The 111,736-nt window shown below is 69.2% G+C and carries 101 protein-coding genes, 2 pseudogenes and 1 riboswitch (2 of these 104 only partly in view); of the genes and pseudogenes, 45 read left to right on the top strand and 58 right to left on the bottom strand.

The window, feature by feature from the left end; all coding sequences use genetic code 11:
- Positions 1–223, bottom strand: the 5' end (the start) of a protein-coding gene (locus tag H4F99_RS06945; RefSeq protein ID WP_182669000.1) for a TMEM165/GDT1 family protein. The gene continues 353 nt to the left of window position 1, outside the view; 223 of the gene's 576 nt are visible here — the first part of the coding sequence; the start codon lies at positions 221–223; the stop codon falls past the left edge of the window.
- A 269-nt stretch (positions 224–492) separates the two neighbouring features.
- Between H4F99_RS06945 and H4F99_RS06940 the strand changes: the two genes are divergently transcribed.
- The 4 genes from H4F99_RS06940 to H4F99_RS06925 all read left to right on the top strand — a co-directional run bounded on the left by H4F99_RS06940 (position 493) and on the right by H4F99_RS06925 (position 5,232).
- Positions 493–1,464 (top strand): aldo/keto reductase, encoded by a 972-nt coding sequence (locus H4F99_RS06940; RefSeq protein ID WP_182668999.1) that lies wholly within the window; start codon positions 493–495, stop codon positions 1,462–1,464.
- 119 nt (positions 1,465–1,583) lie between these two features.
- Positions 1,584–1,811 (top strand): hemin uptake protein HemP, encoded by a 228-nt coding sequence (locus H4F99_RS06935; protein ID WP_425488001.1) that lies wholly within the window; start codon positions 1,584–1,586, stop codon positions 1,809–1,811.
- Positions 1,812–1,976: 165 nt separating this feature from the next.
- Complete coding sequence (locus H4F99_RS06930) at positions 1,977–4,220, top strand: TonB-dependent hemoglobin/transferrin/lactoferrin family receptor (RefSeq protein ID WP_182668997.1); 2,244 nt, start codon at positions 1,977–1,979, stop codon at positions 4,218–4,220.
- A gap of 67 nt (positions 4,221–4,287) precedes the next feature.
- Positions 4,288–5,232, top strand: coding sequence for a DUF6607 family protein (locus H4F99_RS06925; protein WP_182668996.1), 945 nt, complete (start codon positions 4,288–4,290; stop codon positions 5,230–5,232).
- Positions 5,233–5,283: 51 nt separating this feature from the next.
- On the opposite strand, the gene H4F99_RS06920 is transcribed toward H4F99_RS06925, so the two are convergent.
- Genes H4F99_RS06920 through H4F99_RS06910 form a run of 3 tightly spaced genes read right to left on the bottom strand, consistent with a single transcriptional unit; the run spans position 5,284 to position 7,996 of the window.
- On the bottom strand, positions 5,284–6,507 hold the full coding sequence (locus H4F99_RS06920) for a PDZ domain-containing protein (protein WP_182668995.1): 1,224 nt from the start codon (positions 6,505–6,507) through the stop codon (positions 5,284–5,286).
- 42 nt (positions 6,508–6,549) lie between these two features.
- A complete protein-coding gene (locus H4F99_RS06915) occupies positions 6,550–7,389 on the bottom strand; it encodes a hypothetical protein (protein WP_182668994.1) in 840 nt (279 codons plus the stop codon).
- The gene (locus H4F99_RS06910) at positions 7,382–7,996 is read right to left on the bottom strand and encodes an RNA polymerase sigma factor (protein ID WP_182668993.1); all 615 of its coding nucleotides are present in this window, start codon (positions 7,994–7,996) and stop codon (positions 7,382–7,384) included. Before H4F99_RS06910 ends, H4F99_RS06915 begins: the two co-directional genes overlap by 8 nt.
- A gap of 153 nt (positions 7,997–8,149) precedes the next feature.
- On the opposite strand from H4F99_RS06910, the gene gcvT reads away from it, so the two are divergent.
- The 4 genes from gcvT to H4F99_RS06890 all read left to right on the top strand — a co-directional run bounded on the left by gcvT (position 8,150) and on the right by H4F99_RS06890 (position 11,785).
- Positions 8,150–9,274, top strand: a complete 1,125-nt coding sequence (gene gcvT / locus H4F99_RS06905) for a glycine cleavage system aminomethyltransferase GcvT (protein WP_182668992.1) — start codon at positions 8,150–8,152, stop codon at positions 9,272–9,274.
- 5 nt (positions 9,275–9,279) lie between these two features.
- Positions 9,280–9,897 (top strand): 2-hydroxychromene-2-carboxylate isomerase, encoded by a 618-nt coding sequence (locus tag H4F99_RS06900; protein ID WP_182668991.1) that lies wholly within the window; start codon positions 9,280–9,282, stop codon positions 9,895–9,897.
- A gap of 123 nt (positions 9,898–10,020) precedes the next feature.
- A complete protein-coding gene (gcvH, locus tag H4F99_RS06895; protein WP_182668990.1) occupies positions 10,021–10,416 on the top strand; it encodes a glycine cleavage system protein GcvH in 396 nt (131 codons plus the stop codon).
- An 817-nt stretch (positions 10,417–11,233) separates the two neighbouring features.
- A complete protein-coding gene (locus tag H4F99_RS06890) occupies positions 11,234–11,785 on the top strand; it encodes a hypothetical protein (protein WP_182668989.1) in 552 nt (183 codons plus the stop codon).
- Between the two features lie 132 nt (positions 11,786–11,917).
- On the opposite strand, the gene H4F99_RS06885 is transcribed toward H4F99_RS06890, so the two are convergent.
- A complete protein-coding gene (locus H4F99_RS06885) occupies positions 11,918–13,240 on the bottom strand; it encodes a serine hydrolase domain-containing protein (protein WP_182668988.1) in 1,323 nt (440 codons plus the stop codon).
- Between the two features lie 85 nt (positions 13,241–13,325).
- Between H4F99_RS06885 and H4F99_RS06880 the strand changes: the two genes are divergently transcribed.
- The 5 genes from H4F99_RS06880 to H4F99_RS06860 all read left to right on the top strand — a co-directional run bounded on the left by H4F99_RS06880 (position 13,326) and on the right by H4F99_RS06860 (position 19,130).
- Positions 13,326–13,919, top strand: coding sequence for a LemA family protein (locus H4F99_RS06880; protein ID WP_220481063.1), 594 nt, complete (start codon positions 13,326–13,328; stop codon positions 13,917–13,919).
- Positions 13,920–13,941: 22 nt separating this feature from the next.
- Complete coding sequence (locus H4F99_RS06875; RefSeq protein ID WP_182668986.1) at positions 13,942–15,840, top strand: M48 family metallopeptidase; 1,899 nt, start codon at positions 13,942–13,944, stop codon at positions 15,838–15,840.
- A gap of 164 nt (positions 15,841–16,004) precedes the next feature.
- Positions 16,005–17,363 carry an NTP/NDP exchange transporter gene (locus H4F99_RS06870; RefSeq protein WP_425488000.1) on the top strand — a complete coding sequence of 453 codons (1,359 nt, stop codon included), beginning with the start codon at positions 16,005–16,007 and terminating at the stop codon, positions 17,361–17,363.
- Between the two features lie 64 nt (positions 17,364–17,427).
- Positions 17,428–18,549 (top strand): NAD-dependent epimerase/dehydratase family protein, encoded by a 1,122-nt coding sequence (locus tag H4F99_RS06865; protein ID WP_220481062.1) that lies wholly within the window; start codon positions 17,428–17,430, stop codon positions 18,547–18,549.
- Between the two features lie 32 nt (positions 18,550–18,581).
- Positions 18,582–19,130: a DUF922 domain-containing protein gene (locus tag H4F99_RS06860; protein ID WP_182668985.1), complete on the top strand. Its 549-nt coding sequence runs from the start codon at positions 18,582–18,584 to the stop codon at positions 19,128–19,130.
- Here the strand turns inward: H4F99_RS06860 and H4F99_RS06855 are convergent.
- The gene (locus H4F99_RS06855; protein WP_182668984.1) at positions 19,127–19,624 is read right to left on the bottom strand and encodes a hotdog fold domain-containing protein; all 498 of its coding nucleotides are present in this window, start codon (positions 19,622–19,624) and stop codon (positions 19,127–19,129) included. The two genes, H4F99_RS06860 and H4F99_RS06855, sit on opposite strands and share 4 nt — an antisense overlap.
- A 78-nt stretch (positions 19,625–19,702) precedes the next feature.
- Positions 19,703–22,180 (bottom strand): acyl-CoA dehydrogenase, encoded by a 2,478-nt coding sequence (locus H4F99_RS06850; RefSeq protein WP_182668983.1) that lies wholly within the window; start codon positions 22,178–22,180, stop codon positions 19,703–19,705.
- A 231-nt stretch (positions 22,181–22,411) separates the two neighbouring features.
- Here H4F99_RS06850 and H4F99_RS06845 point away from each other — a divergent pair, with 231 nt between their 5' ends.
- The 3 genes from H4F99_RS06845 (at position 22,412) to H4F99_RS06835 (ending at position 25,483) form a co-directional block, all read left to right on the top strand.
- Positions 22,412–23,002: a TetR/AcrR family transcriptional regulator gene (locus H4F99_RS06845; protein WP_425487999.1), complete on the top strand. Its 591-nt coding sequence runs from the start codon at positions 22,412–22,414 to the stop codon at positions 23,000–23,002.
- 80 nt (positions 23,003–23,082) lie between these two features.
- Positions 23,083–24,885 (top strand): phosphoenolpyruvate carboxykinase (GTP), encoded by a 1,803-nt coding sequence (locus tag H4F99_RS06840; protein ID WP_343064159.1) that lies wholly within the window; start codon positions 23,083–23,085, stop codon positions 24,883–24,885.
- 7 nt (positions 24,886–24,892) lie between these two features.
- Entirely contained in the window at positions 24,893–25,483 is a 591-nt protein-coding gene (locus tag H4F99_RS06835) for a 2OG-Fe(II) oxygenase (protein ID WP_246371423.1), read from the top strand.
- Positions 25,484–25,502: 19 nt separating this feature from the next.
- Here H4F99_RS06835 and H4F99_RS06830 read toward each other — a convergent pair whose 3' ends face one another.
- The gene (locus H4F99_RS06830) at positions 25,503–26,483 is read right to left on the bottom strand and encodes a hypothetical protein (protein WP_182668980.1); all 981 of its coding nucleotides are present in this window, start codon (positions 26,481–26,483) and stop codon (positions 25,503–25,505) included.
- Positions 26,484–26,646: 163 nt separating this feature from the next.
- On the opposite strand from H4F99_RS06830, the gene H4F99_RS06825 reads away from it, so the two are divergent.
- Positions 26,647–28,248, top strand: coding sequence for a tetratricopeptide repeat-containing sulfotransferase family protein (locus H4F99_RS06825; protein WP_182668979.1), 1,602 nt, complete (start codon positions 26,647–26,649; stop codon positions 28,246–28,248).
- A 5-nt stretch (positions 28,249–28,253) separates the two neighbouring features.
- Here H4F99_RS06825 and H4F99_RS06820 read toward each other — a convergent pair whose 3' ends face one another.
- The 4 genes from H4F99_RS06820 to hslO all read right to left on the bottom strand — a co-directional run bounded on the left by H4F99_RS06820 (position 28,254) and on the right by hslO (position 33,986).
- A complete protein-coding gene (locus H4F99_RS06820; RefSeq protein WP_182668978.1) occupies positions 28,254–28,913 on the bottom strand; it encodes a TIGR02466 family protein in 660 nt (219 codons plus the stop codon).
- Positions 28,914–28,987: 74 nt separating this feature from the next.
- The gene (locus tag H4F99_RS06815; protein WP_182668977.1) at positions 28,988–31,837 is read right to left on the bottom strand and encodes a TonB-dependent receptor domain-containing protein; all 2,850 of its coding nucleotides are present in this window, start codon (positions 31,835–31,837) and stop codon (positions 28,988–28,990) included.
- Between the two features lie 270 nt (positions 31,838–32,107).
- Entirely contained in the window at positions 32,108–32,977 is an 870-nt protein-coding gene (locus H4F99_RS06810) for an XOO1806 family protein (RefSeq protein ID WP_182668976.1), read from the bottom strand.
- Between the two features lie 118 nt (positions 32,978–33,095).
- Positions 33,096–33,986 (bottom strand): Hsp33 family molecular chaperone HslO, encoded by an 891-nt coding sequence (gene hslO / locus H4F99_RS06805; RefSeq protein ID WP_182669114.1) that lies wholly within the window; start codon positions 33,984–33,986, stop codon positions 33,096–33,098.
- Positions 33,987–34,076: 90 nt separating this feature from the next.
- Here hslO and mtgA point away from each other — a divergent pair, with 90 nt between their 5' ends.
- From mtgA to H4F99_RS06790, 3 genes are read left to right on the top strand one after another with little or no spacing between them, the layout of a single operon-like run.
- Positions 34,077–34,826, top strand: coding sequence for a monofunctional biosynthetic peptidoglycan transglycosylase (gene mtgA, locus H4F99_RS06800; RefSeq protein ID WP_182668975.1), 750 nt, complete (start codon positions 34,077–34,079; stop codon positions 34,824–34,826).
- A gap of 43 nt (positions 34,827–34,869) precedes the next feature.
- The gene (locus tag H4F99_RS06795) at positions 34,870–35,907 is read left to right on the top strand and encodes a glycosyltransferase family 2 protein (protein WP_182668974.1); all 1,038 of its coding nucleotides are present in this window, start codon (positions 34,870–34,872) and stop codon (positions 35,905–35,907) included.
- Positions 35,867–36,295 carry a CBS domain-containing protein gene (locus H4F99_RS06790; RefSeq protein WP_182668973.1) on the top strand — a complete coding sequence of 143 codons (429 nt, stop codon included), beginning with the start codon at positions 35,867–35,869 and terminating at the stop codon, positions 36,293–36,295. The genes H4F99_RS06795 and H4F99_RS06790 overlap by 41 nt, the downstream gene beginning before the upstream one ends.
- 6 nt (positions 36,296–36,301) lie before the next feature.
- On the opposite strand, the gene H4F99_RS06785 is transcribed toward H4F99_RS06790, so the two are convergent.
- The 5 genes from H4F99_RS06785 to H4F99_RS06765 form a co-directional block, all read right to left on the bottom strand.
- On the bottom strand, positions 36,302–38,266 hold the full coding sequence (locus H4F99_RS06785; protein WP_182668972.1) for an AsmA family protein: 1,965 nt from the start codon (positions 38,264–38,266) through the stop codon (positions 36,302–36,304).
- A 114-nt stretch (positions 38,267–38,380) separates the two neighbouring features.
- Positions 38,381–39,055 (bottom strand): PAQR family membrane homeostasis protein TrhA, encoded by a 675-nt coding sequence (gene trhA / locus H4F99_RS06780; protein WP_182668971.1) that lies wholly within the window; start codon positions 39,053–39,055, stop codon positions 38,381–38,383.
- Positions 39,056–39,220: 165 nt separating this feature from the next.
- On the bottom strand, positions 39,221–40,825 hold the full coding sequence (locus H4F99_RS06775) for a peptide chain release factor 3 (RefSeq protein ID WP_182668970.1): 1,605 nt from the start codon (positions 40,823–40,825) through the stop codon (positions 39,221–39,223).
- An 81-nt stretch (positions 40,826–40,906) separates the two neighbouring features.
- On the bottom strand, positions 40,907–41,821 hold the full coding sequence (locus H4F99_RS14565) for a peptidoglycan DD-metalloendopeptidase family protein (protein WP_182668969.1): 915 nt from the start codon (positions 41,819–41,821) through the stop codon (positions 40,907–40,909).
- Positions 41,822–41,846: 25 nt separating this feature from the next.
- Positions 41,847–42,959, bottom strand: a complete 1,113-nt coding sequence (locus H4F99_RS06765) for an NHL repeat-containing protein (protein WP_182668968.1) — start codon at positions 42,957–42,959, stop codon at positions 41,847–41,849.
- 133 nt (positions 42,960–43,092) lie between these two features.
- A riboswitch (SAM riboswitch) is annotated at positions 43,093–43,226 on the top strand.
- Between the two features lie 70 nt (positions 43,227–43,296).
- Between H4F99_RS06765 and metX the strand changes: the two genes are divergently transcribed.
- From metX to H4F99_RS06750, 3 genes are read left to right on the top strand one after another with little or no spacing between them, the layout of a single operon-like run.
- Positions 43,297–44,352: a homoserine O-succinyltransferase MetX gene (metX, locus tag H4F99_RS06760; RefSeq protein WP_182668967.1), complete on the top strand. Its 1,056-nt coding sequence runs from the start codon at positions 43,297–43,299 to the stop codon at positions 44,350–44,352.
- A 13-nt stretch (positions 44,353–44,365) separates the two neighbouring features.
- Positions 44,366–45,574, top strand: a complete 1,209-nt coding sequence (metB, locus tag H4F99_RS06755) for a cystathionine gamma-synthase (protein WP_182668966.1) — start codon at positions 44,366–44,368, stop codon at positions 45,572–45,574.
- On the top strand, positions 45,571–46,686 hold the full coding sequence (locus H4F99_RS06750) for a homoserine dehydrogenase family protein (RefSeq protein WP_182668965.1): 1,116 nt from the start codon (positions 45,571–45,573) through the stop codon (positions 46,684–46,686). Before metB ends, H4F99_RS06750 begins: the two co-directional genes overlap by 4 nt.
- A 210-nt stretch (positions 46,687–46,896) precedes the next feature.
- Here H4F99_RS06750 and H4F99_RS14620 read toward each other — a convergent pair whose 3' ends face one another.
- Positions 46,897–48,981 (bottom strand): glycosyl hydrolase family 18 protein, encoded by a 2,085-nt coding sequence (locus tag H4F99_RS14620; RefSeq protein ID WP_182668964.1) that lies wholly within the window; start codon positions 48,979–48,981, stop codon positions 46,897–46,899.
- 430 nt (positions 48,982–49,411) lie between these two features.
- Between H4F99_RS14620 and H4F99_RS06740 the strand changes: the two genes are divergently transcribed.
- Positions 49,412–50,119, top strand: a complete 708-nt coding sequence (locus H4F99_RS06740) for a response regulator transcription factor (RefSeq protein ID WP_343064157.1) — start codon at positions 49,412–49,414, stop codon at positions 50,117–50,119.
- Here the strand turns inward: H4F99_RS06740 and H4F99_RS06735 are convergent.
- Positions 50,095–51,483: a sensor histidine kinase gene (locus tag H4F99_RS06735; RefSeq protein ID WP_182668962.1), complete on the bottom strand. Its 1,389-nt coding sequence runs from the start codon at positions 51,481–51,483 to the stop codon at positions 50,095–50,097. The genes H4F99_RS06740 and H4F99_RS06735 overlap by 25 nt on opposite strands.
- A gap of 301 nt (positions 51,484–51,784) precedes the next feature.
- Here H4F99_RS06735 and H4F99_RS06730 point away from each other — a divergent pair.
- Positions 51,785–57,424, top strand: a pseudogene (locus H4F99_RS06730) (ESPR-type extended signal peptide-containing protein); the annotation flags it as partial.
- Positions 57,425–57,561: 137 nt separating this feature from the next.
- Positions 57,562–59,382 (top strand): S8 family peptidase, encoded by a 1,821-nt coding sequence (locus H4F99_RS06725; protein WP_182668960.1) that lies wholly within the window; start codon positions 57,562–57,564, stop codon positions 59,380–59,382.
- A gap of 78 nt (positions 59,383–59,460) precedes the next feature.
- Here H4F99_RS06725 and H4F99_RS06720 read toward each other — a convergent pair whose 3' ends face one another.
- Positions 59,461–60,843 (bottom strand): L-serine ammonia-lyase, encoded by a 1,383-nt coding sequence (locus tag H4F99_RS06720; RefSeq protein WP_182668959.1) that lies wholly within the window; start codon positions 60,841–60,843, stop codon positions 59,461–59,463.
- Positions 60,844–60,968: 125 nt separating this feature from the next.
- Here H4F99_RS06720 and H4F99_RS06715 point away from each other — a divergent pair, with 125 nt between their 5' ends.
- Positions 60,969–61,190 carry a glutaredoxin family protein gene (locus H4F99_RS06715; RefSeq protein ID WP_182669113.1) on the top strand — a complete coding sequence of 74 codons (222 nt, stop codon included), beginning with the start codon at positions 60,969–60,971 and terminating at the stop codon, positions 61,188–61,190.
- A gap of 4 nt (positions 61,191–61,194) precedes the next feature.
- Here H4F99_RS06715 and H4F99_RS06710 read toward each other — a convergent pair whose 3' ends face one another.
- From H4F99_RS06710 to H4F99_RS06700, 3 genes and pseudogenes are all read right to left on the bottom strand, one after another.
- Positions 61,195–61,749: a YceI family protein gene (locus H4F99_RS06710; protein WP_182668958.1), complete on the bottom strand. Its 555-nt coding sequence runs from the start codon at positions 61,747–61,749 to the stop codon at positions 61,195–61,197.
- A gap of 14 nt (positions 61,750–61,763) precedes the next feature.
- On the bottom strand, positions 61,764–62,321 hold the full coding sequence (locus tag H4F99_RS06705; RefSeq protein ID WP_182668957.1) for a cytochrome b: 558 nt from the start codon (positions 62,319–62,321) through the stop codon (positions 61,764–61,766).
- Between the two features lie 122 nt (positions 62,322–62,443).
- Positions 62,444–63,097, bottom strand: a pseudogene (locus H4F99_RS06700) (YceI family protein); the annotation flags it as partial.
- 147 nt (positions 63,098–63,244) lie between these two features.
- Here H4F99_RS06700 and H4F99_RS06695 point away from each other — a divergent pair.
- A complete protein-coding gene (locus H4F99_RS06695; RefSeq protein WP_182668955.1) occupies positions 63,245–66,790 on the top strand; it encodes a hybrid sensor histidine kinase/response regulator in 3,546 nt (1,181 codons plus the stop codon).
- Positions 66,791–66,905: 115 nt separating this feature from the next.
- Positions 66,906–67,475 carry a copper chaperone PCu(A)C gene (locus H4F99_RS06690; protein WP_182668954.1) on the top strand — a complete coding sequence of 190 codons (570 nt, stop codon included), beginning with the start codon at positions 66,906–66,908 and terminating at the stop codon, positions 67,473–67,475.
- Positions 67,476–67,540: 65 nt separating this feature from the next.
- Here H4F99_RS06690 and hemE read toward each other — a convergent pair whose 3' ends face one another.
- The 4 genes from hemE to H4F99_RS06670 are packed head-to-tail and all read right to left on the bottom strand — an operon-like array spanning position 67,541 to position 70,597.
- On the bottom strand, positions 67,541–68,617 hold the full coding sequence (gene hemE / locus H4F99_RS06685; RefSeq protein ID WP_182668953.1) for a uroporphyrinogen decarboxylase: 1,077 nt from the start codon (positions 68,615–68,617) through the stop codon (positions 67,541–67,543).
- Between the two features lie 36 nt (positions 68,618–68,653).
- Complete coding sequence (locus tag H4F99_RS06680; RefSeq protein WP_182668952.1) at positions 68,654–68,911, bottom strand: WGR domain-containing protein; 258 nt, start codon at positions 68,909–68,911, stop codon at positions 68,654–68,656.
- A 40-nt stretch (positions 68,912–68,951) separates the two neighbouring features.
- Entirely contained in the window at positions 68,952–70,058 is a 1,107-nt protein-coding gene (gene aroB, locus H4F99_RS06675) for a 3-dehydroquinate synthase (RefSeq protein ID WP_182668951.1), read from the bottom strand.
- On the bottom strand, positions 70,055–70,597 hold the full coding sequence (locus H4F99_RS06670) for a shikimate kinase (protein WP_182668950.1): 543 nt from the start codon (positions 70,595–70,597) through the stop codon (positions 70,055–70,057). Before H4F99_RS06670 ends, aroB begins: the two co-directional genes overlap by 4 nt.
- A 106-nt stretch (positions 70,598–70,703) precedes the next feature.
- Between H4F99_RS06670 and H4F99_RS06665 the strand changes: the two genes are divergently transcribed.
- From H4F99_RS06665 to H4F99_RS06655, 3 genes are all read left to right on the top strand, one after another.
- Complete coding sequence (locus tag H4F99_RS06665) at positions 70,704–70,907, top strand: dodecin family protein (RefSeq protein ID WP_182668949.1); 204 nt, start codon at positions 70,704–70,706, stop codon at positions 70,905–70,907.
- 75 nt (positions 70,908–70,982) lie between these two features.
- Positions 70,983–71,585, top strand: coding sequence for a pyridoxamine 5'-phosphate oxidase (gene pdxH, locus H4F99_RS06660; RefSeq protein ID WP_182668948.1), 603 nt, complete (start codon positions 70,983–70,985; stop codon positions 71,583–71,585).
- Between the two features lie 100 nt (positions 71,586–71,685).
- Entirely contained in the window at positions 71,686–72,504 is an 819-nt protein-coding gene (locus H4F99_RS06655) for an ABC transporter substrate-binding protein (protein WP_246371421.1), read from the top strand.
- 18 nt (positions 72,505–72,522) lie between these two features.
- On the opposite strand, the gene H4F99_RS06650 is transcribed toward H4F99_RS06655, so the two are convergent.
- The 3 genes from H4F99_RS06650 to H4F99_RS06640 all read right to left on the bottom strand — a co-directional run bounded on the left by H4F99_RS06650 (position 72,523) and on the right by H4F99_RS06640 (position 74,623).
- Complete coding sequence (locus H4F99_RS06650; RefSeq protein WP_182668947.1) at positions 72,523–73,014, bottom strand: DUF4426 domain-containing protein; 492 nt, start codon at positions 73,012–73,014, stop codon at positions 72,523–72,525.
- 4 nt (positions 73,015–73,018) lie between these two features.
- On the bottom strand, positions 73,019–73,840 hold the full coding sequence (gene proC / locus H4F99_RS06645) for a pyrroline-5-carboxylate reductase (protein ID WP_182668946.1): 822 nt from the start codon (positions 73,838–73,840) through the stop codon (positions 73,019–73,021).
- Positions 73,841–73,903: 63 nt separating this feature from the next.
- Positions 73,904–74,623, bottom strand: a complete 720-nt coding sequence (locus tag H4F99_RS06640) for a YggS family pyridoxal phosphate-dependent enzyme (protein ID WP_343064156.1) — start codon at positions 74,621–74,623, stop codon at positions 73,904–73,906.
- A gap of 213 nt (positions 74,624–74,836) precedes the next feature.
- Here H4F99_RS06640 and H4F99_RS06635 point away from each other — a divergent pair, with 213 nt between their 5' ends.
- The 4 genes from H4F99_RS06635 to H4F99_RS06620 all read left to right on the top strand — a co-directional run bounded on the left by H4F99_RS06635 (position 74,837) and on the right by H4F99_RS06620 (position 79,405).
- On the top strand, positions 74,837–75,874 hold the full coding sequence (locus H4F99_RS06635; protein WP_182668945.1) for a type IV pilus twitching motility protein PilT: 1,038 nt from the start codon (positions 74,837–74,839) through the stop codon (positions 75,872–75,874).
- A gap of 95 nt (positions 75,875–75,969) precedes the next feature.
- Entirely contained in the window at positions 75,970–77,100 is a 1,131-nt protein-coding gene (locus H4F99_RS06630; protein ID WP_182668944.1) for a PilT/PilU family type 4a pilus ATPase, read from the top strand.
- A gap of 126 nt (positions 77,101–77,226) precedes the next feature.
- A complete protein-coding gene (locus H4F99_RS06625) occupies positions 77,227–78,732 on the top strand; it encodes a DcaP family trimeric outer membrane transporter (protein ID WP_182668943.1) in 1,506 nt (501 codons plus the stop codon).
- Between the two features lie 190 nt (positions 78,733–78,922).
- Positions 78,923–79,405, top strand: coding sequence for an FKBP-type peptidyl-prolyl cis-trans isomerase (locus H4F99_RS06620; RefSeq protein WP_182668942.1), 483 nt, complete (start codon positions 78,923–78,925; stop codon positions 79,403–79,405).
- Between the two features lie 92 nt (positions 79,406–79,497).
- Here H4F99_RS06620 and H4F99_RS06615 read toward each other — a convergent pair whose 3' ends face one another.
- Together H4F99_RS06615 and H4F99_RS06610 are read right to left on the bottom strand one after the other, a co-directional pair.
- The gene (locus H4F99_RS06615; protein ID WP_182668941.1) at positions 79,498–79,935 is read right to left on the bottom strand and encodes a response regulator; all 438 of its coding nucleotides are present in this window, start codon (positions 79,933–79,935) and stop codon (positions 79,498–79,500) included.
- Positions 79,932–81,743, bottom strand: a complete 1,812-nt coding sequence (locus tag H4F99_RS06610; protein ID WP_182668940.1) for a sensor histidine kinase — start codon at positions 81,741–81,743, stop codon at positions 79,932–79,934. The genes H4F99_RS06615 and H4F99_RS06610 overlap by 4 nt, the downstream gene beginning before the upstream one ends.
- Before the next feature lie 127 nt (positions 81,744–81,870).
- Between H4F99_RS06610 and H4F99_RS06605 the strand changes: the two genes are divergently transcribed.
- The 3 genes from H4F99_RS06605 to H4F99_RS06595 are packed head-to-tail and all read left to right on the top strand — an operon-like array spanning position 81,871 to position 83,895.
- The gene (locus H4F99_RS06605) at positions 81,871–82,452 is read left to right on the top strand and encodes a YqgE/AlgH family protein (protein WP_182668939.1); all 582 of its coding nucleotides are present in this window, start codon (positions 81,871–81,873) and stop codon (positions 82,450–82,452) included.
- Positions 82,449–82,934, top strand: coding sequence for a Holliday junction resolvase RuvX (ruvX, locus tag H4F99_RS06600; protein ID WP_182668938.1), 486 nt, complete (start codon positions 82,449–82,451; stop codon positions 82,932–82,934). Before H4F99_RS06605 ends, ruvX begins: the two co-directional genes overlap by 4 nt.
- A 37-nt stretch (positions 82,935–82,971) precedes the next feature.
- Positions 82,972–83,895: an aspartate carbamoyltransferase catalytic subunit gene (locus tag H4F99_RS06595; RefSeq protein WP_182669110.1), complete on the top strand. Its 924-nt coding sequence runs from the start codon at positions 82,972–82,974 to the stop codon at positions 83,893–83,895.
- Positions 83,896–83,919: 24 nt separating this feature from the next.
- On the opposite strand, the gene mgtE is transcribed toward H4F99_RS06595, so the two are convergent.
- The 14 genes from mgtE to H4F99_RS06525 form a co-directional block, all read right to left on the bottom strand.
- Positions 83,920–85,281, bottom strand: a complete 1,362-nt coding sequence (gene mgtE / locus H4F99_RS06590) for a magnesium transporter (RefSeq protein WP_182668937.1) — start codon at positions 85,279–85,281, stop codon at positions 83,920–83,922.
- Positions 85,282–85,402: 121 nt separating this feature from the next.
- Positions 85,403–87,127 carry a phosphoenolpyruvate--protein phosphotransferase gene (gene ptsP / locus H4F99_RS06585; RefSeq protein WP_182668936.1) on the bottom strand — a complete coding sequence of 575 codons (1,725 nt, stop codon included), beginning with the start codon at positions 87,125–87,127 and terminating at the stop codon, positions 85,403–85,405.
- Positions 87,128–87,140: 13 nt separating this feature from the next.
- Positions 87,141–87,410, bottom strand: a complete 270-nt coding sequence (locus H4F99_RS06580) for an HPr family phosphocarrier protein (RefSeq protein ID WP_182668935.1) — start codon at positions 87,408–87,410, stop codon at positions 87,141–87,143.
- A gap of 26 nt (positions 87,411–87,436) precedes the next feature.
- Positions 87,437–87,829, bottom strand: a complete 393-nt coding sequence (locus tag H4F99_RS06575; protein WP_182668934.1) for a PTS sugar transporter subunit IIA — start codon at positions 87,827–87,829, stop codon at positions 87,437–87,439.
- Between the two features lie 69 nt (positions 87,830–87,898).
- Positions 87,899–88,774 carry an RNase adapter RapZ gene (rapZ, locus tag H4F99_RS06570; protein ID WP_182668933.1) on the bottom strand — a complete coding sequence of 292 codons (876 nt, stop codon included), beginning with the start codon at positions 88,772–88,774 and terminating at the stop codon, positions 87,899–87,901.
- Positions 88,771–89,724, bottom strand: a complete 954-nt coding sequence (gene hprK / locus H4F99_RS06565; RefSeq protein WP_182668932.1) for an HPr(Ser) kinase/phosphatase — start codon at positions 89,722–89,724, stop codon at positions 88,771–88,773. The genes rapZ and hprK overlap by 4 nt, the downstream gene beginning before the upstream one ends.
- A gap of 43 nt (positions 89,725–89,767) precedes the next feature.
- The gene (locus tag H4F99_RS06560) at positions 89,768–90,253 is read right to left on the bottom strand and encodes a PTS sugar transporter subunit IIA (RefSeq protein WP_182668931.1); all 486 of its coding nucleotides are present in this window, start codon (positions 90,251–90,253) and stop codon (positions 89,768–89,770) included.
- A 2-nt stretch (positions 90,254–90,255) separates the two neighbouring features.
- Positions 90,256–90,585: a ribosome hibernation-promoting factor, HPF/YfiA family gene (hpf, locus tag H4F99_RS06555; RefSeq protein ID WP_182668930.1), complete on the bottom strand. Its 330-nt coding sequence runs from the start codon at positions 90,583–90,585 to the stop codon at positions 90,256–90,258.
- Positions 90,586–90,708: 123 nt separating this feature from the next.
- Positions 90,709–92,127, bottom strand: coding sequence for an RNA polymerase factor sigma-54 (locus H4F99_RS06550; RefSeq protein ID WP_182668929.1), 1,419 nt, complete (start codon positions 92,125–92,127; stop codon positions 90,709–90,711).
- Positions 92,128–92,264: 137 nt separating this feature from the next.
- On the bottom strand, positions 92,265–92,984 hold the full coding sequence (gene lptB / locus H4F99_RS06545) for an LPS export ABC transporter ATP-binding protein (protein ID WP_182668928.1): 720 nt from the start codon (positions 92,982–92,984) through the stop codon (positions 92,265–92,267).
- On the bottom strand, positions 92,984–93,517 hold the full coding sequence (gene lptA, locus H4F99_RS06540) for a lipopolysaccharide transport periplasmic protein LptA (RefSeq protein WP_182668927.1): 534 nt from the start codon (positions 93,515–93,517) through the stop codon (positions 92,984–92,986). The genes lptB and lptA overlap by 1 nt, the downstream gene beginning before the upstream one ends.
- Complete coding sequence (gene lptC / locus H4F99_RS06535) at positions 93,501–94,064, bottom strand: LPS export ABC transporter periplasmic protein LptC (RefSeq protein WP_182668926.1); 564 nt, start codon at positions 94,062–94,064, stop codon at positions 93,501–93,503. Before lptC ends, lptA begins: the two co-directional genes overlap by 17 nt.
- Entirely contained in the window at positions 94,061–94,645 is a 585-nt protein-coding gene (locus H4F99_RS06530) for a KdsC family phosphatase (RefSeq protein ID WP_182668925.1), read from the bottom strand. The genes lptC and H4F99_RS06530 overlap by 4 nt, the downstream gene beginning before the upstream one ends.
- A 7-nt stretch (positions 94,646–94,652) precedes the next feature.
- The gene (locus H4F99_RS06525) at positions 94,653–95,666 is read right to left on the bottom strand and encodes a KpsF/GutQ family sugar-phosphate isomerase (RefSeq protein ID WP_182668924.1); all 1,014 of its coding nucleotides are present in this window, start codon (positions 95,664–95,666) and stop codon (positions 94,653–94,655) included.
- 189 nt (positions 95,667–95,855) lie between these two features.
- On the opposite strand from H4F99_RS06525, the gene H4F99_RS06520 reads away from it, so the two are divergent.
- Both H4F99_RS06520 and murA read left to right on the top strand, forming a co-directional pair.
- Entirely contained in the window at positions 95,856–96,086 is a 231-nt protein-coding gene (locus tag H4F99_RS06520; protein WP_182668923.1) for a BolA/IbaG family iron-sulfur metabolism protein, read from the top strand.
- A gap of 4 nt (positions 96,087–96,090) precedes the next feature.
- A complete protein-coding gene (gene murA / locus H4F99_RS06515; protein WP_182668922.1) occupies positions 96,091–97,362 on the top strand; it encodes a UDP-N-acetylglucosamine 1-carboxyvinyltransferase in 1,272 nt (423 codons plus the stop codon).
- 21 nt (positions 97,363–97,383) lie between these two features.
- Here the strand turns inward: murA and H4F99_RS06510 are convergent, their stop codons facing one another.
- Genes H4F99_RS06510 through purM form a run of 5 tightly spaced genes read right to left on the bottom strand, consistent with a single transcriptional unit; the run spans position 97,384 to position 101,257 of the window.
- On the bottom strand, positions 97,384–98,070 hold the full coding sequence (locus tag H4F99_RS06510; RefSeq protein WP_182668921.1) for a DUF3108 domain-containing protein: 687 nt from the start codon (positions 98,068–98,070) through the stop codon (positions 97,384–97,386).
- Between the two features lie 10 nt (positions 98,071–98,080).
- Complete coding sequence (locus H4F99_RS06505; RefSeq protein ID WP_182668920.1) at positions 98,081–98,767, bottom strand: DUF3108 domain-containing protein; 687 nt, start codon at positions 98,765–98,767, stop codon at positions 98,081–98,083.
- A 2-nt stretch (positions 98,768–98,769) separates the two neighbouring features.
- On the bottom strand, positions 98,770–99,558 hold the full coding sequence (locus tag H4F99_RS06500) for a DUF3108 domain-containing protein (protein ID WP_182668919.1): 789 nt from the start codon (positions 99,556–99,558) through the stop codon (positions 98,770–98,772).
- A complete protein-coding gene (gene purN, locus H4F99_RS06495) occupies positions 99,555–100,232 on the bottom strand; it encodes a phosphoribosylglycinamide formyltransferase (protein WP_182668918.1) in 678 nt (225 codons plus the stop codon). Before purN ends, H4F99_RS06500 begins: the two co-directional genes overlap by 4 nt.
- Positions 100,233–100,237: 5 nt before the next feature.
- Positions 100,238–101,257 (bottom strand): phosphoribosylformylglycinamidine cyclo-ligase, encoded by a 1,020-nt coding sequence (gene purM / locus H4F99_RS06490; RefSeq protein WP_182669109.1) that lies wholly within the window; start codon positions 101,255–101,257, stop codon positions 100,238–100,240.
- A 159-nt stretch (positions 101,258–101,416) separates the two neighbouring features.
- On the opposite strand from purM, the gene H4F99_RS06485 reads away from it, so the two are divergent.
- From H4F99_RS06485 to hda, 3 genes are read left to right on the top strand one after another with little or no spacing between them, the layout of a single operon-like run.
- Positions 101,417–102,583, top strand: coding sequence for a DUF2066 domain-containing protein (locus tag H4F99_RS06485; RefSeq protein ID WP_182668917.1), 1,167 nt, complete (start codon positions 101,417–101,419; stop codon positions 102,581–102,583).
- Entirely contained in the window at positions 102,583–103,737 is a 1,155-nt protein-coding gene (locus tag H4F99_RS06480) for an AI-2E family transporter (RefSeq protein WP_246371419.1), read from the top strand. The genes H4F99_RS06485 and H4F99_RS06480 overlap by 1 nt, the downstream gene beginning before the upstream one ends.
- A complete protein-coding gene (gene hda / locus H4F99_RS06475) occupies positions 103,734–104,441 on the top strand; it encodes a DnaA regulatory inactivator Hda (protein ID WP_182668916.1) in 708 nt (235 codons plus the stop codon). Before H4F99_RS06480 ends, hda begins: the two co-directional genes overlap by 4 nt.
- A gap of 9 nt (positions 104,442–104,450) precedes the next feature.
- On the opposite strand, the gene H4F99_RS06470 is transcribed toward hda, so the two are convergent.
- The 7 genes from H4F99_RS06470 to cysG all read right to left on the bottom strand — a co-directional run bounded on the left by H4F99_RS06470 (position 104,451) and on the right by cysG (position 110,617).
- Entirely contained in the window at positions 104,451–105,206 is a 756-nt protein-coding gene (locus H4F99_RS06470) for a PDZ domain-containing protein (RefSeq protein WP_182668915.1), read from the bottom strand.
- Positions 105,207–105,211: 5 nt separating this feature from the next.
- Positions 105,212–105,625 carry a hypothetical protein gene (locus H4F99_RS06465; RefSeq protein WP_182668914.1) on the bottom strand — a complete coding sequence of 138 codons (414 nt, stop codon included), beginning with the start codon at positions 105,623–105,625 and terminating at the stop codon, positions 105,212–105,214.
- Entirely contained in the window at positions 105,603–106,217 is a 615-nt protein-coding gene (locus tag H4F99_RS06460; protein ID WP_182668913.1) for an RNA polymerase sigma factor, read from the bottom strand. The genes H4F99_RS06465 and H4F99_RS06460 overlap by 23 nt, the downstream gene beginning before the upstream one ends.
- A gap of 66 nt (positions 106,218–106,283) precedes the next feature.
- On the bottom strand, positions 106,284–106,985 hold the full coding sequence (gene murU / locus H4F99_RS06455; RefSeq protein ID WP_182668912.1) for an N-acetylmuramate alpha-1-phosphate uridylyltransferase MurU: 702 nt from the start codon (positions 106,983–106,985) through the stop codon (positions 106,284–106,286).
- The gene (locus H4F99_RS06450; RefSeq protein WP_182668911.1) at positions 106,982–107,992 is read right to left on the bottom strand and encodes an aminoglycoside phosphotransferase family protein; all 1,011 of its coding nucleotides are present in this window, start codon (positions 107,990–107,992) and stop codon (positions 106,982–106,984) included. Before H4F99_RS06450 ends, murU begins: the two co-directional genes overlap by 4 nt.
- 197 nt (positions 107,993–108,189) lie before the next feature.
- Positions 108,190–109,149: a cysteine synthase A gene (gene cysK / locus H4F99_RS06445; RefSeq protein ID WP_182668910.1), complete on the bottom strand. Its 960-nt coding sequence runs from the start codon at positions 109,147–109,149 to the stop codon at positions 108,190–108,192.
- A 40-nt stretch (positions 109,150–109,189) separates the two neighbouring features.
- Positions 109,190–110,617 (bottom strand): siroheme synthase CysG, encoded by a 1,428-nt coding sequence (gene cysG, locus H4F99_RS06440; protein ID WP_182668909.1) that lies wholly within the window; start codon positions 110,615–110,617, stop codon positions 109,190–109,192.
- A 218-nt stretch (positions 110,618–110,835) separates the two neighbouring features.
- Between cysG and H4F99_RS06435 the strand changes: the two genes are divergently transcribed.
- Positions 110,836–111,736, top strand: partial view of a LysR family transcriptional regulator gene (locus tag H4F99_RS06435; protein ID WP_182668908.1) — the 5' portion only. Its footprint extends 86 nt past the window's final position; the window shows 901 of its 987 coding nt (coding positions 1–901); it begins with the start codon at positions 110,836–110,838; its stop codon lies off the right edge, out of view.

Genomic DNA, 111,736 nt, shown 5'->3' with positions numbered 1-111,736 from the left:
TCCATTGCAGCACGTCCGGGCGCAACCATGAGGCCGCCATGGCGCCAATCCAGGCGGCCGCGGCATGGTTGAGCAGCGTTGCCACCAAGATGCCCGCGACGATCGGCCAGGGCCGGCGGAAGCGGGCGGCAAGCATCAACGCCAGCAACTGCGTCTTGTCGCCGATCTCCGCCAACGCGACGGCGCCGGTGGACAGCAGGGTGGTGGAAAAGGGCAGGTCCATGTCGACTCCGGGGCCGGGCGTTCGCGATGCGCGAAGGCCGACGCCGCAACGCCCGGCCCGGGTACGCGCGACGCCTGCCTTCGGTCTTGCCCAACCGTCCCGGAGTGGGGAAAGCGGTCGCACGTGCCATGGCCGGCGGGCCAAGTATGTTGACGACGTGCCCGGCACCGTGCCGGCGGGCTACTCCCCGGAGGAAGAGCGCGCGAATTGTAGCGCGATGGAGCGGGCCACGCCCGATACACTGGGTCGACCCCCACCTGGACGTCCCCATGCACTACCGTCGCCTCGGCTCATCCGGCCTGCAGCTCTCCGCATTGTCGTTCGGCGCGTGGGTCACCTTCGGTGCGCAGGTCGGCCGCTCCACCGCCCGCGACCTGGTCGCCTGCGCCTGGGACCACGGCATCAACTTCTTCGACAACGCCGAGGGCTACGCCAACGGCGAGGCGGAGCGGGTGATGGGAGACGTGCTCGTCGACCTGAGGCTGCCCCGCGACGGGTTCTGCGTGTCGAGCAAGGTGTTCTTCGGCAGTGCAGCGGATCCCCGTCCGACCCAGCGTGGCCTGTCCCGCAAGCATGTGACCGATGCCTGCCATGCCGCGTTGAAGCGCCTGCGGGTGGATTACCTGGACCTCTACTACTGCCACCGCCCCGACCCGGACACCCCGATCAGCGAAACCGTGCTCGCCATGGACGCGCTGGTGCGGCAGGGCAAGGTGCTGTACTGGGGCACGTCGGAATGGTCGGTGGGCGAGATCCGCGAAGCCTGCCGCTTCGCCAAGGCCCATGGCCTGTACCTGCCGACGATGGAGCAGCCCCAGTACAACCTGCTGCACCGCGAGCGGGTGGAACTGGAATATGCGCCGCTCTACGGGGAGTACGGGCTGGGGACCACGACGTTCTCGCCACTCGCGTCGGGCCAGCTCAGCGGCAAGTACAACGCCGGCATTCCGGCCGGCTCCCGGCTGGCACGCGAGGAGACGGCCTGGCTGGGCGAGCAGCTCCGCGGCGAAGCAGGGGAGGCACGACTGGCCCGGATTCGCCGCTTCACCGCGGTGGCCGCGTCGCTCGACGTGCCCGCCGCGCCGCTCGCGATCGCCTGGTGCCTCCGCAACCCGCACGTGTCCAGCGTCATCCTCGGGGCCAGCCAGCCGGCGCAACTGCGGCAGAACCTGGAGGCGCTGGACCTGCTGGACCGGATGGACGAGCGGGGCTGGCAGCAGGTCAAGGCAGCGACGGCCTGAATACGCAGGAATCCGACACGAGTGGGTCCGGCTGGGGCGCATGAGTGAATAAGACTTGACGTGATAATGAGAATAATTATCATCTTCAGTTCACCCTGAACCGAGTCACGGTCATGTCCATGCGCACGTCATTCGCCGCACCGTCCGCTGCCGTCGATTTCCCGGCCCGTCCGATCCCGCCCAGGACGCCCTCGCTCACCGCCGTACCCAGCAGCGTGCCCCCGCGTGGCGCACTGCTCGACAGCGGCGCGCTGCTGCGGGGCAGTCGCGAAGTGCTCATCCGGCATGGCGGCGAGGTCTACCGCCTGCGCCACACGCGCAACGACAAGCTGATCCTGACCAAGTAAGCATCCCGCGCGGACGCGGACGTCCCGACTGTTCTCTCTCCCAAATTGCGTCGGGACCTCTCGCCAGGGAAGGCGTGCCTGCCGTCGGCCTGTGCCGGCGGCAGGCGATTTTTCGTGGGCGTCCGCCACCCCATGGATCCACGTCCTTTTCTTACGAGTACCTGCATGCCAGTCCGACCGCTCCACCCGCTCTCGCTCGCCATCCTGTTCGCCCTCCCCATGCACGCATGGGCCGATGCCCCCGCCGGGGACCCCATCGTCGCGCCGGCTGCCGCAAGCGCCAGCACCGAGCTGGACCGGGTGGTTGTCACCGCCACGCGCACCGAGCGGGAGATCGCCGATGTCCCGGCCACCGTCTCGGCGGTCGATCGCGAGGAGATGGACCGGATGATCGCCCGGGACCTGGAGGACCTGTTCCGTTACGAACCCGGCGTCACCGTGACGCGCGACGTCGGCCGGTTCGGCATTGGCGACATCCGCATCCGCGGCCTCGGCGGCAACCGGGTGCGCCTCGAAACCGACGGCATCCCGGTGTCCGACGCGTTCTCGATCGGCAGCTATTCCAATGCCAACCGCAACTTCGTCGACCTCGACACGCTGAAGGCGGTCGAAGTCGTTCGCGGGCCTGCCAGTGCACTGTACGGCTCGGACGCGCTGGGGGGCGTGGTCGCCTTCATCACCAAGGATCCGGAGGATTACGTGGGTGACGACGACGCGTACGTCGGGTTCAAGCTCGGCTACGACGGCGACTGGCAGGGCCTCTTCGGCGGCGTCACGAGCGCATTTGCCGGGGACCGCTGGAGTGGGCTGGTCGCCATCGGCCACCATCAGGGCCAGGAAACGGAGAGCATGGGCACGAACGATGTCGTCGGCAGTGCCCGCACGACGCCCAATCCGCAGGAGCGCGACGGCCGGAGCCTGCTGTCCAAGCTGGTGTACGACGTCAACGCGCAGCACCGGCTGCGCCTGACGGTGGAGGGCAACGAGGACTATGTCGACACCGACGTGCTTTCTTCGGTCGGGTTCAGCGCGATGACCGGCGCGACCACCACCTCCCTGACGGGCCGCGACCACCAGACCCGCGCCCGGGTGTCGCTGGACTGGCAGGCGAATGGCCTCGACGCCGCGCTCGCCGACAGTTTCAACCTCAAGCTCTACCGCCAGGACAGCGAGACCACGCAGGACACGGCGGAAGACCGCGTCCTGGGGTCCGGCGCCGCGCAGACGCGCCTGCGTTCGTTCAATTTCGACCAGCGCGAAGTCGGCCTGCAAAGCAACTTCTTCAAGGCCTTCACGACCGGCGGCGTCGAACACGCCTTCACCTATGGGCTCGAACTGTCGACCGATCGCGTCCGGCAGAAGCGCGATGGCCTGGTGGTCTACCCGGGGGGCATCACGAGTCCCGTCATGCCGCCGGACGTGTTTCCGGTACGTGACTTCCCGAACAGCAAGACCACCAACGCGGCGCTCTACGTGCAGGACGAGATGACGTTCGCCGATGGCCGCGTCACCCTAGTGCCCGGGCTGCGCGTCGACCACTACCGCCTCGAGCCGCAGGTCGACTCGATCTTCGCCGAAGACAATCCGGGTGTCGTGGTGGAGGAACTGGACGAGACCAGCGTGTCGCCGAAGCTGGGCGTCGTCTGGCGTTTCGGCGAAGGCTGGTCGACGTTTGCCAGCTATTCGCACGGCTTCCGCGCACCGCCGTACAACGATGTCAACCTGGGCTTCACCAACCTGCAGTTCGGATACACGGCGATTCCCAATCCCGACCTCGATCCCGAAACCAGCAATGGCGTGGAGCTGGGGCTGCGCTTCGACGGGGGCGGCACCTATGCCAGCCTGTCGGCGTACTACAACCGGTACGACGACTTCATCGAGTCGCTGCGCTTCATCGGGTTCAACAACCAGGGGCTGATGGTGTTCCAGTCGCAGAACGTGGAAGACGCCGAGATCCGGGGCGTCGAGTTCAGCGGTGGCCTCGACTTCGGTCGCTATTCCGACGGCATGGCAGGCTGGTCGCTGCGGGGTTCGGCGACCTGGTCGGAAGGCGAGGATCGCGCCGACGGCACGCCGCTGGCCACCGTCGACCCCTTGCGGGCGACGCTCGGCCTGGCCTATGACCGCAGCGACTGGGGCGTCGAACTCGCCGGCAGGTTCGCCGCGCGCAAGCGCGACCTGCCCAGCGATGCCGATTTCGCCACGCCGGGGTATGGTGTGCTCGACCTGCTCGCGCATTGGACCTTCGCGCCCGGCGCCACGGTCAACGCCGGCGTGTTCAACCTGGGCGATCGCACCTACTGGGCCTCGGGCGAACTCCCGCTCGGCACGCCCGCCGCGAGCGCCACCCTCGACCGCTACACCGCGCCGGGCCGCAACGTCGGCATCAGCCTTTCGGTGAACTGGTGATCCGACGATGAGCTTCCGTCCAATCCCGCTCCCGCAGCCCGTGCACGCCCGTCCAAGGATCTCCGCCATGAAGCATGCCCCGATCGCCCTCGCCATGTGCCTGGTCGCCCTTCCTGCCGCGGCCGGTGACGCGCCCGCAACCGACCGCGAGGCCATCCTCGCCATGCAGGGCGAGTACATCGTCGATTTCGCCTTCGACGAGACCGTGGCCCTGCAGGCCGGGTATGAGCGCAATCCCGCCATGCGCAGCGGGGCCGACGAAACCGTCATCGTGATCGAGGACCGCCCGGGGCGGATCGTGCTGCAGCACATCCTCGTCGATGCCAAGAGCCAGCACGTGACCAAGCATTGGCGGCAGGACTGGACCTACGAGGCGCCGACGCGCTTCGAGTTCAGCGACGACCAGACCTGGACGGTGCGCGCGGTCCCGGCCGCCCTGGGCGAAGGTGCGTGGACCCAGTGCGTCTACGAGGTCAGCGATGCACCGCGCTATTGCGGAACCGGGCGTTGGGAGCACCAGGGGGGCATCTCCACCTGGACCAGCGACCTGAGCTGGCGACCGCTGCCACGTCGCGAGTACACCAAGCGCGAAGACTACAACGCGCTTTCGGTGGTGAACCGCCACACCATCACCCCGAACGGCTGGACCCACGAGCAGTTCAACACCAAGGTCCGGCGCAACGCCGATGGCACCCGGGTGGAACTGGTGCGCGAGTTCGGTTTCAACGATTACCAGAAGGCCGACGGCATCGACTTCAGCGCCGCCTATGCGTACTGGGATGCCACCCGGGACTTCTGGGCGAGGGTGCGGTCGCGCTGGGACGGGTTCCTGCGCGACGGTACCGGTGCCCACCTGAAGACGAAGATCGACGGGATGGCGATGATCATCCCGTTGTTCACGCAGGCCTCCACGTTGGAGGAGGGCGGTGCGGTGAGTGACGGTGAGATCGACGCCGTGTTCGCCGAATGGGTGGAGCCGGCCGGCTCGACGCCGGTGGCAGGCGCACGCTGATAGCGCTCGAACCCCGCCTGTCGTCGGCGGCGGGCGGGGCGACGCGGTTGGCTAGACGAACGCGAGCGCCGGCGCAGGTGCCGGTGGCGGGGCAGGAAGCGCCGGCCGGGACGGTCCATCCGGTGCCGGAGGGGGTGCGGGTGGCGCGGGTGGCACGGGACGCGCCGGCGCATCCGGTGCCGGTGGCGGCGCGGGCGGTGCAGGCGGACGGGGAAGATTGATCAGCATCGGCTCCGGCACGGTCAGGCTCAGGCGGGCGCTCCTGCGGTCGCGGAGGTAATCCACTTCGACCTTGCTGCCCGATGCCTTGCCACGCAGGGCCTCCATGACTTCACGCGGCGTGGTGACGGCCTTCCCGTCGACCGTGCGGATCACGTCACCGCCCTGCAATCCGTCCAGTTCCGGCCCCGTGCTCACGACGAGCACGCCGGTGTCGGTACCGAAGTAGCGGCCCAGCGATGTATCGACGGTCGCCAGGTTCAGCCCATTCCAGCGGAATGCTTCCATGACCAGTGGGGCCGTGCACGCACCGCTGGCGCAGTCGGCCCGGCTGAGCTCGATGACCTGGTGACGGACATGGGGTGCGCTGGCAGGTGAATTCCCGTCGATGCGCCGGACGATGACGTCGCGTTCGATGCGGGGCGACTCGCCGAGCTCGACCTCCACCTCGTCCGCCTCGATGGAAAAGGTCCCGTCGCCGGCCTCGGCCCAGCGCACGTTGCCACGCGGGATCACCCGCTCGCCGTCCGTCCCGTACATCACCATCACGTGCTCGTTGAGTTGCGGCACGGCGCGGGCGCGGCGGGTCGCACCTCCGCGCTGGTACTCCAGTGCGACCGGGGTGCCGGTGGACAGGTCGGCCAGGAGGGTCCGTGCCTGGGCAAGCCGCTGGTCCGCATGGGACGCGTCGATCGACTCGCCGTCGATGCTCAGCAGTCGATCCCCCGTCTGCAGGCCTGCCTTGCTGGCACCACTGCCGGGCGTGACCGCGGCAATGCCGACACCACCGGCCTCATCGGCCGTGAGCACGACCCCCAGCACCGGTCTGCGCGTCTGGCGGCGGCTGATGACGATCGGCGGTTCCGCTGCCTCGCCTGCCGATCGCGACAGCTCGGCCACGCGTCTGGCGGCGGCTTCGAGTTCGGCGCGCGCGGCCTCCAGTTCGCTTCGCGCGGCGGCTTCGTCGGCATTGCCGGTGGATTGCGGCTGGGCAATGCCAGTGGCCATCGCCATCGCGCAGGCGAGTCCCAGTACGGGGCGAGAAATGCGTTTCATGTGGACCTCGGAGTGTTCAGGAGTTGAAGGGCAGCGATGCCATCAATCGATTCGCACCAGGGCGGCGCTCATGCTGCGGCCGTCCAGCACGTCCATCCTCTGGCTGACCTCGGTGGCGGCCAGGCTGCGCAGTGCGTCGATGCGGGCATCCCACAGGCGCATGCGCTCGTCCGGCAGCAGGTCGTCCCGCGTGAGCGACGCATCGATCCCGCCGATGCGGTCTTCGAGCGCAACGGCCAGGTAGGCACCGGATGCGCTGGCCATGCCGTCGTCGCGGACCAGGGCGACCATGGCTTCCAGTCGCGCCGATTCGGCATAACGGCGATCGAAGGCCTCGCCGGTGGGTGCGGGCTGCGGCGAGGTCGTGCCGGAGGCCGCCGGGCGGACCGGCGGGGCCGGCGTTACCCCTGTGTGCCTGTCGGCGGTGATCGCGCGGGGGGCGGGGTCGCGAATGGGTGCGTTGCCAGGCGTCGAGCCAGTGGGCTCGAGCTCGACCGCGGGGCGGTGGCGTGCCACTTCGTCCCCGGGGGGGCGGATGGCCAGTCGTTCGGACGACGGTGGCGATGCGTCGACGCGCGCGGTCGAAGGACGTGTGCCGGCCTCGCCGACCCTGTCCAGGATGCCCGGAAGGGTCGCCATCACAAGCGCCGCGAGGCCCGCCGCGGCGGCAAGCGGGACCCAGGCGCGGCGTCGCCTGCCACCGGGCGCGTGCGGATGCCGGGCGACAAAAGGCGCGGCGGCCCCGCGCTCGATACCGTGGATGGGCAGGCGAGCCGCAAGGCGCGGCCATCCATCTCCATCGGGCGTCTCCAGCGGCAGGGCGGCCAGTGCATCGCGCCACTCCTGGGGACGGGCGTTGGCGGGGGGGTTCGGATCACGCATGACGGACCTCCGGGACCAGGGCCGGCCGCGTCCTGCTGGCGGCCGGTCGTTCAAGCAGTTCGCGCAGGCGGCGTGTACCCCGCGCAACCTGAGACTTCGAAAAACTCGGCGTGCGCTCCATCAGCACCGCGATCTCGTCGTGGGTATAGCCTTCCGCGTGGTACAGCCACAGCACGCTGCGCGTCAGCACCGGCAGCGCCGCCAGTGCGCGCTGCAGGCACGCCGCGTCGGCGGCGGCGGGCGGCAGAGTGCCGGGGGCCTCCATCATCCGGTCGTCGTCGGGCAGTGCGACCTCATGCTCGTGCCTGCGCTGGTGACGCAGGCGCATCAGTGCCTCGTTGACGGCGACCTGGCGCAGCCAGCCCCAGAACGGGCTGCCCTTGTCGCCCCGGAAATCACCGATGCGCGCGAACACCTTCAGCATCGTCTCCTGCAGGACGTCGGCGGCCATCTCGCGGTCGCCGCACATCCTCAGCGCGAGCGTGAACACCGGCCGTTCGAACAGCCGGTACAGCCGCTCGAAGTCCCCATGCCGTCCGGCCAGCACCCCGGCCAGCAGGTCCCCGGGCACGTCGATCGCGAAACTTGAAGGAGTGGACGCCTGCATATGACCATCCTAGATGCACGCCGCGGCCAAAGCGTCGCAGGCCATCGAGCCGACGTCGCAAGGCCACCGCCCACCCGCGGGCCTGTCCGGTCGGCCGGGGCTCCGTCCGCTTACATCTGTGATAATCCGGCTCCCCCACCAGAATCCCGCCCCATGACCCAGAAGACCATCCTCAACGACACCCATCGCCGCCAGGGCGCCAAGATGGTCGATTTCGGCGGCTGGGACATGCCCATCCATTACGGTTCCCAGATCGACGAGCACCACCAGGTCAGGCGCGATGCCGGCATGTTCGACGTCAGCCACATGACCGTCGTGGACCTGCGTGGCGCCCGCACCCGCGACTTCCTGCGCCACCTCCTCGCCAACTCGGTCGACAAGCTGAAGAAGCCGGGCAAGGCGCTTTATACCTGCATGCTCAACCCGCAGGGCGGCGTGATCGACGACCTGATCGTCTACTTCCTGTCAGAGGAGTATTTCCGCCTGGTCGTGAATGCGGCCACCCGCGAGAAGGACCTGGCATGGATCCGGGGGCAGGCCACCGCGTTCGACGTCGAGGCCGTCGAGCGCGACGAGTACGCCATGGTCGCGGTGCAGGGCCCGAACGCGCGGGACAAAGTGCTGGGCCTGTTGCGCGAGGAGGACCGCGCGCGCATCGGCAAGCTCGCTCGCTTTTCCGCCGCCAGCGCGGAATGGGCCGCGGATGGCGTCGAACTGTTCATCGCCCGCACCGGTTACACCGGCGAAGACGGTTTCGAGGTGATCGTCCCGCTGGCGCACGCGGTCGCCTTCTGGGAGGCCCTGGCGGCGGCGGGCGTTCTGCCGGCCGGCCTGGGCGCGCGCGACACCCTGCGCCTGGAGGCCGGCATGAACCTGTATGGCCAGGACATGGACGACGAGGTCTCGCCTTACGAGGCCGCGCTGGGGTGGACGGTGGTCCTGGACGAGGGGCGCGATTTCATCGGCCGTGGGGTGCTCGAACGGCAGAAGGCCGAGGGCGCGCCCAGGCAGATGGTCGGCCTGGTGATGGACGACAAGGGCGTGCTTCGCCATGGCCAGAAGGTCCTCACCCCGCACGGCGAGGGCGAAATCCTGTCGGGCACGTTCTCGCCGACCCTGGGCAAGGCGATCGCCTTCGCGCGGGTGCCAGCGGGCGACATCGCGCCGGGTGTGGACGGCGGCGTGCGCGTCGACATCCGGGGCCGCGAAGTGCCCGTGCGGGTGGTCGGTTTCCCCTTCGTTCGTGAAGGACAGGTCCAGGAGGGCGTCCTCGCCTGAGTGCCATGAAGACCATCGACTACTACTTCAGCTGCATCTCGCCGTACGCCTACCTTGGCCATGCCGCCCTGCTGGACATCGCGCGCCAGCAGGGTGCGGACGTACGGTTCCGCCCCGTGCGCATCTTCGAACTGTTCGACGCGAACGGCGCGGTTCCGCTGAAACAGCGCGCACCGGCACGGCAGCGTTATCGCCTCGTGGAGCTGCAGCGCTGGCGCGCGCAGCGAGCGCTTCCGCTCAATCTCTCGCCCCGGTACTTCCCGGCCGACCCCGGCCTGTGCGACCGCAGTGCCATCGCGCTGCTGCAGGCAGGGGGCGATCCGGCGGCGTTCATCGAATCGGCGTTCCGCGCGATCTGGGTGGATGACCGTGACATCGCCGACCCCGAGGTCGTGGCGGAGCTGCTGGCGGCGAACGGTTTCGATGCGCAACCGATCATCGAAGCGGCAGGCCAGCACGCGGTCCATGCCACGTATGGAAGCAACACCGCCGAGGCGATCGCCGCGGATCTTCCCGGCCTGCCCGGCTATGTGCTGGACGGCGAACCGTTCTGGGGGCAGGACAGGCTCGACGCGCTGGAAGACGCCCTGGCGAGTGGCCGGCCGCCGTTCCCGCGCGGCTGACCGCCGCCTCCCGACCGGGCTTCAACGCTCAATCCGAAATCCGAAATCCGCTGTCCACGGACAGCGACCCCGTTAGACTAGGCACGCGATCCTGACGCCACTGCCGATACCAAGAGGCCCGACATGAGTGACATCCCCGGCGATCTGAAATTCCTGAAGTCCCACGAGTGGTTGCGAGTCGAAGGTGACGGCAAGGTCACCGTCGGCATTTCCGACCATGCCCAGGGTCTTCTAGGCGACCTGGTCTATGTGGAACTGCCGAACGTCGGCGACGAACTCGAGGCCGGCAATGCATGTGCGGTCGTCGAGTCGGTCAAGGCCGCGTCGGATGTGTACGCGCCGGTGTCCGGCACCGTCCTTGCGATCAACGAAGTGCTTGCCGACAAGCCCGAGACGATCAACGAGGACGCGTATGGCGACGGGTGGCTGTATACCCTGCAGATGTCGTCGCCCGACCAGGTCGACGCGTTGCTGGCGCCGGCGGACTACGCCGACCAGCTGGAGAACGAAGAACACTGAGTCCGCACCAAGTCCGCGTCGCTCCGCGCGACCGGCCGTACAAATCAACTCCGGGTCGCTCGACCCGGAGTTTTTTTTGTCCTCACGCCGTTGGCGTTCCGCGCACATTCCGCGCAAAAGGACTTGTGCGATGCGAAAACACCTCGTGCCCATGGAACTTTTTTCGTGGGTCCGGGAGGTGCGGGATGGATGCGGGGAAGTGCGTCGGCACAACGCTGGTCGTGCGCCCGAAGCAGCTGGACAAATTTTCGCCACATGCTTGAAAGCCTTGTCATTGCTTGCTCTCAAGGGCGCTGCTTGCGGACGCCATGCGTTCGCGAGTGCGCGTCATCGGACGTGGAGCGGGGAAGGGCCAGCCACGGTGAACCCGCTGGGAGCCGCATGCGGCAAGCGTTTCAGGTGCATGCGGTTGTTGACACCCGGGAAAACCGTGATTACGTTTCGCCAAGCAGAGGCCATCTGCAAAAGAACGAGTGAGCAAAGCGATCGCGACAACGTGCAGCACACAACCCGACACCGCCACGTCTTCCTCCACGGCGGGTATCGGTCTTCTGCCCTCTGAAGCTTTTTCGGACTTCGACATCGCAACCACCTCCAAGCTCGCGCGAGTGACATCCCACTCCCCCTGCCTTTTCAGCCGGAACCCGATGGACGCCCCCGTGGGCGGTCGCCGGGTGTCGGCCATGCTCCGTTCCGGCCCGCGTCCGCGCGTGCCGGCGGTTTGCCGCTGGCCCCTTGCCTGCGGTGATGGTTTGTACTGGGCACTACCCCGATCACCCGATCGGTCAACGCTGGATCACTGACGAGGAGCCACGCCATGGCCACTAAGAAAGCTGCGAAGAAGAAACCCGCCGCGAAGAAAGCGGCGAAGAAGGTCGCCAAGAAGTCGGCGACGAAGAAGGCCGCCAAGAAGACCGTCCGCAAGGCCGCCGCCAAGAAGGCGACGAAGAAGGCTGCCAAGAAGACTGTCCGCAAGGCCGCCGCCAAGAAGGCGACGAAGAAGGCCGCCAAGAAGACCGTCCGCAAGGCCGCCGCCAAGAAGGCGACGAAGAAGGCCGCCAAGAAGACCGTCCGCAAGGCCGCCGCCAAGAAGGCGACGAAGAAGGCCGCCAAGAAGACCGTCCGCAAGGCCGCCGCCAAGAAGGCGGTGAAGAAGGCTGCCAAGAAGACCGTCCGCAAGGCCGCCGCCAAGAAGGCGGTGAAGAAGGCTGCCAAGAAGACCGTCCGCAAGGCGGCTGCCAAGAAGGCGGTGAAGAAAGCGGCTGCGAAGAAAGTCGCCAAGAAGACCGTCCGCAAGACGGCGAAGCGTGCGGCCCGCAAGAAGGCCGCGCCGGCGGCATTGCCGAACATCCCGGCACCGATGATCTGACGGCCCCGATACCGTAATTACGGTCATCCAGCTCCCTTCCCGCGGCCCAGGCGGGGAGGGAGTTTTTTCATGTGGCGTTGGGAGGAGCGGGACCCCGGGGCACGAACGCCGGCCCCGGCATTCGCGGCGGCATCAGTGGCCGGCGTGGGCGACGGCGTGCAACCGCTCGCGCGGGGCGGGCAACCCGGAGAGGGACTGGTCGTCGTAATCGACGTCCAGCCATTTGCGCTCGGGCAGGCCGAGCGCGCTGTCGAGGATCATGGGCATCAGCCCCGACGGGAGGCCGCTGTTGGAATTCCACAGCACCACGACGCCGATGTCGCGATCCGGAATCACGGCGATCATGCCCCGGTATCCCTGGACCACGCCGCCGTGATAGGCCATGCGGTGCCCCGCATAGTCGTACACCCGCCAACCCAGGGCGTAGCCGGCATAGCCGATGCGTTCGCGACGCCACGGGCTGCCCATGCGGCCGGGCGTATCGACGACGGGCGCGTGCATCGTTGCCAGCAGCGGCGCCGAAAGCACGTCCGGGCGGTGGCCTGTCTGGGCCAGCAGCCATTGCGCCATGTCGCTCGCGCTCGCATTGACGCCCGCCGCGGGGGGCAACTGGTAGTAGGTAGGCTTCGGTGAAACCGATGCCCAGCCACCGCGCGTGCGGATGTGGGGCCGTGCCCAGCTGGGACTGCTTTCGATCGCTTCCAGGCCGAGGCTGGCATCGTTCATCCCCAGGGGCTGGAACAGCCGCTTGCGGACTTCCTGGCTGTAGAAGTCACCGGTGGCGGCGAATACCACGTCCCCGACCAGGCTGAAGGCCACGTTCTGGTAGGCGTAGCACGTGCCGGGCTCGCACCGCAGCCGCGGCTCGGCGAGCTTGCCGGCCAGGGTACGGTAGTCCACGTAGCGTTCGAGGTCGCGATCGTATGCGTTGCTGGGCAGGCCGAGCCGGTGGCTGAGCAGGTCGGCCACGGTGACCTGTTGCGCGGCACCGGGGTCGTTGAGCCGGAAGCTGGGCAGGTACTGGGTGACCTTGCTGTCCCAGCGCAGCGCGCCCTCGTCGATCAGCAGCCCGGTCATCGCCGAAGCGAAGCCCTTGGACAGCGACGCGAGACGGAACACGGTGTGAGAGTCGACCGGGCGGGGCGCCTGCATGTCGGTGACGCCGTAGCCCTTCGCGCTGAGGATCCGGCCATCGTGGACGATCGCCATGGCCATGCCGGGCACCTGCCGGTCGGCCACCAGCGCCTGCGCCATCGCTTCGAACCGCCGCACGTCGAAGTCGGGCGGGAGCGGCGTTGAGGTCACCGTGGAGATGGTGTCCCGCGACGCCCCGGCCGGCATGGACGGCGTGTTCATCGAGGACTGTGCCGTGGTCCCCAGCAGCAGCGGGATCAGGGCCGCGAGGGCCGCCAGGCGTCGCAGTGAACGGGGCCGGGCGGTCGCGTTATCTTTCATCGTTCGCAGGGCCTGCGTATGCTGGAAGTACAAACGATTCTGCGCTGACCCCGGCCGGGGTTTCAAGCCACTGGGAGGGATGTTCATGACGGGTTTCCTGATTCTGCTCGTGTTGTTGGCGGTCGTGGCGTTCTGGGCGGTCGGCATCTACAACGGGCTGGTCCGCGCACGCAACGCGTTCAGGAATGCATTCGCGCAGATCGACGTGCAGCTGCAGCGCCGCTTCGACCTGATTCCCAACCTGGTCGAGACCGCCAAGGCCTACCTGTCGCACGAGCGTGAGACGCTCGAGGCCGTGACCGCGGCGCGTAACGCGGCCCAGGCGGGCCTGGCGGCGGCCAAGGCCTCGCCCGGCGATCCGTCGGCGATGGCGGAGCTGTCCCGTTCGCAGGGCATGCTCGAAGGCGCGCTGGGTCGCCTCATGGTGACCGTCGAGGCTTATCCGGAACTCAAGGCCAGCCAGAACATGATGCAGCTCACCGAAGAGCTGACCAGCACGGAGAACAAGGTCGCCTTCGCACGGCAGGCCTACAACGACAGCGTGATGGCCTACAACAACAAGCGCGAGGTGTTCCCCTCGAGCGTGGTGGCCGGCATGTTCAACTTCGAGCCCGCCGCGCTGCTGGACATCCCGGCGGACCGTGCCGAGGTGCGCGAGGCTCCGAAGGTCCAGTTCTGATCCACGCGGTCGCGCTGCCGGCATGAACTTCTTCGAGCAACAGGCCGCAGCGCGACGCGGCTCGACCCGGCTGGTCGTCCTGTTCGCGCTGGCGGTCCTCGGGATCGTGCTGGCGGTGGACGTGGCGGTGGCGGTGGTCGCCGGAGCGTCGCCGGGCCTGATGCTGGTCACCAGCCTGGTGACGCTGGGTGTGATCGGCCTGGGGTCGCTGTATCGCATCGCCTCGCTGGGAGGAGGGGGTGAGTCGGTGGCATTGCAGCTGGGCGGCGTGCCGGTGCCCGAAGACACCCGCGACCTCAACCTGCGCCGGCTGCGCAACGTGGTGGAGGAGATCGCGATCGCGTCCGGCGTTCCGGTGCCGAAGCTCTACGTGCTCGAGCACGAAGCCGCGATCAATGCGTTCGCCGCCGGTTATTCCCCGTCCGACGCGGTGGTCGCGGTGACCCGGGGCGCGCTCGACCGGCTCAACCGCGACGAACTGCAGGGCGTCATCGCCCACGAGTTCAGCCATATCCTCAACGGCGACATGCGCCTGAACATCCGCCTTGTCGGCGTGCTGTTCGGCATCATGATGATCGCCCTCATCGGCCGCAAGGTCATGGTCCATGGCCACTACGCGGGGCGGCGCGAAGGCGCGGTGGCGGTGATCGTCGCCGCGCTGGCGGCGATGTTGATCGGTTCGATCGGCCTGTTCTTCGGGCGCATGATCAAGGCGGGCGTCAGCCGCAGCCGCGAGCGCCTGGCCGATGCGTCGGCCGTGCAGTTCACCCGCCAGACCGCCGGGCTCGCCGGCGCGCTGAAGAAGATCGGTGGCCTGCATGACGGGTCCCGCCTCGTGGCCCGTGCGGAGGCGGAGGAGGTCAGCCACATGCTGTTCGGCGACGGCGTGGGATTCCGCGGTCTCTTCGCCACCCATCCGCCGCTGGTCGAACGCATTCGCGCGCTCGAGCCGGGATTCGACGAGAAGGGGCTGGATGCACTGTCCCGGCGCTGGGCCGCGTCGCCGCCGATGGGCCTGGAGGAAGACGTGCAGATGGGCTTCGCGCCCCCCGCCGCTCAGGAACGGCTGCAGGCCCGGGGTGCCGAGCAGGTGCTGCGCCCCGACCATGTCTCCGCGCAGGTGGCGCACCCGGGTTCGGACGACTACCGGCGTGCCGATACGCTGGTCGGCGCCATGCCGCCTGCCTTGCGTGCGCTGGCGAGCGACCGTGAAAGCGTGGTGCCCCTGTTGCTCGGCCTGTTGATGGACGATCGAGCGGAGGTCGCGGCCGGGCAGGTGCGAGCGATCTCGGAGCGGCTTGGACGCGTGGTGGCCGAACGCGCCCGCTACCTGCGCGAGGACAGCCTGCGCGACCTGCATCCGGCACTTCGCCTGCCGCTGGCATCGCTTGCGTTCCCGGTCCTGCGGCTGCGTCCGCGTCCCGAACTCGAACAGTTCCTCGATGCCAGCAACGCCGTGATCCACGCGGACGGGGAGGTCAGCCTGTTCGAGTATTGCCTGGCGAGGCTCCTCACCGTACAGGTGCGGGAGTCGCTGGATCCCGCGCGTTACGCACAGGTGGGACGCAAGCGGACGCCGGGCGTCAAGCGGGAGTTCCAGGTGTTGCTGTCGGTCGTGGCGCAGGCCGGCCACGCCGACGAGGCCAGTGCGCGCCGCGCGTATCTGGCGGGGCTGAATCGCGTGCTGCCCCGCGACCACCTGCCCTATGCGCCGCCGGCCGATGGGGTCGCCGCCCTGGACGCCGTCTGGCAACCGCTGGATGCGCTGGACCCGCTGGCGAAGCAGGTCATGGTCGAGGCCATCGCAGAAGCGATCGTACACGACGGGCGCGTGAGCGTTGCCGAAGCCGAGCTGCTCAGGACGATCTGCGGCGTGCTGCACTGCCCGTTGCCGCCCATGCTGGGTGCGAAGGGCGACTGAGCCCCAGGACGGCGAGGCACCGGTGAGCTGCGTGGTCCAGTCCTGCCGTCGGCATGCCGTGCCGGATGTATGTCGCCGTCGTATGGGAGCGCTACCATCGTCCCGGGACGCACGACATCGGTACCGGAAGCGGGGGCGTGATGGCACGGGGGCTCGGGCATTCGATGGCAGATATCGTGTCTGACGGCGCAGGCAGCGGCGTACGCGTCCGGGTGCGCCGCTTCCGCGGGATGCTGGGCGCCACGCCACCCCTGCTGTGGTCCCTGCTGTACTTCTTCAGCCTGCTGTGCGGCTACTACGTGCTGCGGCCGGTGCGGGATGCGATGGGTGCGTCCAGCAGCGCGCAGGCGGTGTTTCCCGTCGCCTGGGTCGACTGGGCGGCAGCGCGGGGCTTCGCACTGGGCGACTATGTCCTGCAGGTGCTCTTCAGCTTCACCTTCGTGGCGATGGTCCTGCTGCAGCCCGTGTATGGCGCACTTGTCGCGCGCTACCCGCGTCGCGTGTTCCTGCCCGTGGTCTACCTGTTCTTCATCGCCTGCCTGCTGGGATTCCATTGGATATTCCAGCATGAGGTTCCGGGGCGCGGCGGCCTGTTCTTCATCTGGGTCGCGGTGTTCAACATGTTCGCGGTCACCGTGTTCTGGAGTTTCATGGCCGACGTGTTCGACGACACGCAGGCAAAGTCCTTCTACGGGTACATCGGTGCGGGGGGCACGATCGGGGCACTGGTCGGGCCGCTGCTGACCACCATCCTGGTGGGGCGAATCGGCGTCGCGAACCTGCTGCTGGTGTCGGTCGCCTTCCTGGCGGTCTGCCTGTTGTGCATCCTCAAGCTCGGACACTGGGCGCGCCGGCGCGAACGCATGCACCACGATGCCAGCGGGGAGCGCGCGATGGGCGGTTCGATGCTGGCGGGCCTGCGCCGCGTTGCGACCGATCCGCTGCTGCGCGGCCTTGCACTGATCATGTTCTTCGGCGTGGGCGTGGGCACCCTGCTGTACAACGAGCAGGCGGCGATCGTGCGGACGTTCTACCCGGATGCCCGCGACGCCGCGCGCTACTACTCGATCATCGACGGCGCGGTGAACGCACTCACCCTGCTGGTGCAGGTACTGGTGACGCGCTGGCTGCTGCGCCGGCACGGTGTCGCTCCGGCCCTGCTCATCCCGGCTTTCGCGATCCTGTGCGGCTATGCGTTGCTGGCACTGTCCCCCATGCCGCTGCTGGTCGCACTGACACAGATCGCCACGCGCGCCGGGGAGTTTTCCCTGGCCAAGCCGGGGCGGGAGACGATCTATACGCGCGTGGACCGCGAGGCACGTTACAAGGCCAAGGCTGTCGTCGATACCGTGGTCTACCGCGCCGGCGACCTCAGCTTCGTGTGGTTGCACAAGTGGCTGGCGCTGTTCGGGAGCCGGGCTGTCTTCATCGCCGGGATGGGCGTGGCGGCGGGGCTGGTGTTCGCGGCGGCGAGCGTGATCCGCGAGCAGCGCAAGCTGCCGTCGAGCCGGAGGTCATCGTGACCAACGGCGCATGGCGCCGCCGCCGGAGCGGCGCAGAGTGCCGGGACAACGGGAGGACCAGGCGATGAAGCGACGCGACGTGATCAAGGCGGGACTGGGCGTGGTGGCGGGACTGGCGATGCCCGCGTGGGCAGGGAAGGCCACGGCGAACACGCCGATGCGCATCCTCGTCATGGGTGGTACCGGCTTCCTCGGGCCCCACTTCGTCGAAGCCGCCTTGTCGGCGGGCCATCGCCTCACCCTGTTCAATCGAGGCAGGACGAATCCGGAGCGTTTCTCGGACCCCCGTTACGCCGAGATCGAGCAGCTGCAGGGCGACCGCAAGACCGACCTGTCGGCGCTGGAGGGCGACCAGCGTTGGGACGTCGTGCTGGACACCTCCGCGTACCTCCCGGCCGATGTGACCCGTTCGGTGACGCTGCTGGGTCCGCGGGTCGACCGGTACCTCGTGGTGTCGACGGTCTCCGTCAATGCCCGCAACGACATTCCCGACCTCGACGAAACCGGCGCACTGATCGAGTTGCCGGACCCCACGGTCACCGAGGTGAATGGCGAGACGTATGGCGGCCTCAAGGCGCTGTGCGAGAAGGCCGCCGAGGCCGCGATGCCCGGTCGCACCACGGTGGTCCGGCCGGGGCTCATCGTCGGCCCGGGGGACACCACCGACCGTTTCACCTACTGGCCCGCGCGTGCCGACCGTGGTGGCGAAATCCTCGCACCCGGTTCGGCCGCGGACCCGACCCAGTTCATCGACGTGCGCGACCTGGCGGCCTTCCTGCTGCACCTGCTCGAACAGCGCACCACGGGGATCTTCAATGCCGATGCGCCCGCCGGCTCGCTGACCATGGGCGACCTGCTCGATGCCAGTCTTGCCGCAGCAGGCACCCGTGCGACCGTGACCTGGGTCCCCGCCGGTTTCCTGGAAGCGCAACAGGTGAGGCCGTGGGCGGACATGCCCGTTTGGATCCCGGCGCAGGGAGAGTATGCCGGCTTCGGGCGCACCCGCACGGTTCGCGCCGAGGAGGCGGGCCTGCGGTATCGGCCGCTCGAAGCGACCGTAGGCGATACGCTGGCTTGGTGGCGCGCGCAGCCGGAGTCGCGTCGCACAAACCTCAAGGCGGGTCTGGCGCCAGGCCGGGAACGCGAAGTGCTGGATGCCTGGCACACCTCCTCGCGCGAGGGATGAGCTTGCACAGGCGCAGGAGGCGCCGGCTGGGCATGCTCGGAATCGGACTGATTGCCTTGCCGGTGATGGCGTCCGATGGTGTCCACCTCCATGAGACGCTCGAGCACTATCCGATCGATGGCGACAACGCGCGGCAATGGCATGCCGCGATGCAGGTGCATGGACCGCGTGACCTGGTGAGCGGCCGGGCGTACAGCGGTTTCACGCGCTGGTACGTCACTTGGAGCTGGGACACGTATCCGTTGAAGGATGGGGAGTGCCAGGTGGGCGGATACCAGGTCCGGATCGAGTTGAAGATGCAATTGCCGGAATGGACCGGCAGGTCGGAGGCCAGTGCCGGCCTGCGACGGGAGTGGGACGCACTGTACGGCCGTCTGCGCGACCACGAGGATCTGCATCGCGCGAATGCACTGGCCGCGCCCCATGCGCTCGACGGCATGCTGGCGGACATGGACGAGCCGATCCCGTGCGCCGGTTCGCGCAAGCGCATCGACCGTGCGGCCCGCGACCTGCTGTCACGCTTCCACGAGGCGGATCGTCGCCTGGATCGCGAGACACGCCATGGCCGGATCGCGCCCTAGCGCGGGATGTCGGCTGGACGGGGCGAGACCCACATCGTGATGTCCGCCCTGAATACCTCGACGCCCTTCGGATCACGCACTTCGACCAGGACCGGCAGCTCGTAGCCCTCGCGCGCGGCGATGATGGGCTTGCCCGGGGTCGCGACGGCGTGCATCGTCCCGTGCGCCCTGGCCAGGTAGTCCACCGCCATTCCCTTGGGGATCCAGCGCATCCCCTTCGGGAGGCTGGCGTCGAGCATCACCCCGCCGGCCAGCTCGGCTAGGTTGCACAGGGCGATCGCGTGGACACTCCCGATATGGTTGTGCACGCCGCGGCGGTCGCGCATCCGCACTTCGCAGCGCCCCGGCTCCAGCACCTCGAAGCGCGGTGCGATCGTCGAGAAATACGGTGCCTTGAAGCACACCGCGCGCGAAAACAGCCAGCGCCCCACGGGCCAGCGCCGCATCCGGCGCCAAGTGGCCAGCAAGGGGGCGACGCGGTTCGGCTCAGTCATGGGGCTGCCGCTCACGGGCTTCTCCTGCGGAAAAGGAAACGGCGGGTTGCCCCGCCGTCTCCGTCCTTGCCGTATCGATCACGCCGCGTCGCGCTTGGCGGCGGCTTCGATGCGGTCGCTGAAATAGCCGGCCGACCGCAGCTCCCAGGACTCGAAGTCGTCCACCGAGATCGCGTCGACGGTCATCTCGCGCAGCGCCTCGAGCTGCTTGCGCTCCTCGGCGGTGATCCAGCCTTCCTTCACGCCCTCGTCGAGCTGCGACTTGAAGTCCAGCGCCTCGATGTCGCTGTTCTTCAGGGCCTTGAGGAACTTGCGTTCGACCGGCTCCGCGAGCACCACCTGCGGCAGGTAGCTGTTGATGCGGCCGGCCGGATTGTTCGCGCCCGGCGTGGTGAAGATGCCCCGGGCGAGGCGGTCCCGCGCGTCGTTGGGCGACATCAGCAGCGACGCCAGCTTGTGGCCGAGGCGGTCGCTCGGCGCCTGCGCGCGGCGGCCCCACGGGAACACCAGCAGCCACAGCAGCCAACCCACCGGTCGCACTGGGAAGTTGCGGAGCGCGCTCGACAGGGCGATCTCCATCTTGTGCACGCTGTTGTGGAACGACCAGGCCAGCAGCGGCTGGTCGGACGCCGGCCGGCCCTCGTCCTCGTAGCGCTTGAGCATCGCGCTGGTGATGTACAGGTGGCTGAGCACGTCGCCCAGGCGGCCCGACAGCGATTCCTTGAACTTGAGCTTGCCGCCCAGCAGCAGCATCGAGGTGTCCGCCATCAGCGCGAGCGCCGCGGAATAGCGGTTGAGCTTGCGATAGTAGCGGCGGGTGTAGGCGTCGCCGGGCGCGCTGCCGAAACGCGCGCCGGTGAGGCCGAACCACCAGCTGCGGACCGCGTTGGAGATCGCGAAGCCGATATGGCCGAAGAGGTTGCGGTCGAACTCGCGCAGGCGCTCGGTCGGGTCGGGCAGGGTGGTGGCCTTCATCTCCTTCAGCACCCATGGGTGGCAGAGGATCGCGCCCTGGCCGAAGATCATCAGCGAGCGCGTCATGATGTTCGCGCCTTCCACCGTGATCGCGATCGGCGAGGCCTGCCAGCCGCGGCCGAGGTAGTTCTTGGGTCCCAGGATGATGCCCTTGCCGCCGTGGATGTCCATGGCGTCCTTGGCCGCCTCGCGGCCCATCTCCGTGCAGTGGTACTTGGAGATCGTCGACGGCACCGCCGGCAGCTCGCCGCGCGCGACCGCCGCGGCCGAGGCCTCCGACAGCGCGCTGGCCGCATAGGCATTGCCGGCGATCCGCGCCAGCGCTTCCTCGACGCCCTCGAAGCGCCCGATCGACAGGCCGAACTGCTTGCGGATGCGCGAGTACGCGCCGGTGACCACGGCCGCCATCTTGGCGCCGCCGCTGGCGGTCGAGGGCAGTGTGATCGAACGTCCGATCGACAGGCATTCGACCAGCATCTGCCAGCCCTTGCCGGCGTACTTCTCGCCGCCGATCAGCTGGCTGAGCGGGATGAACACCTCGCGGCCATGGATGGGGCCGTTCTGGAAGGGGCTGTTGAGCGGGAAGTGGCGACGGCCGATGTCGATGCCCGCGGTGTCGCGCGGGACCAGCGCCAGGGTGATGCCGATGTCCTGCTTGTCGCCGATGATCCCGTCCGGGTCGTACATCCGGAACGCCAGGCCGATCAGCGACGCGACCGGGGCCAGGGTGATGTAGCGCTTGTCGAAGGTGAGCTTGACGCCAACCACGCGTGCGCCGTTCCACTCGCCCATCGTGACGATGCCGTAGTCGGGGATGGAGGTGGCATCGGAGCCGGCCCACGGGCCGGTCAGGCCGAAGCACGGCACCTCGCGGCCATCGGCCAGGCGCGGCAGGTAGTGGTCCTTCTGCTCCTGGGTGCCGTAATGCATCAGCAGTTCGGCCGGGCCCAGCGAGTTCGGCACGCCAACGGTGGAGCTGACCACGCTCGACATCGACGCCAGCTTCTGGATGACCTTGTGGTTGCCCAGCGCGGTGAAGCCCAGGCCGCCGTACTCCTTGGGCACGATCATGCCGAAGAACTTGTTCTTCTTGATGAAGTCCCACATCTCCGGCGGCAGGTCGGCGCGGACATGCGTGATGTCCCAGTCGTCGATCATCTTGCACAGTTCTTCGACCGGGCCATCGAGGAAGGCCTGCTCGTCCTCGCGCAGGGTGGGGCGCGGCTGCGACAGCAGCGCGTTCCAGTCGGGCTTGCCCGAGAACAGTTCGCCCTCGAAGCCGACCGTGCCGGCTTCCAGCGCGACGCGCTCGGTCTCGGACAGCGGCGGCAGGATCTTCGTGTAGAACTTGAGCAGCGGCGCGGTGATCAGCGGCAGGCGGATCGCCGGCACCAGCAGCGGCACCGCCACCAGCGCCAGCAGCACGCCCGCGACGATGCTCGCAGCCGCGCTGGCACCCAGCAGCCAGGCGGCGACGAGGGCAGTGGCACTGACCGCGACCCACACCGCCAGGCGCAGACGGTGGTACGCGGCGAACAGGCCGACGACCAGCAGGACGAGGAAGGGGATCGCGATGCTCATGGCGACACTCCGGAAGCAGTATGGCGTTGGCGAAAGGACGGTTCGGCGCCCCCGGCCGCGTTCAATCGTGCGCCAGCCGCCGCGAAGAGCGGGTGACCCGGCGCGCGACGGTGCCGGCCGGTTGGCACCGCGTTAACATACGCATGAGTATGGTGTGGCGTTGCAGCATGTGTCAACCGTCGATTGTCCGCATACTGTCCCCTGCCCATACGTATGGTTACACTTGACACCATGACCGCATCCGCCTTGCCCAAGACCGAGCGCAGTGGCCGGCTGAGTGCCCACGACTGGGCCCAGGCCGCCCTTGACCAGATTGCCGAGCAGGGCGTCGCCGCTGTCGCGGTGGAGCCGTTGGCGCGCCGGCTGGGCGTGACCAAGGGCAGCTTCTACTGGCACTTCCCCTCCCGCGACGCCTTGCTGGTGGCGGCCCTTGAACGCTGGGAGAAGTTCGAGCAGGAAGAGGTCTTCGGGCAGCTCGAGCCCATTTCCGATCCGCGCGAACGCCTGCGCGCGCTCTTCAGCGTGGTCGCGCACGAGGTCAAGTCGCATATCGTCTATTCCGAGTTGCTGAAGGCGCTGGACCATCCCGCGGTGCAGCCGGTGATCGGCCGCGTGTCCGACCGTCGCCTCGAGTACCTCACTGCCTCGTTCCGCCAGGTGGGCCTGAGCCGTACGGATGCCCGCTACCGCGCTCAGCTGCTCTATGCCGCCTACGTCGGTTTCCTACAGCTCAACCTGCAGCTGCACCACACCCGCATGCAGCAGGATGAATTCGAAGCCTACGTCGAACACATGATGGACACCCTGATCCCGACCGACTGACGTCGGCGTCGCAGGCCGTTCCCGCGGCCTGGACCGTTGCCCGTATCCGTCTTACCTGTCGCATGTCCCGGAGTACCGCCGTGAACGCTCTCTCTTCCGAAGCCGCCAAGCCCCTGGACGACCAGGCCTCCCGCAGCCGCCTGCAGGCCCTGAACGACTGGGTCGCCGAGGTCGCGGCGCTGACCCGGCCGGACGCGATCCACTGGTGCGACGGCAGCGACGCGGAGAACGACGCGCTGGTCGCGCGGATGGCGGCGGACGGCACGCTGTTGCCGCTGAACGAGGACACGAACCCGGGCAGCTGGCTGCACCGGTCGCATCCGGATGACGTCGCCCGCGTCGAGCACCTGACCTTCGTCTGCACCACCGCGCAGGACGCTGCCGGCCCGAACAACCACTGGATGGCCCCGGCCGACGCGCACGCGAAGATCGATGCCCTGTTCGACGGCTGCATGCGCGGCCGCACGATGTACGTGATCCCGTATTGCATGGGCCCGATCGACTCGCCGCTGTCGCGCTGCGGTGTCGAGATCACCGACAGCCCCTACGTCGTCGCCAACATGCGCCTGATGACCCGCATGGGCACGCCGGCGCTGGCACGCATCGAGCGTGAAGGTGGCTTCGTCAAGGGCCTGCACTCGATCGGCGAACTCGACCCGGAGCGCCGCTTCATCATGCATTTCCCCGAGGAACTGACCATCAAGTCCTACGGGTCCGGCTATGGCGGCAATGCGCTGCTGGGCAAGAAGTGCCACGCGCTGCGCATTGCCTCGTACCAGGCGCGCAACGAAGGCTGGATGGCCGAGCACATGCTGATCGTCGGCATCCAGAACCCCAACGGCGAGACCCACTATATCGCCGCCGCGTTCCCGTCGGCCTGTGGCAAGACCAACCTGGCCATGTTGATCCCGCCCGAGGGCTACCAGCGCGATGGCTGGAAGGTCTGGACGGTGGGCGATGACATCTGCTGGATGCGCCCGGGCCCCGATGGCCGGCTGTACGCGATCAATCCCGAGGCGGGGTATTTCGGCGTTGCGCCGGGCACCTCGGCCCGGTCCAACCCGAGCGCGCTGGCCACCATCCAGAAGAACACCATCTTCACCAATGTCGGCGTCACTGCCGACAACCAGCCGTGGTGGGAGGGCCTGGACAATGGCCAGGCGCCGGTGACCGACTGGCGCGGCAATCCGTATGACGCGGCCAAGGGCCCGGCGGCGCACCCGAACGCCCGCTTCACCGTGAGTGCCAAACAGTGCCCGAGCTGGTCGCCGATGGCCGAGGACCCGCAGGGCGTGCCGATCAGCGCGATCGTGTTCGGCGGGCGCCGTGCCTCGCTGGTGCCGCTGGTGTTCGAGTCCCGCGACTGGACGCACGGCGTGCTGGTCGGTGCGGCGATGGGCTCGGAGACAACCGCGGCGGCGACTGGCGCGGTCGGCGTGATGCGCCGCGATCCGATGGCGATGAAGCCCTTCTGCGGCTACAACTTCGCCGACTATTTCGCGCACTGGCTGTCCTTCGACCAGACCGGTGCGAAGCTGCCCAAGGTCTTCCACGTGAACTGGTTCCGCAAGGGCGACGAGGGCGCGTTCCTATGGCCGGGCTTCGGCGACAACCTGCGGGTGCTCGAGTGGATGATCGGCCGCGTGAAGGGCGAGGCGGGCGGCATCGAGACGCCGATCGGCACGCTGCCGCGCGTCGACGACCTCAACCTCGACGGTGTCGAGCTGTCCGACGAGGCGTGCGCCAAGCTGTTCGGCTTCGAGCAGGCCGGCTGGCAGGCCGAGTTCGAGAGCATCGGCGAGTACCTCGACTCCTACGGGCCGCGCATGCCGCAGGCCCTGAAGGACGAGCAGCAGCGCATCGCCGCGCGGCTGGCGGGCTGAGTCGCCGATGGCGGCGCAGCCGGGCATGGCGGGCGTCCTGCCCGCCCAGCGCGAAGTGGAGATCGACGGGCGGCCGTTGAAGGTGTTCGACGGCCTGCTCCCGAACGTCGGCGACTACGTGCAGGCCCTGTCGCGCGCGGCGTTTACCCGCACCGAAGTCGCGCGCGAGGACACCGCGCAGTACCGCCACTGGGCCACCGAACTGAAGATCGACGCACTCGTGCAGCAGCCGATCTTCGAGATGACCCGTCGTGCCGTGCTCGGTTTTTCCACGCCCGGCCACGGCTACCGGCCGTACCGTGCGTACACCAATGTCGCCGGCTACGGCGACATGCTGTTCACCCATACCGACTGCCTGCCCGACCAGCACGACCTGACCGCGCTGTGGTACCTGTGCGACGAGTGGGACGTGGAATGGGGTGGGGAGACGGTGTTCTACGACGCCAGCGACGAGCTGGTGTGCGCGGTGCGGCCGCGGCCCGGACGGCTGGTGGTCTTCGATGGCGCGATCAAGCATGCCGGCCGTCCGCCCAGCCGCATCTGCTACGTGCCGCGCTACACCTTCGCCATCAAGTTCGAGCGCGTGGCGTTGCGCTGAGGCGGGCCTTCGCCACGCCTCAGCGCGTCTCCAGGTCTTTCCAGGCCGGCATTCGGGTGTGGGGGGCGACGGCGTTCGCCGCCCACTCGAGCGCCGCCTCCACCATCGGCTCGAAACGGCGACGCAAGGCGTCCCGCTCCGCGCGGCGGGTGGCCGGATCGTACAGCGCGCTCGCGTCCTTGCTGTTGCGCGCGAACACGGCGGCCACCCGATCCTCCCAGCCCGCGCCACCGAGGTCCAGCCCGAGCCACCTGGCCACCGATGCCACCCGGTCGACCGGGGCCTCCAACAGGGTGTTCATGCCCAGGCTGCGCAGCCGGTCCCCCGCGTCGTCCGCGAGGGCATCGGCATAGCGTTCCATCTGGGCATGCCACGTCAACACGCTGGCCTCGACGGGGTTGAAGGGGTGGTCGGGCCGGATACCGAGCGACGCCTGCAGGCGGGTGCCCGCGAGCAGGTACTGGACCATCCAGCGCAGTGGCTGCTCGGCACCCGGCAGCTTTTTCAGGCAGGAGTACAGGAAGTCCTCCAGCGAGCCGTGCAGAAGCACCGCGTGGCTCCCGGGAGTGGCCGCCAGCAGCTCGGGCAGGATCCGGTTCACGGCATTGGTCGGCTTGACCAGCACGTGGCCGCCCGCCTGCCATGGACGGCCGAGCAGTCGACACGCGGCATCCGTCCGCGCCGCCAGCGATGGGGTGCCGGGCCGATGGTCCTCCAGCGCGTGCGAGGCCAGGTCCATCAACACGTGCGGCTCCTTCAGCGCCACCGTCGCGGGCGGGGCGTGCAGCGCCCGCGCGAGGAGGGTGGAGCAGCAGAACGCCGTGTGGAAAAGCCAGGCGGGACGACCGACCGGCAATGCCGTGGCGTCGATCGCGCGCGGGCCGGCAGCGGACCACGGATCGCCCATGCGCTGGTCGAGGAACGGCGCGTCCAGCGTCGCCAGGTCCAGCTCGGCGAACAGGAAGCGGTCCACCGCCGGCACATAGCGGACTGGAAACACGCGGGGATCTTCGGCCGATGCGGATGCGGGGCCTGGCACGGGACACGACTCCTGGAGCACGCGATGGTATGCGGACGCTAGCAGAGACGGCAGGCTCGCGTCGCACGGGGGCACTGATACCATGCTCTCCGGCATGAGCCTTCCACCGCGTGCTGCGCCTCGAATGAGCGTGATCGACATCCATGGGCACCCGCTCGACGCATCGCTCGGGCCCCGTTGGCAACGCAGCGTGGCGCTCGCCCAGCAGGGCGACCTGGCGGGTGCCAGTGGGGAAATGGAGGCGCTGTTGTCGGCGCATCCCGGTTTTGCGCCGGGAATCCTGCAACTCGCGCAGTTCAGACTGGCCCGCGGGCATTACCGGCAGGCGATGGAGACTGCCGCGGCGCTCATGGACGCGCCGCTCCCGACGCTGGAGTTCGCCTGGCACGCCGTGCGCCTGCTCCGCCGCTTCGAACTGCATGAGGCGGTGGCCCGGGTGGCAGGGCGCGCGCCCTGGCCGCACTCCAGCGATGCGCGGTTGCTGCACGCAGTGGCGTCCGAACTCGTCCCGATCGGGCTCTACGACCTCGCCCGGCCCCTGCTGGAACGCGCAGGACGGCTGGCGCCACGCGTCGCGCCGCTGCAGGTCACGCGTGGCACGCTGGACTTCGTCTCGGGCGACCTGGAGGCATCGAGGCAACGCCTGCGCGCAGCCGCGTCCGTGCCCGGTCCGCATGTCGCACATGCGCTTTGGCTGCTGTCGATGCAACCGGAGGACGATCGCATCGACAGCGACCTCGAGGCCACGGCGGCCGCACTACGGAGCGTGCCCGATGGGAGCGGGGACGCGGCCTACCTGGCCTTTGCGATGCACAACCTCCACCACGCGGCCGGACAGTACGAAGCAGCGTGGCAGGCGCTCGCCCAAGGCTGTGCGATCAAGCAGCGGACGTCCGACCATGACCCGGTCGCGCAGGCACGCCTGTTCGATGCCCTGGGGTCGATGCATGTGAGCGGGGTCGCCACGCCCGTTCCAGTCGACGCTTCGGTGCGTCCGGTCTTCATCGTTGGCATGTACCGGTCCGGGACCAGCGTGCTGGAGCGGGTGCTGTCAGGCCATCCGGATGTCGCCGACGGCGGCGAGAGCCAGGTGATGCCGGCGGCGCTGCGGCTCGCCTTCGACCGCCCGGCCCGTTCGACGGTCGATCTGTCGATGGTCGTCGAGGCCGATCGCGTCGATCTCGCACCCGCAGCATCGTTCTTCCGGCGTCATGCCCGGTGGAAGGCAGGTGGAAGGGCCGTGTTCACCGAAAAACTGCCGGAAAATTTCCTGCTGGCCGGTTTCATCCTCGCGGCCATGCCGGAGGCGCGGATCCTGCACATGCAGCGCGACCCGATGGATACCTGCTTCTCCAACCTCCGCACGTTCTTCAGCGGCGCGGCGCCTTACAGCTACGACCAGGCCACGCTGGCGGACTATTACAGCGGCTATCGACGGCTGATGGACCATTGGCGGGCGCTGTACCCGGAACGCATCCTCGATGTCGACTACCAGCGGTTCGTGGACGACCCGGGCCCGGAAACCGAACGGGTACTGGCCTTCTGCGGACTCGATTACCGCCCTCACTTGCTGGATGTGGGCCGCCAGGGTGGCTACTCCGCCACGGCCAGCATCGGCAGCGTCCGCGCCGGCATCCAGCGCAACCGGGGAGGGGCATGGCGGCCGTACGCCGCGCATCTCGCGCCATTGCGCGAGGCCCTCGGCCACCTGTCAGGGCCGTGGTGACCGGGTCACGCGTCGCGCATCCCGAACCAGCAGTTGAACGCGACGGTGATCCGCTCGTCCTGCCCGTAGAAGGGCAGCACTTCGTGCTGCAGCCAGGACGGGAACAGCACCAGTTGCCCGGCCTTGAAACGGATGCTCCAGGTGCCGTGGTGGTAGGGCGCGCGCTGGCGCATGTTGCCCGCATCGGTGAAGTAGTTGCTGTAGTGGTGCGGGCTGGGGAAACGCAGGACCCCTGACTCCGGCCGGTCCGCGGGCGTCTCGCCGGGGTCGACGCAGTAGACCCCGGACCAGGAGGCCATCGGGTGGTTGTGCATGATCGTGAAGCCGCCGTGGCGGGTCACGTGGAACCAGGTGTGCGAGTAGATCTGCAGGCGTTGCATCTCAGCCGGCGAATAGCCGTTGAGGTCCTGGACGGTACGTCCCAGCGCGGCCCAGCAGAACTGCCTCAGTTGCTGGATGCACGGCTCGGGCCATGAAAACAGGTTGAAATCGCTTTCGAACACCCCGGCCTGCTGTTGCAGGGAGGGATTCGGGTTGGCGTAGCGCTGGCCTTCGGCTTCACGCGCAAGCAGCAGGGACCGGAGCTCGGGGTTGAGGCGCTCGGCCTCCGGCAGGCTGTCCTGGGCCATCGGGACGGCGAACATGGAGCTGATCTCGAGGGGCATCGTCGGGCACCGTGCGCTGGAAAGAACTACGGCCCCTTTCGGGGCCGTAGCAAGGTAACGCAACTTCAGGTCGATCAGAACTTCTGGCTGTAGCGCATGTACATGAAGCGGCCAGGCACTTCGTACTGCGGGTCGAAGCTGTTCGCGAACGTCGTGACCGAGCGCGGCGGGTCCTCATCGAGGATATTGTTGATGCCGAGCGAGATCTGACCGTTCCACGGCGCGTTCCAATAGACGCTGACGTCATTGTAGAACGTGTCGTCCAGCTTGTTACGCGGCCTCAGGCCTTCAGACGTACGACGGGTCGGGTCGGAGCACAGAAGTGCAATGTTGGCTGCCTCAACCGCAGCATTGGAGCTGAAGCCGCTGCAGGCCTCGACCTGGGCGTCGTAGTAACGCAGGTTCCAGGTCGCGCCCCAGTCGCCCATTTCCCAACGGGTCGACAGGTTGGAGCGGATGCGCCAGTTGTTGTTTCGATCGGTGTACTCACCGACCTGGTTGTCGCCGTCGCCGTCGTCCTCGTAGTTCACCATGTAGGTGCTGTCCCAGATGAACGAGAACTTGCCCCAGTCGGTTTCCGGCAAGCGGTAGCCGATGGTCATGTCGTAGCCCTCGACCTCGCGGCTACCGATGTTCAGGCCGGCTGCCAGCAGGTCGGTGATGAAGCCACCGCCGCCACGGGTGATCAGGCTACAGGCCTGGGCGTTGCCTTCCTCATAGCAGTCGTCGAGGATCGCGTTGCCGGAGAACGTGGTGATGGTGTCGGTCAGCTCGATCTTCCACCAGTCCAGCGAGATGTCGAAGCCTTCGATATAGCTCGGGCTGTAGACGAAACCGAAGGTGTAGTTCTCGGCCTTCTCAGGCAGCAGGTTGGGGTTGCCACCGGTGCTGATGCGGATCTGCGAGTTGACCTGGTTGTAACCGCCCTGCGGCACGCCGTCGGCCACGCAACGGGCCTGGCCCGCGGCATCCAATTGCGCGAAGCCAACGGTGTTACACGGATCGCTGATGGTCGGGAAGGTGTCGCTCACGCCCTGGAACAGCTCGTTGATCGACGGCGCACGGAAGCCCTCGGCGTAGTTGCCGCGGATCAGCAGGTCGTCGATCGGCTTCCAGCGGAAACCGAACTTGCTGTTGAGGGTGTCACCGAAGTTGCTGTAGTCCGAGTAACGGGTCGCGATGCTGAAGTCCAGCAGCTGCGCGCCCGGCACGTCGGCCAGGACCGGGATCGCCAGTTCGAGGTAGGCCTCGTCCAGCGAGTAGCCGCCGCCGGTGGCAGTACGCGCGTTGCCGGTGGTGTCGCCGGCGTTGATCAGCGCATCCGGACGGTCGTAACCGTCTTCTTCGCGGTGCTCGAGGCCGAACGAGAACGCCATCGCGCCACCCGGCAGGTCGAACAGGTCGCCGCTGATGTTCGCGAAGTAGCTCTTCTGGCTGTAACCCAGCTGGTCGTGGGCCTCGAAGGTCAGGTAGCTCAGCATCTCCGGGGTCAGCGAGCCGGCGCCGCCCAGGAAATTGGCCGGCACGCAGCCCGCGATCGCGGTGCTGGCATCGCCCGGGGTCGTGACGCAGGTCGGCACGCCGCCCACCAGCATCGACGGGCCAAGCGCGTTGCGGATGGCGGTGTAGGTCAGCAGGCCGTTGGTGGCGTCGTTCGAACGGTTCTCACCGTAGAACATGCCCGCTTCCCAGTCGAAGTAACGCTCGCCGACCTCGAAGCTGCCCTCGAAGGCACCGTCGAACGCGTAGGTGTCGACCGTCTGCTTGAACGAGCGGCCGCCGGTTTCCACGACGCGACGCTGGACCCAGTTGATGTCCTCGCCGTACGGGTTGTACAGGCTGTCCTGGCTGATGACGATATCGGCCGCCTGCGAGGCGCCCGGGAAGCCGACGACCACCGGCATGGCGGCGAGCAGCTGCTCGGACTGGCGCTGGTTATAGGTGACCGTGGTCTTGAAGCGCAGGTTGTCGCTGATGTCCAGCGAGCCGTTGGCGAAGACCGAGATGCGCTCCTGCGGGGTCAGCAGGTAGTTCAGCGGGGCGAAGTTGAAGTTGTCCGGCGTGCCGGCCCACTCGCTCCAGCCGCGCGGATCGTTCGGATCCGCCTTCCACAGGCCATACGCACCGTCGGGGTTGGCACAGGCGAAGGTGGTCATGTCCAGGATGCAGTAACGGCCATCCGGCGTGGTGGAGCTGCCGCCCAGGCCCGGGGTCGAGCCGTACACCGGCACGGCCGAGATCTCGCGGTCGCCGGCCCAGACCGGATCTTCTTTCACGTAGCCGACGCCCAGCATGGCCGACCAGCGGTCGCCGGTGCTGCCGACGGTGAAGTCATAGGCTTGGCGAACGCCGTCGCCCTTGTCGAACTGGCCGAGGTAGGCGTTGGCTTCCGCGCCGTCGAAGTTCTGGCGCAGGATCACGTTGACCACGCCGGCGATGGCGTCGGAGCCGTAGATCGACGACGCACCGTCCTTCAGGACTTCGATGCGCTCGACCGCGGCGGTCGGGATGGTGTTCAGGTCGACCGCGCCGCCGAGGCCGGTGCCGCCCACCCAGCGACGGCCGTTGACCAGCACCAGGGTGCGGTTCGAGCCGAGGTTGCGCAGGTTGACGCGGGTTTCGCCGTTACCACCGTTGTTCTGGGTGGTGTTCAGCGTCGAGCCATTGGCGCTGATGTTCTGGATCACGTCGCCGACGGAGGTCAGGCCCTGGGCCGAAATGTCTTCGCGCGAGAGCGAGAAGATCGGCTGGCTGGTCTCGATGTCGGTGCGCTTGATTCGCGAGCCGGTGACCTCGATGCGGTCGAGGGTGGTGGCCTGCTCGGTTTCCTGGGCGACGGCAACGCCGGTACCGGCGGCAGCCGTGGCGCCCACGGCGAGCGCGATGGTGATCGCGTCGCGGAGCTGGGTGGTCTTAACGGTCATCTCTCTCTCCAAGTCAGTCTTGGTTTCCCATGGGAACCCGCCGGTGATGTCAAACAAGGCACCAAATCCGGCAAGGTCCGGCCGATAGTAGCCCCCTTCGGAGAAAAATTAAAGTGACGTTAACAAACGCCGAAAGCCGCCCGGTTCAGGGGCGGCTTTCGTAGGATAATCAATGGGTTGTGCGCGCAGGATGTTGGTTTTTCGTAAGCGCCCCGTCCGTCGCCGTTCGTCGGCGGCGGGCGAATCGGGCCCGGAAGGGACGCGGTGGGCTTACAGGTCCTGCTCGTACCGCACGTAGGGCACCGCGCCTTCGTCCTTGTCGCCGGTATCCGGTGCGAAGGGGTTCTGGCCCCGGGTCACGACGTTGTCCGCGCCCACGCTCAGCTGGCCGCTCCAGGGCGTGCGCCAGGTCAGGCCGATGCCCAGGCCTTCCCATTGCCCGGGCTGTCCCGGCATGTCGATGACGCGGCCGACGATATTGGCGCCGAAGTCGCCGACTTCCGCGCCAAGACTGAGGCTCTTGCTGGTCCAGCGCTCGTTGAAGCCCGCCGGGAGTTCGGACGCGGGGATCAGCCGGGCCCGTGCCCACGTCCCGCCGATGGACACCGTGGCCTCGCGACCGATGGCCTTTTCGCCATACAGGGTCAGGCTGTTCTGGTCGTAGCGGCTGTTCTGTCCGGAAGGGCTGAGCCACGCGGGGAGGTGGTCGCGCCCTTCTCCGGCCAGCATGCCGACGCGCTGTTGCCGGTTGCCGAAGGTGGCACCGACGACGGCCTGCTGGCTGCCATTGCCCTGCGCATCCTGTTCCAGCGACGCGAGCATGCAGTGGTTGGCCAGGTTGCCGATCGCGTTGGCGAGCCCGGTCTTGCGGTTGCAGACCAGCCCCAGCGTGTTGCCCGCGGACAGGCCGAAGACCGCATCGAGGGTATTGTTGCCGCCGAACCTCAGGCGCGTGCTGTTGCCGTTGGCGCGCGTGGGCTCCAGCAGCAGTACCGCCTCGAGCGTGCCGTCGGTGGTGTTGAGCACGGGCAGGACGGTCGAGTCGCCCGGATCCGGCTCGCGTGCCTGGGCATGCACGCCCGTCGCCCCGCCCAGGGCGAGGAGCAGAGCCAGCGGTAGCGTGAGCAGACGGAAAGCCATCGTGGGTAGTGACCGTGTCGGGCGGCGGGAGTTCCTTTCACTCCGGATTCAGACTATAGATCGTTAATTTTCCTTTAACAATCGTTCGAGCACCGTCCCTTGACCGCCGCCACACTCTTTACTGGGGGCGGGACGGGGTTTCCAGCTCGCTCGCGCCCCGGGCGAACAGGGCCTCGATCGCCGGCAGGTCGAAACGGTACTGTTGCCCGCAGAACTCACAACGGATGCGGGCTTCCCCATCGGCCGCAGCGGCGCGTGCTTCATCCACGCCCAATGACACCAGCATGGACTCGACCCGTGCCGCGGAACATGAACAGGCGAACGCCAGCGGTTTCTGCCCGAGGATCCTCACCCCGTCCTCGTGGAACAGCCGGGTCAACAGCGGCCCGGGCGCCAATCTGAGCAGTTCGTCCGTGACGAGCGTGTCGAAAAGCACTCCTGCCCGTTGCCATCCGTCGGAATCCCCGGTGTCGCCGGGCAGCTTCTGCAGCATCAGGCCCGCGCAGCATTCGCCGTCGCTGGCCAGCAGGAGCCGGGTCGGCAACTGCTCGGACCGGTCGAAGTAGTCTTCGAATGCCTCGGCGAGGCTGGGCGCGCGAAGTTCCACCAGGCCCTGGTGCCGCATCGGCTCGCGGTTGCCGAGGGCCGGGTTCTCGATGGTGATGGCCAGCATGGCGCCCGGCCCGAGATCACGCAGGTCACGCGACGGGGGAGGGCCCTCCTGGGCCAACTGGGCGATACCGCGCAGGGTGCCCGCGGCGGTGCATTCGGCGAACAGCGTCCGGAGCGTTCCTTCGCCGCGCAACTGCACCGACAGCCGGCCGTCCACCTTGGCGTGCCCGGTGAACAGCGCGGACGCCGCGCAGGCCTCGCCGAGCAGCTCCGCCACGGCGGCGGGATAGTCGTCGCGCTCGCGTATCTGCCGCCAGGTGTCCTGCAACTGCACGTGGACACCGCGCACTCCGGCGCCTTCGATCAGGAAGCGCGTCTGGCAATCGTGGGTGGAGATTTCGTGGGCGGGGGTGCTTTCGCTCATGATGGACCGCTGTGGCTCGGCCAGCGGGCCTTGCGGGACCGTGGCGTGATGGGAGGAGGTTCGATGACAGATGAGGGCGCAACCGGGGCCGGACAAGGGCCGCGCAGGCTCCGCCGCCGGCGCAGCCGCTGGCATTGGGTGTGGCGGCTGCCGCTCCTGCTGGTGATGGTGACGGTGCTGCAGGTGGCGGTGCTGCGCTTCGTCGATCCTCCGACCTCGGCGTTCATGCTCGCGCGTACGGCGGAGGCCTGGGGCGAGGGCGACTGGTCGCATCGGAATGCCCATGAATGGCGCGACCTCGCGGAGATTTCGCCCCAGCTTCCGCTGGCCGTGATCGCGTCCGAAGACCAGCGGTTCCCGGACCACCGCGGCTTCGACATGGAGGCGATCGAGAAAGCGATGGCGCGCAACGAGCGCGGCGGGCGCCTGCGCGGTGGCAGTACGATCAGCCAGCAGACCGCGAAGAACCTGTTCCTGTGGAGCGGGCGCAGTTGGCTGAGGAAGGGCATCGAGGCCTGGTACACGGTGCTGATCGAGGCGATGTGGCCCAAGCGGCGGATCATCGAGGTGTACGTCAACATCGCGGAGTTCGGCGACGGCGTGTACGGGGCGCAAGCGGCGGCGCAGGCATATTTCGGCGTCGACGCGGCGCGACTGGAACCGGCGCAGGCGGCCCGGCTGGCGGCGGTGCTGCCGAGTCCACGCCGGTACAGTGCGGCCCGTCCCGGGCCCTACGTGCAACGGAGGACCGGCGCGATCCAGCGGCAGATGCGCAACCTGGGCGGCGCGGCTTACCTGGAGCGGCTCGACTGACCATGCGCGCCGTGCCGCCCCCGCGACCGGATACCATGCGCGCATGAGTGCTCCCCGCCCCTGCAACCGCCTGACCGTCGTGGTGGCCGCCTACAACGAGGCGGACAGCCTGCCCCTGCTGCATCCCCGCATCGGCGCGGTGCTTGATGGCCTGCGTGCGCAGGGTGTCGATGGCCAGGTGCTGTACGTCGACGACGGCAGCGCCGATGCAAGCTGGGCGGTGATGCAGCGATTGGCCTCGGCCGACCCGCGGGTGGCCTGCCTGCGGCTCTCGCGCAATTTCGGCAAGGAGCTGGCGCTGACCGCCGGGCTCGACCGGGTGCTCGAGGGCGCGGCGCTGATCCTCGACGCCGACGGACAGGATCCGCCGGAGCTGATCCCGCGTTTCGTCGAAAAGTGGCGCGAGGGGTACGACGATGTCCACGGCACGCGTCGCCAGCGCGCGGGCGAGGGCTGGGTGAAGCGTGGCACCGCACACGCGTTCTACCGGGTGATCGGGCGCCTGTCGAAAACCCCGATTCCCCGCGATACGGGCGACTTCCGCCTGCTCTCGCCGCGCGCGCTGGACGCGCTTCGCCAACTGCGCGAGCGGCACCGCTTCATGAAGGGCCTGTTCGGCTGGGTGGGCTTCAACCGCATCGCGATTCCCTACGAGCGGGACGCGCGGATGGCCGGACGCAGCAAGTTCAACCTCTGGAGGCTTTGGAACTTCGCGCTCGAGGGGATCACGAGCTTCTCGACCGCGCCCCTGCGGCTGGCCACCTACCTGGGCCTGCTGACCGCGGCGGTGGCCTTCGCCTATGGCGCATGGATCATCCTCAAGGCCTTGTTCTGGGGCGATCCGGTGGCGGGCTGGCCGACGATGATGTCGGTGATCCTGTTCCTCGGCGGCGTGCAGCTGATCGCGCTGGGCCTGATCGGCGAGTACCTCGGGCGCCTGTACGACGAAGCCAAGCAGCGGCCCCTGTACCTCGTCGACACCTGGCACCCGGCAACAGGAGTATCCTCGGCCCAGGTCCATGGCGTGGAGGGAAGTCCAGATGCGTACCGTCCGGCAACTGCTCGAAGCGAAGGCGCCTGACATCTATTCGGTGACCCCGGATACGCCGATCATCGAGGCAATCCGGCTGATGGCGGACAAGCGCATCGGGGCGCTGCTGGTGATGGATGGACCGCGGCTGGCCGGGATCGTGTCCGAGCGCGACTATGCGCGCAAGGTGGTGCTGCAGGGTCGCGCCTCGGAGGACACCCCGGTCAGCGCGATCATGACGGCCGATGTCTTCACCATCAGTCCCGACGATACCGCCGACCGCTGCATGGTCAGCGTCACCGAGCGCCGCATCCGCCACCTGCCGGTAGTGAAGGACGGGCGCGTGGAAGGCGTGGTGTCGATCGGCGACCTGGTCAAGGCCGTCATCGAAGACCAGCAGCTCGAGCTCGACCAGTTGCAGCGGTACATCGCCAGCTGATCGCGTTCATTCCGCGTACTGTCCCCCGCACCCGCTGTCCTCGCCCGGTCCGGTCTCGATGGTGGCGAGCAGGGCCGCCGGCGGCGTGATCGTCGCCAGCGTGAGGGCCACCGCGCCGCGCAGTCCGAGCGCGCCCAGGTCGGGACGGATCGAGGGGGACTTGAAGCTGCCGTCGAGCTGGAGGGGCGCGCGCAGGCTCAGCAGGCTGCGGTCCTTGGGGCGCGGCCGGATCGTCATGTCGAGGCGTTCCTCGCCCAGGTCGATCTGGCCTTCGCCGACCAGCAGCGTATCGGTCGTGTCGAACGCGAAGCTGCGAGTGGTCATGACGCCGTCCTCCACGGCGAAGTCGCCGAAGGCGCAGCGGACCGGGATCATGCGGTCCTCGGTCAGCTTGAACTTGATGATCTCGGCCAGGTCGATGCCCGCCATCTCCATCAGGAGGTTGCTGATCGAACCGCGCCCCATCGCGACGCCGACCTCGCCGTTGCCGTTGCCGAGCATGTCCGCGATGGAGTTGCCCGTCGTGGCGAGCGTCACCCGCCCCCCGACGCGGCCCACGGCGTTCTGCGCCAGCTCCACGGTGGGCAGCAGGCTCGACAGGTCGAGCCCCGCTGCATTGATGTCGGCGCGGGTGCGGATGGTGTCCTCGCGGGCGTCCATTTCCACCGTGCTCCGGAGCGTGCCGCCGGCGACGCCGAAATCCAGCGGGTCGAGCCGGAGTACACCGTCCTCGAGCTGGAGGTGGGCGTCCATGTCGTCCAGCGGCAGCCGCGGCGCGTTGATGCGCGCTGCGCGCAGGCGGACGTTGGCATCCATCGCGCGCAGCTTGTCGAGCCGATAGGGTTCGTCCGGGAGCAGGCGGCTGCTGGCCGCCTGCTGCGCGGCCTGCCGCGCCTGTTCCGCGTTCGCGGTCTCGTCCCCGCCGGCCTGGGGCTTGGCCCCGACGAAGCCTGCCAGGTCGTCGAAGTCGAGGCGCTGCGACTGCAGGTCCGCTTCGAAGAACGGCCGCTCGCGATCCGTTTCCACGCGGGCATCACCGGCGAGGTCGCTGTCGCCGACCGTGCCTTCGAAATCCTCGTACCGCCAGGTGTTGCCATCGCGGCTGAACCGGCCGTCGAGTGTGTAGGGCGGCGTTTCCGGCAGTGCGATGCCGATCAACGGATACAGGTCCGCGAGGTCCTGGCCCTGAAGCCGCATGCGCAGCTGGAAGCCGGTGAGCCGGAATGGATCGAGCAGGGTGCCCGTGGCGTGTGCCGAGGTCGCGCCGGCGCGCGCCTTGGCGTCGATGTGATACGGCTGTTCGCGGTCGCGCAGGGCCAGCGGCGAGTCTGCCCGGCCCTCCAGGGTGAAGGCATTGCCTTTCCATCGGCCCTCGCCGGACACCTGCACGGGGGGCGCGGCCTCCGCACCGGGCGCCGGCAAGGTGTCGATACGGGCCACGATGTCGGTGTCGGCATTCCCGTCCAGATAGCGCAGGCGGCCGTGGCCGACTTCAACGCGCCGGAACTCGAAGGTGAACCGGCCGGGCGCGTCGTCACCGTCGAACGTCCAGTTTCCCGTGCCGTCCGGCCCGGTTTCCAGGTGGACGACCGGCGCCTGAAGCCGGATGGCGGGGATGCGTACCGTGCCGGCAAGGATATGCCAGGGGTCGATGTCGAGCTCGACCCGTTCCGCCCGGGCCATCCGGGGTTCTTCCGACCAGTCGGCGTTGGAGAAGGCGACGCCCTCCGCGCTCACCGTGGGCGTCCATCCGAGGTCGACGTCCAGGTTCCCGTCGATCCGCAGCGTGCGGCCGGTCGCGGACGCCACCTGGCGCTCGAGCGGCCCCTTGAACCAGTTCCAGTCCCACAGCAGGCAAAGCACCAGCACCGCGAGCAGCGCGATCGCAAGCACCGTGAGGACCGGGTGGGCACGCGCGTGCGCAAGCGGGCGCCGGGCGGCGTGTCGCCATCGCTCGTGCGGTCCGCTCATCGGGGGCTCCCGGGCATCCGGTGCATCGCGTGCCATCCAGCGTGGGGATGCGATCACCCTCACGCGGTGCCGGTCAAGCAGGAGTGAATCCCGCGATCCGCGTTCAGGCCGGGGTTAGTCGCCCGTATGCAGGACCTGCGCGGTGACCGCCACGAAATGGCAGACACTGCCGGCCACCACGAACAGGTGCCAGATCGCATGCGAGTAGGGCAGCGAGGGGCGGTGGTAGAACACGGTCCCGAGGGTGTAGCAGACGCCCCCGGCCAGCAGCCAGCCGAACGTCCATGCATCGAGCGCGCCGAGCAGGGGCTTGATGGCGACCAGCACCAGCCAGCCCATCGCGATGTAGATCGCGGTGGACAACAGCTTGAAGCGGCCGGTGAACATCAGCTTGAACACGACGCCGGCGATCGCCAGGGTCCAGATCGCGATGAACAGGCCCCAGCCCCAGGGGCCGCGCAGGCCGATCAAGGTGAAGGGCGTATACGTGCCCGCGATCAGCAGGTAGATCGCGCAGTGGTCGAACACCTTCAGCCGCGCTTTCGCGGTGGGGTGCTGGATGGCGTGGTAGAGCGTGGACGCGACGTACAGCAGCAACAGGCACAGGCCGAACACGATCGCGCCCGCCAATTGCCAACCGTCGCCGTGGATCGCCGCGAGGGTGATCAGGACCGAACCGCCCGCCAGCGCGGCCACCGCGCCGAGGCCATGGGTGAGCGCGTTGGCGAGCTCCTCCCGCAGGTGCGCGGCCGAATGCGGCGGGGGCGTGGTCAGGCCGGGGGCGTCCATGCCGCCATCCTACCGTGCGCGACCGGATGGTGTGCGTGAACCCGTCGCGCGTTTCCCGGTACGCAGGTAGGCTTGGCGCGCGCGACGGAGCGAAACACCTCGACCAGCCTGAGCCGGACTGGATGCACCTGGTGGAAGCCGGTGCCTGACGCAGGCGCGGCGGGGTCAGTCGACCGCCACCGCGTGCGCGTGCTCTCGGGTGGCGAGGAACTCCACGTCGGGTGCGCGCTCCTGCGCCAGCTGCAGGTTGACCCGGGTCGGCGCGAGGTAGACCAGTTCGCCGGCCGCATCGAGCGCCAGGTTCATCGCGTTCTTGTCGCGGAACTGCTCCAGCTTCCTGTCGTCACCGCAGCGGATCCAGCGTGCCGTCGCGACGGTGACCGGTTCGAACGTCGCCTCGACGCCATACTCGTCCTTCAGCCGGTAAGCGACGACATCGAACTGCAGCACGCCGACCGCGCCCAGGATGAGGTCGTTGCTCATCAACGGGCGGAAGAACTGGGTGGCGCCTTCCTCGGACAGCTGGGCCAGGCCCTTCTGCAGCTGCTTCAGCTTGAGCGGGTCGCGCAGGCGCGCGCGACGGAACAGCTCCGGCGCGAAGTTGGGGATGCCGGTGAACGCGATCTTCTCGCCCTCGGTGAAGGTGTCGCCGATCGAGATCGTGCCGTGGTTGTGGATGCCGATGACGTCGCCGGGCCAGGCGTCCTCGGCGATCTCGCGGTCGCTGGCCATGAAGGTCAGCGCGTTGGCGAGCTTCATCTCCTTGCCGCTGCGCACGTGGAAGGCCTTCATGCCGGCGCTGAACTTGCCCGAGCAGATCCGCATGAACGCCACGCGGTCACGGTGCTGCGGGTCCATGTTGGCCTGGATCTTGAAGACGAAGCCGGACAGCTTCGTTTCGGTCGCGCCGACCTCGCGGGTGGTGGTCTCGCGCGGCTTCGGCGAAGGCGCATGCTCGACGAAGAAGTCGAGCAGCAGCTGCACGCCGAAGTTGTTCACGGCCGAACCGAAGAACACCGGGGTCAGTTCGCCGGCCAGGTACTTGCCGAGGTCGAACGGGTGCGAGGCGCCTTCGACCAGTTCGAGCTCGTCCTTCAGGTCGGCCAGCACGTCGGCACCGATACGCGCTTCCAGCGCCGGGTCGTCGATGGACGCGAAGATGGTCGAGTCCTGGCGGGTGAAGTTGCGCCCCTGCTCGTACAGGTGGACCTCGCCGGTGACCAGGTGGACGACGCCCTTCAGGCGCTTGCCCATGCCGATCGGCCAGGTGATCGGGGCGCACTGGATGCCCAGGACCTGTTCGACCTCGTCCAGCAGTTCGATCGGGTCCTTGCCCTCGCGGTCGAGCTTGTTGATGAAGGTCATGATCGGCGTGTCGCGCAGCCGGCAGACCTCCATCAGCTTGATCGTGCGTTCCTCGACGCCCTTGGCGACGTCGATCACCATCAGCGCCGAGTCGACCGCGGTCAGCACGCGGTAGGTGTCCTCGCCGAAGTCCGCGTGGCCCGGGGTGTCGAGCAGGTTGACGATTCGGTCCTGGTACGGGAACTGCATGACCGAGGACGTGACCGAGATGCCGCGCTCCTTCTCCAGTGCCATCCAGTCGGAGGTCGCGTGGCGCGCGGCCTTGCGTCCCTTGACCGAGCCGGCCATCTGGATGGCACCGCCGAACAGCAGCAGCTTTTCGGTCAGCGTGGTCTTGCCGGCGTCGGGATGCGAGATGATCGCGAACGTGCGGCGGCGGGCGGCTTCGAGCGAGACGTCGGACATGCGGGCGGGGCGCTCGGCGCGCCGGGGCATTGAAAGGGGCGCGACATTATATAGAGGCTGGCGTCGGGCCGGGTCCGGCGCTCAGCGGGGCAGGGCGAACTGCACCACGCCGCCAGGGCCGCGCAGGCGGATCGGCAGGGACTCCAGGCGCATGCCCCGGTTCGCCTGGACCACGAAGTGCAGGTGGGGGCCGGTGGTGTACCCCGTATTGCCGGACAGGCCGATCCGCTGGCCGGCCTGCACGCGCTGGCCCACGCGCACGTGCACGCCGCCCTCGGCCAGGTGGGCGTACAGCGCCATGCTGCCGTCGTCGTGCAGGATGCGGATGAAATTGGCCCGCTCGAGGTACTGGTCCGGGTCCAGGCCGGCCTGGTCGAATCCGCCTTCGGTGCGCATGACCACGCCGTCCCGCGCCGCCAGCACCGGCGTGCCGATCGGCGCACCGAAGTCGATCGCGTGGCGGTTCTCCCTGTCGCCGTGGCTGAACGCGCCCCCGAATCCCTGCTGGATGTCCAGCTCCGGCATGTCCAGTGGCAGCCGGTACTCCACGTCGGCCGGGCGGGCCCGGGGATCGCCGGGAACCACGCGGTCCACGCGCAGTTCGTAATGGGGCGACTGTCCGGGCGGGGCCGCCTCGAGCACGGACACCAGCGCGCTGCCATGGGCCGGCACCGTGGCGCGGGCGGGCGGCACGGCAAGACCGCTGGCGGTGACGCTGACCTCGATCGGGCCGGCCAGCCGGTTGTCGACCCAGGCCAGGGTGCGCCCGGCCTCGTTCTCCACCCGCAAGCGCGCAACCGCGTCGACCTCGTTGGTCGTGGCCAGTTCGGTCACCGGGGACGTCGGCGCCTGCGGCTGGTGGTCGCCGTAGTGGGTGACGCCGTCGGCATCGGTCCAGCGATAGACCTTGCCCGCCTGCACGCTGCCCGCCGCCATCAGCCCGACGGCGCCGGCCAGGCACGCGATGCGCAACGGAACGAGCAGGGACGGGGTCATCGCGGCCCTCGGCGGCGCACGGTGTTCAGTCGGTGCAATTGTGCTCCAGCCCGAGCACCCGTGCGACTTCGCGAAGGTCGAAGGCGGTGATCGCCTGGTCGTCATGCACCGCATAGAGGGCGCCCCCGCTGAACGCCCGGCTCGGCGCCGCATTCAGCGTGATGCCGTCGGTATAGGAGGTGGTCTCGCCCTGGAAGGTGCCGCGATACGCCAGGCTGATGCGATCGAAGAGGTGGAACTGGGTGAGCGGCGCGAGCTGGTCCACCGCGACCCAGTAGCCCTGGCCGTCGCGGCAGTTCCACAGCGCCACGCCCTCGGCTTCGGCGCCAAAGGTCTTGTCGGGCAGGCTGCGCCCGGTGAAGCGTCCCGACAGGGCATAGTCGCGCAGCGTGGAGACGTGGCGACGGTCTTCGTCGGCGATCAGGAGGCGGTCGTGGGCGGCATCCCCGGCCAGGGACTCGACCATGCGCAATGCGGTATCGGGATGGGTGTCGCCGAAGCTGCCCTGGAAGGTGGCCTGGACCTGCCCATCGGCATCGAACTCGACATGGAAACGCTTGACCCGCTCGGCCAGTTCGTTCCAGTCAGGCACCTGCGAGTAGTCGTCTCCGTACATGAAACTGTCGGTGACGTAGGCATCGTAGGCATAGGGCGCGGTCTCGTGCAGCCAGATGCCGTACGGGCTTCGCAACTCGTCCGCCCCGAACAGGCCCAGGGGTTCGAAATCCGGCATGCGCAGGGCCTGCACGCGATGGTTGTCGCGCTCCACGACGAAGGCCACGTCGCCCATCACGGCGATGCCGTTGGGTCGGTTGAACTGTCCGGGCGCCGCCCCCTCGCCGCCCAGGCGGCGTAGCGGACGTCCGGTGTCGGCGTCGAACACATGCAGTTGGTGGCTGGCCTTCGCGGTGGCGACCAGCCAGGTGCCGCCATCCGGGGTGGGCCAGGTCGCGAGCGAGTCCAGTTCGGCCCCGGTCGTCGGGTCGGACACGAAGGCCTCCGGTACGACCAGCGCCGGGCGCGGCGCCTGCGTCGCGACATCCGCGCGGCTGTTGCTGGAGGTCTCGCGCAGCCCCGGACCGCCGGTACAGGCGGCGAGAAGCAGGAGGGCGCAGGTGGGGGGCAGCAGTGGACGCATGTTCATCCATCGCAAGTGTAGGCCTGAACGCGGAACATGTGTCACCCCGCGGTGGCGGGAGCCGCCATTCAATCAATCCCTTTATCGCAATGAAGCGATTGACATCCAGGTCGGGCGCGGGCAGACTGCCCCCAATCCATCGAGACCGGCAGAGGGACAGGCCCTTTGAAGCCGGGGCAACCGTCGCAGTCACTGCCTGCGCAAGGTGCCAATTCCTGCGGTGATTCGAGGCGATGTCCGCATCCCTCGTTCGCCGGAAGATGGTCGTGCTGTATGCCGGCGAGTCCGTGCATGCCGCCCGTCTGGCTCGATGGCCCCGTCATACCGGATGCCCGCCATGAGCCTCGTACACAGTTCCAATGCCCTCCAGGCCGATCCGGCCGAAGCCGCGGCCTGCCTGGCGGACGCCGCGTCCAGCGTCTCTTCCGCCCCGACCCTCGCGCTGCGAGGCGAGCGGACGGTGGTGCTCGACCTGAGGCACGCCGGACGCCGTGAACTCACGTTGCGTTACGAGGTGCAGGGCGCCGCCCACCTGCCCGCGCTGTTCGTGTGCGGTGGCATTTCCGCCACCCGGCATGTGGCCGCCAGCGAAGCGTTCCCCGAGCCGGGGTGGTGGACGGAACAGGTCGGGCCCGGCCGCGCCCTGGACCCGGCCTGCTGTCGCATCGTGTCCTTCGACTGGCTGGGCGCGGACGGCACCCTCGACGCACCGCTGGATCCGGCCGACCAGGCGGACGCGATCGCGCTGTTGCTGACGGCCCTGGGCATCGAGCGGATCGCGGCATTCGTCGGGTGTTCGTACGGCGCGATGGTCGGCCTGCAGTTCGCCGCCCTGCATGGCGAGCGCGTGGACAGGCTGGTCGCGATCAGCGGCTTCCATCGTGCCCATCCCTATGCCAGTGCGTGGCGCGCGCTGCAGCGGCGTGCGGTGGAGCTCGGCGCGCTGCAGTGCGGTGAAGCGCACGGCCTCGGACTGGCGCGCCAGTTCGCCATCCTCAGCTATCGCACCCCGGACGAGTTCGACGCGCGCTTCCCGCCCGCCCGCGTGGTGGACGGCCGCGTCCGCGTCGGTGCCGAGGATTACCTCGACCATTGCGCGGCCCGGTTCATCGGCCGCAGCTCGCCGACGGCCTACCTGCGCCTCTCCGAGTCCATCGACCTGCAATCCGTCGACCCCGCCGCGGTCCGGGTGCCGACCACCGTGGTCGCGATCGAGGAGGACCGGCTGGTGCCGCTCGCCGATGCGTTCGCGCTGGTCGAGCGGCTGGCGGGCGAAAGCCACCTTCGGGTGTTGCGCTCGCCGTACGGCCACGATGCCTTCCTGAAGGAGGACGCGGACATCGCCGCGATCCTTCACGCCGCGCTCCAGTCCCCCATTCGAAATGCCTGTTGAGGAATTCCGCCGCATGAGCACCCGTCGCCCGACCACCGCCGCCGTCCGTGCCGGCATCGATCGTGACACCGCCTATGGCGCCGTCACGCCGCCGATCGTCCTGTCGTCGAATTTCAGCTTCGCCGGATTCAACAACAAGCGCACGTACGACTACACCCGCAGCGGCAACCCGACCCGCGACCTGCTGGCCGAAGCGCTGGCCGAGCTGGAGGGGGGCGACAGCGCCGTCGTCACCGCGACCGGCATGGGCGCGATCACCTTGGTCCTGCATGCGTGCCTGAAGCCGGGCGACACCCTCGTGGTCCCCCATGATGCCTACGGCGGGAGCTGGCGCCTGTTCAACGCGCTGGCCGCCAAGGGCGCCTTCAACCTGCTGACGGTCGACCTGACGGACCCGCGCGCGCTGGCCGACGCGCTGTCCGCCAAGCCCGCTGTCGTCTGGATCGAGACCCCTTCGAATCCGCTGCTGCGGGTGACCGACCTGCGCTTCGTGATCGAAGCGGCGCAGGCCAACGGCGCGCTGGCGGTCGTCGACAACACCTTCCTCTCGCCGGTGCTGCAGCGACCGATCGAGTTCGGCGCCGACGTGGTGGTGCATTCCACGACGAAGTACATCAACGGACACAGCGACGTGGTCGGCGGTGCGGTGATCGCACGCGACGCGGCGCTGGGCGGGCAACTGGCGTGGTGGGGCAACTGCCTGGGCCTGACCGGGTCGCCGTTCGACAGCTTCCTGACCCTGCGCGGCCTGCGTACGCTCGATGCGCGGCTGCGCGTGCACCAGGAGAACACGCTGGCGCTGGTGGAACTGCTGGAATCGCATCCGGCGGTCGAGGCCATCCACTATCCCGGCCGCCCCGAGCATCCGGGCCATGCCCTGGCCGCGCGGCAGCAGAAAGGTTTCGGCGCCATGCTGAGCGTGGACATCAGGGGCGGCGAGGCAGCCGTGCGTGCCTTCGTCGATGGCCTGGAGTCGTTCACGCTGGCCGAGTCGCTGGGCGGCGTGGAGAGCCTGGTCGCGCACCCGGCGACCATGACGCACGCGGCGATGAGCCCCGAGGCGCGTGCCGCCGCGGGCATCGGCGACGGGCTGCTGCGCTTGTCGGTCGGCATCGAACATGCGGACGACCTGCTCGCCGACATCGGCGCCGCGCTGGATCGTGCGCTGGCGGCGGTCGAGGGCAATGCAGCGGCGGTGAAAGGCGAGCGCGTGGCGCAATGAGCGCATCGGTGGCCGAGGCCCTGCATGCGTCGCCGGCGCGGGCCCGAGGGTCCGCGGCGGTCGAGGCTCCCGCGGTCCATCTGGCCCTCCTGGGCACGGGAACGGTGGGGAGCGCGGTGCTCGAGCGGTTGTCGGCCTGGCAGTCGACCGGTTTCGCGGAAGGCCTGACGTTGGCCCACGTGGCCAATTCGCGCCGGTCCATCAGCCGCCCCGGCGGCGTCGCGCTCCGGCAGGTGGCCGACGCGCTGGCGGCCAGCCCCTGTCCAAGCCGTCTCGACGATGTCGCGGGCCGGCTGGGCGGGTCGGGACGCAGGATCGTCATCGATGCCACCGCCAGTGCCGAGGTTGCCGCCCGTCACGCCGACTGGCTCCAGGACGGCCTCCATGTGGTGACCGCCTGCAAGCTGGCGCGGGGTACCGGGTTGGCGGCCTGGCGCGCCGTGGAAACCGCGTGCGCCGCCGGCCAAACGGAGTACGGCGACTCGGCGACCGTCGGCGCGGGCCTGCCGCTGCTGCGTTCGATCCGTGCGTTGCGCGCCGGCGGCGATCGCGTCACTGCGATCGCCGGTGTGTTGTCGGGCTCGCTGGCATGGTTGTTCAATCACTACGATGGCCTGCGTCCGTTCTCGGGCTTCGTGCGGCAGGCGCGCGATGCGGGCTTCACCGAGCCGGACCCGCGGGAGGATCTGTCGGGGGAGGACGTGCGCCGCAAGTTGCTGATCCTGGCGCGCGCGGCCGGTTTCGAGCTCGAGCAGGATACGGTGCGGGTGACGTCGCTGGTTCCTGATGCCATGGCAGCGCTGGGCCGCTCGGACGTGGATGCGGCCCTCCCGCAACTGGATGTGCCGTTGCGCGAGCGGTTTGCCGCGGCCTACAAGAACGGCGAAAAGCTGCGGTTCGTGGCGCGCCTGGAGGATGGTGCCGCACGCGTCGGCCTGGAATCGCTGCCCGCGGACCATCCCCTCGCGGGTGGGGCCGGAACCGACAACAAGGTGGCCATCTGGTCGGATCGCTACGACGAGCAACCCCTGGTCATCCAGGGGCCTGGCGCGGGTGCCGGCGTCACGGCGGCCGGCATGCTGGACGACGTCCTCCGCATCGCCGCGGGATAGGGCACGCATCGCGACAGGGCATCCGCACGGCGCCGCGAGGCGCCGTTCGTCGTTGTGCCGGACGAGGAGGTGACGGGCATGCGGCGGACGTAAAAACGGGCGTCGGCCCCGAGGGGGATACCGACGCCCGCGTTCGCACCATGGGGTGCGCAAGTAACGGCCAGGAGCCGTGTCGGGTGGAGGGCCCGGGCGAACCCGGGCCCACCGGTACTACTTCAGGCCGTTGCTGATCGTGCGGGTCAGCGTGCCCTGGGTGTCGTCACCGCTGAACTCCCAGAAGAACGCGCCGCCCAGGCCCTGTGCCTTCACGTAGCTCATCTTCTCGGTGATCAGCGCCGGGTCGTCGAAGCTCCAGAAGGTCGTGCCGTTGTAGATCCAGTGCGCCCGCGCGTCCGGATCGGTGAAGCTCGGCCAGCCCAGGTTCTTCAGTTCCTTCCAGTCCTGGATGCCTGCCTCATAGCGACCGGGTGCCGCGGTGCCGCTCTGGTACAGGCCGTTGTTGACGTTGGGCACGTTGGTCCAGCCGCGGCCGTAGTAGCCGATACCCAGGTTCAGCTTGTGGGCGGGCACGCCACGGCTCAGGTAGGCCTCGATCGCGTCATTGGAGTTGTATAGCGCCTGGTCGCCCGTGGACGGATCGTTGGGCGAGTCGAACAGCGCCGAGTGATGGTTGGTCCGCGGATCCCACGCGCCGTGGAAGTCGTAGGTCATCACGTTGATGAAGTCCAGGTACTGGTGGTACGTGCCCGGATCGGTGACGCGGATCTTGTCGATGCCGGCGCCGGTGGCGACTGTCAGCAACAGCCCCGGACGCTGCGCATCCAGCTGGCGGCGGAACTCGGCCAGCAAGGCGGTGAAGTTCGCGTTGTCCTCCGGCGAGCCACAGGTCAGGCCACAGGCGACCGGGTACTCCCAGTCGAGATCGATGCCATCGAACACCCCCGCGGCCACGCCGGCACCGCCGGCCCCGTCGGTGACGGGCAGGTTGCCCTTGATGTAGGCATCGATGCAGGACGCCACGAACGCCTCGCGGTTCTGGGGCTTGGCGGCCTCGGAGAAACCGCGCGACCAGGTCCACCCACCCAGGGAGATCAGCACCTTGATGTTCGGATACTTGGCCTTCAGTTCCCTGAGCTGGTTCCAGTTGCCGCGCAGCGGCTGGTCCCAGGTGTCGCCCACGCCGTCGACGCTCTGGTCGGCCGGGAAGGACTTGGTGTAGTCCGCGAAGGCATCGCCACCCTCACCGGTATTGGGATTGGACGGGATCGTCCTGCCCACCTCGCAGCGGTTGTTCCGGACGTTGCCGAACGCATAGTTGATGTGCGTCAGGCGTGCGGCCGCACCGCTGGTGTCGATGTCCTTGACCCGGTAGTTACGGCCGTAGATGCCCCACTGGGTGAAGTAGCCGATCACGTTCTTGCCGTCGCCCGGCGGTGGATCGTCGTCACGGGTGCTGACGAGGATCGCCTGGCTCCGTGCCGAGACGTTGCCGGCGGCATCGCGGGCGGCCACGGCATAGCTGTACTGCGTGCCCGACGCCAGGCCCAGGTCGGTGAAGCGGGTCTGTGCCGGGGAGCCGACGAGCTGGCCGTCGCGATAGACGTCGTAGCCGGCCACGCCGCTGCCGCCGGCGTTGTCGGTGGACGCGGTCCACTGCACGGTGATGCTGGTGGAGGTCTGCGCACTCGAGGCCAGTCCGGCCGGCACGCTGGGTGGCGTGCTGTCGTCGGGTGGCGTGGTGGTGGTGATCGTGACTTCGACCGGAGCCGAGGTGGTGCTGGCGTTGTCGTCGTCCGTGGCCACCGCGGTCAAGCGGTAGGTGCCTGCGACGGGGTTGGTCCAGCTCACGCTGTAGGGCGCGCTGGTGTCGCTGCCGAGCGAGGTGGTGCCGCGGAAGAACTCGACGCGCGCCACTGCACCGTCGCGGTCGCTGGCGTTCGCGCTGACGGCCAGGGCCGTGCCTGCCGGGTGGCTTGAGCGATCGGCGGGCGCGGTGATGGCGACCGACGGCGCTTCGTTGTCGGGGGGCGGGCTGTCGTCGCAGGCGCCCAGATCCTCGTACCACCCGCAGCTCGGGCAGTGCGTGGGCGGCGCGTTCCAGATCGGGACCTTGGCCTGGTACAGGCGGTTCTGGTACTGCAATCGGTCACCAGGGTTGTAGACGGTGCCGGGATTCCACGCCGGCACGGCGTCGCACTGGGCGGCGCGTGCGTGGTGGGGGGCAAATGCGAGTGCGGCGAGGATGCACGACACCAGCAGACTTCCGGGTCTGGCTGCTTTCACAAGCGGATTCATGACGTCTCTCCATAGAACGGATGCGATGCGATCGGGCCGCTCCCATGCGGCCGGCCCACGTCCCCTCGGTGCGATGCAATGGGGGCGATGCCCCCGGTCAGGCGCGGGAGGCTTGTGCCTCCTCGAATCGGGCATCGAATGCGCTACAGGGACCCGCGGATTGCCGGGCTGGCGCCAGGCCATGCCGGTTCCTTCGAGATCCGCGCGTGTGACACACGCCGAACGCAATCTCCGCCCCTGTGACCGCGAGGCTGTGCCTGATTGATATCGTTGTCAACCTTATTTCATAAGGATTGTGTAGGCGTTCACAGATGAATTCTTGACCTTGCGGTCAATCGTCAGGTCCTGGGGGACATCGGCGTGTTGTCCAAGGCGCCGGCGGGGCGTCGGTTACCATCGCCATGGAGGTCTCTCCAGAGGATCGATGGACGTGGGCGCCCAGACAGAGCCGAAAGCATCGCTGCGGGTCGCCTTGCTCGAGGATGACCGGTTGCTGCGCGAGCGGGTACTCGAACCGGGCCTGCGGAACTTCGGTTTCACGGTGACCAGCATGGAGACGGCGGCTGAGCTGGATGGCTTCCTGCGCAGCGAACGCTTCGATCTGCTGGTGCTGGATGTCGGCTTGCCTGACTCCGATGGCTTCACCGTCGTGCGGCAGGTGCGCGCCTCCCATCCCGCCATGGGCGTGGTCATGCTCACGGGCCGCAACGGCACCCCGGATCGCGTACGCGGCCTGAGCGACGGTGCGGATGCCTATCTCGCCAAGCCGGTCGAGCTCGACCTGCTGGCGGCGACGTTGTACAGCGTCGCGCGGCGACTTGAGCCGCCTGTCGCCCCCCGAGCGGACGGCTGGCAGCTCATGCGGGGGGGCTGGGTGCTGTCCAGCCCGGAGGGCGCGGAGGTCGCCTTGACCGAAGCGGAGCGTCGCGTGCTGGACCTCCTGGCCCGGCACGATGGCGAGATCGTGCAGCGTGAGGACATCATCGCGTCACTCACCGACAACGTGCACGATTACGACCCGCACCGGCTGGATTCGCTGCTCCATCGCCTGCGACGCAAGGTCGAACGCGTGGCGGGGTGCCCATTGCCCCTGAGCGCCGCGCACGGACGCGGTTACGTCCTGGCGCTGGGGGCCTGACGGGCGTCGGAAGGCGGTAGGTCGGGCGTGGTGCGCTTCGCCGGCAGCAGGATCCGCACGCAGGTGCCTTGCCCGGGCGCAGTCTCCAGGCCGATCGTGCCGCCGGCCAAGGTGACCAGGTCATGGACCACGGAAAGTCCCAGCCCGGTGCCCTGGCCGGGGGATTTGGTGCTGAAGAACGGCTGGAAGACGCGGTCGCGCGTGGTCGCATCCATCCCGCTCCCGTCGTCGGCGAAGCGGATTTCGAAGCGGTGTTCGCCCGAGGTTGCCGCGTCGATGCGAAAGTGACCGCCCTCGGGCATGGCGTCGCGCGCGTTGGCGGCGATGTTGAGGACCATCAGCTCGAACTCGTTCTTGTCGAGGTGGATGCGCCACGGCGACGGTTCTGCTGCGATCTCGAGGCGTACCGTGGGCGGGAAGAGCTGGGCAAGCACCGGTCGCAGGCTCTGCAGGACCGCGCCCGGATCGAACCACTCCAGCGTGAGCTCGTCTTCCCGGTTGAAGGTCAGGAGCTTGCGGGTGGTGGCGATGCCGCGATCGGCGACGTCCTCGATGCCTTCCAGTGCTTCTTCCATCGCCCGCGCATGTTGGGCATCGGATAGCGTGGCACTGGCGTCGCGCTGCGTCGTGAACCCCTTGATGACGTTCAGCAGGTTGCCGAAATCGTGGGCGACGCCGGCTGCGAGCCGTCCGGTGGCTTCGCGCTTCTGGGACTGGATCAACTGCGCCTGGGCACGTTCGCGCTGGGCGACTTCCCGGCGCAGGGCCCGGCTGCGCGCGTCGGCCTGCGCGAGGCTGCGTCGCAGCGCATCGACGGTGCGGTCGAGCACGAGGGTGATGACGGTGTAGCTCAGCAAGAGGCCGGGTGCATTGACGAGATCGGTGCGGTTCCATGCCATGCCGGCGGGCAACGCGCGCCAATCGGTGACGAAACCGGTGACGAGGATGGCGACCACCAGACCGAACGCGGTCCACAGTGCGCGTCGCCCCAGCACCAGGCCACTGACCACCAGGATCAGGATCATGGTCGCCTGGTCCATGAGCATGTCCGAGGCACCGAGCTGCCGGTATGTCAGGAAGTTGGACGCGACCAGGCAGGCCAGGTAGAGCTTCACCGCTACCCTGAAGCGCCCGAGCCGTATCAGTGCGACTCCCATGAAGGCCACCACGATCGTGACGATGTCCATGGCGAACACGAAGCGCCACTCGTCCGGGATCTCATGCGCGGTCAGGTGCCACAGCCAGCTCAGGGCGAGCGTCGCCCCGTTGAAGGCGAGCAGGACCTGCATGGTTGGCGCGTTCTGGCGGTCGATGGCGTTGCGCACGGGGGCGCGGCGAAGCCAGTCGATGAAGGTTCGGGGCATGCGATCGCGGACTCTTCGAAACCGTCACCGCGTAAACGTGCTTCATGTCACGGCGACGTGAGAAGCCGTGAGTATTCAGCGAGAAGCCGCGCGTGACAAGGCGGTGCCGCGGGCCATAGCTTCGATTGGTGACGGGACGATGACGCAATTCGCATCCCGTTCCAATGCCCATGGCGGGGGCGAATCATCTTCGAACTGCAGGCGATGCAGTGCGGCATTCGCGTTCCCCCGTTCATGCCCGTTGCCTTCCGCCGCCTGCAACACGGTAAACGGCAGGAGTAACGCGGCAATGAACAAGGTATTCAGTCTCGTCTGGTGTCCCTCGCGCCAGATGCTGGTAGTGGCTTCGGAAAAAGCATCTGGACGCGGAAAGTCCGCGGGCGGCCGGCGCGGCATGGCGGCGGCGACGGGCCTCGCGACGGTGCTGGTGGGCGGCCTCCTCCTGGCCGCGCCACCCGTGATGGCGGCCACGCCCGTGGCAGCGGCCGCCGACCCCTGCGCGGCATTGACCGAGGAGCAGCGGGCGGCGACGGAGGGCTGTGAGATCCCATCCGGCAGTGCTGACGCCGATCACCAGGCATCGGCCAATGCGTTCGATCCCGCGTACGTGAAGGCGAACGGGAAGGGCGACGGCAGCGACGATGCGGATGCGCAGGGCACGGGCGCGATCGCCATCGGCAGCGGTGCCGCCACGCAGCCGTGGGAAAGCGACTACGGTCCCACCTTCGAAGCCGTGGGCGCCGTGGCAGTCGGGCAGAACGCGTCCTCGTCCGGTCGCAACACCGTGGCGATGGGCAACAGCGCGAATGCCAACGGAAACTCGTCGACTTCCGTCGGTGCGTCTTCGAACGCCACCGGCGTTGGCGGCACCGCCTATGGTCATACCTCGAACGCCGCGGGAGACGCGAGCACCGCGGTCGGGCAAGGCTCGATCGCCCGCGCCTATGGCGTCGCGATCGGCTCGCACGCCTATGCAACCGGAGGCCAGGCGGCCATCGCGATGGGGGCGTCCAGCATCGCCGCGGAGAACGGGGCCGTTGCCATCGGTGCCGAAACCGAGGCCTATGGCGCCGGCAGCCTGGTCGCGGGCATGGGAGCGGGTACCAACGGCTACCAGAGCATCGCGCTGGGTGCCCAGTCACGCGCGCTGGAAGGCGACAACGGCGTGGCCGTGGGCCCGGTGTCGTTCGCCATCGGCAATGGCGCGGTTGGTGTCGGGTACAACGCCGTCGGTTATGGCGAGCAGGCGGTGTCGGTGGGACAGCACGCTTACGCCGACGGCAACGGCACCGTCGCCATCGGCGGCAGCCAGTGGGCGGACGCGGACGGTGACGGTGAGCCCGATGTCGGCGAGTCGACCTATGCCAGCGGTGAACAGGCCGTGGCGCTGGGCCAGCTTGCCGGCGCGGACGGAGAGGGCGCGACTGCAATCGGTGGCTCGTCCAATGCATTGGACGATGGCTCGACCGCCGTGGGCTCGATGAGCCTGGCGGCCGGCGAGGACAGCACCGCTACCGGGACGAACAGCGTCGCCAATGGCGTCGAGAGCAGCGCCTACGGTGCGAACAGCTATGCCGATGGTGCGTACACGACGGCGGTGGGCAGCGGCAGCTTCGCGCTGGGCGACGGCTCGTCGGCGGTGGGCTCGGGGGCCAATGCGATGGGCGCGGACTCGACCGCGGTGGGCTATGCGGCCAACGCGCTGGCGGACGGCAGCAGTGCCATCGGCACGGCGAGCACGGCGAGCGGCGCGTTCAGCGTCGCGAACGGCTACGGGGCCCAGGCGATCGGCAACCAGGCCACCGCGATCGGTGTGCAGGCGCAGGGCGGCCGGTTGTCGACGGCGGTGGGCGGCTATGCCAACGCGGCGCCAGACGGTGCGTCGGCGATCGGTTACGGCAGCATTGCCGGCAGCTCGAGCGTGGCACTGGGCGCGGTGGTCGACGCGGGCACGGTGTTCTTCGGGCGTCCGAACGGCGAGCTGGTCAGCGCCGAGGCGCATGGCGTGGCGTCGACGGCACTGGGCCCGGGTGCACTGGTGCGCGAGGAAGCCTTCGGCGGCATCGCGACCGGTGCGCTGGCCGAGGTCGACGGTCGCTTCGGCATCGCCCACGGCTCGCTGAGCTATGTCCGCTCCGATTTCGGCATTTCGATCGGTGGTCGCAGCTACGTGCTCGGCGACTACGGCGTGGCGCTGGGCTGGGCCAGCAACGTGAAGGCGTACGGCGGTGCCGCGGTGGGCGTCGGCTCGATGGTGACCGAGGGTGCCGGCTATTCGGTGGCCCTGGGGGCCGGAGCGGTCGCGGACCGCGAGTACACCGTATCGGTGGGCAAGGAAGGCACCGAGCGGCAGATCACCAATGTGGCGGCGGGCACCGAGGCGACCGATGCGGTCAACGTGGCCCAGCTTGAAGACGCGATGGGCGACGCCAATCACTACCTGGACGCGCAGGGCGCGGGCGACGGCAGCGACGATGCGCTGGCACTGGGCGAGCAGTCGGTAGCGGCGGGCGCGAACAGCGTCGCCAACGGCATCGAGAGCAGCGCCTACGGTGCGAACAGCTATGCCGACGGTGCGTACACGACGGCGGTGGGCAGTGGCAGCTTCGCGCTGGGCGACGGCTCGTCGGCGCTGGGCAGCGGCGCCAATGCGATGGGTGCCGACTCGACCGCGGTGGGCTATGCGGCCAACGCGCTGGCGGACGGCAGCAGTGCCATCGGCACGGCGAGCACGGCGACCGGCGCGTTCAGCGTCGCGAACGGCTACGGGGCCCAGGCGATCGGCAACCAGGCCACCGCGATCGGTGTGCAGGCGCAGGGCGGCCGGTTGTCGACGGCGGTGGGCGGCTATGCCAACGCGGCGCCGGACGGTGCGTCGGCGATCGGTTACGGCAGCATTGCCGGCAGCTCGAGCGTGGCGCTGGGCGCGGTGGTGGACGCGGGCACGGTGTTCTTCGGGCGTCCGAACGGCGAGCTGGTCAGCGCCGAGGCACATGGCGTGGCGTCGACGGCACTGGGCCCGGGTGCACTGGTGCGCGAGGAAGCCTTCGGCGGCATCGCGACCGGTGCGCTGGCCGAGGTCGACGGTCGCTTCGGCATCGCCCACGGCTCGCTGAGCTATGTCCGCTCCGATTTCGGCATTTCGATCGGTGGTCGCAGCTACGTGCTCGGCGACTACGGCGTGGCGCTGGGCTGGGCCAGCAACGTGAAGGCGTACGGCGGTGCCGCGGTGGGCGTCGGCTCGATGGTGACCGAGGGTGCCGGCTATTCGGTGGCCCTGGGGGCCGGAGCGGTCGCGGACCGCGAGTACACCGTATCGGTGGGCAAGGAAGGCACCGAGCGGCAGATCACCAACGTGGCGGCGGGCACCGAGGCGACCGATGCGGTCAACGTGGCCCAGCTTGAAGACGCGATGGGCGACGCCAACCACTACCTGGACGCGCAGGGCGCGGGCGACGGCAGCGACGATGCGCTGGCACTGGGCGAGCAGTCGGTGGCGGCGGGCGCGAACAGCGTCGCCAATGGCGTCGAGAGCAGCGCCTACGGTGCGAACAGCTATGCCGATGGTGCGTACACGACGTCCGTCGGAAGCGGCAGCCTCGCATTGGGCGAAGGGTCCTCGGCGCTTGGGAGCGGCGCGACCGCGCTGGAGGCCTACAGCACGGCGATCGGCTACGGGAGCGTGGCGGACCGCGAGAACACCGTGTCCGTCGGCAGCGTCGGCAACGAGCGCCAGGTGACGAACGTGGCGGCCGGTTCGGAAGCGACCGACGCGGTCAACGTGGGCCAGCTCTCGGAGGCCACGCAGTACACCGCTTTCGGTCCGCACGAAGGACCGGGTGGTGGCATCAGCGGTGACTTCGTGCCGGCTTCGGCGACGGGTCTGGGCGCAGTGGCGGTTGGCATGAACGCCGATGCCAGCGGTGCATTCGCCGCCGCCTTCGGTCTCGCGGCTACGGCGAGTGGCGCGTCGACCACGGCGCTGGGTGACTGGAGCCGGGCCATTGGTGACATGTCCACCACGGTCGGTGGGAATGCAGTCTCCTACGGGGACTGGGCCACGGCCATCGGCTACCGCGCCTCGACGCCCGGCGAAGGCGCGACGGCGATCGGCGCGGGTGCGACGGCCTTCGCTGACGACGCCATGGCAATCGGACGGGCGGCGCGCGTCACCGCTACTTCGGCAGGCAGCCTTTCGATCGGCAACTGGTCCAGCGCCCGCGCCACCAACAGCGTCGCACTGGGCACCAGCTCGGTGGCGGATCGTGCGGACAGCGTCTCGATCGGCTCGTCCGGTAGCGAGCGCCAGCTGGTCAACGTGGCCGCGGGCACCGAGGACACCGACGCTGTCAACAAGGCGCAGCTGGACGCGGTGGCGGGTGACGTGGATACCCTCGCGTCGAGTGCGGTGGCGTACGACGACGCCGACAAGGGCAGTGTGACTTTCCAGGGCGCGGAAGGCACCGTGCTGCGGAACGTCGCCGCCGGCGAGGTCGCCGAAGGCAGCACGGATGCCGTCAACGGTGGCCAGCTGTTCGAGACCAACACCCGTGTCGGCTCGATCGAGAGCCAGCTGGGTGCCGTTACCGGAACGATCGCGCATGTCGTGGCGTACGACGACGAGGCGCATGGCGCGATCACGCTGGACGGCGCGGAAGGCACGCGGATCAGCAACGTCGCCGACGGTGTCGAAGCCATGGATGCCGTCAACAAGGCGCAGCTCGATGCGGCGGTGGCCGATGCCAGCGTCGACGTGGAAGGCCTGGTCGGATACGACGACGAAGAGAAGGGCAGCGTGACGCTGGCTGGCGAGGACGGGACGACGGTCGGCAACGTCAAGGCCGGCACGCAGGCGATGGATGCCGTGAATGTCTCCCAGATGGACTCTGTCGTCCAGGCACTGGGTGGCGGTGCCGCCATCGGGGCCGACGGCATGATGGTCGCGCCCACCTACGCCATCCAGGGCGGGAGCTATGGCAACGTCGGCGATGCCTTCGGCGCCGTCGACCAGGCCCTGAGCCATCTCGACGAGCGGGTCACGACGCTCGAGACCAAGCCCGGCAATGGCAATGGCAACGGCAATGGCAATGGCAACGGCAACGGCAACGGCAACGGCAACGCGCCCGTGGCCGGGACCGGCGCCGGCGTGGCCGTCGGCACCGGCAGCCATGCCCAGGACGTGGACGATACCGCCGTTGGCAACAGCGCGGTCGTGGGCGCGAGCAACGGCACCGCGGTGGGCAACAACGCCACCGTCGCCGACGTGGCCACCGATGCCGTCGCCGTGGGTGGCGATGCATCCGTGACCTCGGCATCCGGAACGGCGGTGGGCCAGGGCGCCAGCGCAACGGCCGAAGGCGCCGTGGCTCTGGGCCAGGGCTCGATCGCGGACGAGGCCAACACGGTGTCGGTGGGCAGCACTGGAAACGAGCGCAAGGTGACCCATGTCGCCGATGGCGTGGCGGACACCGACGCCGCGAACGTGGGTCAGGTGCAGGCGGGCGACAGCGCCACGCTGGCCAGTGCCAACGGCTATGCGGACACCGTCGCGAGCCAGTCCGTCTCGACGGCCAGGGCCTACACCGACTCGACGGCGACCCAGACCCTGCAATCGGCCAACTCCTACACCGACATGAAGATGCAGGCGATGAACGACCAGTTCGGCCAGCTGCAGGAAGACGTGTGGGCGCGCCTCGGCGACCAGGACCAGCGGATCGATCGCATGGGTGCGATGAATGCCGCGATGGTGAACATGGCCGTCAGTGCGGCGGGCGTGCGCACGCAGAACCGGGTCGGTGTCGGCGTGGGCTTCCAGGGCGGCGAGGAAGCCCTGTCCGTGGGTTACCAGCGTGCGATTTCCGACCGCGCGACGGTGACCTTCGGCGGCTCCTTCAGCAGCGACGAGTCCTCGGCCGGCGTCGGCGTGGGCTTCGGCTGGTAATCGATCAGATGGGGCGAAGGATCGCCCCGACCGACTTCCTTCTCCATCCAAGCATCGGGTAAGGCCCGCCGGCAGGCACGGCGATGGGCGCTTCTGTTTCCTGATGCCCCTTCTGGCAAGACAAACGAGAAAACGCAATGAAGACAAAGCTCCACAAGGCCGTCCAGGCCCCGCTCGCCGCCGCCATCGTGGCCGCGCTCTGCGCCGGCACCGCACTCGCGGCCGGCCCGTCTGCCATGCCTCCCATGAAGCAGCAGGTCCGGCCGATGGCGACCCTGTCCGGTGCGAACGACGTCGCCGGCAACGACCGCTTCATCGTCAAGTACCGCACGAGCAGCACCGCACGGGCGGCTCGGGTCGACGTCGCGGGCAATGTCCGCGCCGCGGCGACGAGGGCCGGCGTGCGTGCCGACTCGCGTTCGGCGCTGGGTGCGGAGCACATCCGACGGCTCTCCACGGGCGCCGAGGTCGTTCGCGTGTCGCGCAAGCTGGATCGCGTCGAGTCCGCGCGCCTGGTCGACCAGCTCAGGGCGGATCCCTCCGTCGAGTACGTGCAGGAAGACTTCCTCAAGCACGCCATGGATTTCGTCCCCGACGACACCTATTTCGAAGAGCTGCAGTGGGATTTCCAGAACACCAGCGTCGGCATCCATGCGCCCACGGCGTGGGATACCTCGACCGGTGAGGGCGTGGTGGTCGCGGTGCTCGACACCGGTTATGTCGACCATCGCGATCTCGATGCCAACATCATCCCCGGCTACGACTTCATCAACGATCCCGCGGTTGCCGGCGACGGCGACGGCCGTGATGCGGATGCGCATGACCCGGGCGACTTCACCGCGAAGGACATCAGCAGCTGGCATGGCACCCATGTGGCCGGCACCGTCGCCGCGGTGACGAACAACGGCTTCGGCCTCGCGGGCATTGCGTTCAACGCGAAGGTGCAGCCGGTCCGCGTCCTGGGTCGTGGCGGCGGCTACACTTCCGACATCGCCGACGCCATCACCTGGGCCTCCGGTGGCAGCGTCGACGGAGTTCCGGACAACCCGACCCCGGCTGAAGTGATCAACCTCAGCCTGGGCGGCGAGCGCAAGTGCAACCAGGACCCGGTGACGCAGGCGGCGATCGACGGCGCGATCAGCCGGGGCGTGACCGTGGTGGTTGCCGCCGGCAACGACAACATGGACGCGACCAACTTCTCGCCCGCCAGCTGCGAGGGCGTGATCACGGTCGGCGCCTCGGGCAGCGATGGCGCGCGGTCGTACTTCTCCAACTATGGCGCGCCCGTCACGCTGTCGGCGCCGGGCGGAAACGCCACCAGCGGCACGGACCCCGAGAACCGCTGGATCTGGTCGCTTGGCAACAGCAGCGAAGCCGAGCCGGTACCGAGCCCCGAGGGTGATGCGATCCTCGGCATGATCGGCACTTCGCAGGCGGCGCCGCACGTGGCCGCGACCGTGGCCCTGATGCAGGCTGCCGCGGTCTCCGCGGGCCTGGATCCGCTCACCCCGGCGCAAGTGAAGAACGTGCTCCGCGCGAGCGTTTCGCCGTTCACCGTTGCGCCGCCGAGCAACAAGCCGCAGGGCCCGGGCATCCTCAATGCCGCGCTGGCGGTCGCCAACGCGACCGAGGTGCTTCCGTCCGAGGATGCCACGCCGCTTCCCAACCGCGTGCCGGAAACGGGACTGATGGGTGCGGCCGGCGACGGCACGCTGTACCAGCTCACGGTTCCCGCCGGGACCCGCAGCCTCAACCTGCGGACCTACGGCGGCAGCGGCGACGTCTCGATCTACGTGGCCTACGACCGCCCGGCATCGGAAGCCGACCATGACCGCAAGTCGGCGCGCCCGGGCAACAACGAAGCCGTGGTCATCACCAACCCCGCCGCCGGCAACTACTTCGTGCGCGTCGTGGGCGAGACGGCATTCAGCAACGTCACGCTGCTGGGCCTCTACTGACAGACCCGGAACCGACCGGCAAGACGGGAGCGGGGCGGGAAACCGCCTCGCTCCCTCTCCATGCGGCGATCGCCGGCGTCAGCACTCGATCACGTTCACCGCCAGTCCACCGCGCGACGTCTCCTTGTACTTGTCGCGCATGTCGCGGCCGGTGTCGCGCATGGTCTTGATCACCTTGTCGAGGCTGACCTTGTGCTTGCCGTCGCCGCGCATCGCCATGCGACTGGCGTTGATCGCCTTCACCGCGCCCATCGCGTTGCGTTCGATGCAGGGAATCTGCACGAGCCCGCCGATCGGATCGCAGGTCAGCCCGAGGTTGTGCTCCATGCCGATCTCGGCCGCGTTCTCGATCTGTCCGGGCGTGCCGCCGAGCGCGGCGGTCAGTCCGGCCGCCGCCATCGAGCAGGCGACGCCGACTTCGCCCTGGCAGCCGACCTCGGCGCCGGAGATGCTGGCGTTCTCCTTGTAGAGGATGCCGACCGCGGCGGCGGTGAGCAGGAAGTCGCGCACGCCCTGCAGGGTAGAGCCCGGGATACAGCGGTCGTAATAGTGCAGCACCGACGGGATGATGCCCGCGGCGCCATTGGTCGGCGCGGTCACCACGCGGCCCCCGGCGGCATTCTCTTCGTTCACGGCGAGTGCGTAGAGGTTGACCCAGTCCAGCGTGGTCAGCGGATCGCGCATCGCCGACTCGGGTCGCGACGAGAGCTCCGCATGCAGCGTCGGCGCGCGGCGCGAGACATGCAGGCCGCCGGGCAGGGTGCCCGACTCGCGGATGCCGCGCCTGACGCAGGACTGCATGGCCTCCCAGATCTCGTCCAGGCCTTGGTCGATCTCCTCGCGGGAGCGCCAGCATTCCTCGTTGGCATACATCAGTGCCGCGATGGTGATGCTCGTGTTCTTCGCCGTGCCGATGAGTTCGTCGCCCGACGCGAACGGGTAGGGCACCTCGGTGGTGTCGGCGACGATGCGGTCTTCGGCCGCTTCGTCCTGGTTGACGACGAATCCACCGCCGACCGAGTAGTAGTCGCGCGTCGCGATCACCTCGCCGCTCGCGTCGAAGGCAGTGAAGCGCATGCCATTCGTGTGGAAGGGCAGCTTCTGCCGCTTGTTCATGATCAGATCGTGCTTCTCGTCGAAGTCGATCTCATGGGCGCCGTGCAGGAGGATCCGCTTGTCGGCGCGGATGCGTTCCAAGGCGCCGGGAATGACGTCGGGGTCGATGCGGTTGGGCCAGTGGCCCTCCAGCCCCATCAGCACCGCCTTGTCGGTGCCGTGGCCCCGGCCCGTCAGGGCCAGTGAGCCGAAGACCTCGGCGCGCAGGCGCGTGGTGCGCTCGAGGTCGCCGTTGTCCACGAGCCAGCGCTCGACGAAACGGGCGGCGGCGCGCATCGGGCCGACGGTATGGGACGAACTCGGACCGATGCCGATCTTGAACAGGTCGAAACAGCTGACAGCCATGGGGACTCCTGGGCCCGCGAGGGATGGCAAGCGGGTAACCCGTTATTCTACGGGCCCGCCCCGGTCCCTCCGCTACCGTCCGTTCCGCCGCCGTGAAGACTGCCCCAAGCGTTCAGCCTCCGTCGCTGCTGGTGCTCTACCAGCGCGACGACTGCCATCTCTGCGACCTCGCGCTGGAGGTCCTCGCCGCGGTGCGTGCCCCCGACTTCGAGAGCGTGTTCATCGACGACGTGCCGGCCCTGGAGGCGCGTTACGGCGCCCGCGTGCCGGTGCTCCGCCAGGGTGACGGGCGGGAACTGGACTGGCCCTTCGACGCCGGCCGCCTGTCGGCATTCCTGGGCGATTGAGCGCTCAGTCGGCCCTCCTGAACACGACGCGGGTGCTGACCGCGACCGCGTCCGGCAGGGTGTCGGTATCCGCCCAGTCGCCGGCCCCGACCTCGAAGGCGAGGCGGGGCACGCTGGCCTGGCCGTTCAGCACCGGGGCCTCGCCCGGTGTCCACTCGAAGGTCAGTGTCACCGGCTGGCTGATGCCGCGCAGGCTCAGGGTGCCATCGGCGGCGTAGCGCCCATCGTCGAGCCGGCGGAACGCGGTGGCGGTATAGCGGGCTTCGGGGAACCGGCTGACGAAGAAGAAGTCGGCGCCGAGCAGCGTTTCGTCGCGGTCGGCATTCTTCGTCGTGGCGCTTGCCAGCGGGATGGCGACGTCGAGCCGTGCCGACGACAGGTCCGCCGGGTCGAAATGCAGGGTCGTACGGAAGTCGGGAAAGCGTCCGACGAAGACTTCGCCGTCGTACTTGCTTGCGAATGTCAGGGCCGACCCGGGTTGCTGCGCATACTCCGCCGCGAGTGCGGGCAGTGTCGGCAGGGCCAGGGCGGCGGCGAGGGCCAGGCGATGGAAGGACATGGCAACTCCGGTGCTCAGGGGGCGCGGCGTCCCGGCAGCATGCGCCGCAGGGTCTCGTCGCGCTGGAAGACGTGATGGTAGAACGCGGCGCCGGCGTGCAGGGCGACCAGCGCGACCAGTACCCAGAACAGCCATTCATGCGCGTCGCGGGCGAGGTCGGCCAGGCCCTCGTCCGGGGGCGACAGCTTGGGGACGGTAGCGACGCCAAACCACTTCAGCGGCCGCAATCCACTGGCCGAGTCGTACAGCCACCCCGACAGGGGCATTGCGAGGATGAGGCCGTAGAGGATCCAATGGGTGGCTCCGGCGATCGCCGCCTGCCACGGCGGCGTCCCGGCGACCGGCCGCGGAGTGCCCGCGTACAGCCGCCACCCCAGGCGCACGATCACCAGCGCCAGCACCAGCAGTCCGGTCGACTTGTGCAGGTCATAGACCCAGAAGTACTTCGGCGAGCGCGGTAGCGCATCCAGGCTGAGTCCGACGATGGCGAGGCCGAGGATCAGCAGCATGATGAGCCAGTGCAACCCCTGGCTGACCGCGCCCCAGCGATGCTCGGTGTTCTTCAGCGTCATGGCGTGGGCTCCTTCTCGGACTCGGACTCGGACTCGGACTCGGACTCGGACTCGGACTCGGACTCGGCGGCTTCGCGTGCGGCGGCTTCGATGTCATTCGAGCCGGGTGCCGCCGGGGTTACGCCCGCGTCAGTGGTCGCGCCGGCCGGCGGGGGCGTGGGATCCGACGAGGTGCGGAAGGTCTCCGCCGCGCTGCGGTCACGGAGGGCCTCCGCCTCGATCCGCAGCGTGACCGTGTCGCCGATCATCGTCGACCACGCATCGATGCCGAAATCCGAGCGGCTCAGCGTCGCGGTTGCCGAGAATCCGGCGGTACGGCGGAACGGCGGCATCGGATGCCGGTCGACCGCGTTCATCGTCACCTCCAGGCACTGGGGGCGCACCTGGCCGCGCAGCTCGAGGGTGCCGCATACCCGCGCTTGCCGTTCGCCGCTGGCGATGACGTTGTCGGAAACGAAGCGGGCCTCGGGATGGGCGCTGGCATCCAGCAGCCGTGGACCGAGGACGGCGGCGTTCCAGGCCGCGTCCCCGAAATCCAGGGCCTGCAGCGGAACCCGTACATCCAGGCGGGCCGAGGTCCAGTCCCCCGGTTCGAACAGCAGGGCGCCGGTGCTGCCCGAAACGGTGCCCAGCGCCTGGGAGAAGCCGGCGTGTCCCACGCCGACCAGAACCCGGGTGTGTACTGGATCGAGCGACCACGCGGTCGGGTCCGCGGCGCGGGCCGAGAGGGGGCCCGAAGCGACGGTGAACAGGACAAGGAGGCGGATCCAGTGCATGCGGCACTCCCGGGTGCGACCGGGTACACGATAGCAATCCCGGCGTCCGCTGCACCCGCGACGCGGGCGAAACAGCGTTGCCCCGGTGCAACGGACGGCCCTGGCCGGTTTGCGGTATCGTCCGTGCGCGCAGGAGGGAGGGAACCGATGGCTCTTCGATGGATCGCCTGGCGCGCGGCCCTGGTCGCGGTGCTGGCCGCGGTGTCGGGCTGGGCGCATGCGCAGGCTCGCATGCCCGACGTGCCCCGGCCCCGGATCATCGGGGTGGAAGACGGGCTGCCGTCCAGTTACATCAACGGGATCACCGAAGACCGGGACGGCTACATCTGGGTCGCCACCACCGATGGCCTTGCGCGGTACGACGGTACCGGGATGCGGGTGTGGCGACACGACCCCGCCGATCCTGCCTCCCTGCCCGGCAACCTGATCACGGTGGTCCACGTCGACGCCCGCAACCGCGTGTGGGCGGCGGTGGAAACGCGTGGCCTGAGCATGATCGATGCCGGGCGCCGCGAGCTGACCCATTACCGGATGTCGGGCGATCCGCGCATCGGCAGCGACGACGTGTTCGCGATCGCCAGTCGCGGCGACGAGATCTGGTTCGGCACCTATGGCGGCGGCCTGCACCGGTTGGATGGGCGCGGGCGGATCGTGCGTTTCATGCCCCGCGAAGGCGACCCGACCAGCCTGCCTGCCGAGACCGTCACGTCGCTCGCCTTCGACGATACCGGCACGCTCTGGGTCGGGACCGTCGCCGGCCTCGCGGCCTGGGATGGCACTGCATTCCGCCGCGTGGCCCTGCCCGGCGAGGTCCCGGACGGCCTCGTCTACTCGGTGACCGCCCGCCAGGACGGGCTCTGGGTGGGGGCCGCGGACGGCCTCCACCGCATGCAGCCGGACGGCGCCTGGGCCGCGCTGTCGTGGTCCGGCATGTTCGCGCGGCCCAACGCGGCGTTGAGTATCGCCAGCGACCCCCATGACCACTTGTGGATCGGGACCCAGCGCAGCATCTGGCAGGTGGCGCCCGGCGAGGTTCCCGTCCCGGCCGGCGTGGCCCTGCACGGGCCGACCCGCCTGGTGCAGCAGATCCACGCACAGGACAACGGTGCGCTGTGGATGCCGGTGGCGGGCCGGGGCCTGGGGCTGCTCCGGCCGGACTGGAGGACCGCCGTCCAGCTCTCGCGCGAGACCGGGCTGACCAGTTCCCTGTACCTCGGCACGGTGCCTTCGGCCGACGGCGGCGTGTGGATGATCGGCGAACGTGGGGAGCTGGACTTCCTGGACGCACGCGGCCAGCTGCATCCGACCGATCCCGACATCCGCGCGGCCCTGGCGGGCTGGCGGCCAACCTCCATCGCGGAGGATCGTCATGGGCGTGTCTGGCTGGGCACCGCCGGCCTGCACGGCAGCCTGCTGCAGGTCGGTGCGGAAGGGGTGGCGCGGGAGTGGTCGCCCGCGTCGGACGTCGATGCCACCTTCGGCGGCGCGATCCCGCTGATGAAGACCGGTCCGGACGGCAGCCTCTGGCTGGTCAGCAGTGGCGGTGGCGTCCAGCAGCGCGACCCGGGCACCGGCGAGGTGCTGACGTCAATCCCGGTCGGCGACGCGCACGGGCTGGGGCGTGGGGACGTCGAGGCCCTGGGATTCGACGCGGAAGGGCGGGTGTGGATCGCCGGCGAGGACGGCCTGCGCCGATGGGATGCCGCGCGGAGGCGCTTCGAGCCACCGCACGGGCTGGGCCAGGAACGCGTGTTCGGCTTCGACTTCGATGGCGCCGACACGCTCTGGATCCAGCGCCTGGCCGGTCTGGAGCGGTACCGCCGGATCGGCGACGGGTGGCAGCGGGACGCGCGTGTCGGTTCGGCCCAAGGCATTCCCGCGGTCGAGGGCATGGGATTGCACGTGGATGCGCGGGGCCGCGTCTGGCTCGCGACGGCCCGGGGGCTGTACCGGTGGGATCCCACGGCCTGGCACATGCGCCGCTTCGGCCTGGCCGACGGACTCAGCAGCCACCAGTTCGTGGACCACTCCACCGTGCTCACGCCGGAAGGGTTGCTGGTCGGTGCCGTCGAGGACGGTGGCGTGGTGGTGGTGGACACGCGTGCGCGGGATCCGGCACCGCTGGCGCCCCGCCTGCAGTGGGGGGAGGTGGAGGTGCGGCGCGAGGGCGACTGGCACGCACTGACTCCCGGTGCGTTGGCGTCGCTTCCGGCCGACCACCGTGAGTTGCGGGTGGCGTTCCGGCTGCTCGCGTTCGACAACCCCGAGGAAAGCCGGTACTTCACCCGGCTCGACGGAGACGACAAGGACTGGGTCGCCCACGGCCGGCGGGGCGAGCGCATCCTGGCGGGCCTTGGCCCCGGCCATCACGTGCTGCACGTGCGCGCCGTCGACGCGCTCGGCAACGCCGCCGCGGAGCGAACGCTGCGCTTCCGGGTTGAGCCGCCCTGGTGGCGGACGCCGCCGGCCTGGGCGGGGTTCGCCGGGCTGGCCGCGCTGTTGGCGTGGTGGCTTGCGGATGCGTACCGGGGCCGGTTGAGGCAGCAGCAGGCCCAGCAACGCATCGAGCACGAACGCGAGGTGGCCGAACAGGCCTCCCAGGCCAAGACGCGTTTCCTCGCCACCCTGGGCCATGAGGTCCGCACGCCCTTGACCGGTGTGCTGGGGATGAGCGAGCTGTTGCTGGACACGCCCCTCGACGGGCGCCAGCGCGGCTATGCCGAAGCCATCGGAAAGGCGGGCGAACACCTGCTGCGACTGGTCAACGACGCGCTGGACCTGGCCCGTATCGAGGCCGGCAAGCTGGAGCTGGACCCCGCGCCGTTCGACCTGCGGGCGCTGGTGGCGGAAGCGGCGGTGCTGGTCGAGCCGCTGGCACTGGAGAAACAGCTGGACTTCGGCGTGCGCATCGCGCCGGAGGTGCCGCGCTCGGTGTCCGGCGATCGCAAGCGGGTGTGCCAGATCCTGCTGAACCTGCTCAACAACGCGGTCAAGTTCACCGATGTCGGCCGGGTCGGCATGTCGGTCACGGCGCCCGCCGACGGAGGCGTGCGATTCAGCGTCGAGGATACCGGGCCTGGACTTGAGGCCGGCCAGAAGGCCCGGCTGTTCCACCGGTTCGAGCAGGCGGACGGTGCCCGCACCACGACGCGCTACGGCGGCAGTGGCCTGGGCCTGGCGATCTGCCATGAGCTGGCGCTGGCGATGGACGGGCGCATCACGGTGGAGAGCGAACCGGGACGAGGCGCCCGCTTCGACGTCTGGTTGCCACTGCCGGAGGCCGCCTGCGGGGAGGCCGTGGCATCGCCTGCGCGCATGGTGCACGGCGAGCTCCTGGAGCTGCTGCTGGTGGAGGATGACGCTACGGTGGCCGAGGTGGTGACCGGGCTGCTGCAACGCCAGGGGCATCACGTCGTGCATGCCGGCCATGCGCTGGACGCGTTGTCCGAGGTGCAGTCACGGGGGTTCGATGCCGCCCTGCTCGACCTCGACCTGCCCGGCCTCGATGGCCTCGCGCTGGCTCGCCAGCTGCGGCGACAGGGTTTCGAACATCCCCTGGTCGCGATCACCGCGCGCGCCGACGGCGAAGCGGAGGCGGAAGCCATGGCGGCCGGGTTCGATGCCTTCCTGCGCAAGCCGCTGACCGGCGCGATGCTGCGGCAGGCACTGGCGGGCATCACGAAACGATCGTGACGCCCGGCGGGCTTCGCGTCCTTGCCGCGTCGCGAAGCCGAAAACAGGCCCGCGGTGGCTGGACTCGACGCACGATCTGATCCATCTTCGCCCCCGATTATCAGGAGACACCGCCATGAAGGCTTCGCTTCGCATCCCCAGTACGCTCCGCCTCGCCCCCGCCGTGCTCGTGGCGTGCCTCGCCCTCCCGGGGTGCGCGGACCAGCCCGGGCCAGCGGTCGATTCAGTGCCAGAGCCGTCCCAGACCGCATCCGTTCCCGGCACCGCACCCGCAGCCGAAGCCCGCCTCCGGGTCGACGGCGCATGGATCCGTGCGATGGCCCCGGGCGCACCGGTGGCGGGCGGATTCATGACGCTCCACAACGACGGCGGAAGCGACGACCGCCTGGTCGAGATCAGCACGCCGGACGCGGCGCGGGTCGAGATGCACGAGATGCTCGAGGTCGACGGCGTGATGCAGATGCGCCATCTGGCCGATGGCCTGCCGGTGGCCGCGGGCGCGGCGATCGAGCTGCAACCGGGCAGCTACCACCTGATGTTCATCGATCCCGTGCGCATGCTCGCCGAAGGCGATCGCGTGCCCGCCACGCTGCGCTTCGAGCAGGCAGGTCCAGTCGAGGTGGAGTTCGAGGTCTTGCCGCTGGATACCCGCGGCCCGGCGGGCGGGCACCACGACCACCACTAGCCGCACGGGCGAGCGGCGATGCCCGGAGGCGGGCGTCGCCCCGGGCCCGCACTGCCGTCGTCGGCTCAGCGGGCGCTGAAGGCATGCACCGCGTCGATGAGCACGCCGACGCTGTCGGGGTCCATGTCCGGCGACATGCCGTGGCCCAGGTTGAAGACATGGCCCTCGCGTGAACCCCCGTTGCCGTCGCGCCAACTGTCCAGCGCGCGTCGGACTTCACGCTGGATCGCTTCCGGGCGAGCGTAGAGCGTGACCGGGTCGAGGTTGCCCTGCACGGCGACCTTGCCGCCGGTGCGGCGCGCGGCTTCGCCCAGGTCGACCAGCCAGTCGGCGCCCACCGCGTCCGCACCGGTATCGGCAAGCTCGCCCAGCCAGGCCGCGTTGCCCTTGCCGAACAGGATCAGCGGCGCGCGGTCGTCGCCGTGCCCGCGATCCAGTTCGCTCGCGATGCGCTGGAGGTACCGCAGCGAGAATTCGCGGTACATCGTGGGCGAGAGCACGCCGCCCCAGGTATCGAACACCTGCAGCGCCTGCGCGCCGGCCGCGCGCTGGGCGGCCAGGTAGGCGATGACCGCGTCGGTCACCACCCCGAGCAGCCGGTGCATGGCGTCGGGATGGTTCAATGCCAGCGACTTCACCTTCGCGAAGTCCTTGCTGCCGCCGCCCTCGACCATGTAGCAGGCGAGGGTCCAGGGGCTGCCCGAGAATCCGATCAGCGGCACCTGTCCGTCGAGCTCCCGGCGGATCGTGCGGACGGCGGCCATCACGTAGCCGAGGTCGTCTTCCATGTCCGGTACGGCCAGCCGGGCGATGTCGTCCGGACCGGCGATGGGCCGCTCGAACTTCGGGCCTTCGCCCTGGATGAAGTGCAGGCCCAGGCCCATGGCATCCGGGATCGTCAGGATGTCCGAGAACAGGATGGCCGCATCCAGCGGGAACCGTCGCAGCGGCTGCAGGGTGACCTCGCAGGCGAGGTCCGGGTTCGTCGCCATCGCCATGAAACTGCCGGCCTGCGCGCGGGTCGCGCGGTACTCGGGCAGGTAGCGGCCGGCCTGCCGCATCAGCCACACGGGCGTGCGGTCGACGGGCTCGCGACGGAGCGCGCGGAGGAAACGGTCGTTCTTCAGGGGGGCGTGGGACATGGGCCTACTCGTGGCGTACGTGGGCGGGGGCCCGGTTCATCGCGGGGCGCTCGCGCCCTGGGTGAACATCACCTGGAAACCCCGCTTGACCTGCTGGTCGCGGATCTTCTCGAGCGCTGCGAAGGCGCTCGACTGGTCGAGGAACTGTTCCCGGCGGACCGTGCTGCGGCCGCCGATATGCCCCGATTCGCGCACCAGCGTGTAGCCCCCCAGCAGGTCGGGCTGCAGGAACAGCTGGACGAAGCGCGGGGCGTCGTCGGAGGCGTCGGGACGTTGTTGCATGAGCAGTCGCATGGGCGCGCATTGTACGGCCTCGGGCGCCGACGATCAGAACTCAGCGCCCCCGCAGCACGGCCAGCACCGCGTCATCCGGTACGTCGCGGACCACGCGCGCGGACCCGGCGCGCTCCCACAGGATGAAACGCAGGCCGTTCGCGTCGGCCTTCTTGTCCAGTCGCATGCGCGCCAGCAGTGCCTCGGGCGCGAGCCCACCGGGTACCGACACCGGCAGGGCGAACCGCTCCAGCAGGGCCGTCAGGCGCTCCGCGTCCGCCGCGGGTGCGAGCCCCAGGTCGGCAGAGAGGCGCGCCGCCAGCACCATGCCAACCGCGACCGCCTCACCGTGATTGAGGCCGGCGCCACTCGCGCCGGCGTATCCCTGTTCGGTCTCGATCGCGTGGCCGAAGGTGTGGCCGAAATTGAGCAGGGCGCGATCGCCCTGTTCGAACATGTCGCGCTCCACCACCTCGGCCTTGAACCGGCAGCTCCGCGCGACGGCCTCGGCGATGGTTGCGTCGTCGAGGGCGAGCAGCGGGTCCACGTGGCCCTCCAGCCAGTCCAGGAAGCGCGCATCGAAGATCGCCCCGTACTTGACCACCTCCGCCAGCCCGGCCCGCAGTTCGCGCCCCGGCAGGGTCTGCAGGACCGTGGTATCGGCCAGCACGGCACGCGGCGGGTGGAAGGCGCCGACGAGGTTCTTGCCCGTGGGCAGGTCGACCGCGGTCTTGCCGCCGACCGAGGAGTCGACCATCGCCAGCAGCGTGGTCGGGGCCTGGATCACGTCGATGCCGCGCATCCAGCAGGCACCCGCGAAGCCAGCGAGGTCGCCGACGACCCCGCCGCCGAGGGCCACCACCGCGGCATCGCGGGTGGCGCCCAGCGCGGCCAGCGCCTCGACGCATTCGGCGAAGCGCGCCAGGGTCTTCTCGTGCTCGCCGGCCGGCATGACCCAGCGCGACACGCGCAGTCCCGGGCGGGCGGCGGTGAGCGCGTTTTCGACGCGTGCCGCATAAAGGGGGGCGACGTTGTCGTCGCTCACCACCAGCGCATGGCGCCCACGCAGTGCGGCGGCCAATGCCTCGCCATCGTCGATCAGCCCCGGTGCGATCCGCACGAGGTAGGGGTTCGCACCGCCGACCCCGACGGTCTGGTCAGCCTTCATGCCGGAACTCCGTTCCTGTGCCAATGTGTGTCGAGTCGCTGGATGAGGGCGGTTGCCGCCCCGTCCAACGCGAAGTCGCCGGTATCGAACACCAGGTCGGCGACTTCGGCGTACAGCGGGTCCCGGGCCTCGGCCATGGCCTCCAGGACGCGTTCCCGGTCGGGGCGCTGCAGCAGCGGACGCTGGCCGTCGCCGGCCAGCCGCGCCAACTGTTGCGCCGGCGTGGCATGCAGGTGGACGACGAACCCGTGGGTGCGCAGCCGGTGCCGATTGCCTGCGTCCAGGACGATCCCGGCACCGGTCGCCAGCAGCGCGTCGCCGCCGTCCAGCAGGCGATGCAGCATGGCCGTTTCACGCGTGCGGAAGCCCGATTCGCCCTCGTGTTCGAAGAGCGTCGGGATCGACTGTCCGGCCTCGCGCTCGATCTCGCGGTCCACGTCGAACAGCGCCAGGCCGAAGTGCCGGGCGAGCATGGGGGCGAGGGTGGACTTCCCGGCGCCGGTGGGGCCGACCAGGACAAGGGTGCGGGCGGGGTTCATGCAGGGATTGTAGGTCACCGGCGGACGATGATCGCGCAGCCTTTACAGCGGAAACCATAGGGTGTGCGTTACCCGGCGCGTTGCGCCGTCACCCAGGAGGAACCCCATGTCCGTCGCCAAGGTGATCGAACTCAATGCCGCATCGAAGACCAGCATGGAAGACGCCGTCAAGGTCGGCCTGAAGAAATGCAGCGAATCCGTCAACAACATCCAGGGCGCCTGGGTCAACGAGATCAAGGTCGTCACGGCGCCCGATGGTGCCGTGATCGAGTGGCGGGTCAACCTGAAGGTGACCTTCGTCGTCGAGTAGGCGGCCGGTCGGGCTGGCCGGTCCGCGGCCCGGGCGGTAGGCTTCGCCCACCCCCTGTTGCGCGGATCCAAGACGATGACCGTCCCCGCATTGTTCGACGAAGCCCTGGCGACCTTCGACACGCTGTTCGAGGAGGCCCGTGCGGCCGCTGAGCCGGACCCGACCGCCATGACGGTCGCCACGGCCGGTCGCGACGGACGCCCTTCGGCGCGGATCGTGCTGCTGAAGGCCTGCGACGCGCGTGGATTCGTGTTCTACACCCACCTGGACGGACGCAAGGGCCTCGAGCTGCAGGCCAATCCGCATGCGGCGCTGCTGTTCCATTGGCCGCGGGTGCGCAACGGCGTGCAGGTGCGGATCGAGGGCGCGGTCGAGAAGGTGGCCGAGGACGAGGCGGACGCGTACTTCGCGACGCGTCCGCGTGGCAGCCAGCTCGGTGCGTGGGCGTCGAAGCAGTCGGAAACGCTGGAGGCCAGGGCGGATTTCGAAGAGCGCCTCGCGCAGGCCGACCGGGAGTTCGAGGGTCGTGCGGTACCACGCCCGCCGCGCTGGACGGGCCTGCGTGTGCGGCCAGACCGGATCGAATTCTGGTACGGCGCGGATTTCCGCCTCCACGAACGCCACCTCTATGAATGCGACCCGGTCGGTGACTGGTCGAAGCGGATGCTCTATCCGTGAGGACCCTGCCCGTGCGACCGCGGCCGTTGGAGCCCCTTCCCGCGCAAAGGCGCTTGCCGGTGGAAGTGGACGAGCGCGCGCTCGCGGGGGCGGCCCCTATATGCGACGTCCGTTTCCGGTGATGCAGGGCCCGCGCCGCATCGTCTGCCTGACGGAGGAGCCGACCGAGACCCTGTACGGACTCGGCGAGCAGGACCGCATCGTGGGCATCAGTGGCTTCACCGTGCGTCCGGCCATTGCCCGCAGGGAGAAGCCCAAGGTCAGCGCGTTCACCAGTGCGAAGGTGGGTGAGATCCTGAAGCTGAAGCCCGACTTCGTGGTCGGGTTCTCCGATATCCAGGCCGACATCGCCGCCGAGCTGATCCGCGCGGGCATCGAGGTCTGGATCGCCAACCACCGCAGCGTGGAGGGGATTCTCGATTACATCCGCCGGCTCGGTGCGCTGGTGGGCGTCGCTGGCAAGGCCGACGCATGGGCCGACACCCTGCAGCGGGGACTGGAGGCCATCGAAGAGGAGGCGTCGAAGCTTCCCCGGCGCCCGCGCGTCTACTTCGAGGAGTGGGACGAGCCGCTGATCACCGGCATCCGCTGGGTGGCCGAGCTGACCCGCATCGCGGGTGGGGATGATGTGTTTCCCGAGCGCGCTGCCGAGCCGCTTGCGAAACAGCGCATCCTCGAGGACCCGGGCGAGGTGGCAAGACGGGCCCCCGACATCATCCTCGGCTCCTGGTGCGGCAAGAAGTTCCGTCCTGAAAAGGTGGCGGCCCGCCCCGGCTGGAATGCCATTCCGGCCGTCCGCGACGGCGAGCTGCACGAGATCAAGTCACCGCTGATCCTGCAGCCCGGGCCGGCGGCACTGACCGATGGCGTGCGTGCGATCGCGGCGCGCATCCAGGCCTGGGGCCGCGGGCAGGGGTGAGGGGCGACGGCCCCGGCGTTACTCCGGGAACACGTCACGGCTGAAGCGCAGGCGGGTGCGCCTGCCGTCGTCGAGCCGTACGTCGATATCGAAGCGCAGGCTGTCGGGCGGCGTGATCCAGACCACCCCCACGTAATCCAAGAGGTTGCCGCTGGACACCGGGCGTAACGGCAGGTCCTGGCGTACGCCGCGCAGGTCGAAGGCGTGGGCGTCCAGCGTCGCGGGGAGCGCCGCTTCGTCCGTCTCCGGACCCTGCCGAACGCCCACCAGCACAAGCACCGTGCCGGGCGACGGCGTCACGCCATACTGGGCGGCGACGGCGGCGTTCAGCCGCGCTGTCGGCAGCACGCTGGCGCGTACCCGCACGTCGTCGCCGATATGCGCGACCGCATCCTCCTGCATCGGCGCTTGCGCCTCCACCCCCGGGGGCGGGGCCTGCCCACCGCCGCAGGCCGCCAGCAGCAGACCGGCAAGAAGGGGGACCGCGCGGGGTATCCGGGAGAGCCGCATGGCGTCAGTCGTTGGCCGCCGAGAGTTCCCCGCCACGCTTCGCGGCGGCGGCGACCGCCGCCTCGACCAGGGCGCGCAGGCCGCCGCTCTCGAAGGTCTCGATGGCGGCGTGGGTGGTGCCGTTGGGCGAGGTGACCCGCTTGCGGAGTACGTCCGCGGTCTCGCCCGACTCGGCCAGCATGCGCGACGCCCCCAGCAACGTCTGGGTGGCGAGCCTGCGTGCCGTCTCGGGCGGCAGGCCCTGGGCCGTGCCGGCGTCCTGCATCGCCTCGGCGAGCAGGAACACATAGGCGGGACCGCTTCCGGACACCGCGGTCACCGCGTCCATCTGCGCTTCGTCGTCGATCCATACCGTCTCGCCCGCGGTCGCGAGGACGGTGTCGGCGATTTCGCGCTGGGCCGCGTCCACGCGTGCATTGGCATACAGGCCAGTGATGCCCGCTCCCAGCAGGGCCGGGGTGTTGGGCATGGTCCGGACCACCGGAAGGCCGCCCCCGAGCCAGCCGTCGAGCTGCGCGGAGGTGATCCCGGCTGCGACCGACACGGCCAGGGGCCGGGTCGCCTGGGCGCGCCCGGCAAGATCCGCGCACACGCCCTTCATCACCTGCGGCTTGACCGCGAACATCCACACCGATGCGCCTTCGGTGGCGGCCTCGGCAGTGGAGAAGGTCGCGATGCCGAACTCGGACTCCAGTCCGCTGCGCTGGGCATCGGACGGGTCCGCGACGCGCACCCGGGCGGGGTCGGTGCCGCGCGCGATCAGGCCCGCGATCAGGCTGCGGGCCATGTTGCCGCCACCGATGAAGGCGATTGTCGGGGTACTCATGCAGGCATGCTCCTCTTTCAAGCCGGATCCAGTCCCATAGACATGGCGACGCCGCGGCGGGCATCAACCCCGCGGCGGCGATGACGCGGGTCGTGCGCCGAACAGGGCCGATCCGATCCTCACCAGCGTGGCACCCGCGCCCACCGCCTCGGCAAAGTCGTCGCTCATGCCCATCGACAGCGTATCGACGCCGGGATGGCGCGCCTGCAGCGCCGAAAACAGGGCCTGCATCCGCTGGAATGCGCGGCCGCGGGTGGCCGGGTCCGGCGCGGGGATCGCCATCAGTCCGCGCAGTCGCAACCGGGGCTGTGCGCGGATCGCGTCGGCGAGCGCCTCCACGGCGTCCGGCATGCAGCCATGCTTGCTGGCCTCGTCGTCGATGTTCACCTGCACCAGCACGTTCAGCGGTGGCGCCGCAGCCACCCGGTGCCGCGACAGTGCCTCGACCAGCCGGGGCCGGTCGACCGTCTGCACCCAGTCGAAGAGGCGGGCCGCCTCGCGGGCCTTGTTGGACTGCAGGTGGCCGATCAGGTGCCACTCGAAGTCCGCGCCGGCCAGTTCCGCCTGCTTCTGCGCGGCTTCCTGTACATAGTTCTCGCCGAACGCGGGCCGGACGCCCGGCTCGAGCCCACGCCAGGCCGCACCGAGCGCCGCCACGGCGGTGGCGGGATGCGTCTTGCTGACCGCCAGCAGGCGCGGGACTGGCCGCTGGGCCCGGGCCGCCGCGTTGTGCAGGGTATGCAATGTCTCTCGAAGCGCGTCGTGCAAGCGGGTCTCGTGCACGGTGTGGAGGTCCTGTGGATGGCCGGGGACGCGCGGCGCGCGGGCCGCGCCGGTCCCTCGGCAGGGACAGGCTGGGATCGCGGCCACAGTTGTGGGATGCCAGCGCCGTGGGCGTTGCTTTACGTCGCTGCTCCGGGGCTATACTGCCTGCAGGGGTAATTCCAGTTCCAGTCGGCGGCGCGCGGCGTCGTCACGCAGTGTAGGGGAGCACGCATGGATATCGCCGAGCTGTTGGCATTCTCGGTCAAGAACAAGGCCTCGGACCTCCATCTGTCGGCCGGCCTGCCGCCGATGATCCGGGTCGATGGCGACGTCCGCCGCATCAACATCCCCGCCCTCGAGCACAAGCAGGTCCACGCGCTGGTCTACGACATCATGTCGGACAAGCAGCGCCGCGACTACGAAGAGTTCCTCGAGGTCGACTTCTCCTTCGAGATCCCGGGGCTGGCGCGGTTCCGTGTGAACGCGTTCAACCAGAACCGCGGTGCCGGCGCCGTCTTCCGTACCATTCCCTCGGAAGTCCTCACGCTGGAAGACCTGGGCTGCCCGCGCATCTTCAAGGAGCTGATCGACCAGCCGCAGGGGCTGATCCTGGTCACCGGTCCGACCGGCTCGGGCAAGTCGACCACGCTGGCGGCGATGCTCGACCACGTCAACAAGAACGAATACGCGCACATCCTCTCCGTCGAGGACCCGATCGAGTTCGTCCACACCTCGCAGAAGTGCCTGATCAACCAGCGCGAGGTGCACCGCGATACCCACGGCTTCAACGAAGCGCTGCGTTCCGCGCTCCGCGAGGATCCCGACTACATCCTGGTCGGCGAGTTGCGCGACCTCGAGACCATCCGCCTGGCGCTGACCGCCGCGGAGACCGGCCACCTGGTGTTCGGTACGCTGCACACCAGCTCGGCGGCCAAGACCATCGACCGCATCATCGACGTGTTCCCCGCCGGCGAGAAGCCGATGGTCCGCTCGATGCTGTCCGAGTCGCTGCGCGCGGTGATCTCGCAGGCGCTGCTGAAGAAGGTCGGCGGTGGCCGTACCGCGGCGTGGGAGATCATGGTGGGCATCCCGGCCATCCGCAACCTGATCCGCGAGGACAAGGTCGCGCAGATGTACTCGGCCATCCAGACCGGCCAGCAGCACGGCATGATGACCCTCGACCAGCACCTGCAGGACCTGGTCAAGCGTGGCCAGATTGCCCGCCAGCAGGCCCGTGAGTACGCCAAGGACAAGCGCCTCTTCGACTGAGCCACGCCCATGGCGACGCGACAGGCGCCGCGCAGTCGAATCCACGCGCCCGAACGACACCGCATCCAAGTTCCCGGCTCCGAAGGAGCAATGACATGAGCAGCATCGACTTCACCTCCTTCCTCAAGCTGATGGCGCACCAGAAGGCGTCGGACCTGTTCATCACGGCGGGCATGCCGCCGTCGATCAAGGTCCACGGCAAGATCTCCCCGATCACCCAGAACGCGCTGACCCCGCAGCAGAGCCGCGATCTCGTGTTGAACGTGATGAACCCGCAGCAGCGCGAGGAGTTCGAGAAGACGCACGAGTGCAACTTCGCGATCGGCGTCGCCGGCGTCGGCCGGTTCCGCGTGAGCTGCTTCTACCAGCGCAACCAGGTGGGCATGGTCCTGCGCCGCATCGAGACCAAGATCCCGACGGTCGAGGAGCTGAGCCTGCCGCCGATCATCAAGACGCTGGCGATGACCAAGCGCGGCATCATCATCTTCGTCGGCGCGACCGGTACCGGTAAATCGACCTCGCTGGCGGCGATGATCGGCTACCGCAACATGAATTCGACCGGCCACATCATCACCATCGAGGACCCGATCGAGTTCGTGCACAAGCACGAGGGCTGCATCATCACCCAGCGCGAAGTCGGCATCGATACCGACAGCTGGGATGCTGCGCTGAAGAACACCCTGCGGCAGGCGCCGGACGTGATCATGATCGGCGAGGTGCGCACACGCGAGGGCATGGACCACGCGATCGCCTTCGCCGAGACCGGCCACCTGGTGCTGTGCACGCTGCACGCCAACAACGCCAACCAGGCGATGGACCGCATCATCAACTTCTTCCCCGAGGACCGCCGCGGGCAGCTGCTGATGGACCTGTCGCTGAACCTCAAGGGCGTGGTCGCCCAGCAGCTGGTGCCCACCGTGGACGGCAAGGCCCGCCGTGTCGCCATGGAAATCCTGCTCGGCACCCCGCTGGTCCAGGACTACATCCGCGACGGCGAGATCCACAAGCTGAAGGAAGTGATGAAGGAATCCGTGCAGCTGGGCATGAAGACCTTCGACCAGGCCCTGTTCGAGCTCTACCAGGCTGGCGAGATCAGCTACGAGGACGCCCTGCGCTACGCCGACTCGCAGAACGAGGTCCGACTGCGGATCAAGCTGGCCCAGGGCGGCGATGCGCACACCCTCGCGCAGGGGCTGGACGGTGTCGAGGTGGCGGAGACGCGCTGACGGCGTTCTCCCGCGCCGTGTCTGGAGGGCCGCGGGATGCCTTCACGCGCGGCTCCAGGCTGGCTTCCTAGACTCCAGTTGATCGCGTGCATGCAGGTGCGCGGCCATGTGGGGCTGAAGGGCGCAATGTGGGGTCATCTTCGAGGCGGTGTCGTGGTGGCGACGGGGCTGGCCCTGGGGCTCGCGGTGCCACTGGCTGCGCAGGGCCAGGACAGCCCCGAGGCGCTGCGTGCCGAGATCGATGGCCTGAAGCGCCAGCTGCAGTCGCTGGAACGGCGGCTGGAAGCCATGGAGAGCCCATCTGCAACGTCTCCAGCGGTGCCGGCGACTGTCGCCACTGGCGAGACCGGCACCGCGAACGATGCCACGCCCACGACCGACGCTGCGCGCGCGCTGGATGCGACGGCCACGGCCACGGCCACGGCCGCTGCCGGGCCGCCGCAGGGGGTGGAGGTGGCCGGCGTACCCGCGTCGGTGCTGCCTCCCCGCGAATCGGTGGCCGACCCTTCGCTGGCGGCCTCCCGGCCCGGAAACGCACCGTCGCCGACCGACCCCGAGATGGCGGGGTTCATCGCTTTGCCCGGGACGCAGACCCTGATCCGCTTCGGCGGTTACACCAAGCTCGACATGATCCAGGACGGGGGCTCGATCGGCAGCCGCGACTGGTTCGTGACATCGACCATCGCCGTCGACGATGGACGCGACGAGGCGCCCAACTTCAATCTGCACGCCAAGCAGACGCGGGTGAACTTCGAGGCCCGGCGGCCTACCACGCACGGCAACCTGCGCTTCTTCCTCGAGGGCGACTTCACCGGCAGCAGCGACAGCTACGAGCCCCACCTGCGCCACGCCTATGGCCAGATCGGCAATACCTATGCGGGCTATGGCTATTCCGCGTTCATGGACGCCGACGCCTTGCCGGACACGCTCGATTTCGAAGGGCCGGGCAGCACGATCTTCCTGCGCACGGCAGCGGTGCACCAGGCCTTCCCGCTGGGCGAGGGCGCCAGCATCACGCTGTCGGTGGAGGACGCGGACAGCCAGGTGGGGAGGACGGCCAGCGACCAGGAGGCGGTCAACGCCTTGCCGGACCTCGTGGTCGCCGGCCGGCTCGAACGGCACTGGGGCCACCTGCAGCTCGCCGGGGTGGCGCGGAGGCTGGCCTACCTGGAGGACGGGCGCCGGCGTCATGCGAACGCCGGCGGGCTGTCGTTCACCGGGTCCCACACCCTCGCCGGGCGGGACCTGCTGCTGTATGGCCTGAATTGGGGCAGGGGACTTTCGCGTTATATCTCCGATCTGGGCGGAAGCGATCTCGATGCAGCCATCGAGGCGGACGGCGCGCTTCGGCCGATGGACACCTTCGGCGGGTACTTCGGCTACACCCATTACTGGAATCCAAGCTGGCGCTCCAACCTCGTGTATGGCTACCTCGACCTGGACGACGGCGGGGCATTGGGGCCGGGGGGCTTCAGGCAGAGCCAGTACGCCGCGCTGAACATGATCTGGAGCCCGAACCCGTCCTGGACGATGGGCATGGAGCTGCTGTACGGCCGCTACGAGCAGCAGGACGGACAGGAAGGCGATGCGGCGCGCGTGCAGGGCACGCTTCAGTACAACTTCATCAAATGAGCCTGTTCAGCCCCCACGCGCGCGGGGCACGACTTGCGCCGCCGCCGCCGGTTGACTAGCCTGCCGTGCACTGCCGTTGCGCAGTGTCCACTTGCGTCGTTCCGTCATGCGCTTCGAGCGCCCCTGATCTGGCCGGGCCTGCTGCCCGTCGCCGTCGGCGTCCATACCCACTTCCGAACAGGAGACTCCCATGGAGATCGCCGACCGCCGCGTCGCTTCCTTCCATTACACCCTGACCAACGATGACGGCGAGGTCATCGATTCCTCCAGCGGCAAGGCGCCGCTGAGCTACCTGCATGGCGCCGGCAACATCGTCGCCGGCCTCGAGAAGGCGCTCCTCGGCAAGAAGAGCGGCGACACGCTCAAGGTCGACGTCGCGCCCGAGGAGGGTTACGGGATCCGCCACGACGGGCTGGTCCAGCAGGTGCCGCTCGAGGCCTTCCAGGGCGTGGAGCAGGTCCAGCCGGGCATGCAGTTCCAGGCGCAGACGGGCCAGGGCCCGGTGCTGGTGACGGTGACCGAGGTCGGCGCGGAGAACGTCACCGTCGACGGCAACCACCCACTCGCCGGCCAGACCCTGCACTTCGATGTCGAGGTCACCGATGTCCGCGAGGCCACCGACGACGAGCAGCAGCACGGCCACGCACACGGCGCGGGCGGCGCCCACGACTGATCCGACTGATCCAGCCGGACCGTTCCAAGCGAAGGGCCCCGGATGCGCATGCGTCCGGGGCCCTCGGGTATCCAGCGATGGCGAGGGGCCGCTCAGTCCTCGGGAATCTCGTTGAAGACGCCCCAGAACTTGCCCAGCACCTTCACCGCGTCGAAGAACTGGTCGACATCGACCGGCTTGACCACGTAGGCGTTGACGCCGAGATCCCAGCTGCGGGCCAGGTCGCTTTCTTCCCGCGAGGACGACAGGATCACCACGGGCAGCGACTTCAGGGCCTCGTCGGCGCGCAACTGGCGGAGCACTTCCAGCCCGTCCACGCGGGGCATCTTGATGTCCAGCAGGAGCACGGCAGGGTCGCCTTCGGGGCGATCGGCGAAGCGGCCCCGGCGCAGCAGGTAGTCCAGCGCTTCCACGCCGTCCTCGACATGCACGATCGGATTGGCGAGGTGGGCCTCGCGCAGCGCGTCGATCGCCATCTCGGCATCGGCCGGGCTGTCTTCGGCGAGCAGGATGGTGCGGAGCTTGCTCATGGTGTCTTCTCGTGTGCGCCCGGGGTGTCGAGCGAGGATGGCAGGGTGAAGGTGAACGTGGCCCCTTCGTCGGGCCGGGCGTCCGCGGAAATGGTGCCGCCATGGCGCGTCAGCACCCGGCGCACGCTGGCCAGACCGATGCCGGTGCCGCTGTACTCGGTGGCGGAGTGAAGGCGCTGGAACACGCCGAACAGCTTGCCGGCGTACTGCATGTCGAAGCCGGCCCCGTTGTCGCGCACCGTGAAGCGGTGGCCACCGTCGTCGTCGCGCTCGTGTTGGATCTCGATCACCGCGGGGTCGCGCGTGGCGCTGTACTTGACCGCGTTGCCCATCAGGTTGAGCCAGACCTGGCGCATCATGTTCTCGTCCGCCACCAGGATCGGCAATGGCGCGATCTTCCACTGCACGCGCCGCCCTGGGGCGTCGACCTGCAGGTTGGAGTCGAGCAGGGCGCGGGTTTCGTCGACCATCGACTGCATGTCCACGGCCTGCAGGCGCATCGCGCTCCGGCCCAGGCGCGAGTAGACCAGCAGGTCGTCGATCAGCGCCGACATCCGATGCGCCGCGCGTTCGATCACGTCGATGTAGTGGACGCTCTTCTCGTCGGCGTCGTCGCCCAGGTGCTTGCCCAGCTTGTGGGCGAAGCCCGCGATGTGTCGCAGCGGCGCGCGCAGGTCATGCGAGACCGAATAGCTGAATGCCTCCAGCTCGCGGTTGACATCCGAGACCTGCTCGACCTTGCCGGACAACTGCCGATTGAGGTCGCGGATCTGGCGCTCGGCTGATTTCTGGGTGGTGACGTCGTTCAGGGTCAGCAGGGCGACGTCGTCGACCCGGTCGGGGAGGCTCATGCGCCGGGCATTGACAAGCATCACGCGCTCCACGCCATCGCCGGTCTTCTGCACCAGCTCGAAGTCCCACAACTCCCGGTCGCGGCCGAGCACGTCCTTCAAGCGCTGGAGGAACTCCGCATGCTGCCAGGCGCCGCCACCGATGGATGTCAGCGGACGGTCGACGGCCGTCTCACCCTCTTCGACCCCATAGGTTTCCGCGAAGGCGAGGTTGTGCATGACCACGCACTGCCCCGAATCCACCAGCGCGATGGGTTCGCGCACGGTCTGCAGGATGGCCAGCGCCCGCCCGCTGGCGCGCAGGGCATCGCTCTCGGCGGACAGCCGCCGCCGGTGCTGGCGGCGCAGGAACAGGGCGAGCAGGCCCAGCAGGCCAGCCTGGGCGATGATCACGACCCAGAACAATGCGTTCGTACGCGTCTGCAACTTGGCCGCGCGACCCTCGCGCTCGACGCGCAGGCGGGTTTCCTCGTCGAGCATGGCCTGGGCGAGGTCGCGGAAGGGGAAGCGCCGCGCGACGTTGGTCGCCAGTTGCCGGCGGGCGGCTTGGTCGGGTGCCGACAGGATCTCGCCGGCCCGCGCCATGCGCTGGCGGGCGGTGACCTGCATCTCGCCGATGCGCACCTGCTGGCTGGGGTTGTCCTGTGTCAGCCGAGCGAGGGTGTCCAGCAGTTCCGGGATGCGCTGCAGGGAGGCTTCGATGCCTTCGCGCTCTTCGGGCAAGGGCAGGTCGGCCACTGCCGCCAGGGTGGCCGACTCAAGGGTGCGGACCTCGTAGGCCAGGGCACGGATCGCGCTCTCCACTTCCCGTGCATGGTCGGCCTGTGCGATCACCGCCAGGCTTTCTTGGTGGGCCGCGCGGAGCAACGCGAAGGGCGCCGCCACGATGAACGCGACCAGCAGCGCCAAGGCGGCCAGTTGGACACGCGTCCAGGGTTTGCTCAGGTCGGGTGGCATGGGGTCGAGGCCTCGGATCCGGGCCGACGGTCCCCCGCCTGTACCCCTGTTGCGATCCTGCATCATGAAGCCCGGCCGGGGAGGATGCAATGCGAGACGCGCGGGCTGGCCGCGATAGAATGAGGCCATGCCCGAGCCGACCGCCGCCCCTGACAGCACCCCCCTGGCGAACCAGTTGTTGATCGCCCTGCCGTCCCTTTCCGACGGGAATTTCTCGCGCAGCGTTGCCATCGTCTGCCAGCACGACACCGACGGGGCGATGGGGCTCGTGGTCAACCGACCCTCGGAGTACACGCTGGGCGACGTGTTCGGCCAGATGGGCGTGGAGGGTGGGGGCGAAGCGCTGCGCGCAGCCCCCGTGCTGGCCGGCGGGCCGGTGCATCCGGAGCGCGGCTTCGTGCTCCATGACGGCGGGACCGGGTGGGATTCGACGCTCGAGGTCGCCGACGGCCTCTACCTGACGACCTCGCGCGACATCCTGGAAGCGATGGCGCGGGGCGAGGGCCCCTCGAACGCCATCGTGGCGCTGGGCTGCGCCGGCTGGAGCGCCGGCCAGCTGGAGCAGGAACTCGCGAACAACGACTGGTTGACCGCGCCATCCGATGCGGAGCTGCTGTTCGCGCTCCCCCTGGACGAGCGCTGGCAGGCCGCGGCCGGGCGGATCGGGGTCGACTTCGCATACCTCGCCGACTACGCGGGGCATGCGTGAACCGCGAGGGCACCGTGCTGGGCTTCGACGTGGGCGCGCGCCGCATCGGGGTGGCCGTCGGCAGCGGTTTCGGCCATGGCGCACGTGCGCTGGCGGTGATCGACGTGCACGGCCATGGCCCCGACTGGACCGCCATCGATCGCCTGCGCAAGGAATGGTTACCGAACGGTTTCATCGTCGGTGATCCCATGACCCTCGACGGCGGCGACCAGCCCATCCGCAAGCGCGCGCATGCCTTCGCACACGAGTTGCAGGCACGCTACCGCTTGCCGGTGGCCCTGGTGGACGAACGTTCCAGTTCCGTCGAGGCCGCGCAGCGGTTCGCGAGCGACCGCAATGAAGGACGCCGCCGGCGCCGCGATGCCGAGGTCCTGGACGCAATGGCGGCGGCGGTGATCATCGAGCGCTGGCTGGCGTCGCCTTCCGAGGCCACGGAACTGCCCCCCTTGCCCGACATGGTGTCCCCGTCCACGCCCCCTTGAGACCCTTACGTAGATGAGTACGCCTGCTGCCGGCACGATGCCGGCGTTCGATCCGCGCCGCCACCTGATCGGCCTCCAGGACATGCCGCGCGAGCGCATGGAGGGCCTGCTCCATCGCGCCCAGCATTTTGCCGAAGGTCACGACGCGCGCGATGCGCTGGCGGGAGTGGCCGTTTGCACGCTGTTCTTCGAACCGTCGACGCGCACGCGCCTGAGCTTCCAGCTGGCGGCCCAGCGCCTGGGTGCGGACGTCCTCGGCTTCGATGCCTCCACCTCGTCGACCAGCAAGGGCGAGACCGCACTGGACACCCTCAGGACCATCGAGGCGATGGGCGTGCGCGGCTTCATCGTGCGCCACAAGGAGGATGGCGCGGTGGCGGAACTCGCGGCCCACGCGGCCGAGGGCACGTCGCTGCTCAACGCCGGCGACGGGCGCAGCGCGCACCCGACCCAGGGGCTGCTGGACATGCTGACGCTGCGCCAGGCCAAGGGCGCTGACTTCTCGAAGCTGAAGGTGCTGATCGTCGGCGACGTGAAGCATTCGCGCGTCGCGCGTTCCGACCTGCATGCGCTTCGCGTCCTCGGGGCCGGGGAAATCCGCGTGTGCGGACCTGCCTCGCTGCTGCCGGACGACGACACCCTGCGTGGCTGCGTGGTGTCCCACGACTTCGACGCCGCGCTCGAGGGCGCCGACGCGCTGATGATGCTGCGACTGCAGCGCGAACGCATGGAGGACGGGCTGGTGAATTCGCTGGAGGACTACCACCGCGACTACGGCCTCACCCGGTCGCGCGTGCTGCGCGCCGCACCCGGGGCCGTGGTGATGCACCCGGGACCGATGAACCGTGGGGTCGAGATCACCGACGAAGTCGCGGACGGTCCGGAATCGTGGGTCCTGCGCCAGGTCGCGAACGGCGTGGCCGTGCGCATGGCCGTGCTGGAAGACCTGCTGCGTCGCTGACCGGGCGCGCGCGGCACGCGGCGCTCAGTGCAGCAGCACGAGCGTCGCCAGGCCCAGGAAGGTGAAGAAGCCGAGCACGTCCGTCACCGTCGTCAGGAAGATGCTGCTGGCGAGCGCGGGGTCGAAACCGAGTCGCTTCAGCGTGACCGGCACCATCACGCCGGCGGTCGCGGCGAAGAGCATGTTGAGGGTCAGCGCGGTCGCGATGACAAGGGAGAGTTGCAGGTCATCGAACCAGAACCAGACGATGATCCCCAGCAGCGTGCCCAGGGCGAGGCCGTTCAGCAGTGCCAGCCGGACCTCCTTCCACATGAGCACGCCGACGTTCGAGGCGCCGACCTGGCCCAGCGCAAGGCCGCGCACCATCAGCGCAAGCACCTGGGTGCCGGCGTTGCCGCCCATGCCCGCGACGATCGGCATCAGGACGGCGAGCGCGACGACCTTCTCGATGGTCGTCTCGAACTGGCCGACCACGCTGGCGGCCAGGAAGGCGGTGGCCAGGTTGATCGTCAGCCAGATCAGGCGGCGCCGCATGGCACGGCGGATCGGACTGAAGAGGTCCTCGTCCTCGTCGAGGCCCGCCGCGCCCAGGGCCTGGTGTTCCGCGCGGTCGCGGATGATGTCGACGACGTCGTCGATGGTGATGCGGCCCAGCAGCACGTTGCCGTCGTCCACCACCGGCGCGCTGAGCCAGTCGTGGTCCGAGAACTGGCGGGCGACCTCGTTGGCCGATTCATCGACGTCGATCGCCGGCTGTTCGCCATCGACCAGCTTGTTGATCGGGTCCGTCGGCTCGCAGGTCAGCAGCGACGACAGCGCGATGCGCCCCAAGTACTGGTGGCGGCGGCTGACCACGTAGAGGTGGTCGGTGTGTTCCGGCAGCTCGCCGCGCAGCCGCAGGTAGCGGAGTACCACGTCGACGGTGGTGTCGGCGCGCACCGTCACCACGTCGGGGTTCATCAGGCGGCCCGCGGTGTCCTCCGGGTAGGACAGCACCTGCTCGAGGCGGTCGCGGTTCTCGCGGTCCATCGACTTGAGCACTTCGTCGATGACGGTGCCGGGCAGGTCCTCGACCAGGTCGGCGAGGTCGTCGATGTCGAGGTCCTCGACGGCGGCGACGATCTCGTCCGGGTCCATTTCGGCGAGCAGGCTTTCACGCACTTCGTCGCCGACGTGGACCAGTACTTCGCCGTCGTCCTCGGCATCGACGAGTCCCCACACCACCGTGCGCTTGGCGGGCGGGAGGGACTCGAGCAGGTTGCCGATCTCGGCCGGCGAGAGGGTGTTGACCAGCCGCCGGACCGGTCCGAGCCGTCCGCTGTCGAGCGCGTCCGACAGCAGGCGGAGCTGGCGGGCGGTCTTGTCGTGGCGGACGGCTTCGGCCATGCGGTGCTCCGGAGGGCGCGGGCGGTGTGGCGGGGCGCGTTTGGCATGGCGCGTCCGCTGCGCCCGCGCGGCATTATCGCCGTTGCCGGTGGAACTGCCCACCCCATGCGCAGGCGTGCGCTCAGGCCGGCTGGCAACGCTCCATCCAGCGCTCCAGCCCCGCGCGGTCGCGAGCGCGCAGCAGGCTGCCGCACCGGCCGCGCAGGGTGGCCAGGTCGTGCGCGCGGATCACCTGGCGCAGCTCCAGCAGCGTACCGGGATGCAGGCTGAACTCCTGCAGGCCCATTGCCAGCAGCAACGGGGCGAACACCGGGTCGCCGGCCATCTCGCCGCACACCGACACCGGGATACCGCGTGCCTGCGCCTGCCGGATCACGTCGCGCATCAGCCGGACGACCGCGGGGTGGAGCGGCGTATAGAGCTCGCCGAGCGCCTCGTTGATGCGGTCGGCGGCCAGCAGGTACTGCACCAGGTCGTTGGTGCCGATCGACAGGAAGTCGACGATGTCGATGAAACTGCCGAGCGCGATCGCGGCCGCCGGCACCTCGATCATTGCGCCGATGTCGACGGCGTCGGCAATGGCATGTCCTTCGCCGCGAAGTTCAGTGGAAACGCGAGCGATCTCCCGACGCACGCCTTCGATCTCGGCGCGGTCGCTGACCATCGGCAGCAGGATGCGGAGGGGGCCATAGCCCGACGCGCGCAGCAGTGCCCGGAGCTGGGTCTCCATCACCTCGGGCCGGGCGAGCGACAGGCGGATGCCGCGCAGGCCCATCGCCGGGTTGGGCTCGTCGCGCAGCGCCAGGCCGGTACGGTCGGCCTTGTCCGCGCCCAGGTCGACGGTGCGGATCGTCACGGTGCGGCCGGTCATGCCCAGCACCAGGTCGCGGTAGGCGCGGAACTGCTCCTCTTCGTCCGGCAACTCACTGCGCTGCAGGTAGAGGAATTCGGTGCGATACAGACCGATGCCCGCCGCTCCGAGCGCGTGGGCCTCGGCCACGTCCTCGCGTGATTCGGCGTTCGCGTAGAGCTTGATGTCGACGCCGTCGCGCGTGCGGGTCGGCTCGCGGCGCAGCCGGTGCAACTGCTTGCGCTCGCGCTTGTAGTCGCGGACCCGCCCCCGGTGCTCGCGCAGGTCTTCGGCATTCGGCTCGAGCACGACCAGCCCGCTCGCGCCGTCGATCATCAGGGTGTCGCCGTCGTTGAGCTTCTGCAGCACCACGTTCGGCGCACCGACCACCATCGGCAGGTGCAGGCTCCTCGCGAGGATGGCGCTGTGCGAGAGGTGGCTGCCGGTCGTCGTCACGATGCCCATCACGCCCTGCGCCTGAAGCTGCGCGATCTCCGCGGGCGCCACGGTGTCGGTGACCAGGATGTCGCCCGCGACGCCCTTCAGCTCGCCCTCGTGGCGGTGCAGCGCCGCGTGGACGCGTCCGATCACCTGGTCGATGTCCTCGATCCGGCTCCGGAAATAGGCGTCGTCCATCTCCTGGAAGACCGAGGCGATGCGGTCGCGCTGCAGTCGCAACGCGTAGTCGGCGGAGTAGTGCCCGGTCCGGATCAGGTCGTCCAGGCCCTGGAGCAGTTCAGGATCGTCGAGCAGCAGGGAGTGGAGGTCCAGGAACTCGCCGACCTCATGCGCGAGCGCGCCGTGCAGGCGCTCGCGGAGCTCCTGCATCTCCGTGCGGACGGTATCGACCGCGGCATGCAGGCGTGCCAGTTCGCGTTCGATCGCGTCGTCGGGGATCAGCTCCTCGTCGACCTCGAGTGCATGCGGGAGACGCACGCGCACGCGGCCGAGCACGCTGCCGCGCGAGGCCCCGTTGCCGTTGAATGCCTGCCGCACCCGGACCGCCCGCTCAGTTGTCTTCGTCGAAGCGGCGTTCGAACAACGCGACGATCGCGTCCGCTGCCGCCGTCTCGTCTTCGCCGTCGACGCGCAACTTGACCGGCGTGCCCTGTCCGGCGGCCAGCAGCATCACCCCCATGATGCTTTTCGCGTTGACCTCGCGGCCCTTGGCGGTGAGCGTGGCATTGCTGCGGAAGGCGGACAGCACCTGCACGAGTTTGGCGGTGGCGCGCGCGTGCAGGCCCAGGCGGTTGGAGACGGTCAGTTCGCGTTCGATCATGGGGGAGTCCTCGGGCCGTCCTCGGGTCAGGCGTCGTCCAGGATGACGCCATTGCGTGCGCCGGCCGAAGCAACCGCCGGCAGTGCGTCCAGTTCAAGTTCCGCGTAGTTCAGCACCCGCAGCAGCATCGGCAGGCTGAGCGAGGACACCCGTCGGACCGGCGTGCCCAGATGGGCCACCCGGGCGGCGAGGTTGCTGGGGCTGGACCCGTACAGGTCGGTCAGGACCAGCACGCCATCACCACCGTCCACGCGGCGCAGGGCCGCGCTGGCCCGCGGCAGCAGGGCGTCCGGGTCCGCGTCGAAGGGGACCTCGAAGGCTTCCGTCTTCAGCGGCAGGGGGCTGATCAGGCGCGCGGCCACGGCCAGCAGGGCGGTGCCGATGCCTTCATGGGTGACGAGGAGGATGCCGACGCTCATGGCCACAAGTTAGCAGAGGCCGGTGACACGCCGGTAGCGATGGCGCGGTGGGGGTGGCGGAAACCGGCGTCAGTCCAGTTCCCGGTGATGGATGGCGACCTCTTCCCAGCCGTTCTGGCGTGCACGGGCGGCCATGACCTCGGCGAGGTAGACGGACCGGTGGCGACCGCCGCTGCATCCGAACGCCACCGTCACGTAGCTGCGGGTGGTGTCCGTGGTCATGCGGGGCAACCAGGTGTCGAGGAGGCCCCCCACCTGCTCGACATACAGGCGGACCTCTTCCTGGCCCTCCAGGTGCTCGCGGATGGCGGAGTCGCGACCGGACAGCGGCCGGAGACCCGGGTCCCAGTGCGGATTGGGCAGGCCACGCGCATCGAAGACGAAGTCCGCGTCCGGCGGCAGCCCGTGGCGGTAGGCGAAGGATTCGAAGAGCAGCGACACCGTCCCGTCGTCGCCGAGGCCGAACTCGGTGATCACGCGACGGCGCAGCTGGTGGACGTTCATGTCGCTGGTGTCGATGACCAGGTCGGCGAGGCGTCGCAACGGGCGCGAGACCTGCCGCTCCAGGGAGATCGCGTCGACCAGTGGCAGGCCGAGGCGACTGAGGGGGTGTCGCCGGCGGGTGTCGGCGTAACGCCGCAGCAGCACGGTATCGTTGCTGTCGAAGTACACCAGCCTCGGGTCGAAGCCATGGGCGCCGACTTCGGCCAGCCAGTCCGGCATGTGGGCCAGGTCGTTGTGCCGGTTGCGCACGTCGATCGCGACCGCGAGCTTGGTCGGGGCGTCGTCGTGGTGGACGCTCTGGACGAACTGCGGCAGCAGGTCCGCCGGCAGGTTGTCCACGCAGTAATAGCCCAGGTCCTCCAGTGTCTTCAGCGCCACCGACTTCCCCGAGCCGGAGATGCCGCTGACGATGACCAGGGTGGGTGCCAGCGAAGTGCTCACGCGTCGCCTCGTTCCAGGAAGTTGCTGTGCCGGGCGATGAACGCGGCGGCGGGATCCATGCCTTTCATGCGCAGGCTGTGCAGGCGGGTGGCGGCCTCGGCCAATACCGCCAGGTTGCGGCCGGGCATCACCGGCAAGGTAATGGTCGGCACGTCGAGGTCCACGATGCGGCGCGTGCCGCTGTCCCCGGTGAGGCGCTCGATGCCGGCCGGCATCGGCTCCTGCATCGGCTTGGTCAGGTGGATCACCAGCCGCAGGTACTTGTTGCTCTTGATCGCGGTGTCGCCGAACATCTCGCGGATGTTGAGGACGCCCAGTCCGCGCACTTCCAGCAGGTCCTGCAGCATCTCCGGGCAGGTGCCGTCGAGCACGTCGGGCGCGATCTGGGTGAACTCGGGCGCATCGTCGGCGACCAGCCGGTGGCCGCGGGTGACCAGCTCAAGCGCCAGTTCGCTCTTGCCCGATCCGCTTTCCCCGGTGATCAGCACGCCGATGGAATAGATTTCCATGAACACGCCATGCAGGGTCACCCGGGGCGCCAGCGTACGCGCCAGGTGGTACTGCAGGTGGTTGAGCAGTTCGTGGCCGCGTCGCGGCGAGACCCACAGCGGCGTATCCGACTCCTCGGCGGCGTCGCGGAGGTCCTCCGGGCAGGCCTGCTGCTTGCTGATCACCATCGCGAGCGGGCGGTACTGGATGATCTTCTCGATCGTCTCCCAGCGTTGCCGCGAATCCAGGGAGTCCAGCCACGTCAGCTCCTCCGTGCCGAGGATCTGCACCTTGTTCGGATAGATCGTGTTGAGGTAACCCGCCAGCGAGGGCCGGCGCGCCACGGTGTGGACCGCTTCCAGGACACGCTGGCTCCCGGCCTCGCCCGCGAGCCAGCGAAGCCCGAGGCGCTCGCGTTGCTGTTCGAACAATTCGGCGGCGTTGATGCTTGCGGTGGTCATGCCCTGGCCCCCCTCGGCCCCTGGCGTTGCGCGCGCGCGATGCTCACGCGGCGCTGGAAACGGCGGCGCCCTGCGGGTCGGCCTGCAACAGCAGCCGTGCTAGCGCACGCTGCGAGCCCGCGCGACGCAGCGCGGAACAGAACGCCGGGTCCGCGAAGCGCTCAGCGATGGCAGCGAGCCGCCTGAGGTGCCGCTGGACCTGGCCATCGTCGACCACCATGGCGAACACCAGGTCCACCGCACGCTGGTCGGCGGCATGGAAGTCGAGGGCGCGCGGCAGCTTCAGGAACACGCCGATGTCCTCCTCGAGCCCCGGCTGGCGCGCATGCGGCAGCGCGAGGCCGAAGCCGATCCCGGTGCTGGCCAGCGCCTCGCGCTCCCGCAGTGCCTGGCGCAACAGGGCTGCGTCCAGGCCACTGTGGCGCGCCAGATGGGAGGCCGCAAGGTCGATGGCATCGTCGCGCGTGGCCGGGCCGGGTGCGTCGACCAGCACCACTCGGCCACTGTCGAGCAGGGGGCGGAAAGGCATGGTCAGGCGTCGGGCGTTCCGATGCGGGCGAGGCTCTCGCCGCGATGGTGGTCGACCTGCTTTTCCTTGTGCTTCATCACCAGCCGGTCCAGCTTGTCGGCCAGCAGGTCGATCGCGGCGTACATGTCCACGGCGGTGGCGTCCGCATGCAGGGTACGGCCGGGCAGCGTGACCGTGGCCTCGGCCCGGTGTTCGGGCTTTTCCAGGCTCAGCTGCGCGCGGACTTCGAGCGGGCGTTCGTAATGGCGCTCCAGCCGGGAGAACTTGCTCTCCACGTAGTCGCGCAGGGCCGGTGTGACGTCGATCTGCTGGCCGTGGGTGTCGATACGCATCGCGAACCTCCTGCTGGGCATGGGGGGTGTATACAGCATCGCATGTCGGGCGCGGGCCGGGTGAGGCCCGCGACCCCGGCCTCCAGAGTAGTGCGCGGCGCAGGGGGCGTATTCACCGTGTCGTCACGCGATGCGGACGCGCTCCTGGGAAGACGGGATGTTCATCGCCTCACGGTACTTCGCGACGGTACGGCGCGCCACGGGGACACCGGTGGACTTGAGCGAGGCGGCCAGCCGTGCGTCCGACAGCGGCTTGCGCGGATCCTCGGAGTCGATCAGCTGGCGGATCATCGCCTGGATCGCCGTGCTCGAGGACTCGCCACCGCTGTCGTTGCTCACCCCGGATGCGAAGAAGCCGCGCAGCGGGATGGTGCCGCGCGGGGTGCGCGCGTACTTGCGCGCGATGGCGCGGGACACGGTGGACTCGTGCATGCCGATCTCGGCCGCCACCTCGCGCAGGGTCAGCGGTCGCAACGCGCTGTCCCCGAACTCGAGGAAACCCGCCTGCTGTTTGACCAGGCACTGCGCGACCTTCAGCAGCGTCTCGCCGCGCGCTTCAAGGCTTTTCAACAGCCAGCGTGCTTCCTGCAGGTGGCCGCGCAGGTAGCTCGCATCCTCGGGACGTGCCCCGCGGATCATGCCCTCATAGCCTCGATGGATGCCGATGCGCGGGCGCATGCTGTCGGACAGCGATACGCGCCACAGGCCGTGCTGGCGCCAGATCACGACGTCGGGGGCGACATAGGTGTCATGGTCGGTCGCGCCGATCTGCGAGCCCGGCCGGGGGTCCAGCGAACGCAACAGCTGAACGGCCACCTCGGCCTCTGCGACGTCCAGCTTCATTTCGCTGGCCAGCCCCTCGACCCCCACTTTCGCCAGGCGCTGCAGCGGCCCGTTGGCGAGGACGTGGGCGAGGCTGCGTCCGGGCGTGGAGGCGGGCAGGGCGTCGAGTTGCAGGCGCAGGCACTCGCCGAGGTCGCGGGCGCCGACACCCGCCGGGTCGAAACGCTGGATGGTGCGCAGGACCGCACAGACCTCGTCCTCGCGGGCCTGGATGTCGGGCGCCAGCGATTCGACGATCGCGGAGAACGGCTCGCGCAGGTAACCGTCGTCCTCGATCGCTTCGATCAGGGTCGCGCCGATCTGCCGGTCACGGGGCGACAGGGGGCTGAGATGGAGCTGCCACAGCAGGTGGTCGTGCAGGGTATCGTCGTCCACCACCTGCTCGGCCATCATTTCGGCGAGGCTGGTATCGGCCGGCCCCACGCGTTCGTACCAGGGCTCCCCGTCGCCGGGACCCCAGTCGTCGGGACCGTCCGGCTGGGCCTCGCTGCTGGGTGCATCCGCCGCGCCGGTGGGCGTGTCGCCGGGGTTGGCGCTGATCGCGGTCTCGGTCCAGTCCAGCAGCGGGTTGCTCTCGACCGCCTCGATCAGTTCCAGCTCGAGTTCCGCGGCGGACAGCTGCAAAAGCCGTATGGCCTGACGCAACTGCGGCGTCATGACCAGATTCTGTCCCAACGAGGTCTGGAGGCGGGGTTTCATGTCCTGTCGCGACGGTGCATGGCCTGACGGTAACGGCGGGTCCGACCTCTCCACGGGACCGGCCGACCGGCGGCACCCCGGGGTCCCCGGACGGGGAGGGGTATCGACGGCCCGGGCCCGACGGCGCGACCGCAGCGTTACAGGCGGAAAGTTTCCCCAAGGTACACGCGACGCACGTCCGGATTGGCCAGCAGCGCGTCCGGCGCCCCCTGTGCGAGCACGCTGCCTTCATTCAGGATATACGCGCGGTCGCAGATTCCCAAGGTTTCGCGGACATTGTGGTCGGTGATCAGCACGCCGATGCCGCGATTCTTGAGGTGGCTCACGATCCGCTGGATCTCGCCGACCGAAATCGGGTCGACGCCGGCGAAGGGTTCGTCCAGCAACATCAGGCGCGGCTGCGCGGCCAGCGCGCGGGCGATCTCGACCCGCCGGCGCTCACCGCCCGACAGGCTGGCGCCCGGCTGGTCCGCCACGTGCGTGACCTGCAATTCGTCCATCAGGCTGGCGAGTTCGCGTTCGCGACCGGCCTTGTCCAGGTCCGCCCGCAGCTCGAGCACCAGGCGGATGTTGTCCGCGACGTTGAGCTTGCGGAACACCGAGGGCTCCTGGGGGAGGTAGCCCACGCCGAACTTGGCGCGCGCGTACATCGGCTCGCCCGTGATGTCCTTGCCGTCCAGCGTGATGCGCCCGGCGTCCGCGGGCACCAGGCCGACGATCATGTAGAAGCAGGTCGTCTTCCCCGCGCCGTTGGGGCCCAGCAGGCCCACGACCTCGCCTGCCTCGAGGCTCAGGCCGAAGTCCTTGACGACCTCGCGCGATCGATAGGCCTTGCGCAGGCCTTCGGCGACCAGCATCAGCCGCCCTCCGACCCGTTGGTGGGCCGCGGCGCGCGATTGGGCACCAGGCGCAGGTTGACCCGGCCGCCTTCCGATGCGTTCCCGGACGCCTGCACGCGGCCGGTGCCCATGTTGTAGACGACCTTGGGGCCGTTCATCGTGTTGCCGCGCTGTTTCACCACGACGTTGCCGGTCAGGGTGACGATGTCGGTGTCGAGGTCATAGTCGACCCGCTGCGCATTCGCGTTGAAGGGGCTGCCGTCGTCCATTTCCTGGGTGAGGGTGGCCGGGCTGCCGGTCAGCACCACGCGGGTGGGCTCGCTGCCACGGAGTGTCACCTCGGCGCGGGCCGACCGGATGTCGAGCGTCCCCTGGGTGATCACCACGTCGCCGCTAAACGTCGACGGGCCACTATCGTTCAGGGCGTGCTCGATGGTCTGGGCATTGATGTCCATCGGCTTGTCCCGGTCCGACGAACGTGCGAGTCCCTCCGTCGGCGCGGCAAGCAGGGCCAGCAGCAGCGTCGCGGCGAGGCTAGCGGGTGTTCTCATAGCGGGTCCGGGTGTCCTTCAGGGTGATCTGGTTGCGCTCGAGGTCGGCGACCAGCTCGCGCCCGTTCATTATGAGGCCGGGCTGGGTGACCGTCACTTTAACGGGGGAGGTGGCACGCCGGGCTTCGGGGAAGACGTCGAGCTGCTCGGTCGCGATGCGGGTGGGGGTCTCGTCGTCCTTCGCGCCGTTGACGGCCTCCACCTCGTCGCGCAGCCGGATTTCGTCGCCGGCGGCGCTGACCCAGCCGGTGCGGGACCGCACTTCCCAGGGGTGTCCGCCTTCCTCTTTCGAGGGGATCACGAACACCGGGGTGATGATGTCCAGGGTCTTGCTGTCGGGGTCCCGTTCCAGCCGCGGCGCGCGCAGGGTGAAGGACTCCTGGCCCTCGCTGTCGAGCGCGATCAGCTCGAAGTCGTTGAGGATGTAGTCCGGGGGGCTGTCGGCGGCACCGGTCGCGGGGCCGCGATCGCGCTGGTTCCACAATGCCCAGCCGGCGAGCAGGGCGCCGGCCAGCAGAGCCAGTGTCGTGAGGGTGCGCCAGTTCATGCGCGGCGGCCGTCGCTGGCAGGGCCGCCTGTGCTGCCGGCGATGTCCGCGAGGAGGGCCTCCGCATGGCCCTGCGCCGCCAGCAGCAGGTCGCAGAACTCGCGTGCGGCACCACGCCCGGCAAGGGCGCGCGTGCGCCAGTGGACGCGCTCACGCATCCACGGGTGGGCATCGGCGGGCGCCGCGGAAAACCCCACGTGCGGGATGACCTTCAGGTCGGGCAGGTCGTCTCCCATGAACGACACCGCCTCCATGCCGATGCCGAGGCGGTCGGCGATCGCCTGCACGCAGGCATGTTTGTCCTTCACCCCGGTGTGGGCCTCCACGCCCAGCTCCTCGGCGCGGCGCTCGGCTACGGCGCTCGCACGCGCGGTCACGAACGCGACGGCGATCCCGGACCGGCGCAGCATCACCAGCCCCAGGCCGTCGTGGACATGGAATGCCTTCAGCTCGCGGCCGTCGCTGTCGAAACCCAGGCGCCCGTCGGTCAGGGTGCCGTCGACGTCGAAGCAGGCCAGGCGCACGCGCGCGGCGCGTTCGCGGATATCGGCGGGGTAGTCGTTCAAGTGGCTGTAGGGCATGGACGGGTTACACCACGCGGGCGCGCAACAGGTCGTGAATGTTCAGCGCGCCGACCACCTTGCCGGTCGCGTCGACGACGAGCAGGCCGCTGATCTTGTGGGTTTCCATGAGCCGCGCGGCCTCGACCGCGAGTGCGTCGGCGCCGATGGTCTTGGGCGAGCGGGTCATGACATCGCGGATGCGCGCGCCGCGGATGTCGACGTTGGCGTCGTCGAGGGTGCGGCGCAGGTCGCCATCGGTGAACAGCCCGAGCAGGTGGCCGTCGGCATCGACGATCGCGGTCATGCCCAGGCGCTTGTGGCTCATCTCCACCAGCGCCTCGCTCAGGCTGGCGTCCTCGCGGACACGCGGCACGTCGTCGCCGGCATGCATTACGTCGGTGATGTGCAGGAGCAGGCGACGGCCCAGCGACCCCGCCGGATGTGAGCGGGCGAAGTCGTCGGCGGTGAAGCCGCGCGCCTCCAGCAGCGCGACCGCGAGGGCGTCGCCCATGGCCAGCGCCGCGGTGGTGCTGGAGGTGGGGGCGAGGTCGAGCGGACAGGCTTCGGCGGGCACGGTCACGTCGAGGTGGACGTCGGCCTCGGTGGCGAGCGTGGAGCCCGGTCGGCCCGTCATCGCGATCAGCGGATTGCCCTGGCGCTTGAGGACCGGCAGCAGCATCAGCACCTCGTCGCTTTCGCCGGAGTTGGACAGCGCGAGGACCACGTCGGCATCGGTGACCATGCCGAGGTCGCCATGGCCGGCTTCGCCCGGGTGGACGAAGAAGGCGGGCGTACCGGTGGAGGCGAGGGTCGCGGCGATCTTGCGGGCGACATGCCCGGACTTGCCCATCCCGGTGCACACCACGCGGCCCGGCGCCTGCAGGACCAACCCGCATGCACGGGCGAAGGCGTCGCCGATACGCGCCCCGACCGCCGCGAGGGCCTGGCCTTCGACCTCGAAGACGCGCCGGCCCGCTTCGGCCAGCTGGCCGGGGGCGAACGTGATGGCGGGACGGACGGGCGTGGGGGACGCGGCCATTCGACGGATTCCCTGTGTCGGGATTGGTGGGGGACAGCGATTGGGCTACGCTAATCCGTCAATTCTAGGCGGTTCCGGAGCGCTTTGCCCGAAGTCGCCGGTCCGCCGCGTGGCGTGCGGACGCTCCCTTCCGCTCCGCCGGTCCCGCCGCCCAGTCGGGCCGGCCCCGTGCATTCCCAGAGGTATCGCGTGGATCCCAGCACCATCCAGTCTTTGATCGAAGGGGGCCTGCCCGGCGCCCGCGCCGAGGTGCGTGGCGACGACGGCGTGCATTTCGAGGCCACCGTGGTCTGCGAGGCCTTCCGGGGCAAGCTGCCGCTCGCCCGTCATCGCCTGGTCTACGCCACCCTCGGCGACCGCATGGGCGGGGAGATCCACGCCCTGGCACTGAAGACGCTGACCCCGGAAGAGGCGGGCTGAGCGCATGCAGAAGATCATCGTCCAGGGCGGTCGCCCATTGCATGGCGACGTCCACATCTCCGGCGCCAAGAACGCCGTGCTGCCGATCCTGTGCGCGACCCTGCTCGCCGACGGCCCGGTCGAGATCGGAAATGTCCCGCATCTGCACGACGTGGTCACCACGGTGAAGCTGCTGGGCGAACTGGGGGCGGGCATCACCGTCGACGAGGGCACGCTGTGCCGGGGCAGCGGGATCACGGTGGATCCGACCACCGTGCACAGCCAGGTCGCCTCCTACGAGCTTGTGAAGACCATGCGCGCTTCGGTCCTGGTGCTCGGCCCGCTGCTGGCGAAATACGGCCATGCGGAGGTCTCGCTGCCCGGTGGCTGCGCGATCGGTTCGCGTCCGGTCGACCTGCACATCAAGGGCCTGCAGGCGTTGGGCGCCGAGATCGTCGTCGAAGGCGGCTTCATCAAGGCCCGTGCGTCCCGCCTGAAGGGTGCACGACATGTTTTCGACATGGTCAGCGTGGGCGCGACCGAGAACGTATTGATGGCCGCGACACTGGCGGAAGGCGAATCCGTGCTGGAAAACGCCGCCATGGAGCCTGAGATCGTCGACCTGGCGGAGTGCCTGAAGGCGATGGGCGCGCGCATCGAGGGCGCGGGCAGCAACCGCATCCTCGTCCAGGGCGTCGACCGCCTCCAGGGCGGGCGCCACGACGTGGTGCCCGACCGCATCGAGACCGGCACCTTCCTGGTGGCCGGGGCCATGAGCGGGGGGCGCATCACGGCCCATCGCACCCGCCCGGACACGCTGGACGCGGTGCTGGACAAGCTCAGGCAGGCGGGGGCCGACATCGGCGTGGACGCGGACCGCATCACCCTGGACATGGGCGGACGCCGGCCGGCGGCGGTCAACATCACCACGGCGCCACACCCCGGCTTCCCGACCGACATGCAGGCGCAGTTCATGGCCTTGAACTGCATCGCCGAGGGCGTGGGCGTGATCAACGAGACGATCTTCGAGAACCGCTTCATGCACGTCAACGAGCTGCTGCGGCTCGGGGCCGACATCCGTGTCGACGGCCACACCGCGGTGGTGCGCGGCGTGCCGCGCCTGTCCGGCGCACCGGTCATGGCCACGGACCTGCGGGCCTCGGCTTCGTTGATCCTGGCCGGGCTGGTGGCCGATGGCGAGACCACCATCGACCGCATCTACCACCTCGACCGCGGTTACGAGAACATCGAGGAAAAACTGTCCGCGCTGGGCGCCTCGATCCGGCGCGTGCGCTGATTCGGTGTTGCCCGCCTGGCTTCAGGCGGGTCGCCAGGACGTCATGCGCAGGTCGACGCTGTCTCCGCCGGGCTCGTGTTGCAGTATGCGCGCCGGAAAGGGGGCGCCCGGGACCAGCCATACGACCGTCTGCTTGGGGCCGTCGCCATGGAACAGCCGTATGGCATCCATGCTGCGACCGCCCACCTGGATCGTCTGGTTCGCGAGGCGCGTATAGCGCATGTTCTTGACCCGCCCGTTGTCCACGACCCGATAGGCGAGGGGACGTCCGGCCGCGACGTCCTCGACCAGACGCAGGTTCAGCAGTAACGGCTCCACGTCGCCGGGCTGTACGGGGACCGGTCCTGCCTTGCCGGGCTTGACGTCACCGGTCCAGGCGGCGCTACGCGCACTCCAGTCGAATCGCGTGGTGACGCTGCGGCTGCCCAGCGGATAGCGCATGTTCCGGGTGGCGGCGAGGGGCAGGAATGAAGTGGTCCCCGCCCGGAACACCGTGGCCTGTTCGATCCTCGCCACGCTGTTGCCCATCGCGAGCGCGTAGGTCCAGCGCCGTCCATCCTGATCGGGCCGCAGTGACATCGAGCCGCTGGCGGAGATTCCGTTGTAGGTCACCTGGTAGTGCGCCGTTGCTGCCCGGGGGGTGGCGGCCTCCGCGACGGTTGGGATGAGCGGCAGGGAGAGCAGCAGGAGCAGGAGGCGAGCATTCATGGTCGCGGCCTCAGCGCAGGGTCTTGACGGTCAGTTCCAGGGCGTCGCCGTCGCGGTTCTTCTGCACGATGCGCGCGGGGACGGGCATGCCGTCGATGATCCATGCGGTGGTTTCGCGGCGGCCGTCGTCGCCCACCACCTTGGTGGCCTCGCGCGACTGGCCCGCGATGGTGATCGTCTCGGTACCCGCATTGCGGTACTGGAGCTCCTTGACGCGGCCGTCGTCGACCATGCGGTAGTGCATCGGGGTGCCGGCGGCGAGGTCGCGGACGATCGCCAGGTTGACCATCAGGGCATCGAGGTCCCCCGGCTGCAGGGCGATCGGGCCGGCCCGGTCCGCCTTGACGTCGCCGCTCCAGCGCGCCTGGCCGGCATTCCAGTCGTAGGTGGCGGTCTTCTCGCTGCGCTTGACGAGCACCTTGTTGGTGTCGCGGTTGCTCAGCGGGCGCCACTGGTCGCCATCGACTTCGAACACGGTGACCTGGCTGAGGTCGGCGAGGGCGTTGCTGACCTCCAGGCTGTAGCGCCAGCGGCTGTCGTCCTCCGGCTGGAGGCTCATGCGGCCGTCGGCTTCCATGCCCATGTAGCGGGCGGTGTATTCGGCGTTGAAAGGCTCGAGGGCGCGCGCGGGCAGCGCAGCCACGGCCAACAGGCCGGCGAGGGCGAACATGGGAAGGCGGATGGCCAGTCGGTTCATCGCTATTGTGCTCCTGTGTAGTCCACCAGTCTGAGATCGTAGCTGTCCACGCCATCCTCGCGCTTGAGCATGCGGATGGGGGTGGGCACGCCACGCGCGACCCAGATCACTGTCTGTTCGTCGTCCCCCGGATCGGGCTGGCGGGTGACGCGCATCGCGTCGTAGCTGAGTTCGCCCACGGCCACGCTCTCGGTTTCCGCGGCGACGGCGTAGGCGTGCGGTTTGGCCCGGCCGTTGTCGACATACCGGTACCGCAGCTCGCGACCGGGCTCCGCATCGCGGATGACGGCAAGGTTGATCAACAGGCCGCTCAGGTCGCCCGGTTGCAGGGCCACCGGCGCCTCGCGGCCCTCCTTGACGTCGCCTTCCCAGACCGCCTGGCGGTTGGACCAGTCGTAGGTACCGGTGATGCGCTTGTTGTTGAACAGATGGCGGCGGACGGTGCCCTGGCTCAGCGGCAGGAAGCCCCCCGCGGTGTCCTCGAACACCGTGCTCTGCTCGGCATGGATGCCGGCGAGGCGGAACAGGCCGCGGCCGCTCATGTCCAGGTCCACCCGCCAGCGACGGGGCGCAAGCTGCACGAGCTGGAGGGTGGCCTCGCCGAGGTTCCTGCCATCGGCGATCACCTGGTAACGGGCGACGAAGGGTTCCAGCTCCCGGCCGCTCTCGACCAGGGAGGATCCGGAGACCGGTGCGATGTCGTGGATGACCGGGGCCTGCGCGGCCGCGGGCAACACGCAGGCCAGCAGGCAGGCGACCAATGCCGGGCGGAGGGAATGAGCCATGGTCATGCGAGGGGGGATCCGGCCGGCGGTTGGAGGACACCCGCGCGGTCGAGCTGGAGCGGCGCGGCAAGCGGTTGGTCCTCCCACGTGGCATGGCCGTCCTGCCAGCCGACGCGGCGCGCTGCGATGGCTTCCACCGTCGCGCGCAGCAGGGGGTGCTCGCGGGTCAGCACGCGTGCGGCGAGGGTGGCCGCATCATCGTCTTCCATCACCGGCACTTCCGCCTGCGCGATCACCGGACCGCCGTCCAGCTCCGCGGTGACGAAGTGCACGCTGGCGCCATGCCTGGAGACACCGGCGTCCAGTGCCTGCTGGTGGGTGTGCAGGCCCTTGAAAGCCGGCAGTAGCGAGGGATGGATATTGATCATGCGACCGGGACGCGCCTCGACGACGTGTGGACTCAACAGTCGCATATATCCCGCGCAGACGATGAGGTCGGGCTGAACGGCCTCGACCTGGCTGAACAGCACGTTGTCGAACGTCGCGCGGTCGTCGAAATCGCGTGGGCGCAGCGTGAAGGCGGGAATGCCGGCGTCGCGGGCGCGCTCCAGCGCACCCGCCTTCGAACGGTCTGAAAACACGCCGACGACACGGGCATCGAGCGTCCCGGCCGCGATGGCGTCGACGATCACCTGCAGGTTGCTGCCCCGGCCCGAGGCAAGCACGGCGATGCGCAGCATCGGCGTCAGCCGATCCGGACGCGTTCGCTGCCCTCGCTGGCCACCACCTCGCCGATCCGCCAGTGCGGCAGTTCGAGTCGGTCGAGGTCGGTCCCGACGGCCGCGACGCTGGCCGGATCCAGCACCAGCACGAAGCCGATACCGCAGTTGAACGTGCGCCACATCTCGGCATCTTCAACCGCGCCCTCCTGCTGCAGCCACTTGAATACGGGCGGCAACGGCCAGCTCGACGCGTCGATGTCGATGCCCAGGCCGTCCGGGATCACGCGGATGATGTTCTCGGTCAGGCCGCCGCCGGTCACGTGGGCCATGGCATGCACGTCGTGGGTGCCCAGCAGTTCGAGCACGGGCTTCACGTACAGGCGGGTCGGCGCCATCAGTGCATCGGCGAGCGCCTGGCCGTCTTCGAGGACATGGCCTGCAGGGCTGCCGGCACGCTCGTAGATCTTGCGGATCAGCGAGTAGCCGTTGGAGTGCGGGCCGGAGGAGGCGATGCCGACCAGCACGTCGCCGGCACGGGTTTTCGAACCATCGAGCAGCTTCGATTTCTCGACACCGGCCACGCAGAAGCCGGCCAGGTCGTACTCGCCGGGCGCGTACATGTCGGGCATTTCCGCCGTCTCGCCGCCGATCAGCGCGCAGCCGGACTCGGTGCAGCCGGCGGCAATGCCACCGACGACCGCCGCAGCGGTGTCGATGTCCAGCTTGCCGGTGGCGAAGTAGTCGAGGAAGAACAGCGGCTCGGCGCCCTGCACCAGCACGTCGTTCACGCACATCGCCACCAGGTCGATGCCGATGGTGTCGTGGCGGCCCAGCTGCTGCGCCAGCTTCAGCTTCGTCCCCACGCCGTCGGTGCCGGAGACCAGCACCGGCTCGCGATACTTGGCCGACAGGTCGAACAGCGCGCCGAACCCGCCCAGTCCGCCCATCACCTCGGGCCGGAAGCTGCGCTTGACCAGGGGCTTGATGCGTTCGACGAGGTCGTTGCCCGCGTCGATGTCGACGCCGGCATCACGGTAGGTCATCGGGGTCTTGGGGCTGGTCACGAGGGCGTTTCGACGGATGCAGGCGGGGCCGGCATTCTAGCAGCCGGCGCGTCCCCGGCCGGCAATGGCGATGGACGTTGCAGCCGGCCTGCGGCACCATTCCGGGGTTTCCGGAGCAATTCAGGCGGCGAACCCGGCATGACTGGTGCAATCCGTATGGTTTTCCTGGCGACCATCGTCGCCATCGCGACCCTGGCGTGGTGCGGGGACGCGCATGCGCAGCGGGTGGAGGGCGACCGTGCCCGCGCCGAGGACGTCTACACGGCCGAGGTCGTCGTGCGCGGCCAGGGGGAGGACGAGCGCCAGTCGGCCTTTGCGCGCGGCCTGGCCCAGGTGCTGGGCAAGCTGTCGGGCGATCGTGAGGCCGCGAGCCAGCCGGGCGTCCGTCGCGAGCTGCGCCGTGCAGGCGACTACGTCACCGGCTACGACTACCGGCAGGACGAAACCGTCACCTCCAGTGGCTCGCCCACCTACCGGACGGTACTGGTGGTGCAATACGACGACACGAGTGTCGATGCGCTGGCTGGCACCCTGGGCATCCCGGTGTGGCCCCAGCCCCGCCCCAAGCCGGTGTTGTGGCTCGCGATCGACGATGGAAGCGGCCCGCGTCTGGTCGGGCTGCAGCAGTCGAACGTCGCCCGGTCGGTCCTGAACCGGGCCATCGAACGCGGGTACCGCCTCGGCTTGCCGTCCGGCAGCGCCGCGGAGCAGGCGGTGGTCGGCGCGATCTGGCGTGGCGACACCGCGGCCGTTGCCCGGGCTTCGGCACGCTACAGCCCGCCCATGCAGCTGATCGGAAAGCTGCGCCGGGGCGAGGGGGGCTGGGTGGCGGACTGGACCTTCGTCGACCGCGGGCGCGTGCTCGCGAACTGGTCCGAGACCGGCGTCGATGCCCGGCAGGTCATCGCCACCGGCGCGGACGGCGCGGCGGATGCGCTGACCAGACGGTACGCGAAGCGCAGTGCCGTCGGGCCCGCTGGACGCCATGCGGTGACGTTCCAGGGACTGGACAGCGCCGACGACTACATCCGCCTGTCCGGATACCTCCAGGGGCTGGCGGTGGTGCGTGGCATCACCCCGCTGAAGGCCACGGAGGACCAGGTGGTGCTCGAACTCGACCTGCTGACCGGCCTCGAGGGCCTGAAGCGGATGACCGAGGGCGGTGACCTGCTGGTGCCGGTCGCGGCCCTGACGCCCGATGGTTTGCCCGAGCCTTTGCCGCCGCCCGGGCCCGTGCTTCCCGCCGATGACGATGCGGACGTCGAGTCGACGAGCCCGCCGCCCAGCACGTACCGGGTGCGGTGATGCACGGGGCCGAGTCGATGGAGGAAACCGCCCGCTTCCTGAAGCGGTTGCAATGGGGCGCGCTGGCGCTGGTGGTCTTGTGGCTGGTGTGGCTGCTGGCCCCGATCCTCACGCCGTTCGTGCTGGCGGCGCTGCTGGGCTGGCTGGGCGATCCGCTGGTGGATCGCCTGGAGCGCTCGGGGCGGTCGCGGAACGTGGCGGTGGCGCTGGTCTTCACGCTGATGGCCCTGCTGATCGTGCTGGCCCTGGTGATCCTGGTCCCGATGATCGAGCGCCAGGTGGTGACCGTCCTCGACATGCTGCCCAAGCTGCGCGACTGGACGATGGGGACGGCCCTGCCGTGGCTCGAACAGCGCACCGGGGTCCAGCTGGCCAGTTGGCTGGACCCGCGCCGGCTGATCGACCTTGCCCGGGAGCACTGGGACCAGGCCGGAGGCGTCGCCGCGACCTTCTTCGGCTATGTATCGCGGTCCGGCTTCGCGCTGGTGACCCTGGTGGCCAATGCCGTGTTGCTGCCGATCCTGACGTTCTACTTCCTCCGGGACTGGGACAAGCTGGTCGAACGCGTCGCGTTGCTGGTGCCGCGTGACCATATCGGCACGGTCAGCCGCCTGGCCATCGAATCCAACGACGTCCTGTCGGCGTTCCTGCGCGGCCAGATCCTGGTGATGCTGGCGCTTGGCGCCATCTATGCGATCGGGCTGTCGGTGGTCGGGCTGAAGGTCGGCCTGTTGATCGGCATCGTCGCCGGCCTGATCAGCTTCGTGCCTTACCTGGGCACGGCCACTGGCGTGGTGATGGGCCTGATCGCGGCCTTCATACAGCCGGGCGGCGACCTCACACTGGTGCTGATGGTCGCGGGCGTGTTCATCGTGGGACAGATGCTCGAGGGGTACGTGCTCACCCCGCGCATCGTCGGCGACCGGATCGGCCTGCATCCCGCGGCGGTGATCTTCGCCATCATGGCCGGGGGCCAGCTGTTCGGCTTCCTCGGCATGCTGATCGCCCTGCCGGTCGCGGCGGTGGCGAACGTACTGCTGCGCTTTGCGCAGGAGCGTTATACCCACAGCCGCCTCTACGCCGGGGAACGGGCGGACGTGGTGGTGAGCGCGTCGCCCGGACCCGTGATCGACCCGGAGCGGGAGCGCTCGTGACGGTGCCGCAGCTGCCCTTGGCGCTGCGCTACCCGCCGGACCAGCGATTCGAGACCTTCGTCAGCGCGCCGGCCGGTGCGCTGGCGCAGTTGCGCGCGCTGGCCGGTGAAGGCGGCGGCGATGCGGTCTTCGTTGCCGGGCCGGCCGGGGCAGGCAAGACCCATCTGCTGTTGGCCACCTGTGCCGAAGCCGAGCGTGCCGGCCGGCGGGTCGCCTTCGTGCCGCTTGCGGCCGTGGCCGGTCGCCTCAGCGAAGCCCTCGTGGCGTTGGAGGGTCACGACCTGGTCGCGCTGGATGGACTGGAGGCGGTGTCCGGAACGCGGGCCGACGAAGTGGCGCTGTTCGACGCGCACAACCGGGCGCGGGCTGCGGGGACCGGGCTGCTCTACGCGGCGCGGGCGAATCCCGCCGACCTTGCACTCGGGTTGCCGGATCTCCGCTCGCGCCTGTCGCAGTGCGCGCGGGTGGTTCTTTCCGCGCTGGACGACGAGGGACGCCGCGAGGTGCTCGCCCAACGGGCACGGCGACGCGGCCTGGTGCTGGATGAAGCCGCCCTCGACTGGTTGCTGCGCCGGCAGGGGCGGGACCTGGGAGGGCTGGCGGCCGTGCTGGATCGACTCGACAAGGCATCGCTGGCCGCGCAACGGCGGATCACCGTGCCGTTCCTGCGGCAGATCCTCGGAAGCGTGGACGCGACGCCCTGAGGGACGACGTCAGGGACAGGCGTCCTCGACCTCTTCCCATACCAGCGGCTCCCAATAGGCGTTGTCGCGGATGGTGCCGAGGTCCATCCCGTCCTCGAGGAAGCGCGCGGCCAGGCGGGTCCGGATGCCGGGTTTGACCTCGACCACCAGCGTCTTGCCGACCCGGAAGCCGTCGCGCCGGTACAGGTCGGTACGTGCGCGCAGCTCCAGAGGGTCGAAACGATCGTCGCGGATGCGCTCGCTGACGATGACCGCATGCGTGCCCGCGGGCAGGCGATGGCGGTTGGCGTCGACGGGCTGTCCATCCCCGTCGATGCTGAGGATCCTGACCGGATAGAGGTTCTCGCTCACGTGGGGCAGCGTGCCGCGGTTGGTGATGTAGCCGCACCCTTCGAGCTGCACGCTGGCGGCGATCGGCGTGGAGCTGCTCAGTTCGATCGTCCGGTTGCCGCGCGAGACGGTGGCGTTGACCGGCCCTCCCCCGGCGAGCGCGCCTTCCAGGGTGTCGTTGGGCGTCAGCGTGTCCGTCAGGGAGCGGCCATTGACGACCAGCAGCCGGTCACCCACTTCCAGCCCCATCTGCTCCGCAGCACCGCCCGGCGTGATGGCAAGGACGGTGATGCCATCGACATGGGGACGGCGGACATCGAGTACGGCACCCAGCGCGCTGGCGTTGGACGCGAGCAGGGCCCAGCTGGACGGGGTGGCCTGGCCCACCAGGGGCGGGCCGGCAAGGGCGAGGGCCAACACCAGGGCGGCGCGCATGGGCATCATCCTCGCGACGGCGATCCGGACGGACCGGGTGTGCGTGCGCCTGCCATGAGCCGTTCGCGCGCCTGCCACAGCGGCGCGACCTCATCGTCACCGGCGCCGCGCGCATAGGCGGCCTGCAGCGCACGGTCGATCGCCTGGACCTGACGCTGGTGGGGAATCTGCTGCGATGCCCCGCCTTTGGGGCCAGGACCGTGCGCAAGCGGGGGCTGCAGGTCCGGTGCCATCAGGGCGGGCAGGAAGGCCAGGGCGAACAGGCCCACGGCCACCACGCCCATGCCCCCGCGCAACCAGCGCCCACGATGCGCGTGGGCGGCGCGCAGCCGTGTTTCCAGCGCGGCGGGTGGGACCGGGTCGGGAAGCGCCCGCAGGTGGCGGGCGACGTGGCAGTCAGCGGCGTGAGGCTTGGGCATTGAGGCGGGGTGAAACATCTTCAGGAGGGGAGGCGGTGGAATCGGCAGACTGTGATGGGGCATCGAGATCGCGCCTGAGCTTCGAGAGCGCCCGCGAGATCTGGGATTTGGACCAGCTGGGGCTGCGGCCGAAGCGTTCGGCCAGTTCCGTGTGCGACCACCCTTCGACTTCGTGCAGCCATACCAGGGTACGGGCCATGGGGTCGAGCCGTTGCAGCAGCCGGCCCGCATCGCTGTATTGCTCCGGGGCGTGGGTGGCTGCCGCATCGGCGCAGAGGGATTCGTCCACGTCCGCATAGAGACCGGCATGGGCCTTGCGCAGGCGATCGATGGCGGCATTCGCCACCACCTTTTTCAGCCACGGACGCACCGGCCGATCGGATCGCAGGCCGCCGATGAACCTGAGCATCTTCATGAAGGCGTCGTGGGTCAGGTCCTCGGCCGCGTGCGCATCGCCGGTCAGCCGCAGCGCCAGTGCGTGTACCGCGCCCGCGTGCCGCGCATACAGCTCCGCGAACGCCGGGCGGTCGCCCCATCGGGCCTTGCGAAGCAGTTCGGGTTCGTCCACGAGATGGATGACGGGCTGGTCCATTGGACGCGGATACGGCTGGAGAGCCGGAAGCGTCGCACTGCGCGTGCGATGGAGGCGTGAGACGCCTCAGGACGGCTGCAGGGACTGGTCGAGCGCCGCCAGGCGCCCGGGCGTGCCGACATCGGTCCAGGCCCCCCGGTGGTGCTCGCCGGTGACATTCCCCGCCCCCATGTGCGCGGCCAGGATGGGTGCGAGCCTGAACCGCGGTTTGCCCTCGGCGAAGCGCACGTCTCCGGCATGGGCCTGCCAGCCAGCCAGCAGGGCCGGTCGGTAGATACCCAGCCCGGCATAGGTCAGGGGATGGGCGCCTCCCGTTCGCACGTGACCGTCCGGGTCGAGGGTGAAGTCCCCGCGGGTGGCCTGCGGTGGCGGGTCCACCATCACCAGGTGCGCCAGCCCCGCCGGATCGCGCGGAAGGCGGCCCAGGTCGAAGTCGGTCCAGACGTCGCCGTTGACCAGCAGGAAGGGGGCCTCGCCCAATGACGGAAGCGCATTCAGCATGCCCCCGCCGGTCTCCAGTGGCACCGGACCCTCGTACAGGAAATGCAGGCGAAGCCCCCAACGCTGGCCATCGCCCAATACCTCGGGGAACTGGTGGGCCAGCCAACTCGTATTGACGACGACGTCCTGCACGCCGATCGCGGCGAGCCGCTCCAGATGCCAGACGATCAGCGGCTTGCCACCCACGCAAAGCAGGGGCTTGGGGGTGCGGTCGGTGAGCGGACGCATGCGTTCGCCCAGGCCCGCGGCAAACACCAGCGCCTTCACGATCCAGCTCCCGTCCTGTGTTCGAACGCGGGCCTGATGGTGCGCTCCAGCAGTTCGGTGAGCGGACGCAGTGCCGCGTGTCGGGGAAGCACCTCTTCGAGATAGACGAAGAAGCGTGGGGCGTCGGCCAGGTAGCGTGATTTGCCGTCGCGGTGGTGGAGCCGGGCGAAAATGCCCAGCACCTTGAGGTGCCGCTGCACGCCGAGCCAGTCGGCATCGCGGAGGAAGGTCTCGAAGGGAGGCACGGGGATGCCGGCGTCGCGCGCGCGCGCGTGGTAATGGGCAAGCCACCCATCGACCTGTGCCAGGGGCCAGCTCAGGAACGCATCCTTGAACAGGCTGACCGGATCGTAGGCGACCGGCCCGGCCACGCAGTCCTGGAAGTCGAGTACCGCCGGGCCGGCGTCGGCGGGCATCAGGTTGCGCAGCATGTAGTCGCGATGGGTCAGCACCCGCGACTGCGCAAGTGCGTTGTCCGACAGGCGCTGTTGCACCCGGGCCAGGCGGATGGTGTCGGCGGGGTCGAGCTCGAGACCGAGGTGGTGGCGCAGGAACCAGGCGTCGAACAGGTCGGCATCACGCTTCAACAAGGACGCCCCGAACACGGCGAGCGTGGGTGGGGGCGGGATGCGTTGCAGGCGCAACAACTGGTCCACGGCGGCGTCGATGAGCGCATCGGCATTCCGTGCGTCGATCTGCTGGGCGAGCGTGGCGGGCCCCAGGTCTTCCAGCAGCAGGAAGCCGGCAGCCACGTCCTGCGCCAGGAGCCGGGGTACCCGCACCCCGCCGCTGTCCAGGAGGGCGTGCATGGCCAGCCAGGGGCGCACGTCCTCGAGCCCGGGCGGTGAATCCATGACGATGCGGCTGGGCGTCGTGCCGACGGTGCGCCAGTAGCTGCGGTGCCCGGCATCGTGCGAAGCCCGTTCCAGGCCAAGACCCGGATCGCCACTGACCGCATGCAGCCAGGCAAGGCGGGTGTCCGGGCGGGCGTCGGGGGGAAGGGACATGCGGGGCGATGGCGGTGTTCCGGTGCGACAGGATCGCACAGCGCAGGCGGGCCTTCAGCAGGGGATGCGGCCAGGCACCTGCGGTCGCGGTGGCGGGGCGGGGACTGCCGGCGTGCAACGAAAAAAAGGCGGCAACATGGGTTGCCGCCATCAACTCAAGCCTCCATGGGGTGAGGGCTTTCCCCGTCGAGCAGGGCCTAGCCGAGCGAGGCCAGCCAGTCGTCGTCCGATCCTTCGGCGACGTCCTCGAACAGGAAGGTGGACAGATAACGTTCGCCGGTGTCGGGCAGCATCGCGAGGAGCACGGACCCCGCCGGCGCCTGCTCGGCGACCTGCAGGGCGGCGGCCACGGTGGCACCTGCGGAGAGGCCCACGAACAGGCCTTCTTCGGCAGCCAGCCGGCGCGCGGTGTCGCGGGCGACCACATCCTCGATGGGACGGATGTCATCGGCGATGGTCCGGCTCAGCACGCCCGGAAGGAAGTCCGGCGTCCAGCCCTGGATCTTGTGCGGCTGCCACTCCTTGCCGGACAGCAGAGCAGCGCCTGCCGGCTCGCTCGCGACGACCTTCAGCCCCGGCCGGGCGAGCTTCAGCACTTCGCCGGCGCCGGTGATGGTGCCGCCCGTACCCCAGCCACTGACGAAGTAGTCGAGTCGCTTGCCGGCGAAGTCGCGCAGGATTTCCGGGCCGGTGGTGTTGCGGTGGTAGGCGGGGTTGGCCTCGTTCTCGAACTGGCGGGCGAGGAACCAGCCGTGCTTTTCCGCCAGCTCCGCGGCCTTGCGCACCATGCCGGAACCGCGCTCCGCGGCCGGGGTCAGGAGGACCCGGGCGCCATAGGCGCGCATCAGCTTGCGGCGCTCGACGGAGAACGTTTCCGTCATCACCGCGACGAACGGGTAGCCGCGGGCCGCACAGACCATGGCCAGCGCGATCCCGGTATTGCCGCTGGTGGCCTCGACGACCGTCTGGCCGGGCTTCAGCAGGCCGTTCTGTTCGGCATCGAGGATGATGGCCAACGCCAGCCGGTCCTTGACCGAGCCTCCTGGATTGAAGGATTCGACCTTGGCGTACAGGGTGACCTGCTCCGGCGCGATGCGGTGCAGTTTGACGATCGGCGTGCTGCCGACGGTGTCGAGGATGCTGTCGTACAGGGCCATGGGGTACTCCGGTGAACTAAAAGGGATGTCGGTCGGCGGCTCACGCAGCGCGGGCGAGTGCTGCATCGTGGCGCAGGGGCGGGGCGCCGAACCAGTGGAGCGTGCCCGCCAGGCCGGCCACTTCGCCGAGGATCAGCAGCGCGGGTGCCTTGACCTCGAACGCAGCCGCCGTTTCGGGCAGGTCAGCAAGCGTGCCGGCCACCACGCGCTGGCCGGTACGCGTGCCATTCTCCACCAGCACGAAGGGGGTCGCGGGATCACGCCCGTGTTCGACCAGCCGGTCGCGGAGGCGGGCCAGGTGGCCCACCCCCATGTAGAAGGCCAGCGTCTGGTGCTCCTGGGCGAGCGCAGGCCAGTCGATGGGATCGTGGCCTTCGCGGCCCAGCGCGGTCAGGAACCTCACGGACTGCGCATGTTCGCGATGGGTCAGGGGAACGCCGGCATAGGCCGCGCAGGCAACGGCAGCGGTAATGCCGGGGATGACCTCGAAGTCGAGCCCGTGCGCCTTGAGGACTTCGAGCTCTTCGCCCCCGCGGCCGAAGACAAAGGGATCGCCGCCTTTCAGGCGCACCACGCAGCGGCCGGCGCGGGCGTGTTCGACCATCAGCGCATGGATGCGGTCCTGGGTGGCATCGTGGTCCCCGCCCACCTGCTTGCCGACCTCGATGCGTTCCGCGTCGCGGCGGGACAGCGCCAGGACCTCCTCGCTGACCAGGCGGTCGTACAGGATCACGTCGGCCTGGTTCAGGGCACGCAGGCCGCGCAGGGTCAGCAGGCCGGCATCGCCGGGGCCCGCGCCCACGAGCAGGACCCGACCCGGCGCGGCGGCGGGTGAATCCTGCAGTTCCGATTCGAACGCGCGGCGGGCACCCTCCGCGTCGCCCCGGCGGAGCAGGGCCGGTACCGGACCGGCGAGGAGGCGATCGAAGAAGGCTCGTCGGGCCGCGATGTCTGGAAAGTGGCGGCGGATGCGCTGGCGCTCGCGTCCCAGCAGCGTGGCCAGGGCACCCATCGACTCATCAAGCTGGATTTCCAGCTGTTCGCGCAGGTGCCGCGCCAGCATGGGCGCGGCACCTGCGCTTGAGATTGCGACCTGTAGGTCGCCGCGCTGGACGCGTGACGGTACCTGGACGCTGGACAGCTCGGCGTCGTCGACGACGTTCGCCCAGACACGGCGTGCTTCCGCTGCCACCGCCACCGCCCGATTGACCGTGCGGCTGTCGGTGGCGGCGATGACCAGCCAGGCCTCGTTGAGCCAGTTCGGATCGAAGCGCCCATGCAGGTGTTCGACCTGGCCGGTGGCGACGAGATCCGCGACCGCGGGCTCCAGCGCCGGGGCGCCGACCGCCACCCGCGCGCCGGCCTCCAGCAATGCGTCGATCTTCCGACGCGCGACCAGGCCCCCCCCCACCACCAGCACGCGCCGGCCGTCGAGATCGGTGAACAGCGGGAACAGCGGGGCAGGCATGACGGTGCGATGCATCGGACGTGTGTCGGGATTGCCACGCTAGGGGCTGCCGCGCCCGCGAGGAAATGAGCAATCGCGCGCTGATCATGCCCACGGGTCATAAGTGGGCGCGCCCGTGCGCTGGACGGGGTGGAAGGCATGGGCTAGTTTTCCCGGGGCGGTCGCGATCGTCCCGGGGCGGTAGCCGACCTGCCGCCCGGCCCGGACTTCGTAGACCGATGACCCTGACCCAACTCCGTTATCTCGTCGCCATCGCCGACTCGGGCCTGAACATCACGCTGGCCGCCGAGCGCGTGCACGCAACCCAGCCCGGCCTGTCCAAGCAGCTCAAGCAGCTCGAGGAAGAGCTGGGCTTCCAGCTGTTCGTGCGCCGCGGCCGGAGCCTGGAGTCGATCGCACCGGGCGGCCAGAAGGTCCTCCAGCATGCCCGCAGGATCCTCGAGGAGGCCGCCAACATCCGGGCCTATGCGGCGAACGAGCGTGGCGAGCACGTGGGCCGTCTGGTGCTGGCCACGACCCATACGCAGGCACGCCATGTGCTGCCTGCGGCGATCGCGGCGGTCAAGCGCGAGTATCCACGCATCAGCGTGCACCTCGAACCGGTCGCCGACGGAGAGGTGCTGGAGCAACTCGCGCATGGCAGTGCCGATCTCGCCGTGCTGAGCACCGCCGGGCAGGTGCCCGACGCCGGCATCGCGATCCCGCTGTTCCGGTGGCAGCGGATGGTGCTCGTACCGAAGTCGCATGCGCTGGCCCGGCTCTCCCGCGCGCCGGGCCTGGTGGAGCTGTCGCGCCACCCCCTGGTCAGCTACGAATCCTCGATCCGGCCTGAGTCATCGTTGCGTCGCGCGTTCGCAAGCGAGGGCGTCGAGCCCCAGCTCGCCATGACCGCGCGCGACGCCGACCTCATCAAGACCTACGTGCGCGCCGGGATGGGGGTTGGCCTGCTGGCGGAGATGGCACTGGCCGGCGCCGACGACGGTGATCTCGTTGCGCTTCCGGCCCCCGCGGCGATCCCGGAATGCACGGCGTGGGCGGTACTCCCGCGTTCGCGGGTCACGCGCGACTATGCCCTTGAACTCATCCACGCGATCGCGCCACAACTGGATCGTCACGACC

Source organism: Marilutibacter penaei (assembly GCF_014145395.1).
GTDB classification, from domain to species: domain Bacteria; phylum Pseudomonadota; class Gammaproteobacteria; order Xanthomonadales; family Xanthomonadaceae; genus Marilutibacter; species Marilutibacter penaei.
The sequence above is the reverse complement of the archived record's forward strand: the minus strand, read 5'-3'. Positions and strand labels throughout refer to the sequence as shown.

Excerpts from the sequence above, each read along its gene's own strand:
- H4F99_RS06940 (WP_182668999.1), top strand. The coding sequence starts at position 493 with ATGCACTACCGTCGCCTCGGCTCATCCGGCCTGCAGCTCTCCGCATTG.
- H4F99_RS06935 (WP_425488001.1), top strand. The coding sequence starts at position 1,584 with ATGCGCACGTCATTCGCCGCACCGTCCGCTGCCGTCGATTTCCCGGCC.
- H4F99_RS06930 (WP_182668997.1), top strand. The coding sequence starts at position 1,977 with ATGCCAGTCCGACCGCTCCACCCGCTCTCGCTCGCCATCCTGTTCGCC.
- H4F99_RS06925 (WP_182668996.1), top strand. The coding sequence starts at position 4,288 with ATGAAGCATGCCCCGATCGCCCTCGCCATGTGCCTGGTCGCCCTTCCT.
- H4F99_RS06920 (WP_182668995.1), bottom strand. The coding sequence starts at position 6,507 with ATGAAACGCATTTCTCGCCCCGTACTGGGACTCGCCTGCGCGATGGCG.
- H4F99_RS06915 (WP_182668994.1), bottom strand. The coding sequence starts at position 7,389 with ATGCGTGATCCGAACCCCCCCGCCAACGCCCGTCCCCAGGAGTGGCGC.
- H4F99_RS06910 (WP_182668993.1), bottom strand. The coding sequence starts at position 7,996 with ATGCAGGCGTCCACTCCTTCAAGTTTCGCGATCGACGTGCCCGGGGAC.
- gcvT (WP_182668992.1), top strand. The coding sequence starts at position 8,150 with ATGACCCAGAAGACCATCCTCAACGACACCCATCGCCGCCAGGGCGCC.
- H4F99_RS06900 (WP_182668991.1), top strand. The coding sequence starts at position 9,280 with ATGAAGACCATCGACTACTACTTCAGCTGCATCTCGCCGTACGCCTAC.
- gcvH (WP_182668990.1), top strand. The coding sequence starts at position 10,021 with ATGAGTGACATCCCCGGCGATCTGAAATTCCTGAAGTCCCACGAGTGG.
- H4F99_RS06890 (WP_182668989.1), top strand. The coding sequence starts at position 11,234 with ATGGCCACTAAGAAAGCTGCGAAGAAGAAACCCGCCGCGAAGAAAGCG.
- H4F99_RS06885 (WP_182668988.1), bottom strand. The coding sequence starts at position 13,240 with ATGAAAGATAACGCGACCGCCCGGCCCCGTTCACTGCGACGCCTGGCG.
- H4F99_RS06880 (WP_220481063.1), top strand. The coding sequence starts at position 13,326 with ATGACGGGTTTCCTGATTCTGCTCGTGTTGTTGGCGGTCGTGGCGTTC.
- H4F99_RS06875 (WP_182668986.1), top strand. The coding sequence starts at position 13,942 with ATGAACTTCTTCGAGCAACAGGCCGCAGCGCGACGCGGCTCGACCCGG.
- H4F99_RS06870 (WP_425488000.1), top strand. The coding sequence starts at position 16,005 with ATGGCAGATATCGTGTCTGACGGCGCAGGCAGCGGCGTACGCGTCCGG.
- H4F99_RS06865 (WP_220481062.1), top strand. The coding sequence starts at position 17,428 with ATGAAGCGACGCGACGTGATCAAGGCGGGACTGGGCGTGGTGGCGGGA.
- H4F99_RS06860 (WP_182668985.1), top strand. The coding sequence starts at position 18,582 with ATGCTCGGAATCGGACTGATTGCCTTGCCGGTGATGGCGTCCGATGGT.
- H4F99_RS06855 (WP_182668984.1), bottom strand. The coding sequence starts at position 19,624 with ATGACTGAGCCGAACCGCGTCGCCCCCTTGCTGGCCACTTGGCGCCGG.
- H4F99_RS06850 (WP_182668983.1), bottom strand. The coding sequence starts at position 22,180 with ATGAGCATCGCGATCCCCTTCCTCGTCCTGCTGGTCGTCGGCCTGTTC.
- H4F99_RS06845 (WP_425487999.1), top strand. The coding sequence starts at position 22,412 with ATGACCGCATCCGCCTTGCCCAAGACCGAGCGCAGTGGCCGGCTGAGT.
- H4F99_RS06835 (WP_246371423.1), top strand. The coding sequence starts at position 24,893 with ATGGCGGCGCAGCCGGGCATGGCGGGCGTCCTGCCCGCCCAGCGCGAA.
- H4F99_RS06825 (WP_182668979.1), top strand. The coding sequence starts at position 26,647 with ATGAGCGTGATCGACATCCATGGGCACCCGCTCGACGCATCGCTCGGG.
- H4F99_RS06820 (WP_182668978.1), bottom strand. The coding sequence starts at position 28,913 with ATGCCCCTCGAGATCAGCTCCATGTTCGCCGTCCCGATGGCCCAGGAC.
- H4F99_RS06815 (WP_182668977.1), bottom strand. The coding sequence starts at position 31,837 with ATGACCGTTAAGACCACCCAGCTCCGCGACGCGATCACCATCGCGCTC.
- H4F99_RS06810 (WP_182668976.1), bottom strand. The coding sequence starts at position 32,977 with ATGGCTTTCCGTCTGCTCACGCTACCGCTGGCTCTGCTCCTCGCCCTG.
- mtgA (WP_182668975.1), top strand. The coding sequence starts at position 34,077 with ATGACAGATGAGGGCGCAACCGGGGCCGGACAAGGGCCGCGCAGGCTC.
- H4F99_RS06795 (WP_182668974.1), top strand. The coding sequence starts at position 34,870 with ATGAGTGCTCCCCGCCCCTGCAACCGCCTGACCGTCGTGGTGGCCGCC.
- H4F99_RS06790 (WP_182668973.1), top strand. The coding sequence starts at position 35,867 with ATGCGTACCGTCCGGCAACTGCTCGAAGCGAAGGCGCCTGACATCTAT.
- H4F99_RS06785 (WP_182668972.1), bottom strand. The coding sequence starts at position 38,266 with ATGAGCGGACCGCACGAGCGATGGCGACACGCCGCCCGGCGCCCGCTT.
- trhA (WP_182668971.1), bottom strand. The coding sequence starts at position 39,055 with ATGGACGCCCCCGGCCTGACCACGCCCCCGCCGCATTCGGCCGCGCAC.
- H4F99_RS06775 (WP_182668970.1), bottom strand. The coding sequence starts at position 40,825 with ATGTCCGACGTCTCGCTCGAAGCCGCCCGCCGCCGCACGTTCGCGATC.
- H4F99_RS14565 (WP_182668969.1), bottom strand. The coding sequence starts at position 41,821 with ATGACCCCGTCCCTGCTCGTTCCGTTGCGCATCGCGTGCCTGGCCGGC.
- H4F99_RS06765 (WP_182668968.1), bottom strand. The coding sequence starts at position 42,959 with ATGCGTCCACTGCTGCCCCCCACCTGCGCCCTCCTGCTTCTCGCCGCC.
- metX (WP_182668967.1), top strand. The coding sequence starts at position 43,297 with ATGAGCCTCGTACACAGTTCCAATGCCCTCCAGGCCGATCCGGCCGAA.
- metB (WP_182668966.1), top strand. The coding sequence starts at position 44,366 with ATGAGCACCCGTCGCCCGACCACCGCCGCCGTCCGTGCCGGCATCGAT.
- H4F99_RS06750 (WP_182668965.1), top strand. The coding sequence starts at position 45,571 with ATGAGCGCATCGGTGGCCGAGGCCCTGCATGCGTCGCCGGCGCGGGCC.
- H4F99_RS14620 (WP_182668964.1), bottom strand. The coding sequence starts at position 48,981 with ATGAATCCGCTTGTGAAAGCAGCCAGACCCGGAAGTCTGCTGGTGTCG.
- H4F99_RS06735 (WP_182668962.1), bottom strand. The coding sequence starts at position 51,483 with ATGCCCCGAACCTTCATCGACTGGCTTCGCCGCGCCCCCGTGCGCAAC.
- H4F99_RS06725 (WP_182668960.1), top strand. The coding sequence starts at position 57,562 with ATGAAGACAAAGCTCCACAAGGCCGTCCAGGCCCCGCTCGCCGCCGCC.
- H4F99_RS06720 (WP_182668959.1), bottom strand. The coding sequence starts at position 60,843 with ATGGCTGTCAGCTGTTTCGACCTGTTCAAGATCGGCATCGGTCCGAGT.
- H4F99_RS06710 (WP_182668958.1), bottom strand. The coding sequence starts at position 61,749 with ATGTCCTTCCATCGCCTGGCCCTCGCCGCCGCCCTGGCCCTGCCGACA.
- H4F99_RS06705 (WP_182668957.1), bottom strand. The coding sequence starts at position 62,321 with ATGACGCTGAAGAACACCGAGCATCGCTGGGGCGCGGTCAGCCAGGGG.
- H4F99_RS06695 (WP_182668955.1), top strand. The coding sequence starts at position 63,245 with ATGGCTCTTCGATGGATCGCCTGGCGCGCGGCCCTGGTCGCGGTGCTG.
- H4F99_RS06690 (WP_182668954.1), top strand. The coding sequence starts at position 66,906 with ATGAAGGCTTCGCTTCGCATCCCCAGTACGCTCCGCCTCGCCCCCGCC.
- hemE (WP_182668953.1), bottom strand. The coding sequence starts at position 68,617 with ATGTCCCACGCCCCCCTGAAGAACGACCGTTTCCTCCGCGCGCTCCGT.
- H4F99_RS06680 (WP_182668952.1), bottom strand. The coding sequence starts at position 68,911 with ATGCGACTGCTCATGCAACAACGTCCCGACGCCTCCGACGACGCCCCG.
- aroB (WP_182668951.1), bottom strand. The coding sequence starts at position 70,058 with ATGAAGGCTGACCAGACCGTCGGGGTCGGCGGTGCGAACCCCTACCTC.
- H4F99_RS06670 (WP_182668950.1), bottom strand. The coding sequence starts at position 70,597 with ATGAACCCCGCCCGCACCCTTGTCCTGGTCGGCCCCACCGGCGCCGGG.
- H4F99_RS06665 (WP_182668949.1), top strand. The coding sequence starts at position 70,704 with ATGTCCGTCGCCAAGGTGATCGAACTCAATGCCGCATCGAAGACCAGC.
- pdxH (WP_182668948.1), top strand. The coding sequence starts at position 70,983 with ATGACCGTCCCCGCATTGTTCGACGAAGCCCTGGCGACCTTCGACACG.
- H4F99_RS06655 (WP_246371421.1), top strand. The coding sequence starts at position 71,686 with ATGCGACGTCCGTTTCCGGTGATGCAGGGCCCGCGCCGCATCGTCTGC.
- H4F99_RS06650 (WP_182668947.1), bottom strand. The coding sequence starts at position 73,014 with ATGCGGCTCTCCCGGATACCCCGCGCGGTCCCCCTTCTTGCCGGTCTG.
- proC (WP_182668946.1), bottom strand. The coding sequence starts at position 73,840 with ATGAGTACCCCGACAATCGCCTTCATCGGTGGCGGCAACATGGCCCGC.
- H4F99_RS06635 (WP_182668945.1), top strand. The coding sequence starts at position 74,837 with ATGGATATCGCCGAGCTGTTGGCATTCTCGGTCAAGAACAAGGCCTCG.
- H4F99_RS06630 (WP_182668944.1), top strand. The coding sequence starts at position 75,970 with ATGAGCAGCATCGACTTCACCTCCTTCCTCAAGCTGATGGCGCACCAG.
- H4F99_RS06625 (WP_182668943.1), top strand. The coding sequence starts at position 77,227 with ATGTGGGGTCATCTTCGAGGCGGTGTCGTGGTGGCGACGGGGCTGGCC.
- H4F99_RS06620 (WP_182668942.1), top strand. The coding sequence starts at position 78,923 with ATGGAGATCGCCGACCGCCGCGTCGCTTCCTTCCATTACACCCTGACC.
- H4F99_RS06615 (WP_182668941.1), bottom strand. The coding sequence starts at position 79,935 with ATGAGCAAGCTCCGCACCATCCTGCTCGCCGAAGACAGCCCGGCCGAT.
- H4F99_RS06610 (WP_182668940.1), bottom strand. The coding sequence starts at position 81,743 with ATGCCACCCGACCTGAGCAAACCCTGGACGCGTGTCCAACTGGCCGCC.
- H4F99_RS06605 (WP_182668939.1), top strand. The coding sequence starts at position 81,871 with ATGCCCGAGCCGACCGCCGCCCCTGACAGCACCCCCCTGGCGAACCAG.
- H4F99_RS06595 (WP_182669110.1), top strand. The coding sequence starts at position 82,972 with ATGCCGGCGTTCGATCCGCGCCGCCACCTGATCGGCCTCCAGGACATG.
- mgtE (WP_182668937.1), bottom strand. The coding sequence starts at position 85,281 with ATGGCCGAAGCCGTCCGCCACGACAAGACCGCCCGCCAGCTCCGCCTG.
- H4F99_RS06580 (WP_182668935.1), bottom strand. The coding sequence starts at position 87,410 with ATGATCGAACGCGAACTGACCGTCTCCAACCGCCTGGGCCTGCACGCG.
- H4F99_RS06575 (WP_182668934.1), bottom strand. The coding sequence starts at position 87,829 with ATGAGCGTCGGCATCCTCCTCGTCACCCATGAAGGCATCGGCACCGCC.
- hprK (WP_182668932.1), bottom strand. The coding sequence starts at position 89,724 with ATGACCACCGCAAGCATCAACGCCGCCGAATTGTTCGAACAGCAACGC.
- H4F99_RS06560 (WP_182668931.1), bottom strand. The coding sequence starts at position 90,253 with ATGCCTTTCCGCCCCCTGCTCGACAGTGGCCGAGTGGTGCTGGTCGAC.
- hpf (WP_182668930.1), bottom strand. The coding sequence starts at position 90,585 with ATGCGTATCGACACCCACGGCCAGCAGATCGACGTCACACCGGCCCTG.
- H4F99_RS06550 (WP_182668929.1), bottom strand. The coding sequence starts at position 92,127 with ATGAAACCCCGCCTCCAGACCTCGTTGGGACAGAATCTGGTCATGACG.
- lptB (WP_182668928.1), bottom strand. The coding sequence starts at position 92,984 with ATGCTGGTCGCCGAAGGCCTGCGCAAGGCCTATCGATCGCGCGAGGTC.
- lptA (WP_182668927.1), bottom strand. The coding sequence starts at position 93,517 with ATGAGAACACCCGCTAGCCTCGCCGCGACGCTGCTGCTGGCCCTGCTT.
- lptC (WP_182668926.1), bottom strand. The coding sequence starts at position 94,064 with ATGAACTGGCGCACCCTCACGACACTGGCTCTGCTGGCCGGCGCCCTG.
- H4F99_RS06530 (WP_182668925.1), bottom strand. The coding sequence starts at position 94,645 with ATGCCCTACAGCCACTTGAACGACTACCCCGCCGATATCCGCGAACGC.
- H4F99_RS06525 (WP_182668924.1), bottom strand. The coding sequence starts at position 95,666 with ATGGCCGCGTCCCCCACGCCCGTCCGTCCCGCCATCACGTTCGCCCCC.
- murA (WP_182668922.1), top strand. The coding sequence starts at position 96,091 with ATGCAGAAGATCATCGTCCAGGGCGGTCGCCCATTGCATGGCGACGTC.
- H4F99_RS06510 (WP_182668921.1), bottom strand. The coding sequence starts at position 98,070 with ATGAATGCTCGCCTCCTGCTCCTGCTGCTCTCCCTGCCGCTCATCCCA.
- H4F99_RS06505 (WP_182668920.1), bottom strand. The coding sequence starts at position 98,767 with ATGAACCGACTGGCCATCCGCCTTCCCATGTTCGCCCTCGCCGGCCTG.
- H4F99_RS06500 (WP_182668919.1), bottom strand. The coding sequence starts at position 99,558 with ATGACCATGGCTCATTCCCTCCGCCCGGCATTGGTCGCCTGCCTGCTG.
- purN (WP_182668918.1), bottom strand. The coding sequence starts at position 100,232 with ATGCTGCGCATCGCCGTGCTTGCCTCGGGCCGGGGCAGCAACCTGCAG.
- purM (WP_182669109.1), bottom strand. The coding sequence starts at position 101,257 with ATGACCTACCGTGATGCCGGCGTCGACATCGACGCGGGCAACGACCTC.
- H4F99_RS06485 (WP_182668917.1), top strand. The coding sequence starts at position 101,417 with ATGACTGGTGCAATCCGTATGGTTTTCCTGGCGACCATCGTCGCCATC.
- H4F99_RS06480 (WP_246371419.1), top strand. The coding sequence starts at position 102,583 with ATGCACGGGGCCGAGTCGATGGAGGAAACCGCCCGCTTCCTGAAGCGG.
- H4F99_RS06470 (WP_182668915.1), bottom strand. The coding sequence starts at position 105,206 with ATGCGCGCCGCCCTGGTGTTGGCCCTCGCCCTTGCCGGCCCGCCCCTG.
- H4F99_RS06465 (WP_182668914.1), bottom strand. The coding sequence starts at position 105,625 with ATGCCCAAGCCTCACGCCGCTGACTGCCACGTCGCCCGCCACCTGCGG.
- H4F99_RS06460 (WP_182668913.1), bottom strand. The coding sequence starts at position 106,217 with ATGGACCAGCCCGTCATCCATCTCGTGGACGAACCCGAACTGCTTCGC.
- H4F99_RS06450 (WP_182668911.1), bottom strand. The coding sequence starts at position 107,992 with ATGTCCCTTCCCCCCGACGCCCGCCCGGACACCCGCCTTGCCTGGCTG.
- cysK (WP_182668910.1), bottom strand. The coding sequence starts at position 109,149 with ATGGCCCTGTACGACAGCATCCTCGACACCGTCGGCAGCACGCCGATC.
- cysG (WP_182668909.1), bottom strand. The coding sequence starts at position 110,617 with ATGCCTGCCCCGCTGTTCCCGCTGTTCACCGATCTCGACGGCCGGCGC.